80 protein-coding genes, 7 tRNA genes, 1 other RNA gene and 1 pseudogene (1 of these 89 running past the window's edge) are annotated in these 94,738 nt (G+C 41.2%); 49 read left to right on the top strand and 40 right to left on the bottom strand.

Annotated elements, in window-relative coordinates:
* Nucleotide 1: 1 nt before the first annotated feature.
* The 4 genes from HHA42_RS00710 to HHA42_RS00695 all read right to left on the bottom strand — a co-directional run bounded on the left by HHA42_RS00710 (nt 2) and on the right by HHA42_RS00695 (nt 3,224).
* Nucleotides 2-76: transfer RNA gene (locus HHA42_RS00710), tRNA-Gln, on the bottom strand.
* Nucleotides 75-905, bottom strand: a complete 831-nt coding sequence (ispE, locus tag HHA42_RS00705; protein ID WP_168525057.1) for a 4-(cytidine 5'-diphospho)-2-C-methyl-D-erythritol kinase — start codon at nt 903-905, stop codon at nt 75-77. The genes HHA42_RS00710 and ispE overlap by 2 nt, the downstream gene beginning before the upstream one ends.
* Nucleotides 906-924: 19 nt before the next feature.
* Entirely contained in the window at nt 925-1,503 is a 579-nt protein-coding gene (gene lolB, locus HHA42_RS00700) for a lipoprotein insertase outer membrane protein LolB (RefSeq protein ID WP_168418026.1), read from the bottom strand.
* Between the two features lie 8 nt (nt 1,504-1,511).
* Nucleotides 1,512-3,224 (bottom strand): tetratricopeptide repeat protein, encoded by a 1,713-nt coding sequence (locus tag HHA42_RS00695; protein WP_168525055.1) that lies wholly within the window; start codon nt 3,222-3,224, stop codon nt 1,512-1,514.
* A gap of 78 nt (nt 3,225-3,302) precedes the next feature.
* On the opposite strand from HHA42_RS00695, the gene hemA reads away from it, so the two are divergent.
* Nucleotides 3,303-4,577: a glutamyl-tRNA reductase gene (gene hemA, locus HHA42_RS00690; RefSeq protein WP_168418028.1), complete on the top strand. Its 1,275-nt coding sequence runs from the start codon at nt 3,303-3,305 to the stop codon at nt 4,575-4,577.
* Nucleotides 4,578-4,632: 55 nt separating this feature from the next.
* Here the strand turns inward: hemA and HHA42_RS00685 are convergent, their stop codons facing one another.
* Together HHA42_RS00685 and HHA42_RS00680 are read right to left on the bottom strand one after the other, a co-directional pair.
* Nucleotides 4,633-6,597, bottom strand: coding sequence for a CHC2 zinc finger domain-containing protein (locus HHA42_RS00685; RefSeq protein WP_168525053.1), 1,965 nt, complete (start codon nt 6,595-6,597; stop codon nt 4,633-4,635).
* A 198-nt stretch (nt 6,598-6,795) separates the two neighbouring features.
* Entirely contained in the window at nt 6,796-7,776 is a 981-nt protein-coding gene (locus tag HHA42_RS00680) for an outer membrane protein assembly factor BamD (RefSeq protein ID WP_168460904.1), read from the bottom strand.
* 71 nt (nt 7,777-7,847) lie between these two features.
* On the opposite strand from HHA42_RS00680, the gene rluD reads away from it, so the two are divergent.
* Genes rluD through HHA42_RS00665 form a run of 3 tightly spaced genes read left to right on the top strand, consistent with a single transcriptional unit; the run spans nt 7,848 to nt 10,312 of the window.
* Nucleotides 7,848-8,900: a 23S rRNA pseudouridine(1911/1915/1917) synthase RluD gene (rluD, locus tag HHA42_RS00675; protein WP_168418031.1), complete on the top strand. Its 1,053-nt coding sequence runs from the start codon at nt 7,848-7,850 to the stop codon at nt 8,898-8,900.
* 59 nt (nt 8,901-8,959) lie between these two features.
* Nucleotides 8,960-9,703 (top strand): peptidoglycan editing factor PgeF, encoded by a 744-nt coding sequence (gene pgeF, locus HHA42_RS00670; protein ID WP_168418032.1) that lies wholly within the window; start codon nt 8,960-8,962, stop codon nt 9,701-9,703.
* 39 nt (nt 9,704-9,742) lie between these two features.
* Complete coding sequence (locus HHA42_RS00665) at nt 9,743-10,312, top strand: flavodoxin family protein (RefSeq protein WP_168418033.1); 570 nt, start codon at nt 9,743-9,745, stop codon at nt 10,310-10,312.
* Nucleotides 10,313-10,412: 100 nt separating this feature from the next.
* Here the strand turns inward: HHA42_RS00665 and smpB are convergent, their stop codons facing one another.
* Nucleotides 10,413-10,889 (bottom strand): SsrA-binding protein SmpB, encoded by a 477-nt coding sequence (gene smpB, locus HHA42_RS00660; protein WP_168418034.1) that lies wholly within the window; start codon nt 10,887-10,889, stop codon nt 10,413-10,415.
* Nucleotides 10,890-11,067: 178 nt separating this feature from the next.
* On the opposite strand from smpB, the gene coaD reads away from it, so the two are divergent.
* From coaD to HHA42_RS00640, 4 genes are all read left to right on the top strand, one after another.
* Complete coding sequence (gene coaD, locus HHA42_RS00655; protein WP_168418035.1) at nt 11,068-11,559, top strand: pantetheine-phosphate adenylyltransferase; 492 nt, start codon at nt 11,068-11,070, stop codon at nt 11,557-11,559.
* 1 nt (nt 11,560) lies between these two features.
* On the top strand, nt 11,561-11,824 hold the full coding sequence (locus HHA42_RS00650) for a YfhL family 4Fe-4S dicluster ferredoxin (protein WP_168418036.1): 264 nt from the start codon (nt 11,561-11,563) through the stop codon (nt 11,822-11,824).
* Between the two features lie 27 nt (nt 11,825-11,851).
* An RNA gene (gene rnpB / locus HHA42_RS00645) (RNase P RNA component class A) lies at nt 11,852-12,229 on the top strand.
* Nucleotides 12,230-12,302: 73 nt separating this feature from the next.
* Nucleotides 12,303-12,379, top strand: a tRNA-Met gene (locus HHA42_RS00640).
* A 40-nt stretch (nt 12,380-12,419) separates the two neighbouring features.
* Here HHA42_RS00640 and HHA42_RS00635 read toward each other — a convergent pair.
* The gene (locus HHA42_RS00635; protein ID WP_168418037.1) at nt 12,420-12,845 is read right to left on the bottom strand and encodes a hypothetical protein; all 426 of its coding nucleotides are present in this window, start codon (nt 12,843-12,845) and stop codon (nt 12,420-12,422) included.
* A gap of 179 nt (nt 12,846-13,024) precedes the next feature.
* On the opposite strand from HHA42_RS00635, the gene HHA42_RS00630 reads away from it, so the two are divergent.
* Nucleotides 13,025-13,101: transfer RNA gene (locus tag HHA42_RS00630), tRNA-Met, on the top strand.
* Between the two features lie 145 nt (nt 13,102-13,246).
* Here the strand turns inward: HHA42_RS00630 and HHA42_RS00625 are convergent.
* The 3 genes from HHA42_RS00625 to gltA form a co-directional block, all read right to left on the bottom strand.
* Complete coding sequence (locus HHA42_RS00625) at nt 13,247-14,872, bottom strand: NAD+ synthase (RefSeq protein ID WP_168418038.1); 1,626 nt, start codon at nt 14,870-14,872, stop codon at nt 13,247-13,249.
* A gap of 354 nt (nt 14,873-15,226) precedes the next feature.
* Nucleotides 15,227-15,742 (bottom strand): hypothetical protein, encoded by a 516-nt coding sequence (locus HHA42_RS00620; protein WP_168418039.1) that lies wholly within the window; start codon nt 15,740-15,742, stop codon nt 15,227-15,229.
* Nucleotides 15,743-15,932: 190 nt separating this feature from the next.
* Nucleotides 15,933-17,207 (bottom strand): citrate synthase, encoded by a 1,275-nt coding sequence (gltA, locus tag HHA42_RS00615; protein WP_096901013.1) that lies wholly within the window; start codon nt 17,205-17,207, stop codon nt 15,933-15,935.
* A gap of 1,167 nt (nt 17,208-18,374) precedes the next feature.
* Here gltA and sdhC point away from each other — a divergent pair.
* The 9 genes from sdhC (at nt 18,375) to sucD (ending at nt 30,446) form a co-directional block, all read left to right on the top strand.
* Nucleotides 18,375-18,773: a succinate dehydrogenase, cytochrome b556 subunit gene (gene sdhC / locus HHA42_RS00610; RefSeq protein WP_143228670.1), complete on the top strand. Its 399-nt coding sequence runs from the start codon at nt 18,375-18,377 to the stop codon at nt 18,771-18,773.
* Nucleotides 18,773-19,138, top strand: coding sequence for a succinate dehydrogenase, hydrophobic membrane anchor protein (sdhD, locus tag HHA42_RS00605; RefSeq protein WP_096901012.1), 366 nt, complete (start codon nt 18,773-18,775; stop codon nt 19,136-19,138). The genes sdhC and sdhD overlap by 1 nt, the downstream gene beginning before the upstream one ends.
* 12 nt (nt 19,139-19,150) lie before the next feature.
* Complete coding sequence (gene sdhA / locus HHA42_RS00600; RefSeq protein WP_168418040.1) at nt 19,151-21,049, top strand: succinate dehydrogenase flavoprotein subunit; 1,899 nt, start codon at nt 19,151-19,153, stop codon at nt 21,047-21,049.
* A gap of 14 nt (nt 21,050-21,063) precedes the next feature.
* Nucleotides 21,064-21,774, top strand: a complete 711-nt coding sequence (locus tag HHA42_RS00595) for a succinate dehydrogenase iron-sulfur subunit (RefSeq protein WP_096901010.1) — start codon at nt 21,064-21,066, stop codon at nt 21,772-21,774.
* A gap of 880 nt (nt 21,775-22,654) precedes the next feature.
* On the top strand, nt 22,655-25,477 hold the full coding sequence (locus HHA42_RS00590) for a 2-oxoglutarate dehydrogenase E1 component (protein ID WP_216075469.1): 2,823 nt from the start codon (nt 22,655-22,657) through the stop codon (nt 25,475-25,477).
* A 16-nt stretch (nt 25,478-25,493) separates the two neighbouring features.
* The gene (odhB, locus tag HHA42_RS00585; RefSeq protein ID WP_168418042.1) at nt 25,494-26,708 is read left to right on the top strand and encodes a 2-oxoglutarate dehydrogenase complex dihydrolipoyllysine-residue succinyltransferase; all 1,215 of its coding nucleotides are present in this window, start codon (nt 25,494-25,496) and stop codon (nt 26,706-26,708) included.
* Between the two features lie 60 nt (nt 26,709-26,768).
* Nucleotides 26,769-28,202, top strand: coding sequence for a dihydrolipoyl dehydrogenase (gene lpdA / locus HHA42_RS00580; protein WP_168418043.1), 1,434 nt, complete (start codon nt 26,769-26,771; stop codon nt 28,200-28,202).
* A gap of 174 nt (nt 28,203-28,376) precedes the next feature.
* The gene (sucC, locus tag HHA42_RS00575) at nt 28,377-29,543 is read left to right on the top strand and encodes an ADP-forming succinate--CoA ligase subunit beta (protein WP_168418044.1); all 1,167 of its coding nucleotides are present in this window, start codon (nt 28,377-28,379) and stop codon (nt 29,541-29,543) included.
* Nucleotides 29,544-29,555: 12 nt separating this feature from the next.
* A complete protein-coding gene (gene sucD / locus HHA42_RS00570; protein ID WP_019836778.1) occupies nt 29,556-30,446 on the top strand; it encodes a succinate--CoA ligase subunit alpha in 891 nt (296 codons plus the stop codon).
* Between the two features lie 213 nt (nt 30,447-30,659).
* Here sucD and HHA42_RS00565 read toward each other — a convergent pair whose 3' ends face one another.
* Together HHA42_RS00565 and trpS are read right to left on the bottom strand one after the other, a co-directional pair.
* On the bottom strand, nt 30,660-31,721 hold the full coding sequence (locus HHA42_RS00565) for a poly-beta-1,6-N-acetyl-D-glucosamine N-deacetylase PgaB (protein WP_228278937.1): 1,062 nt from the start codon (nt 31,719-31,721) through the stop codon (nt 30,660-30,662).
* Between the two features lie 501 nt (nt 31,722-32,222).
* Complete coding sequence (gene trpS / locus HHA42_RS00560; protein WP_168418045.1) at nt 32,223-33,236, bottom strand: tryptophan--tRNA ligase; 1,014 nt, start codon at nt 33,234-33,236, stop codon at nt 32,223-32,225.
* A gap of 191 nt (nt 33,237-33,427) precedes the next feature.
* On the opposite strand from trpS, the gene HHA42_RS00555 reads away from it, so the two are divergent.
* From HHA42_RS00555 to HHA42_RS00545, 3 genes are all read left to right on the top strand, one after another.
* The gene (locus HHA42_RS00555) at nt 33,428-34,357 is read left to right on the top strand and encodes a DUF808 domain-containing protein (protein ID WP_168418046.1); all 930 of its coding nucleotides are present in this window, start codon (nt 33,428-33,430) and stop codon (nt 34,355-34,357) included.
* 70 nt (nt 34,358-34,427) lie between these two features.
* Nucleotides 34,428-35,333, top strand: a complete 906-nt coding sequence (locus HHA42_RS00550) for a neutral zinc metallopeptidase (protein WP_168418047.1) — start codon at nt 34,428-34,430, stop codon at nt 35,331-35,333.
* 86 nt (nt 35,334-35,419) lie between these two features.
* Complete coding sequence (locus tag HHA42_RS00545; RefSeq protein ID WP_168418854.1) at nt 35,420-35,758, top strand: MGMT family protein; 339 nt, start codon at nt 35,420-35,422, stop codon at nt 35,756-35,758.
* Nucleotides 35,759-35,940: 182 nt separating this feature from the next.
* On the opposite strand, the gene HHA42_RS00540 is transcribed toward HHA42_RS00545, so the two are convergent.
* Together HHA42_RS00540 and HHA42_RS00535 are read right to left on the bottom strand one after the other, a co-directional pair.
* Entirely contained in the window at nt 35,941-36,381 is a 441-nt protein-coding gene (locus HHA42_RS00540) for a universal stress protein (protein WP_168418853.1), read from the bottom strand.
* 189 nt (nt 36,382-36,570) lie between these two features.
* Entirely contained in the window at nt 36,571-37,209 is a 639-nt protein-coding gene (locus HHA42_RS00535) for a CatB-related O-acetyltransferase (RefSeq protein WP_168418852.1), read from the bottom strand.
* Between the two features lie 389 nt (nt 37,210-37,598).
* Here HHA42_RS00535 and HHA42_RS00530 point away from each other — a divergent pair, with 389 nt between their 5' ends.
* Nucleotides 37,599-38,339, top strand: a complete 741-nt coding sequence (locus tag HHA42_RS00530) for a hypothetical protein (RefSeq protein WP_168418851.1) — start codon at nt 37,599-37,601, stop codon at nt 38,337-38,339.
* A gap of 106 nt (nt 38,340-38,445) precedes the next feature.
* On the opposite strand, the gene HHA42_RS00525 is transcribed toward HHA42_RS00530, so the two are convergent.
* The 4 genes from HHA42_RS00525 to carA form a co-directional block, all read right to left on the bottom strand.
* Nucleotides 38,446-38,658 (bottom strand): hypothetical protein, encoded by a 213-nt coding sequence (locus HHA42_RS00525; RefSeq protein WP_168418850.1) that lies wholly within the window; start codon nt 38,656-38,658, stop codon nt 38,446-38,448.
* Nucleotides 38,659-38,768: 110 nt separating this feature from the next.
* Complete coding sequence (gene greA / locus HHA42_RS00520; RefSeq protein WP_168418849.1) at nt 38,769-39,245, bottom strand: transcription elongation factor GreA; 477 nt, start codon at nt 39,243-39,245, stop codon at nt 38,769-38,771.
* A gap of 83 nt (nt 39,246-39,328) precedes the next feature.
* Nucleotides 39,329-42,559: a carbamoyl-phosphate synthase large subunit gene (gene carB, locus HHA42_RS00515; RefSeq protein ID WP_168418848.1), complete on the bottom strand. Its 3,231-nt coding sequence runs from the start codon at nt 42,557-42,559 to the stop codon at nt 39,329-39,331.
* Between the two features lie 15 nt (nt 42,560-42,574).
* Entirely contained in the window at nt 42,575-43,714 is a 1,140-nt protein-coding gene (carA, locus tag HHA42_RS00510; protein ID WP_168418847.1) for a glutamine-hydrolyzing carbamoyl-phosphate synthase small subunit, read from the bottom strand.
* A 323-nt stretch (nt 43,715-44,037) separates the two neighbouring features.
* Between carA and HHA42_RS00505 the strand changes: the two genes are divergently transcribed.
* Nucleotides 44,038-44,517: a hypothetical protein gene (locus HHA42_RS00505; RefSeq protein ID WP_168418846.1), complete on the top strand. Its 480-nt coding sequence runs from the start codon at nt 44,038-44,040 to the stop codon at nt 44,515-44,517.
* 123 nt (nt 44,518-44,640) lie between these two features.
* Here the strand turns inward: HHA42_RS00505 and HHA42_RS00500 are convergent, their stop codons facing one another.
* Both HHA42_RS00500 and yhbY read right to left on the bottom strand, forming a co-directional pair.
* The gene (locus HHA42_RS00500) at nt 44,641-45,180 is read right to left on the bottom strand and encodes a DOMON-like domain-containing protein (protein WP_070153929.1); all 540 of its coding nucleotides are present in this window, start codon (nt 45,178-45,180) and stop codon (nt 44,641-44,643) included.
* A 9-nt stretch (nt 45,181-45,189) separates the two neighbouring features.
* Entirely contained in the window at nt 45,190-45,513 is a 324-nt protein-coding gene (gene yhbY, locus HHA42_RS00495) for a ribosome assembly RNA-binding protein YhbY (RefSeq protein WP_168418845.1), read from the bottom strand.
* Nucleotides 45,514-45,810: 297 nt separating this feature from the next.
* Between yhbY and rlmE the strand changes: the two genes are divergently transcribed.
* The 4 genes from rlmE (at nt 45,811) to HHA42_RS00475 (ending at nt 49,956) form a co-directional block, all read left to right on the top strand.
* On the top strand, nt 45,811-46,461 hold the full coding sequence (rlmE, locus tag HHA42_RS00490) for a 23S rRNA (uridine(2552)-2'-O)-methyltransferase RlmE (protein ID WP_168418844.1): 651 nt from the start codon (nt 45,811-45,813) through the stop codon (nt 46,459-46,461).
* A 136-nt stretch (nt 46,462-46,597) separates the two neighbouring features.
* Nucleotides 46,598-48,487 (top strand): ATP-dependent zinc metalloprotease FtsH, encoded by a 1,890-nt coding sequence (gene ftsH, locus HHA42_RS00485; RefSeq protein WP_168418843.1) that lies wholly within the window; start codon nt 46,598-46,600, stop codon nt 48,485-48,487.
* A 187-nt stretch (nt 48,488-48,674) separates the two neighbouring features.
* On the top strand, nt 48,675-49,526 hold the full coding sequence (gene folP, locus HHA42_RS00480) for a dihydropteroate synthase (protein WP_216076790.1): 852 nt from the start codon (nt 48,675-48,677) through the stop codon (nt 49,524-49,526).
* A 115-nt stretch (nt 49,527-49,641) separates the two neighbouring features.
* Nucleotides 49,642-49,956 (top strand): DUF5713 family protein, encoded by a 315-nt coding sequence (locus tag HHA42_RS00475; protein ID WP_168461407.1) that lies wholly within the window; start codon nt 49,642-49,644, stop codon nt 49,954-49,956.
* 40 nt (nt 49,957-49,996) lie between these two features.
* On the opposite strand, the gene HHA42_RS00470 is transcribed toward HHA42_RS00475, so the two are convergent.
* Nucleotides 49,997-50,416: a hypothetical protein gene (locus HHA42_RS00470; protein ID WP_168461408.1), complete on the bottom strand. Its 420-nt coding sequence runs from the start codon at nt 50,414-50,416 to the stop codon at nt 49,997-49,999.
* A 111-nt stretch (nt 50,417-50,527) separates the two neighbouring features.
* Nucleotides 50,528-50,613: transfer RNA gene (locus HHA42_RS00465), tRNA-Leu, on the bottom strand.
* 210 nt (nt 50,614-50,823) lie between these two features.
* Here HHA42_RS00465 and HHA42_RS00460 point away from each other — a divergent pair.
* Nucleotides 50,824-52,608: an alkaline phosphatase D family protein gene (locus HHA42_RS00460; protein WP_168525051.1), complete on the top strand. Its 1,785-nt coding sequence runs from the start codon at nt 50,824-50,826 to the stop codon at nt 52,606-52,608.
* A gap of 75 nt (nt 52,609-52,683) precedes the next feature.
* Here the strand turns inward: HHA42_RS00460 and HHA42_RS00455 are convergent, their stop codons facing one another.
* The 3 genes from HHA42_RS00455 to HHA42_RS00445 all read right to left on the bottom strand — a co-directional run bounded on the left by HHA42_RS00455 (nt 52,684) and on the right by HHA42_RS00445 (nt 53,702).
* Nucleotides 52,684-53,415, bottom strand: coding sequence for a hypothetical protein (locus tag HHA42_RS00455; protein WP_168418839.1), 732 nt, complete (start codon nt 53,413-53,415; stop codon nt 52,684-52,686).
* 112 nt (nt 53,416-53,527) lie between these two features.
* Nucleotides 53,528-53,613 (bottom strand) — tRNA-Leu (locus HHA42_RS00450).
* A gap of 15 nt (nt 53,614-53,628) precedes the next feature.
* Nucleotides 53,629-53,702, bottom strand: a tRNA-Cys gene (locus HHA42_RS00445).
* 153 nt (nt 53,703-53,855) lie between these two features.
* Between HHA42_RS00445 and folD the strand changes: the two genes are divergently transcribed.
* Entirely contained in the window at nt 53,856-54,704 is an 849-nt protein-coding gene (folD, locus tag HHA42_RS00440; RefSeq protein ID WP_104488415.1) for a bifunctional methylenetetrahydrofolate dehydrogenase/methenyltetrahydrofolate cyclohydrolase FolD, read from the top strand.
* Between the two features lie 65 nt (nt 54,705-54,769).
* Nucleotides 54,770-55,438 carry a 50S ribosomal protein L11 methyltransferase gene (locus HHA42_RS00435; RefSeq protein ID WP_168418838.1) on the top strand — a complete coding sequence of 223 codons (669 nt, stop codon included), beginning with the start codon at nt 54,770-54,772 and terminating at the stop codon, nt 55,436-55,438.
* Between the two features lie 41 nt (nt 55,439-55,479).
* Here HHA42_RS00435 and HHA42_RS00430 read toward each other — a convergent pair whose 3' ends face one another.
* Nucleotides 55,480-55,914, bottom strand: coding sequence for a hypothetical protein (locus HHA42_RS00430; RefSeq protein WP_168461429.1), 435 nt, complete (start codon nt 55,912-55,914; stop codon nt 55,480-55,482).
* A 183-nt stretch (nt 55,915-56,097) separates the two neighbouring features.
* Nucleotides 56,098-57,927 carry a phosphoenolpyruvate carboxykinase (GTP) gene (locus tag HHA42_RS00425; protein ID WP_168418836.1) on the bottom strand — a complete coding sequence of 610 codons (1,830 nt, stop codon included), beginning with the start codon at nt 57,925-57,927 and terminating at the stop codon, nt 56,098-56,100.
* A 420-nt stretch (nt 57,928-58,347) separates the two neighbouring features.
* On the opposite strand from HHA42_RS00425, the gene HHA42_RS00420 reads away from it, so the two are divergent.
* The 5 genes from HHA42_RS00420 to HHA42_RS00400 all read left to right on the top strand — a co-directional run bounded on the left by HHA42_RS00420 (nt 58,348) and on the right by HHA42_RS00400 (nt 63,619).
* Nucleotides 58,348-59,280 (top strand): diacylglycerol kinase family protein, encoded by a 933-nt coding sequence (locus HHA42_RS00420; protein WP_252726286.1) that lies wholly within the window; start codon nt 58,348-58,350, stop codon nt 59,278-59,280.
* Nucleotides 59,261-60,034: a metallophosphoesterase gene (locus tag HHA42_RS00415; RefSeq protein WP_168525047.1), complete on the top strand. Its 774-nt coding sequence runs from the start codon at nt 59,261-59,263 to the stop codon at nt 60,032-60,034. The genes HHA42_RS00420 and HHA42_RS00415 overlap by 20 nt, the downstream gene beginning before the upstream one ends.
* A gap of 185 nt (nt 60,035-60,219) precedes the next feature.
* Nucleotides 60,220-60,510, top strand: a complete 291-nt coding sequence (locus HHA42_RS00410) for a co-chaperone GroES (protein WP_004972131.1) — start codon at nt 60,220-60,222, stop codon at nt 60,508-60,510.
* Between the two features lie 60 nt (nt 60,511-60,570).
* A complete protein-coding gene (groL, locus tag HHA42_RS00405) occupies nt 60,571-62,205 on the top strand; it encodes a chaperonin GroEL (protein WP_168525030.1) in 1,635 nt (544 codons plus the stop codon).
* 262 nt (nt 62,206-62,467) lie between these two features.
* Nucleotides 62,468-63,619 carry a helix-turn-helix transcriptional regulator gene (locus tag HHA42_RS00400; protein WP_168525028.1) on the top strand — a complete coding sequence of 384 codons (1,152 nt, stop codon included), beginning with the start codon at nt 62,468-62,470 and terminating at the stop codon, nt 63,617-63,619.
* Nucleotides 63,620-63,657: 38 nt separating this feature from the next.
* Here the strand turns inward: HHA42_RS00400 and HHA42_RS00395 are convergent, their stop codons facing one another.
* Complete coding sequence (locus tag HHA42_RS00395; RefSeq protein ID WP_168525026.1) at nt 63,658-64,836, bottom strand: hypothetical protein; 1,179 nt, start codon at nt 64,834-64,836, stop codon at nt 63,658-63,660.
* A 283-nt stretch (nt 64,837-65,119) separates the two neighbouring features.
* Between HHA42_RS00395 and HHA42_RS00390 the strand changes: the two genes are divergently transcribed.
* The 3 genes from HHA42_RS00390 to HHA42_RS00380 all read left to right on the top strand — a co-directional run bounded on the left by HHA42_RS00390 (nt 65,120) and on the right by HHA42_RS00380 (nt 70,494).
* Complete coding sequence (locus HHA42_RS00390) at nt 65,120-68,218, top strand: multidrug efflux RND transporter permease subunit (protein ID WP_168525024.1); 3,099 nt, start codon at nt 65,120-65,122, stop codon at nt 68,216-68,218.
* 189 nt (nt 68,219-68,407) lie between these two features.
* Nucleotides 68,408-69,742, top strand: coding sequence for a magnesium transporter (mgtE, locus tag HHA42_RS00385; RefSeq protein ID WP_168525022.1), 1,335 nt, complete (start codon nt 68,408-68,410; stop codon nt 69,740-69,742).
* A 143-nt stretch (nt 69,743-69,885) separates the two neighbouring features.
* Nucleotides 69,886-70,494 carry a DUF4112 domain-containing protein gene (locus tag HHA42_RS00380; RefSeq protein ID WP_168525020.1) on the top strand — a complete coding sequence of 203 codons (609 nt, stop codon included), beginning with the start codon at nt 69,886-69,888 and terminating at the stop codon, nt 70,492-70,494.
* Between the two features lie 96 nt (nt 70,495-70,590).
* Here the strand turns inward: HHA42_RS00380 and htpX are convergent, their stop codons facing one another.
* Together htpX and HHA42_RS00370 are read right to left on the bottom strand one after the other, a co-directional pair.
* Nucleotides 70,591-71,496 (bottom strand): protease HtpX, encoded by a 906-nt coding sequence (gene htpX / locus HHA42_RS00375; RefSeq protein ID WP_168418829.1) that lies wholly within the window; start codon nt 71,494-71,496, stop codon nt 70,591-70,593.
* 122 nt (nt 71,497-71,618) lie between these two features.
* Nucleotides 71,619-72,443, bottom strand: a complete 825-nt coding sequence (locus HHA42_RS00370) for a lytic transglycosylase domain-containing protein (RefSeq protein WP_252726285.1) — start codon at nt 72,441-72,443, stop codon at nt 71,619-71,621.
* Nucleotides 72,444-72,997: 554 nt separating this feature from the next.
* On the opposite strand from HHA42_RS00370, the gene ttcA reads away from it, so the two are divergent.
* Together ttcA and HHA42_RS00360 are read left to right on the top strand one after the other, a co-directional pair.
* Nucleotides 72,998-73,918 (top strand): tRNA 2-thiocytidine(32) synthetase TtcA, encoded by a 921-nt coding sequence (gene ttcA, locus HHA42_RS00365; protein WP_104853169.1) that lies wholly within the window; start codon nt 72,998-73,000, stop codon nt 73,916-73,918.
* A 235-nt stretch (nt 73,919-74,153) separates the two neighbouring features.
* Nucleotides 74,154-74,537, top strand: coding sequence for an SCP2 sterol-binding domain-containing protein (locus HHA42_RS00360; RefSeq protein WP_004972111.1), 384 nt, complete (start codon nt 74,154-74,156; stop codon nt 74,535-74,537).
* Between the two features lie 134 nt (nt 74,538-74,671).
* On the opposite strand, the gene HHA42_RS00355 is transcribed toward HHA42_RS00360, so the two are convergent.
* Entirely contained in the window at nt 74,672-75,787 is a 1,116-nt protein-coding gene (locus tag HHA42_RS00355; protein ID WP_168418827.1) for a transglycosylase SLT domain-containing protein, read from the bottom strand.
* 364 nt (nt 75,788-76,151) lie between these two features.
* Between HHA42_RS00355 and greB the strand changes: the two genes are divergently transcribed.
* Both greB and HHA42_RS00345 read left to right on the top strand, forming a co-directional pair.
* On the top strand, nt 76,152-76,649 hold the full coding sequence (gene greB / locus HHA42_RS00350; RefSeq protein ID WP_168525018.1) for a transcription elongation factor GreB: 498 nt from the start codon (nt 76,152-76,154) through the stop codon (nt 76,647-76,649).
* Nucleotides 76,650-76,735: 86 nt separating this feature from the next.
* Nucleotides 76,736-76,825: transfer RNA gene (locus tag HHA42_RS00345), tRNA-Ser, on the top strand.
* Nucleotides 76,826-76,979: 154 nt separating this feature from the next.
* Here HHA42_RS00345 and HHA42_RS00340 read toward each other — a convergent pair.
* Nucleotides 76,980-77,873 (bottom strand): M15 family metallopeptidase, encoded by an 894-nt coding sequence (locus HHA42_RS00340; protein WP_168525016.1) that lies wholly within the window; start codon nt 77,871-77,873, stop codon nt 76,980-76,982.
* A gap of 391 nt (nt 77,874-78,264) precedes the next feature.
* On the opposite strand from HHA42_RS00340, the pseudogene HHA42_RS00335 reads away from it, so the two are divergent.
* Nucleotides 78,265-78,633: pseudogene (locus HHA42_RS00335) on the top strand (OmpA family protein); the annotation flags it as partial.
* A 306-nt stretch (nt 78,634-78,939) separates the two neighbouring features.
* On the opposite strand, the gene HHA42_RS00330 reads toward HHA42_RS00335, so the two are convergent.
* The 6 genes from HHA42_RS00330 to HHA42_RS00305 form a co-directional block, all read right to left on the bottom strand.
* On the bottom strand, nt 78,940-80,244 hold the full coding sequence (locus HHA42_RS00330; RefSeq protein WP_168525014.1) for an IS4 family transposase: 1,305 nt from the start codon (nt 80,242-80,244) through the stop codon (nt 78,940-78,942).
* 110 nt (nt 80,245-80,354) lie between these two features.
* Entirely contained in the window at nt 80,355-81,701 is a 1,347-nt protein-coding gene (locus tag HHA42_RS00325) for an outer membrane protein transport protein (RefSeq protein WP_168525012.1), read from the bottom strand.
* 355 nt (nt 81,702-82,056) lie between these two features.
* Entirely contained in the window at nt 82,057-83,679 is a 1,623-nt protein-coding gene (locus HHA42_RS00320; RefSeq protein ID WP_168525009.1) for an iron ABC transporter permease, read from the bottom strand.
* 88 nt (nt 83,680-83,767) lie between these two features.
* A complete protein-coding gene (locus tag HHA42_RS00315) occupies nt 83,768-84,784 on the bottom strand; it encodes an extracellular solute-binding protein (RefSeq protein ID WP_168525007.1) in 1,017 nt (338 codons plus the stop codon).
* A gap of 21 nt (nt 84,785-84,805) precedes the next feature.
* A complete protein-coding gene (locus tag HHA42_RS00310; RefSeq protein WP_168525005.1) occupies nt 84,806-85,939 on the bottom strand; it encodes an ABC transporter ATP-binding protein in 1,134 nt (377 codons plus the stop codon).
* 312 nt (nt 85,940-86,251) lie between these two features.
* A complete protein-coding gene (locus HHA42_RS00305) occupies nt 86,252-87,607 on the bottom strand; it encodes an amino acid permease (protein ID WP_171525552.1) in 1,356 nt (451 codons plus the stop codon).
* Between the two features lie 321 nt (nt 87,608-87,928).
* Here HHA42_RS00305 and prpF point away from each other — a divergent pair, with 321 nt between their 5' ends.
* On the top strand, nt 87,929-89,119 hold the full coding sequence (gene prpF / locus HHA42_RS00300) for a 2-methylaconitate cis-trans isomerase PrpF (protein WP_168525001.1): 1,191 nt from the start codon (nt 87,929-87,931) through the stop codon (nt 89,117-89,119).
* 188 nt (nt 89,120-89,307) lie between these two features.
* Nucleotides 89,308-90,219 (top strand): farnesyl diphosphate synthase, encoded by a 912-nt coding sequence (locus HHA42_RS00295; protein ID WP_168525139.1) that lies wholly within the window; start codon nt 89,308-89,310, stop codon nt 90,217-90,219.
* 174 nt (nt 90,220-90,393) lie between these two features.
* On the opposite strand, the gene HHA42_RS00290 is transcribed toward HHA42_RS00295, so the two are convergent.
* On the bottom strand, nt 90,394-90,750 hold the full coding sequence (locus tag HHA42_RS00290; protein WP_154320444.1) for a hypothetical protein: 357 nt from the start codon (nt 90,748-90,750) through the stop codon (nt 90,394-90,396).
* Nucleotides 90,751-91,190: 440 nt separating this feature from the next.
* Here HHA42_RS00290 and ndhC point away from each other — a divergent pair, with 440 nt between their 5' ends.
* From ndhC to nuoE, 4 genes are all read left to right on the top strand, one after another.
* The gene (ndhC, locus tag HHA42_RS00285; RefSeq protein ID WP_004975445.1) at nt 91,191-91,736 is read left to right on the top strand and encodes an NADH-quinone oxidoreductase subunit A; all 546 of its coding nucleotides are present in this window, start codon (nt 91,191-91,193) and stop codon (nt 91,734-91,736) included.
* A 6-nt stretch (nt 91,737-91,742) separates the two neighbouring features.
* Nucleotides 91,743-92,420 carry an NADH-quinone oxidoreductase subunit B gene (locus tag HHA42_RS00280; protein ID WP_004975447.1) on the top strand — a complete coding sequence of 226 codons (678 nt, stop codon included), beginning with the start codon at nt 91,743-91,745 and terminating at the stop codon, nt 92,418-92,420.
* 85 nt (nt 92,421-92,505) lie between these two features.
* On the top strand, nt 92,506-94,293 hold the full coding sequence (nuoC, locus tag HHA42_RS00275; protein ID WP_168524999.1) for an NADH-quinone oxidoreductase subunit C/D: 1,788 nt from the start codon (nt 92,506-92,508) through the stop codon (nt 94,291-94,293).
* 14 nt (nt 94,294-94,307) lie between these two features.
* Nucleotides 94,308-94,738, top strand: the 5' portion of a protein-coding gene (gene nuoE, locus HHA42_RS00270; protein WP_004975451.1) for an NADH-quinone oxidoreductase subunit NuoE. The gene runs 79 nt beyond the window's last position; the window shows 431 of its 510 coding nt (coding positions 1-431); it begins with the start codon at nt 94,308-94,310; the stop codon falls past the right edge of the window.

Genomic DNA, 94,738 nt, shown 5'->3' with positions numbered 1-94,738 from the left:
ATGGCAGGGGTAGCTGGATTCGAACCAACGGATGCCGATATCAAAAACCGGTGCCTTACCACTTGGCGATACCCCTATTGTACTGTGAAATGTCGTAATGGAGATTCATCTAGGCTATTCACGCAGTACGCGGTACATGGTGAGTTTGCCAAAATGTATTCAACATTCATTTCTGCAGTCACTTCAGTAAAAACACAAGCACCTGTACCTGTAAGCTTTGCTTGACCAAATTGGTCTAAATAACGCATTGCTTCATCGACTTCAGGATATAAATTTCGTGCCACAGGCTCAAAATTATTTCCAAAGTCAGATGGCTTTATCTGATAGCCGCAGAATTTAGTGGGCTTCGAGTTTCTTGTCAATGTTTTTTGTGAAAAAAGTAGTTGAGTGCTGATAAAACAGTCAGGTTTTAACACAATATATTGTTTCGGGGCTAAGTCTATGAATGTTAACCGTTCACCAATGCCTTCTGCCCATGCATTAAGCCCATGTACAAAAATGGGAACATCTGCACCTAGTTGCAAACCCAATTCCGCCAATTGGTCAATTTCTAAGCCACATTGCCACAGCTGATTGACCACAATTAGCGTGGTTGCCGCATTAGATGAGCCACCGCCAAGCCCTGCACCCATTGGGATGTGCTTTTCAATCGCAATATTTAACCCAGTCACTTGTTTGGCGTATGGCTTTAAAATTTGCGTGGCCTTATAAATCAGGTTTTGCTCTAAATCGACACTATTTAAGCCCTGAATGTGAATGTCAGTTGTGTCATTCACTTCAAATTCCAGCCAGTCATATAAATCAATCAATTGAAAAATACTTTGCAGTTCATGGTAGCCGTCTTCACGACGACCCGTAATGTGCAAAAACAGATTCAATTTAGCAGGTGAGGGAACACGAGTCATGGCGAAATTTAGCAAGTGATTAACGATTTTGGATGAGCATTGTAATACGGTTTTCCTGCCCTGACTCAAGTGCCTGTTTCAAAATCAGGCGGTTGGGTAAAGGGGCATTGTCGTTATAACTTAAATCGACTGTCCAATCATCTTCAATAAATTGCGTAGGGCGTTGTTGACTGTCTTTTTGAATTTGAGCATCTACGGTTGCAGGTCGGGCTTGTACCCAGTCGATTAAATGGGTAATAGGCGCTTGCCAGCCTGTGGCACGTTCCAATAACTCTTCAGGACTTTCTGCATAAATTAAACCCGTTTTGGCGCTGTTCAAGGTGACTTGCCCAGGTTGTCCGCTAATTTGGGTCTTACCAACACCTAAAATACCACTTAGCTCAATATCAAACTGTTGTTGCTGTTGTACCCAAGTGAAAAAGGCACTGCCAGACTGTTGCGGGGTACGCACGCCAATTTTACCTTGTAGGTTAAACTGATTTTCTGCTTCGACCTGTTGTGAAACATGGGCGGGAGATTGCACAAAAGGCTGACAACCTGTAATGAGCAGACTGCTACTGACAAACAGGGTAAGACCTAATTTTGAAAATAAACGCATAAAATCACTTAACTCTTTTTAACGGGCTGCGCTAACAATAGCGAATTTAATTGTTGCAATTGCGGATCATTCGGATGATTTTGTTGTAATTGTTGTAACACTTGGCTGAATTTTTGGATATCACCTTGCATATACAGTGATTTTGCATAGCGTGCACCAATTGCTGCGCTGTGGCTCAGTAAATAGGCTTTTTCTAAAGCCTGAGCAGACGCGGTATAGTCATTTTGCAAATAGCTGACATAACCCAAGGTATCTAAAATAGAAGCTTGCTCAGGTGCAAATTCAAGTGCTTGCTCTACATAGCGGCGCGCTTCTTCCAAACGACGGTTTTGCAGCGCAAGGGTATAGGCGTAAGCATTCAAATAGGTTGGGCTATTCGGTTCAATTTCCAATAACTTGGTGAGCAATTGATCCAGTTTGTCTTTTTCTTGATGTGCATCGAGCAGCAAGACTTCTGAATAAATCAGGTCTGGATCATCAGGCAAGTTCTTGATGGCTTCATCCAATAAACGCAGTGCTGCTTTTTTATTGTTCATGCGTTTTAAAATGTCGGCCTGTGCCTGATACAAATAACTGGCGTGTTGTGGGTAATTGACACGTTCCTGTGTTAAAAAGCGCAGGGCATCGTTTAGTTTATCTTGCTGGGCAAAAATACTGATCATGTTGCGGCGTGAAACCGTATATAGGCTGCCATCTACAAGTCGGTAATAGGCTTTTGCTGTTTCATAGTGCTGTTTACGTTCTGCATTGACCGCTAAATAATAATAAGCTTCATTTTGATATTGCGCAGAATAGCGTAGCTCGACCAAGTACTTTTCGGCCTTTTCGTATTGCTTTAAGTCAATACTGGTTAAACCTGCAAGAAACAAAGCTTCGTCTTCATCTGGCCATTTTTTTAAAATAGCTTCGAGTTTGCTTAGCGCCTGTGTCGCTTCATTCTTTTTGACTAGATATTTGGCTTCGGCCAGACGCACTTCAAAATTATTTTTGTGCTTATGACTAGACTTTGCATACCATGCGGCTGTTTCAGCTTCATTGCCTAATACGCCTAATAAATTGGCTTTCATTAAAATGTAGCCAGTCACCTTAGGACGCTTTCGTAATGCTTGATTAATGGTATTGAGTGCTGCTTGGTATTGTCCATTTTGGGCTTTTAAACCTGCAATCAACACTAAAATGGATGGGTTGTCTTTGGCTTTACTGGTGCGCAAGGCTTGAATCAGAAACTCTCGGTCTTCTGCAGATTCAGGGGCAATCCCTGCCAGAATTTGTTCTAGGTCTGCTGTGGCATCAATATTCAGAATTTTATCTAAGGTTTCTGCGGCCAAATCATATTCATGTGCTTTGAGGGCAATGTGCGCCAAATAGAACAGTGCAGGGACATCAGAAGGCTCTTGTACTACCCAATGCGTTGCAACATCGAGCGCCGCGCGTAGGTCATTTTGCTCAATTGCTATGTTTAAAGCACGCTGTTTAATTGAAGTTGAATTGTTTTTGATTGCCAGTACAGTGTAGTTGTGCAAAGCGGTGGGAATATCGCCATAGGCCAAGGCAAATTCGGCCACCATGGTTTGGTTTACAGCATTATAATTTGAATTTGCATGATAAATTTCTCCAGATGCTCTAAGATGAGCACTAGAAGCCATGCTACCGACCAGTAAGAATGTGGTAGAATATTGCTTAATTGTCGCGCCGTATGGTCGGCTATTTGTTTGACGCAATTTTTCTTGATCCAAGTAATGCTTTTTATGACACCGTTATTGCACAATAGCATAAATTTAGCGAAATGATGATCTGATATGTCTTTCTTTGCATTGGGTGTCAACCATCAAACCGCCTCTGTCGAGTTGCGCGAGCAAATTGCATTTAACCCAGAAAAGTTAAGTGCCTTGCTTGCTGAGCAAAGCCATCACCCCGAACTGAATGATTTGGTGGTCGTGTCAACTTGCAACCGTACCGAAGTCTACGCCATGTCTGAACATCCAGAGCAGGTGTTGAATTGGCTCGCCCGTGTAAATGGTATTGATGCTCAGCAATTAAGTCATCATGTTTATCGTTATGAAAATGCACAGGCTGTATCACATTTAATGCGCGTGGCCAGTGGACTAGACTCGCTCATGTTGGGTGAGCCGCAAATTATGGGTCAGGTCAAAACTGCGCTGTCTTTAGCCAAAGACTCACATACCGTTTCGCAACAACTAAACCGAATTTTTGAATATGCCTTTTACGCAGCCAAGCGGGTGCGTTCTGAAACTGCTGTAGGCAGCCATGCGGTGTCTATGGGTTATGCTGTTGCGCAACTGGCTTTGCAAGTGTTTAGCCATCCTGAAAAATTAACAGTGATGGTGGTAGCTGCAGGTGAAATGAATAGCCTTGTGGCAAAGCATTTGGCAGAAATGGGTGTCGCTAAAATTTTGATTTGTAACCGGACCCGTGCCCGTGCCGAAACATTGGCACAGGAAATTGCACATCGGGTAGAAGTTGAAATTATTGAGTTTGATCAGCTTGCCGCCAATTTACATCGTGCCGATGTGATTTCAAGTTGTACAGGCAGTTTGCATCAGGTCATTGCTTATCCTGAAGTAAAGGCGGCTTTAAAAAAACGCCGTTATCAGCAAATGTTACTGGTCGATTTAGCCGTACCACGTGATATAGATCCAAAAATTGAAAATTTGGATGGTGTGTATTTGTATGGGGTTGATGACCTGCAAACCGTGATTGATGAAAACTTGGCGCAACGTCGTCAGGCGGCGGTTGAGGCAGAAGTCATGGTCAATCAACTGGTGACAGAACTGGTGACTCAGCAAAAAGTCCAGCAAGCGGGTGCAACCATTCATGCTTATCGTGAACAAGGTGAAAGTTTGCGTGAGGAAGAGCTAAGTTTGGCAATGACACGTATTGCCAAAGGTGAAGATGCTGCACAGGTTTTGCAGGAATTTTCTTATCGTTTAACTCAAAAACTGCTGCATCCAACATCGATTTTGTTGCGCGAAGCAGCCAAAGGTGATGAGCCTGAGTGTTTTGAGTTTATGCAGGAAAACTTGGCAGAGATTGCCAAACGTCGTCGTAAATAAATACGACTTTAGGCCTAAAATTTATTTCTAACGATTAAGAACGAGCGCAGATCGCTTACTCTTCTAACAAGGTAAGCGATCTTTTTTTATCAATTTCATAAATTTGATGCTTTAAGCGTTTCATTTCTTCAATGCTGCTGAATTTCTTGGAGCGGATTTTTTGCTGTAAGCAATCGTATTGCAGTTTGGTTGAAAAATCCTGCGCCAGTTTATCGACATGTTCAGGGGAAGTGGTGTAATCGCTGACATTGGCTTGTTGTAAAATACGATGTAACTCAAAATGATAGGCTGCACATGCACCTAAAATATAATATTTAGCCTGTTCGGGATCATCTGGTAAATCATCAAAAATAATATTTAAAATATTTAAAATTTGATGCAGTAAGTGATCACTTGGAATCAAAGCACGTAAAGGCTCGAAGTGAATGTATAAATAGGGATGATTGATCAGAATCGCAATCACATATTCTTCGGCATCGACTTTGGTGCTAAAACTTAGGGATGCGTCATTATTGGTCTGTGCCTGCCATTTACGGTTAAAACCTAATTTTTCACGGAAAAACTGTTGCAGCAAATAGCGATAAGAGCCAGTTTTGGGTAATAGCTCGGTCAATTGTCGCAGTTCACCCATGACCTGACTTTTGCCTTCAGGGGTGCTGACATTATGGTTTTGGGTCAGATGTGCAAATACAAAGTCAGATAGTAAGGGAGCTTGATCGAGCAAGCGGCGGAAATTTTCAATCCCTTCGCGGCGGATGAGTGAGTCTGGGTCGTGCTCATTCGGTAAAACAAAGAATTTCAGTTCACGCCCATCATTTAACAAGGGCAGGGCAATTTCCAATGTGCGACGTGCGGCTTTTTGTCCTGCTGCATCGCCATCAAAAGCAATAGTAATGCGGTTGTTTTGACGGAATAGAATGTTTAAATGTTCAGTATTACTGGCTGTGCCCAAAGTTGCGACAGCACCATGAATACCGTATTGCTGTAAAGCAATCACATCCATATAGCCTTCAACCATTAAATAGTCTTGGGCTTTTTGCTTGCGGCCTTCATATAAACCATAGAGCAATTGGTTTTTATGAAAGACTTCCGAGTCGGGCGAGTTGATGTATTTGGGCTTGATTTCATCATTGAGTGCACGGCCACCAAAACCGACTACACGACCTTTGCTGTCACGGATTGGGAAAATCACCCGATCACGTAATAAATCGAAGTCACGTCCCTTGTCACTGGTACGAATCAAGCCTAGAAGTTTTAAGCCTGCAATGTCTTGTGGAAAGGCTTTTTCCAAATGTTGCCAGTCTTCAGGTGCATAGCCTAAACGCCAGAATTGCAGGGTTTGTGCAGTTAAACCACGTTTTTGGAAATACTGTTGTGCGGCAGGGCTATGCGGTAATTGCTGCTCGTAATATTGAGCCACGTTTTCGAGTAAGTCGTATAAGTTACCTTCCTGCGCAGGTGTTTCCTGTATGGCGTCCCATTGTTCAAAACCTGCAAAAGGGTCTGTACTGTTCTGAAATTCAGAACTTGAGTATTCAGTGCTTTGAAACTCGGCAAAAGGATCAAAGTCGATTCCCACACTCGTGTCAGCATCGTTAGCATGTTCGTTTGTTGCAGTTGGAGCCGCAGCAGTTTCCTGCTGATCTTTTACAGGCGGTTTTGGCTTTGCAATAGTTGCTGGCTTTTTGGCTTCACGTTTATAGGAGAGTTTTTTGCTGTCGTGCTGATCTTTCGGGAGTTCGATGCCTGTCTGACTGGCTAAGTCTTTCATGACATCCACAAAATTTCGGTTATCAATATCCATTAAAAAACGGATGGCGTTACCATTGGCCTGACAACCAAAGCAATGATAGTACTGCTTGTCACGGTAGACGTGAAAAGATGGTGTTTTTTCCTGATGGAATGGGCAACAGCCCGAATAGGTACGACCTGTTTTTTTTAGTTTCACGCGCTGACCAATCAGATCGACAATATCGGTGCGATCTAGAATTTGATCAATTGTGTGTTGTGGAATGGCCATACGTTTCGGTCTTTTATCTCTTAATTGGTTTGAAAGCAGTTTTTGCCGAACAGGTCGGAAACTGAAGTCAGTGTTGGCAGAATTATTCTCTTTTGTAGCTGTTTCTGCTGTTTGAAACAAGCCCTAGTAAAACAAAAGGCAAGTATCATAACTTGCCTTTGGTATTTTTCAAGATTGTCAAATCAGCTTGTGCTTATTTTATTCAGCACTGTCGTTTTGAGACTTAGGACGATCTAACAAACCAAAACTTAAACGGTTGGTTAAGCTGCGTGATGGTGCTGCTTGTGCATTGGCTTCAGATTGCTGTGCTTCGGTGCTGCTTTTCGCTTCACGTCCGAAAATACCCAAAGTGGCACGGTTAATCCAACTTGCATCGTGGCGTGCGGCACGCAAGTTCACGCTACCATCAGCTTTGACTAAGTTTGGATAGTTCAGTTTCAACACATCAATATATTGTTGTGCTGTTGCCTGATCGCCTAGTTTGCCATAACCATAAGCAACAGTTGCCAATGCTTCAGGAATTTGTGGCGTTTGTGGATAGTGTTCAATCACCCACAAAGAACGCTCAACTGCAGCGACCCATGCTTTACGTTTAATGTTGTAACGTGCCGCATTCATTTCGGCTTCCGCCAGTTCTTGACCAATAAACTGCATACGCTGTGCAGCGTCTACAGCATAAGTGCTTGAAGGATAACGACGAATAAAGTCGACAAAGTTTTGATAAGCCACTTTTAAATAGCTGACATCACGGTGCGATTGCTTGAGTGAGGTATAGCGCAACAAGCCATCATAGTTTTGTTCCATATTCGCCACGCCACGCACATAGTAGGCATAATCGGCTTTAGGATGCTGCGGGTTCATGCGGATAAAACGATCTGCAACTGCAATTGCACCTTCATAATCTTTTTGCTGGAATTTTGCATACAATAATTCAAGCTGCGCCTGTTGCGCATAATCACCTGTTGGGTAATATGTTTCTAAAGCTTCCAGATGCTTCACCGCATCGGTATATTGACCACGATCCAGTGCTTTTTCTGCTTTTTCAATATAAACCTGTTCGCTAGACTGCGGACCAGTATCGACCACTTCTTTTTTTGGATTGCTGCTACAGCCCACAATTGCAGACGCAACGCCGAGTGAAAGAGCAAGCATTGTTATTTTATAACGTGGTAGCGACATAAAAATTCCTCTGTTAATACGGGCAATGAGCTACAATTGCGCTATTAAACCACTTTTGTCTGAATGAGCAAATGAGTCAAGCACAATCTACCCATTCCAATTTACCTGAAACTGAGTTCAATTTACTTGAAGATGCTGAGGATGCAGATAACCATACTTCAGACTCAACTGCAACACGTTTATCGTTGCAATTTCAATTGGATGACAGCCATTTGGGACTACGCATCGATCAGGTTGCCGCGATCATTTGGAGTGAATTTTCACGTGAAAAGCTAAAACAGTGGCTGAAAGACGGTCATTTGTTGGTAAATGGTAACACGGTCAAACCTAAATATAAGTGCGAAGGCGATGAGCTTTTGACTTTAGAGGTGGAGCTTGAAGCGCAAACCCGTAGCCTGCCAGAAGATATTCCACTCGATATTGTTTATGAAGATGATGACATCATTGTGATCAATAAGCCTGTGGGCATGGTGGTGCATCCTGGAGCTGGTAATAGCTCAGGAACTTTGGTGAATGCCTTGCTGCATCATTATCCTAAATCTGCCGAATTGACCCGTGCAGGCTTGGTGCATCGTATTGATAAAGACACTTCAGGCTTGTTGGTCGTAGCGAAGAACTTAGAATCACAGTTTGCTTTAACCAAACAACTGGCGAAGAAATCAGTTTATCGTTTATACGACTTGGTGGTGTATGGCAACATGATTGCAGGCGGCACGGTTGATGAACCGATTAAACGCCATCCTGTAGATCGAATTAAAATGGCGGTCTTGCCGGGCGGTAAAGAGGCCGTGACGCATTACAATGTGAAAGAGCGTTTTCAGCACTTCACTCGCGTTCAGGCACGTTTGGAAACAGGGCGTACCCATCAAATTCGTGTGCATTTAAGCTATATTGGTTTTGGTTTGGTGGGCGATTCTGTCTATACCCCACGTGTGCGTGTCCCTGCGGGTGCATCGGCATTGTTGAACGATACATTGCGTAACTTTAAACGTCAGGCTTTGCATGCGGTCAAATTAGGTTTGGTTCATCCGAGAACACATGAAGAAATGATGTTTGAAGCGCCGTGGCCTGAAGATTTTAAGCAATTGGTAGATGTATTACGCAGCGAAAATGCAGCGTACTGATGCCATTCAACATCTGTCAGCTCAGATGGGGCTTTATATGCATTTAAAAGGATAGAGGCATGCAATTTGTTCAAGGACTCCCTGCAGGAGTATATGTCGGGCAAACCCGCATACAACATGTGCAGGCACTGGAAACAAGTTCTACAGAACTGTCTGGGTTTAATTTGGCACTGCATGTGCAGGATGATGCATGGCGTGTGCAGCAGCATCGTATGCGTTTGCTGGCAGAGTTTGCTAAATATGGGGTCGATAAACTGACTTGGATGACACAGACGCATAGTGTGTTGTGTCAGACCATTAATGAGCAAATCACTTTTGAAGCCTTAGAGGGCGATGGCTTGGTCACACAGCGTAAAGCACATGTTTTAATGATGATGACTGCGGACTGCTTACCTGTGGTTTTAGGCAATGCGGAAGGCACAGAAGTGGCCAACTTGCATGCAGGCTGGCGAGGTTTAGCCAACGGTATTATTGAAAACACCATTGCCGAAATGCAAAGTGCACCAACATGGGCGTGGTTAGGTGCTGCCATCAGTCAGCCATGTTTTGAGGTTGGAGCAGAAGTAAAACAGGCCTTTTGTGATAAATATTCTGAACTGGAAACGGCCTTTATAGATGGGCAACAATCTGGTAAATACTTTGCCGACTTGTATGCGATTGCACGCTATATTTTGCAGCAGCATGGTGTCATAACGGTATTGGGTGGTGATCAGTGCTCATATTCGCAGGCCGATCAGTACTATTCTTACCGCCGTCAGCCACGTACAGGCCGCATGGCAACATTCGTGTTTATGCAGGCTTAGTGTTAAACTTGACTTAATTATTTGGTTTTAAACATTCTCATGTCAGTGTCTCATTCAACATCTTCTTGCGCTGCAATTCGTGTGGCGGTGGTTTATCACAGTCCTTATGGCCATACTGCTAAGGTGGCACAGCATATTGCCCAGGGTGCTACACAAATGGGCGCACAAGTTGAGTTGATGGCGGTCACTGAAATTGAATGGGATAGCTTAGACCAAGCCGATATTATTATTATGGGCTGCCCAACGTATATGGGAAGCATCACTTCAGCCTTAAAACAGTTTATGGAAGAATCTTCCAAACGCTGGTTGGCCAGAACTTGGCAAGGCAAACTTGCCGCTGGCTTTACCAATGGCGGTGGGTTAAGTGGTGATAAACTGGCAGTCTTGCAACAAATTAATTTATTTGCAATGCAGCATGGCATGTTGTGGTCAGGTTTACCGTTTATGCCTACGGGCCGTAGCCCACATGACATTAACCGTATGTCGAGCTTTTTGGGTTTAATGACACAATCAGACAATGCCAGTGTAGAAGTTACGCCACCAGAAGGTGATTTAGAAACTGCGGTCAAATTTGGCAAGTATTTGGTGGAATTAAAACTTAAAGCCTAAGTTTGATTCGACTTTTACAAATGCCATAAAAAATGCTCGATATTTAATCGAGCATTTTTTATTGGTAATGCTAATTTTTAAATGATGGTAATTTATTAAATTACTTGTGCATCAAACGCGCTTTATCACGCTGCCAATCACGGTCTTTCTCTGAAGCACGTTTATCATGCAATTGTTTACCTTTAACCAAGGCAATTTCCAGCTTTGCCAAAGGGCCTTTCCAATAGCAAGCCAAAGGTACACAGGAATAGCCTTTTTGATTCACAGCACCCATCAACTTTTCAATTTCACGACGTGACAATAAAAGTTTACGGGTACGGGTTGCCTCAGGTACAACGTGAGTAGATGCAGACAGTAGCGGCTGAATTTGTGCACCAAATAAATAAGCTTCATTGTCACGAAATAAAATATAACTTTCGGTGATGGTCATGCGCCCAGCACGTAAAGATTTGACTTCCCAGCCTTGCAGTGAAAGTCCAGCCTCAAATTTTTCTTCAATAAAATAATCGTGGCGTGCACGTTTATTCTGTGCAATTGTGCCGCCCGTATTTTTTTTAACTACAGTTACCTTCGCCATAATCAATTACTTCCAAACTTATGACTATTGTGCCTCAAACAAGGACTAGCTGACAAATCAAAATCGTTGCAACTATAGACCATATATCTGTGAAGTTTCATAATTCGGTAGACTTTGTTCACTAAAATTTTTTGTATTTGTTAAACTAACGCCGACAAAACCAACTAGAGCTTAATGGATGTCTAAAACTCGCGTAATTTATCCGGGCACTTTTGACCCGATTACTAATGGTCATATTGACTTAGTGACACGTGCTGCAAAAATGTTTGATGAAGTCGTGGTCGCGATTGCAATTGGACATCATAAAAACCCAATTTTTACTTTGGAAGAACGTGTTGAATTGGCACAAGCCTCTTTAAAACATTTGCCAAATGTTGAGTTTGTAGGCTTTGATGGTTTGCTGGTCAATTTTTTCCGTGAGCAAAAAGCCACAGCTGTTTTACGTGGGTTACGTGCGGTTTCAGATTTTGAATATGAGTTTCAATTGGCGAATATGAACCGTCAATTAGATGGCAAGTATGAAGCAGTTTTCTTAACGCCGTCAGAGCAATACTCGTTTATCTCATCTACGTTGGTTCGTGAAATTGCACGCTTAAAGGGAGATGTGACCAAGTTTGTATCTCCAGTCGTGGTCGAAGCATTTGAGCGTAAACTGCAACAAGGTTGGTAGCGTGTCTTTATATATTACCGATGAATGTATTAACTGTGATGTCTGTGAGCCTGTATGCCCGAATGAGGCGATTTTTATGGGCGAGTTGATTTATGAAATCAACCCAGCCTTATGCACTGAATGTGTTGGGCATCATGATCAGCCACAATGTCAGTTATTTTGTCCAGTCGATTGTATTCCGCTCGATCCGCTGCATGTGGAAACACAGGAACAATTAATGGAAAAATATAAAAAACTAATTGCTCAAAAAAGCGCAAGCAATTAAGTCATAACTTTGCTAAGATGCGCCTTCGAAGTGAACCAGACGATCGCTGCTGTGGAGGTCTCCGTGACTAAAGCAGGGGAGGAAAGTCCGGGCTTCATAGGGCAGGGTGCCAGGTAACGCCTGGGCGGCGTGAGCCGACGGAAAGTGCAGCAGAGAGTAGACCGCCTTCGTATGGTTTCTTTTTCGGAAGAAATTGAAGGTAAGGGTGAAAGGGTGCGGTAAGAGCGCACCGCATGGCTGGTAACAGTTCATGGCATGGTAAACCCCACCAGAAGCAAGACCAAATAGGAATCCTGAGGTACGGCCCGTACTGGATTCGGGTAGGTCGCTTGAGCGTATGAGTGATTGTACGCCTAGAGGAATGATCGTTCTTGACAGAACCCGGCTTATCGGTTCACTTCACTAAATTTTAAGCAATAGTTGTGTGATAATGCTTGACGTCTATAGCATTACAGCAGATAATGCGCGCACAGTTTTTGGCTATGTAGCTCAGTTGGTTAGAGCACCGCACTCATAATGCGGGGGTCACAGGTTCAAGTCCCGTCATAGCCACCATTTTTCAGACCACGTTCACTAACGTGGTCTTTTTTTATCTTTAAAATTTACCTGTGCAATCTATGTTGTTGGTGTCGAGCTGAATTTGCATTTGCAGGTTTTGAATATGTTGCCAGTTGGCTTGCTGATCAGGATAGCTAAAAATTTTGGCATCTATCTGATTTAACTTTTTCAGTGAAATATGTTGTGATGCGCAATAACGTCCCACCGCACGCTCATAGGCCAATTGCTGCTGGGCTTCAGGACTGAGACGATCTGCAGTAAGAATCTTTTGCTGACCTTTGGCATAGGCCACCAATACACGTTTGTCAGCAAAGCTGTAGCTCATTTTTGAGTTGATATATTGTGCTACGTCGCGGCGTACACCGTTGTAGTCGACCAAAATAGGCCCAACGACCTGACATGCACCTAAGCTCAAAGCTAAGCCTGCAACAGCAAGCCATTTAAAACGAAGAGTACAAGACATAGTATTTTCTCTGGTCATTTGCATAAATTTTGCAGTAAATATGAATGATAATCCGTAAGAAAAAGGTAAATTGTCTAAAAACTAATAAATTGAAAAGTATTTGTTTAAACTGTGAGCGTTTGTAAATTAAAATACTTGACGATACAGGGCTAAGTTTAGATAATGCGCACACAGTTTATGGCTATGTAGCTCAGTTGGTTAGAGCACCGCACTCATAATGCGGGGGTCACAGGTTCAAGTCCCGTCATAGCCACCATTTTTATAGACCAAGCTCTCAGCTTGGTCTTTTTTTATGTCTAAATTTTATGATGCGCTTTATTGCCCCTGTTCTTAAAATACAGGCAATAAAAAACCAAGCCTTCGCTTGGTTTTTTACGCTTCTGTTTAAGCCGTAGTTTCGCTTAAATTCCAGGTTTCCAGCCATTCACCAATGGGTAACGACGTTCACGACCAAATGCACGTGAACTGATACGTGGTCCTAAGGCACCTTGGCGGCGCTTATATTCATTGCGATCGACCAATTGAATCACTTTCTCAACCATTGCGCGTTCAAAGCCTTTGCCAATAATATCTTCTTGGCTTTGGTCTTCTTCAATGTAGGCATACAAAATTGCATCCAAAATTTCGTACGGTGGTAAAGAGTCTTGGTCTTTCTGATCTGGGCGCAATTCTGCAGAAGGTGGGCGAGTAATCACACGTTCTGGAATAACAGGGGCGTCAGCAATACTGTTACGGTATTTTGCCAGTTCAAATACAATGGTTTTATACACGTCTTTGAGTACGGCATAACCACCGACCATATCGCCGTATAAGGTGCAATAGCCAACAGCCAGTTCAGATTTGTTGCCTGTAGACAGGACTAAGTTACCAAATTTGTTGGAAAGCCCCATCAAAATCGTACCGCGTGCACGGGCTTGTAAGTTTTCCTCAGTTGTGTCACTTGGGCTATTACCAAAGAACGGATACAGGGTTTGCATGAAGCTATTTACTACAGGGTGAATTTCCGCAATACCGAAGGTTACGCCTAAAGCTTTGGCTTGCTCTGCCGCATCTTCAACACTGATTTGCGCTGTATAAGTATATGGCATCATTACCGCTTGTACTTTGTCTGCGCCAATGGCATCGACTGCAATTGCAAGTGTAAGTGCTGAGTCAATACCACCCGATAAACCTAAAATAACCCCAGGGAAGCCTGAACGTTGAACATAGTCACGTGTAGCTAAAACCAAGCCTTGGTAAATTTCTGCCAATGTATCTAAAGCGGGGCTAATCTCTGCAGTTTTAAAGTGTTTCTGAGCAGCGTCATATTCAGCATAGAATACACCTTCCTGATACGTCGGTGCTTGTAGTGCAACATCGCCCGCTTGATTGATCACGAAGCTGGTACCATCGAAGATTAAATCATCTTGACCGCCCACTTGGTTCACATACACGACATTTAAATGGAGTTGCTTAGCCAACTCAGTCATGGTTTGTACACGATGTTGTGGCTTGCCCACTTCATAAGGGGATGCATTGAGCACCAATGCTGTTTCAACATTGAGTTGTGCGAGTTGCTGTACTGTTGGCAGTGCCCATAAGTCTTCGCAAATTAATACGCCAAATTTATGTCCAAGGTATTCAAATACCAGATGCTGATGACCTTCATCGAAATAACGCTTCTCATCAAATACGGCATAATTTGGTAAATTTTGTTTATTATAAATACCAAGAATATTGCCATCTTTCATGACTGCAGCAGAGTTAAAACGCTGACCATCTTCAGTTTCATTCACAAAACCAAAAACTAAAACAATATCTTTAATTTCATGTAATTGTTCAAATGCTTGTTGAGTGCGTTTGTTCAAGCTTGGGCGCAGTAATAAATCTTCTGCTGGGTAACCCAAGAGAGAAAGTTCAGGGAAAATAATCAGATCTGCGTGTTGTTTTTTCGCTTCATTTGCCTGTTCAAGCATTTTTTGCGCATTTGCTTCGAGATTGCCGATGTGTGGAGAGAACTGTGCAAGGGCAATTTTAAAAGATTTCATTTAAATTAAGTCCTATTCCTATAGGTTTAAAATACACATAAATGACTGATTATTATTGTTATAAAAATTTCAGCGCAGTGTATTGTGGATTAAACGACTGCCGAAAGGCACAAATAAAAACCATTTATTATCTAACAGATAAAGATCTTATTTTGCGGTGCAAAAATAGAGACTTTTGCTATTTTATCGTAATTTAGAATAGATGCTAGCATCGAATACACTTTATTCTTGTATGCTGCAGAATATCATTGAAATGTGACAGAATTTTTATGCTATTTATTTGAAATTAATATATTTTAAGATTAGGTTTGTCTGTAGTTTTAAGCCTGATCGCTCAAGTTAAAGAATATTCAGTTAAGTAATTGGTTTTGGTGGATTCAGAATAATATTGTCAATTTTTTTCAGGAAAATATCTTTAGCGATGTCGCCTTGTTGTTCAATGTTATAGGCAAAAAAAGGCTTGTTTGTAGTCAATTGATAGCGATATGGATTGTACTGTTTAAAGCTTAAATAATATGCCGTTTGTAAGAGTGCGCCATGTAGCAAGACATTGATTTTCTGTTGATATTGCAAGACATGCGCCATTTCGTGAATAAAAATGGCTTGATAGCCTAAATGTGCTTGAGTGTAGTCTGAACGGTAATGCAAATTACGCACATGAATATCACCACAGGGTGCCATAAATATATGTTGTGGTTGCCAAGGTAAATAGGGGTGATTCATGACTCTGACTTTGCTGTAGTCAATTAAATGACCGAACACAGACTGGCATAGCTGTATTTCTGCAGGTGTTAAGTAGCGATATTTAAACTGCGCAAGTTTTAAAAAACGCATGAGCAGACTTAAAAATAAGAAATGCAGTTGCAGCATGTAAATTGATCATGAAAGGCTGATATCAAAAATATAGCGTAAATTGGCTGATGACCCAATCTAATTATCTTGTTTAAGTCAAACTACCAAGGCTTTACATTATGGCGAGACAAATATTCAAAAATAAAAAAACCACCCGAAGGTGGTTTTTTGAGTCGTACTCGTTTTACAAGGTACAACGCAAACCGAATTAACGGTTGATGTCGCGTTGAGTGTAACCTGTGTAAAGCTGACGTGGACGACCGATTTTGTAAGGACCGCTGTGCATTTCTAACCAGTGGCTGATCCAGCCTACAGTACGTGCAAGAGCGAAAATTACAGTAAACATTTCTGTTGGGATACCAATCGCTTTAAGGATGATACCTGAGTAGAAGTCTACGTTAGGGTATAAGTTACGCTTGATGAAGTATTCATCAGATAACGCAATACGCTCAAGTTCCATTGCAAGTGCAAGTTGTGGATCGTTGATACCTAAGTCGTTAAGAACTTCGTCACAAGTTTGCTTCATTACTGTTGCACGTGGGTCGAAGTTTTTATAAACGCGGTGACCGAAGCCCATAAGCTTCACTTCTTTAGTCTTCACTTTTTCCATGAAGTCTGCAACGTTTTCTACAGAGCCGATTTCGTCAAGCATCTTAAGAACAGCTTCGTTCGCACCACCGTGAGCAGGACCCCAAAGTGCAGAAATACCTGCAGAGATACATGCGTATGGGTTAGCGCCAGTAGAACCAGCTAAACGTACAGTTGAAGTAGACGCGTTTTGTTCGTGGTCAGCGTGAAGCGTGAAAATACGATCCATAGCGCGTGCATGAACAGGGTTAACTTTGTAGTCACGGTCTGCTGGTGTAGCAAACATCATGTACAAGAAGTTTTCTGCGTAGCTTAAGTCGTTACGTGGGTAAACGAATGGTTGACCAACTGTGTACTTGTAGCTCCAAGCCGCTAAAGTAGGAATCTTCGCGATTAAACGAATCGCTGTGATTTCACGGTGGTTAACATCTTCGATGTCCAAATTGTTGTGATAGAACGCAGATAACGCACCAACAACACCAACCATGATTGCCATAGGGTGAGCATCACGACGGAAACCGTTATAGAAACGCTTAACTTGGTCGTGAACCATAGTGTGGTTGCGAACTTTTGCGTCAAAATCAGCTTTTTGTTCAGCTGTTGGAAGCTCGCCATTTAATAATAAGTAGCAAGTTTCTAAGTAGTCAGCTTTAGTTGCCAATTGGTCAATTGGGTAACCGCGGTGTAAAAGAATACCTTTGTTACCATCAATAAATGTGATTTTAGACTCGCAAGACGCTGTTGCCATAAAACCAGGATCAAAAGTAAAGTGACCTGCCGCCAACACATCCTTAACGTCAATTACATCTGGGCCTAATGTGCCGCTGTAAATTGGTAATTCAATTTCTTTTCCATCAAGCTGTAATACGGCTTTTTTGCCAGTTGCTTCAGACATTCAATAGATCTCCTGTCCTGGTGAATGTTGATCTGACTCGAAGTATCAATCTTTTAATGCGCAAGTCAGACGGATTAAAAATTTGCTCTAAGATTAGAGAGTACTGAAATTTTGTCAATTATACTTATGGATTAAGTAGACGACTGTTTGCAGAAAAAGCCGAAAAAATTCCAGTAAAAAAATCAATAAAATCACAGCACAGCCGCAGTATCATAAGTCAAAATTTGTTGGATGTGCAGAAAAAAATCATCGTTTGGGATTAATTGTAAGCAATTTTAAATAATGGTTTTGCTGTGGTGATTCTGCGGTGGGTTGCAGCCCAAAACTTAAATTTATCTAATTCTCATAACTTACACGTTTTTGCATAGGCATCAGGTAGGTTTGTCTTTTGGATACAGGCTGCAAGTCGGGTATTTAAAATAGATGTTAATTGATCAAAAAATGACTGATTAAACTCAGAAAAAATTTTAGGAATAAGCATTTTTTGGGCAAAAGAATATGGGGTTCTGCATAAGATTAAGAGTTTCTTGTTTTGTGTAATATTGGAAAATACTGGATTAAGTCATTCTTTCGCATGATGATTATGGTAAAAAAGGTAGATTGGTATTTAGAGCGGACGCTGAATATAAGTTTGAGAAATAGTCTGGGTTGTAAACCTTGTAATCGGGGAAATATAAAACAGTCTAAGTCTGTTGATTATAAATAAATAAAAGTTATCCGAGTGTGAGTAAGCCAATAATTGTTGCTTTGCAGCAACGTATCACAGCTTTAACAGTAAAAGATGCGAGTGTCCGATAAAGCTGTGTGCTCAATGTTTGTAGACACGAATAGATATGATAGAGAGTAAGGTGCAAATTTATCTTTAGTCTAAATATTCTAAATAGATATAAAGCTATATATAGAGCCTATTGCTAAATAAATTGTATAAAAACATTGTGTTATAAGTATGATTGTAATTTAGTTAAGCAGGTTGTTGCTTCTTATTGTTGTTAATGATTCTTATTTAAAGGATTTTTGGCAAAAAAGCCGAGCTGTGTTGTTTGTATTTTGACAGTTGACGTTTTATAATTCAGTGTCGTTTTAAGGTTAGGCATGAATTTGCCTGACAATGCCAGCTTTCCTTCGAATTTATTCCAACAAACTCCGGATGGAGTTTTTACTTACAGGATGCCCGCTGTGAAAAGCAACAGACCTGTCAATTTGTCCATGGGTCAAGTTTTAGAAGTAAACTTAAAATCGCCCGTGGCTATTGCATCAATTCTACACCGTCTTTCTGGTGTCATCGTATTTTTACTCGTACCGGTACTTTTATGGTTGTTAGACAAGTCATTGTCTTCACCTGAAGGTTTTGCTCAAGTTCAAGAAATTTTTAACGGTTTCTTTGTGCGCTTTATCGTATGGGTATTTGTAGCCGGCTTAATTTATCACTTCATTGCTGGTATTAAGCACTTACTTGCTGACCTTGGTTTTGCAGAAGAACTGCAAAGCGGTCGCATTGCAGCTACTATTTCATTGATCTTGTCTGCAATTGGTATCGTTGCAGCATTTGTATGGATTGTAATCTAATGAAAAGTGCTACAGGTTTAACGGGTTCAGGTTCTCGCGATTGGTATATCCAACGTGTTAGTGCTGTAGTTCTTGCTGTTTATACCGTTGTGGTATTTGGTTGGATTCTTCTTAACGGTGGATTCAACTTTGAACAGTGGTACGGCTTTATGATGACATTACCAATGAAGATTATGTCTTTATTGGCAGTCTTATCTCTTGTTGCACACGCTTGGATTGGCATGTGGCAAGTATTCACTGACTATGTGACTACTCGTCAAATGGGTCCTTCAGCTTCAGGTTTACGCCTAGTGCTGACTTCAGCAGTGATTATTGCTGTTTTTGCATACGCAATCTGGGCTATCCAGATTTTCTGGGCGAATTGATAGGAAAATATCATGGGCGCGATTAACCCTAAAGAAGATTATACAAATATTCCACACCAATTTTTTGACGCAGTCATCGTTGGTGGTGGTGGTTCAGGTATGCGTGCATCTTACCAGCTTGCTCAAGCGGGTTTGAAAGTTGCGGTACTGACCAAAGTATTCCCAACACGTTCGCACACTGTTGCGGCGCAAGGTGGTATTGGTGCATCTCTTGGTAACATGCAAGAAGATAACTGGCACTACCACTTTTATGACACAGTAAAAGGTTCTGACTGGTTAGGCGACCAAGACGCGATCGAGTTCATGACGCGTGAAGCGCCACAAGTGGTTTATGAATTAGAACACTTGGGTATGCCATTTGACCGTAACGCAGACGGTACAATTTACCAACGTCCATTCGGTGGTCACTCTGCAAACTACGGTGAAAAAGCTGTGCCGCGTGCATGTGCTGCAGCTGACCGTACTGGTCACGCACTTCTTCACACGCTTTATCAAAGCAACGTGAAAATGGGTACTCAATTTTTCGTTGAATGGATTGCTCTTGATTTAATCCGTAACGAAGCAGGCGATGTACTTGGTGTTACAGCAATTGACCAAGAAACTGGCAAAATTGCAGTATTCCAAGCGAAAGCGACATTATTTGCTACAGGTGGTGCAGGTCGTGTTTACCGTGCATCTACAAACGCATATATCAACACTGGTGACGGTCTTGGTATGGCTGCTCGTGCGGGTATTCCATTACAAGATATGGAATTCTGGCAGTTCCACCCTACGGGTGTTGCGGGCGCAGGCGTATTGTTAACGGAAGGCTGTCGTGGTGAAGGTGGTATCCTTCGTAACGATTCAGGCGAGCCGTTCATGGAGCGTTATGCACCAACTTTGAAAGACTTGGCGCCACGTGACTTCGTATCACGTTCTATGGACCAAGAAATTAAAGAAGGTCGTGGTTGTGGTCCAAACAAAGACTACATCTTGCTTGATATGACGCACTTGGGTGCAGACACCATTATGAAGCGTCTTCCATCTGTATTCGAGATTGGTAAGAAATTCGCGAACGTTGACTGTACAAAAGAGCCAATTCCAGTAGTACCGACCATCCACTATCAAATGGGTGGTATTCCAACAAACATTCATGGTCAAGTGGTTGTGCCAGAAAGCCGTGAAACTCAAGAGTTGGTTGCGAACTACAACGCAGAAACTGATACTTATACAACAAACTCGGGCGACCGTGATTTTGCTAAACCAGTAAAAGGTTTCTATGCAATTGGTGAGTGTTCATGTGTATCCGTACACGGTGCAAACCGTTTAGGTACAAACTCATTGCTTGACTTGGTTGTATTTGGTAAGGCTGCTGGTCAGCACATCATTGAGTATGTTACTAAGCAACACGATGGTGAGTATGAACCACTTCCAACAACTGTTCTTGAAAACACTGTGAACCGTATTCGTAAACTTGACGAATCAACTTCAGGTGAAAACGCTCAAGAAGTTGCAGATACGATTCGTAACATCGTTCAAGATCACGCAGGTGTATTCCGTACTTCAGCATTGCTTGAAGAAGGTGTTAAACAAATTCTTGCGCTTGAACCACGTGTTCGCAACATTCATTTGAAAGACAAATCTAAAGTATTTAACACTGCGCGTGTAGAAGCTTTAGAAGTTGAAAACTTATATGAAGTTGCTAAAGCGACATTAATCTCAGCTGCTGCACGTAAAGAATGTCGTGGTGCGCATACGGTTGTAGACTTCGAGTTACCACCAGATCACCCAACTTATTCTTATGGTCGTCGTGATGATGAGTGGATGAAGCACACCTTATGGTTCTCTACAGATAACCGTCTTGAGTACAAACCAGTACGTTACAAGCCGCTTACTGTAGCTGCTATTCCACCTAAACCACGTACATTCTAATTGGGAGAAGTAAGATGAGTAGAGGTACTCGTACATTTAATATCTACCGCTACGATCCTGATAAGGATAAAGCACCGTACATGCAAACTTTTAAGCTTGAATTGACTGATAAGCACCGTATGTTGCTTGATGCGCTTCTTGCATTGAAAGTACAAGATGAAACTTTAACGTTCCGTCGTTCATGTCGTGAAGGTATTTGTGGTTCTGATGGTGTAAACATCAACGGTAAAAATGGTTTAGCGTGTCTTTGGAACCTAAACGACTTACCAGAAGTGATTACGATTCGTCCACTTCCAGGTCTTCCAGTAATTAAAGACTTAGTTGTTGATATGAATCAGTTCTACGATCAGTACAACAAGATTCATCCATTCTTGATCAACAACCAGCCTGCGCCTCCAAAAGAGCGTTTACAGTCTCAAGAAGATCGTGAACACCTTGATGGTTTGTATGAATGTATTCTTTGTGCATGTTGTTCAACTTCATGCCCATCATTCTGGTGGAACCCAGACAAGTTCTTGGGTCCTTCAGCATTGTTGAATGCATACCGCTTCATCATTGACTCTCGTGATACTGCAACTCAAGAGCGTTTGGCTCGTCTTGACGACCCATTCTCATTGTTCCGTTGTAAAGGCATCATGAACTGTGTGTCTGTTTGTCCGAAAGGTTTGAACCCGACGAAAGCAATTGGTCACATTCGTAACATGTTATTAGACCAAGCTGGCTAAGCGAGCTAAGGTTGAAAAAAAAGCACATCTTTGGATGTGCTTTTTTTATGGCTTAATATTGCTGTAAAAGTAAAATAATAACGAGGTGTGTTTTTTAATATCGAACATATAAACGTAGTATGCAAAGAAGTGATTAAAAAATGAGTGCTTGATATTTTTTAGGTATAACTGCTGGATTAATAGACAAAAACCGATAAAAGGCGACTAAAGTTGCACACAATTGTAATCCAGTGCTGCTATTTTGTTGTAAAGCATAGGCAAATGCCAAGATTAGCTGCAATATTTGTTTTTAGATGTTATCATTTAACGTGTAATTGAGAGGGCAGATTGAGAGATGTGCTCTCTTTTCTTTTATCTAAAATAGTGGGGTTGGACTTTGGTCTAAATTGCTTCTGTTTTTTAAATAAAGCACCATATATTAGATGAAAATAGAATCACTGTATTTCGCCAATTTATAGGAGGTATGTGTCAAAAAAATCAATTGGTTTATGAGATCATGTTACGATTAATGAACCGCTATATTTAAAAAATATTGAAATTTTGTACATTTTATCAACATTTTAACGCTGTTTAGTGTGCTATTTAATCAGACTAAAAGCATAAAAGTCGGGTTAGAAAAGCGAAGTGTGTGAACTTCATTTTTCTAAAACGATTTTGCAAAAAATTGCTCGGCTTGGGTCGAGTATATAGATGAGTGATGATGCCAATGAGGGCGTTATGATTCATAAATGACATTGGGTTTTCCTAATGTAGTGATAACGCCTCATGACATTTGTCAACTGGGGACTAATGTCATGTTACCAATTTGACATTATCAATCATGGGTTTTGCTTAAAAAGCATCCTGGAAAATGTTTTTGCAATAGGAAATGGGTCCACAAATGCAAGAAGTTGCTGACGCACTGCGTCTTGACACTGAACTTTCCGCTGATAGTGCAGCGTATATTGAAGAACTTTACGAGCATTATTTGACGTCACCGGAATCAGTCGGTGCTGATTGGCGTGAATATTTCGATAAATTCCCGAAGGGTGATCAACCACACAGCAATGTACGTGAGCAATTCCTTTTATTAGGTCGTAATTCAAATCGCGTTCAAGCCATTGTTCAAGGTTCAGTGAGTTCTGAACACGAACAACGTCAAATTGGCGTGTTGCAACTGATTGCAGCTTACCGTAACCGTGGTCACCAAAAAGCAAAATTAGATCCATTAGGTTTGGCAAAACGTGAAGACGTGCCAGATTTAGATCTTGCTGCGCATGGTTTAACCAAGTCAGATTTAGACACGGTATTCCACACAGGTAACTTGGCGATTGATAAAGCTGAAGCGACCCTAGGTGAAATGGTTGAAGCTATGCAGTCAATCTACTGCGGTTCAATTGGTGCAGAATACATGCACATTGTTGATACCAAAGAGAAACGCTGGATTCAACAACGCTTAGAGAGCGCACGCGGTAAATTTACGTTCACTGCAGACCAAAAGAAACACGTACTTGAGCGCTTAACAGCAGCTGAAGGTCTAGAAAAATATCTAGGTAACAAATACGTGGGTGCAAAACGCTTTGGTGTAGAAGGCGGCGAATCATTTATCCCAATGGTCAACGAAATTATTCAACGTGCAGGTGCTGTAGGTTGTAAAGAAGTTGTGATTGGTATGCCACACCGTGGTCGTTTGAACCTGCTTGTGAATATCATGGGTAAAAACCCAGCAGACCTATTTGGTGAGTTCGAAGGTAAGAGCTTGCACAAAAAAGGTTCGGGTGACGTGAAATATCACCAAGGTTTCTCATCTAACGTGATGACACCAGGTGGTGAAGTGCACTTGGCACTTGCGTTTAACCCATCACACTTGGAAATTGTTGGTCCAGTGGTTGAAGGTTCTGTTCGTGCACGCCAAGTACGTCGTAAAGACATTGGTGGTGATGACGTATTGCCATTAATCGTACACGGTGACGCAGCATTTGCAGGTCAAGGTGTTAACCAAGAAACCTTCCAAATGTCACAAACTCGCGGTTATACCGTAGGTGGTACAGTTCACATTGTGATTAACAACCAAGTTGGTTTCACAACATCTGACCCACGTGACGCGCGTTCTACAGAATACTGTACTGACATTGCAAAAATGATTCAGGCGCCAATTTTTCACGTGAATGGCGATGACCCTGAAGCTGTTATTTTTGTATCTCAATTGGCACACGATTTCCGTCACACATTCCGTAAAGACGTTGTGATTGATTTGTTCTGCTACCGTCGTCGTGGTCACAACGAAGCTGACGAGCCAGCAGCAACTCAGCCGATGATGTACCAAGTGATTAACAAAAAGACCACAACACGTACTTTATATGCTGACCAATTGGTACAAGAAGGTGTGTTGGATCGCGCTGCGGCAGATCAAATGGTTGAAGACTACCGTTCTGATTTGGAAGCGGGTAATCACGTTGCGAATGCGTTGGTACTTGAGCCAAATACCAAAATGTTTGTAGATTGGTCTCCGTATTTAGGTCATGACTATACAGACGTTTGGGATACGACTTTCCCGGTTGAGCGTTTGAAAGAACTTGGTCAAACCATGCGTAAACTTCCAGAAGGTTTCGTGATGCAGCGCCAAGTTGCAAAAGTGATTGATGATCGCTTAAAAATGCAAACAGGTGAAATGCCACTGAACTGGGGTGCAGCTGAAACTTTAGCTTATGCAACTTTGTTGGATGAAGGCTATTTAGTTCGTTTGACTGGTGAAGACGTAGGTCGTGGTACTTTCTCACACCGTCATGCGAAATTGCACAACCAAGTTGATGGTAAAACTTATATTCCGTTATGCCATATCAAAGAGAACCAACCACGTGTTGCAATCTACGACTCATTATTGTCTGAAATGGCAGTATTGGCATTCGAATACGGTTATGCAACGACACTTCCAAAGAGCTTGATCATTTGGGAAGCACAATTTGGTGACTTCGCAAACTGTGCTCAAGTGGTGATTGACCAGTTCATCTCATCTGGCGAAACCAAGTGGGAGCGTGTGTGTGGTTTGACTATGCTACTTCCACACGGCTTTGAAGGTCAGGGTCCAGAGCACTCATCTGCACGTTTAGAGCGTTTCTTACAGCTTTGTGCGGAAGAAAACATGCAAGTGATGACACCAACAACACCTGCACAGATTTTCCACGCTTTACGTCGTCAGGCGATTCGTCCAATCCGTAAGCCAATGATCATCATGTCGCCGAAGTCTTTACTTCGTCACAAGTTAGCTGTGTCTAGCTTGGATGAGCTTGCAACTGGTACATTCCAGACTGTGATTGATGAAACTGATAACATCAACAAGTCAGACGTGACTCGTCTAGTGCTATGTGGTGGTAAGGTTTATTACGACTTGCTTGAAAAACGTCGTGAATTAGAATTGAACAACACTGCAATTGTTCGTATTGAACAGTTGTACCCATATCCAGAACAACGTATTGCTGAAGTTCTTGCTTCTTATCCAAACGTGAAAGAACTTGTTTGGGCTCAAGAAGAACCGAAGAACCAAGGTGCTTGGTTATTCATCGCGCCACGTTTATATGATGACGTAATGAAAACTGGTAAACAGATTCGTATTAGTTATGCGGGTCGTGAAGCATCTGCAGCACCAGCGTGTGGTTCACCATATTTGCATGCAAAACAACAAGCTCAGCTCATCAATGACGCGCTTGCGATCGTAGCTGAATAACAGGAGATTCGAAGTAATGGCAACCGAAATTAAAGCACCGGTATTTCCAGAGTCAGTTGCAGACGGTACGATTGCAACTTGGCACAAACAACCAGGTGAAGCAGTATCACGTGATGAAGTGATCTGTGACATTGAAACCGATAAAGTTGTTTTGGAAGTAGTCGCTCCTGCAGATGGTACGATCTCTGTCATCATTAAAAACGAAGGCGACACCGTTCTTTCTGACGAAGTAATTGCTCAATTTGAAGCTGGCGCTGTTTCTGGTGCGGCTCAAACTCAAGCAGTTCAGTCTGAAGGTCAGGTAGAGCAAGCTGCAGCACAAACTGAAGCGGGTGCTGCACCTGTTGTTGAGCGTGCACAACCTGTTGCTGACCAAGCGCCAGCAGTACGTAAAGCCTTGACTGAAACAGGTATCAATGCTGCAGACGTAGCGGGTACAGGTCGTGGTGGTCGTATCACTAAAGAAGATGTTGCAAATCATCAAACTAAACCTGCTGCTGCAGCTGCGCCATTAAGCGTTGCGGTAGGTGAGCGTATTGAGAAACGTGTTCCTATGACACGTTTACGTAAGCGTGTTGCTGAGCGTTTACTTGCAGCGACTCAAGAAACTGCAATGTTGACTACGTTTAACGAAGTGAACATGAAGCCAATTATGGAAATGCGTGCACAATATAAAGATGCGTTTGAAAAACGTCATGGTGCACGTTTAGGCTTTATGTCTTTCTTCGTGAAAGCTGCAACTGAAGCATTGAAACGTTACCCAGCAGTAAACGCTTCTATTGATGGTGAAGATATCGTATATCACGGTTACTACGACATCGGTGTAGCGGTTTCTTCTGACCGTGGTCTAGTGGTTCCTGTATTACGTGATACAGACCGTATGAACTACGCTGAAGTTGAAAACGGTATTCGTGACTATGCTTACAAAGCACGTGACGGTAAGTTGGGTATTGAAGACATGACTGGCGGTACATTCACCATTACTAACGGTGGTACTTTCGGTTCATTGTTATCTACTCCAATTCTAAATACGCCACAAACTGCAATTTTGGGTATGCACAAAATCCAAGAGCGTCCTATGGCGGTTAATGGCCAAGTAGAAATCTTGCCAATGATGTATTTAGCGCTTTCTTATGACCACCGTTTAATTGATGGTAAAGAAGCTGTAGGTTTCCTTGTAACAATCAAAGAATTGTTAGAAGAACCAGCTAAACTCATCCTTGACCTTTAATTCTAAAGAATAAATCAGTGGGCTTGGAGCGATCCTCTAAGCCCATTTTTGGAGATAAAAATGTCTCAACAATTTGATCTTGTTGTTATTGGCGGTGGCCCAGGTGGTTATGAAGCGGCAATTCGTGCTGCACAACTTGGTTTTAAAGTTGCGTGTATCGAAAAACGTATTCATAAAGGCAAACCATCTTTAGGTGGTACATGCTTAAACGTGGGTTGTATCCCATCTAAAGCATTACTTGATTCTTCACATCGTTATGAAGATACAGTGCATCACTTGGCTGATCACGGTATCACCACAGGCGAAGTACAGTTTGACCTTGCAAAACTTTTAGCACGTAAAGACAAAATCGTTGACCAATTGACTGGCGGTATTGATCAGTTATTAAAAGGTAACGGTATTGAGTGGTTAAAAGGTACAGGTAAATTACTTGCTGGCAAGAAAGTTGAGTTTGTTTCTCACGAAGGTGAAACTCAGGTTCTAGAGCCTAAATATGTCATTCTTGCGACAGGTTCTGTACCAGTTAACATTCCTGTAGCGCCAGTAGATCAAGACCTGATTGTTGATTCAACAGGTGCACTTGAGTTCCCTGAAGTACCTAAGCGTTTAGGTGTGATTGGTGCAGGTGTCATTGGTCTTGAGCTTGGTTCAGTATGGCGTCGTTTGGGTGCAGAAGTTGTAGTATTTGAAGCAATGGATGCATTCTTACCAATGGCTGACAAAGCATTGGCTAAAGACTACCAAAAACTGTTGACTAAGCAAGGTATGGACATCCGTATCGGTGCAAAAGTTGCAGGTACTGAAATTAACGGTCGTGAAGTTACAGTTAAATATACCCAAGGCGGCGAAGACAAAGAACAAACTTTTGACAAGTTAATCGTTTGTGTAGGTCGTCGTGCTTATGCAGAAGGCTTATTGGCTGATGACTGTGGTATTAAACTGACTGAACGTGGTTTAGTTGAAGTGAACGATTGGTGTGCAACTTCTGTTGAAGGTGTATATGCAATTGGTGACTTGGTGCGTGGTCCAATGCTTGCACATAAAGCAATGGAAGAAGGCGTGATGGCTGTTGAGCGTATTCATGGCCATGCTGCACAAGTGAACTACGATACCATCATTTCAGTGATTTACACACACCCTGAAGCGGCGTGGGTAGGTTTAACTGAAGAGCAAGCCAAAGAAAAAGGTCATGAAGTGAAAACTGGTCAATTCGGTTTCGCTGTAAATGGTCGTGCTTTAGCTGCTGGTGAAGGTGCAGGCTTTGTGAAGTTTGTAGCAGATGCAAAAACAGATCGTCTATTGGGCATGCATGTAATTGGCCCTGCAGCGTCTGACATTGTTCACCAAGGTATGATTGCCCTTGAATTTGTATCTTCAGTTGAAGATTTACAATTAATGACATTTGGTCATCCAACTTTCTCTGAAGTAGTGCATGAAGCTGCTTTAGCGGTGGATGGGCGTGCGATTCACGCGATTCAGCGTAAACGCAAATAACACTAAAAAGAGCGGCTTAGGCCGCTCTTTTTACATTTGATGGTTGTGTTTGTGGGAATAATCATCTAAAAATAAAGAGCATAGAAAATAGCACCACCATGGAAGACCAAGATCAAACCCAGATTTGATGCGGGTGGTGAGAACTGAATAAAAGAAGTAGTAAAAGGTTAGTCAATGAATTTACATGAGTATCAAGCGAAAGCGCTATTAAAAAAATATGGCATGCCTGTTCAGGAAGGAATCTTGGCCACGACAGCAGTAGAAGCTGTGCAAGCTTTTGAGCAACTGGGCGGAAAATTTGCCGTAATGAAGGCGCAAGTACATGCGGGTGGCCGTGGTAAAGCGGGTGGTGTAAAAGTGGTGAAATCTGCACAGGAAGCTGCAGACTATGCCAATGAAATTATTGGTACACGCTTGGTCACTTATCAAACTGATGCTTATGGTCAGCCGGTAAACAGTATTTTGGTTGCAGAAGATGTCTATCCTGTAGAGCGCGAATTGTACTTAGGTGCTGTGGTAGATCGTTCAAGCCGTCGTGTCACCTTTATGGCATCTACCGAAGGTGGGGTTGAAATTGAAAAAGTCGCAGAAGAAACCCCTGAAAAAATTATTAAAGTAGAAGTCGATCCATTGGTGGGGTTATTGCCATTTCAGGCGCGAGAAGTTGCTTTCGCCTTAAAACTAAAAGATAGCCAAATCACTCAGTTTGTAAAAATTATGACTGCGGCTTATCAGGCATTTATTGATAATGATTTTGCATTGTTTGAAATTAATCCACTTTCAGTGCGCGAAAATGGTGAGATTTTATGTGTCGATGCTAAAGTCGGAATTGACTCTAATGCGTTGTACCGTTTACCTGAGGTATTGGCGCTGCGAGATAAGTCACAAGAAAATGAGCGTGAATTGCGTGCTTCAGAATTTGACCTGAACTATGTAGCTTTGGAAGGCAACATTGGCTGTATGGTCAATGGTGCGGGCTTGGCAATGGCAACGATGGATATTATTAAGTTGTATGGTGGCCAGCCTGCGAACTTCTTAGATGTAGGTGGTGGTGCAACCAAAGAGCGTGTGATTGAAGCCTTTAAAATTATTTTGGCAGATCACTCAGTCAAAGGCGTGTTAATCAATATTTTTGGTGGAATTGTACGTTGTGACATGATTGCAGAAGCAATTATTGCAGCGGTTCAAGAGGTAAATGTTACTGTGCCTGTGGTGGTTCGTTTAGAAGGAAACAACTCAGAGCTAGGTGCTAAATTACTAGATGAATCAGGATTAAAACTTATTTCTGCAAATGGCTTGTCCGATGCTGCAGAAAAAATTGTTGCTGCAGTGAAAGCTTAAGGAGAATCAGGCATGAGCGTATTAATTGATAAAAACACCAAAGTATTGGTTCAGGGTTTTACGGGTAAGAACGGGACTTTTCACTCAGCACAAGCACTCGACTATGGCACGAAAGTGGTGGGTGGGGTCACGCCAGGTAAAGGTGGTCAAACACATTTAGAATTACCCGTGTTTAACACTATGAAAGAAGCGGTACGTGAAACAGCTGCAGATGCATCCGTGATTTATGTACCAGCACCATTTGTTCTAGATTCGATTGTGGAAGCTGTAGATTCAGGCGTAGGTTTAATTGTCGTGATTACAGAAGGCGTGCCAACCATCGACATGCTCAAGGCTAAGCGCTATTTGGAAACCAATAGCAATGGAACACGTTTAGTTGGGCCGAATTGTCCAGGCGTGATTACACCAGGCGAATGTAAAATTGGCATTATGCCAGGACATATTCATCAACCAGGCCGTATTGGAATTATTTCACGTTCAGGTACGCTGACGTATGAAGCGGTAGCTCAAACTACAAAACTTGGACTTGGACAATCGACTTGTATTGGTATTGGAGGGGATCCAATTCCAGGAATGAATCAGATTGATGCTTTAAAATTATTCCAAGATGACCCAGATACTGATGCCATTATTATGATTGGTGAGATTGGCGGAACGGCAGAAGAAGAGGCTGCTGAATATATTCAGTCCAATGTCAGCAAACCTGTAGTGGGTTATATTGCAGGTGTGACTGCACCAAAAGGCAAGCGTATGGGGCATGCGGGTGCAATTATTTCAGGCGGTAAAGGCACAGCAGAAGAAAAGTTTGCTGCCTTTGAGCGAGCGGGAATGGCATATACACGTAGTCCTGCAGAATTAGGTTCTACCATGCTGCAAGTACTTAAGGAAAAAGGTTTGGCTTAAGCTAAATTTCGGCAATCTAATTAACAGATCATTCAATCATTAGATTGCCTATTAAGCAGAACATAATGATCGATTTAATCCCCGTAAAAGGGGATTTTTTATGTGTGAAAGCGTGCAATAATTGAAATATAAAGTTTTTTTAATCAATTAATTAAGTAAAAATTATGTAATAAGTAATATTTTATAAGGCTCTAGACTAACATATCTATTCTGCTAGTCTAGAGCCTCAAAAATAGTACGATCCAAATTTGGGTCGTATTTTTTTGCATGTCGAATTAAATCTAAATAGAATTTTTTGTGATCTTTAGCTTGTTCCATATAGGGCATGGCCATAATTGCGTTGTAATCATAATAACGGTAGGTACTTGGCATGGATTGTGAAAACCACTGTTCGCTTTGTGGTTGAAGCACCACAGGTGCATACATGTTCCGAGCAACCAATAAATTCGGTTGGTATTGCTTTAAAACTTGGGTGATGCCCGCAGCCAATTGATCCAAGTACGCAGTTTTGTGTTTGGCTAAACGTCCCTGCAAAGGGTGTCGAATATTGTTGAAAATTCGTTTTGAAAAGCCCCATTCTTGATAGTACTTACGTGCCGAAGCCGAAGAGTCTTCATAATCTGACAAGGTAATATCATCATGGTACAGCACACCATCTACAGGGTTGTGCTGAATAAAATCACGGAAAATATCGACAATAATTGCCAAGTTTTTCTCTTCAAAAGGAGAAAGGCGAATATAGCCTTTTTGACCGCCTTGACGATGTTCTACATAGTTTAAATCTTGAGCTTTGGGTAATTCCCAAGCCAGCATTGGTAGCCAAGCATAGACTTGTTGAACCTGAGTTTTATCACGAATGAGTTGATGCACCTGTTGAAACAAATTGTCCCGTACTGGCACATGGCGGTTCTCAAAATAAACCTGATCGGCTGAACCATTGGCATCTGGGTCGGCAAAAGCCTGCAAAAAAATGGTATTGGGTTGAATAGCATTAATGCGCTGAATTAAGGCTTGTATATTTCGCTTTTGTTGGGCTTTGTCGCTGTCAAACACATAATCTAAATCAATGTGCATGATGCGCATTTTTGCAATGTGATGCTTGTGCAGATTAGGTTTATGTGAATTTGTGTTAGGCAGTTTTAGCGGCTCATGCAAAACATACTGAATAGGGTGGTCTGGTATCACCACCAAGGCGTGTACTTGTGCGTAAGTGGAAATCGTCATCAAGAGTCCAATTTGACTGATACGCTGAATAGTTCGGATGAGTCCAGACATAAATAAGGGCATCACATTTAAAGCTGTACAACAGAATAGAGTTACTTTAATTGGAATACCGTTGGCTTCAAGTAGAATTTTGCAATGATGCTGTTGAGTCCTGTATTACCTCTAATAAAGAGTCAGTTGTGATGTATACAATTTGCTAAAAGTTTAGGTATATGCAGGTATCAAGGCGATAATTCAGACAAAAAAATACGCAATGATTGGGGTGATCATTGCGTAGGAACTACGAATCTGCATACACAGTTTCGGTAAAGGAGAAATGTTATGAAATTAGGATTGCTCCTAAAGCATGTGATTATCATAAGCAAAACCTGAATACTTTTCCTCAGTATTCGAGTTACGTGATGTTAAGTAACGTAACTAATAAGTGTTTTGTGTGAGTAAAATAACGAGATTTTGAAGGTTTTGCAGAAATAAAAAAGCCTCTAATTTTAGTAAATTAGAGGCTTTGTGTTTAAATAATACGTGATAAAACAGGTGTTTAGGGGAGTTGATTTAGAAGCGGAAAACGCCTAATCCAGCTTTCACTTCGTCTAAAGTTTGCTGAGTAATATCACGGCATTTGTCTGTACCCGATTTCAAAATGTCCATAATGTAATCTGGGTCTTTTGCCAACTCGATACGACGTTCACGGATAGGGCCAATCAATTCTTTTAAAATACCTTCTAAACGCTTTTTCACGGTACCATCGCCCAAACCACCACGACGATAATGCGCTTTCAGTTCTTCAAGCTCTTCTTTATTGGTGTCAAACGCATCTAAATAGGTAAATACCACGTTGCCTTCAACCTGACCTGGGTCTTCAATACGCAGGTGATTCGGGTCGGTGTACATGGCATTCACCGCTTTTTTAATGTCTTTGTCGGTGGCGTCTAACACAATGGTATTGCCCAAAGATTTAGACATTTTAGCTTTGCCATCAAAACCTGGTAAGCGACCCACATTAGACAATAAAGCCTGACATTCAGGTAACAGGTCTTGTCCAATCTGACGATTCACACGACGTACAATTTCATTGGTCTGTTCAATCATTGGAATCTGATCTTCGCCGACTGGCACTACAGTCGCTTTAAATGCAGTAATATCGGCTGCCTGTGCCACAGGGTAGCAGAGGAAACCTGCAGGAATATCACGCTCAAAACCACGCATCTGAATTTCAGATTTAATGGTTGGGTTGCGCTCTAAACGTGCCACAGTCACGAAGTTTAAATACAACATGGTGAGTTCGTTTAGCGCAGGCAAACAAGATTGCACGCAAATGGTGGTCTTGGTTGGGTCAATGCCTACAGCTAAATAATCGGTAGCAACTTCAATAATATTACGACGTACTTTTTCAAAGTTATCGGCGTTATCGGTCAGGGCTTGAGCATCGGCAAGTAACAGATGTTGATGATGCGAGTCTTGTAAACCTACACGTGAACGTAAAGAACCCACAAAGTGACCTAAATGTAGCTGTCCAGTCGGACGATCGCCCGTCAAAATCACAGGACGATTATCTTGATTACTCATTTTTTATTCCAAGTCGTATCTACGACATCTATGTACCGATGAATTGCTACATTGTAAGGCATAACATTTTTCAATGTCACTTCCTTAAACAGATTGAATTGAATTCGTTTAAAAAATTAATGAAGTAAATACAGAGTTTATTTGCGTACAGTTTTAAAATAGATAGAAAATCGCATAAGGATAACAAAGCAATGGCGAGCAGCTTATTACTTTTATTAGATGACATTGCAACCGTTTTAGATGATGTAGCCGTCATGAGTAAAATGGCTGCTAAAAAAACAGCAGGGGTATTGGGTGATGATCTGGCATTGAATGCGCAGCAGGTCAGTGGTGTGCGTGCAGATCGTGAGTTACCTGTAGTGTGGCGGGTAGCTAAGGGCTCTTTTGTTAATAAATTGATTTTAGTACCGTTGGCACTGCTCATTAGCGTGGTTGCCGCATGGTTGATTAATCCATTATTGGTCATTGGTGGGTTGTTCTTAAGCTATGAGGGTGTTGAAAAGATCATGCACACCCTACAGCACAAAAAAGCAAAAACTGCCGCAGAAGCGCAATTAGAATTGATTCAGACTGAGCAAGACCTTGCTCGTTTTGAAAATGAAAAAATTAAAGGTGCAGTGCGTACTGACTTTATTCTATCGGCTGAAATTGTGGTGATTTCATTAGGTACAGTCGCAGCCGCCAGTTTCTTAACCAAAGTGACCGTATTAAGCGTAATTGCCATTGCCATGACCGTTGGGGTCTATGGCTTAGTTGCATTTATTGTCAAAATTGATGACATTGGTTTACATCTGACTGAACAACCATCTAATTTTAAACAACGTATTGGTCGTGGCTTATTGGCATTCGCCCCGATATTAATGAAAACTTTGTCGGTTGTTGGGACTGCTGCCATGTTTTTAGTGGGTGGTGGTATTATCAATCATGCTATTCCATTTGTGCACCATTTCACAGAAGATACAGTAGAGTATGTTCAAGACATCCCAACTATGGGCAGCATTGTAGGGGCTGTAACGCCAACCTTAATGAATTTTGCGGTGGGTATTTTAGCGGGTGTATTGGTTGTGATTGTGGTTACACTGATTCAAAAAGTATGGCCAAAGTCTAAACAGAGTCAATAAGCCCTGCTTCAAGACTTAGACTATATTTAGAATGAACTATCATTCAAAAAATTGAGAAAGGATAAGAATAATGCGTTGGAAAGGTCGTCGAGTTAGTACGAATGTAGAAGACCGCCGTGGTGGCGGTGGAGCAAAAGCGGGCGGTATCAGTATCTTGGGCTTGGTGGTGGCCTTTGTTGCATGGAAGTTCTTTGGGGTCGACCCTCAATCTGCTTATCAGGCAACTAAGCAAGTCACCTCACATGCACAAAGTGCTGAAACCAAAGGTTTAGATAACCCAAGCCCTGAGCAGCAAGAAGCCATTGAGTTTGTAGGTACTGTTTTGGCAGATACTGAAGACACCTGGTCACAAGTGTTTCAGCAGCAGTTAAATAGCCAATATATTCCACCTAAACTGGTACTGTTTACGGGCGTGGTGAATTCGGGTTGTGGTACTGCACAATCTGCCATGGGGCCATTTTATTGCCCTGCCGATCAAAAAGTATATATTGATACTTCATTCTTCCAAGCCATGCGTCAGCAAATGGGGATTGGTGGAGAGCAAAATCAGACTGAACTTAGCCGAAACGATCAGGCTGGTGATTTTGCACAAGCTTACGTGGTGGCACATGAAGTTGGACATCATATTCAAACTATTTTAGGCATTTCTGAACAAGTGCATAAAGCACGTCAGCAAGTCAGTGACGTGCAGGGCAACCAGCTTTCAGTTCGTCAAGAATTACAGGCAGACTGTTTATCGGGTGTGTGGGCGCATCACAACCATCAACGTACTCAATTCTTAGAACAGGGCGATATTGAAGAAGCGATGGACGCTGCACATAAAATTGGGGATGATTACTTGCAAAAACGTGCACGTGGACAAGTCGTACCTGATAGCTTCACGCATGGTACTAGTGCGCAGCGTGTGCAATGGTTCCAAACAGGCTTAAAGTCAGGCTTGATTAACGATTGTGACACCTTCAATGCCGCAATATAAGTGACTTAAACTTGTATGATTATGATAAAAGGAGTGATTGATTCACTCCTTTTTCTTTTTAACAATTGCAGGAAATCAGGCTGTTTATGAAGCCAAATATTTCTACTACAAAATCCAGTGATGAATTAGCACAGCAGATTTTAGCCGTGGTGTGTCTAATTCCTAAAGGGCGTGTAGCAACTTATGGACAAGTGGCGGCATTGGCAGGTTTACCCAAACATGCGCGATTAGTGGGTTATGTCTTAAAGCATTTGTCAGCAGATCATCAAGTACCGTGGCATAGGGTGATTAATGCACAAGGCAAAATTAGCCTAAGTAAGTTGAATGCTCAGGGTGAAAATGTGCAGGCATTAAAGCTAATGGCTGAAGATATAGTTGTGCTGGAAGGTAGGGTAAATTTAAAACAATACCAATGGCGACCTTGAGTCGTTGAAGAAACAAGAGGGAAGAAAGTAAAGGTTAAGCAGATGAATTATTATGCAGTCAGGAAAGCGATTTAAGGAAATTGTTGAAATGAAAAACAGTATAGTTTTGAGTGCATGAAGATGTGAAAAAGAAAGAAAAAGCGAAAAGTTCCCCATTTCCGTAGAAATGAGGAACAAGAAACTTATTGGCGTACCACAAGTACAGGTGTTGTGCCTTCGCTTAAAATGCTTTGAGCAACACTACCTAAGAATAATTTTTTCAAGCCAGTACGACCATGAGAACCGATCACGATTAGGTCAGCATTTAACTCTTTAGCAGCATTGCTAATTTCACGTGCAATGACTTGACCTTCAAGTAATTTAGTTTCAGCTTCAACACCTTGCTCAGTGAATTTTTGTTTCGCCTCTTCTAGCGTTTTTACGATAGAAGCACGCGCACGTTCAATTAAGTCATTGGTTTGGTTTGCTGTGATGTATTCTGCAGCAATGTATGGGTCAAGAGTAAGTACTTGAACCACAGTAATTTTACTACCAAATGCTTTTGCAAGTTCAGCAGCTTTTGCAACAGCAGCAAAAGAAGTTTCAGAACCGTCCACTGGTACGAGGATGTTTTGGTAAGCCATGAGTGTTTCTCCTTATTGTAATTTCAATACTTTAATAAAATATTCGCTCTGAGTCCTGTCTTATCTTACGCTGAATTCATAGAGAATAAAACCCAGTAATTTCATAAAGATAATTGAGTGCTGTAAGTCCTTATTTCACCTTAATTTAGCATGAAATTATGACGCTGTGCTTGAAATTCAACTAAAGTTTTAGTCCTTATTGTTGTGCTGATTTTTAAAAAATTCCACCAGTTTTTTAACATCATCTGTCTGCAATTGTTCTCGTATTTGTAGCAGATATTTTTCATCTAAATCATACAGTTTTAGTGCCAGAATGTCGGAAATTTCAGCTGCATTAAAACGGTATTTAATCACTTTAGCAGGTACGCCTGCCACAATGGCATAAGGTGGTACATCTTGCGTAACCACTGCACCTGTAGCCACAATTGCACCTTCACTCAGTTCAACCCCTTGCATAATCATGGCACGACTGCCAATCCAGCAACCATCACCAATTTTAGTATCACCTGCGGCAACAAAGCTGCGAGTATCAAACGGAAAAGCCGCAATCCAGTCACTGCGATGCAATTGATTGCCGCCCATCATAATCACACATTCCGCACCAAAGCAGACAAAATTACCAATATAGAGCTGATCAATTGGTTTTTCTGCTGTGGCGGGTTTGTCGTGCAAATAACGCACTACACAACGCTCAAAGCCTTGATCCCAATAAGCTGAATAATACGAGTAATTGCCTTTAATATGGATATTCGGATTTTTTACAGTTTTGGAGATAAACTCAAATTCGCACCAGTGTTTAACAGGGGAATTAATCAGCGTTTCAGACATGGTGTATGTGTAAAAAATTAATGAAATAGAATTATATATGAGTTACTTTTGATTTCTTATAATATTCATCCTGACAGAAGCTTGGTGGGCAGAGAAGTTAATGTTTGTCTAAAATGAGTTTGAGGAAAAAATAGCAGATGAAATAAAAAGAATCATTCATACCTTTACTTTGGTAATCCCCCCTAAAAAAATAATAGGATTTAAAAGTAGAATTTTCCCTTAAGATACAAGCTAGAGATTCTGCATGAAAACACCTGTATTTAGGGGTTACATCGATCAAATTTCAGGTGTAGTGAATTATGTGAATCAGACTTTTAGTTTGTTTAATGAAGTTGAGAAAGTGCGACCAAAAAAATTGCTCAAATAAATTTTAAGGATAATCGTAATTTATGAGTACTTTTAACATGAACCGTTACACACTAGCGCTTACGGCTATTATTTTTTACGCCTGTGGGATGCTGTACTGGGTTTTTGCCGATGCCAATTTTGATGGCATGAAATGGTTAACCATTTGGTTCTTTAGCAGTACTTTATTTTTTGGTTTTTGGTCTGGACATGTGCTTAGTACGACACCGATAGAAGAGCTTAAGGCTGAAAAGAAGGGCTATCTTTGGGGACATATCCAATTAGGTGTCATATTGGTTATGGTCATTGCCATGTCAACAGGTTTAAATAAAAAGGTCGCTATTCTTTTTTTGGATATAGAGGGTTATGTCAGTGAACTCAAACAAGCAAAAGTGATTATGAAGGGGGGATCGAAACTAAGTGCAGGAGGACCTAGAAGAGCAGCCTCAACGTGGCCTGTAATGGATGTTATTGAAGGCGATAATGGATGGATACCTTTATGTCATTTGATATTAATAGATCAATGTGAATATGGCTATATGATGGATCAAAGTTTTGATATCCAATATGTTAAAGGGTTTGGTTATCCTATAAAATATATGACTTTAATCTATGAAATCAAATCACCCGACTTTTATAGAGGAATTGATTATCACGTTGCATTATATAAAACCAATCAACGCTATGTGTGGTATCTGATCTTTTTTACCATTATACCTGCATTAATCTTTGTATTTTTAATTCCATATCTTCTGTTTTTAAATCAACACCGTAAAATCAATTGACTAACGTTTAGTTAGTCTAGATAGTTCAACCACCAAAAGGCAACTTTAATTGATAAATAATAATTCTTCAAAAGAGGTTGCTTTAGTGATTTAAAGCTTAAAGTATTTATCTTAAAAAATTCCACAAAAACATAAAAATATTTTTGACACTATGGGGAAAGATGAAACCCCAAATGCCAAAAAAGAGTGATGCTGCCAATATGATGTTGATGGGATTGCTCTGTGTATTGATATAGAGTCCCCAAACTGGAATCAAAATAAGTCCTAAAACAGCCCCTGAAAGTGCATAAACAAATGCATGAATGAAGCGATTTTCCATCTTATTTTCCTAAATTTTTTTCGCAGTATAATCTATGCATCATTCATTGTGACTTTTAGACAATAAAAAACCCCTCAAAGAGGGGCATCGTGTGCAGTTATCTTTAATACTTAAAGATATTCTACATTCACAATTTCGTATTCTACTTCGCCTTGCGGGGTCACAATTTTGGCTTCATCGCCTTCATTTTTACCCAATAAGCCACGTGCGATTGGCGAGTTCACTGAAATTTTGTTGATTTTAAAGTCAGCTTCGTCATCACCTACAATTTTGTAAGTTTTTTGCTCTTCGGTGTCTAGGTTTTCAATGGTCACGGTTACACCAAAAACCACACGTCCGTTTTGTTCAAGCTCTTTCACATCAATCACTTGGCAAGCGCCCAGTTTACCTTCGATGTCTTGGATACGGCCTTCACAGAAACCTTGCTGTTCACGCGCAGCATGATATTCGGCATTTTCTTTTAAATCGCCATGTTCACGTGCTTCTGCAATCGCAGCAGTAATACGTGGACGTTCAACCGACTTAAGCTGTTGTAATTCTTGCTCTAAAGCGTATTTGCCTTCAGGCGTCATAGGATAACGTTGCATGTTGTCCCTCTTTAAAAATATTGAAGTCTATAAATGAAAAAAAGCCCGCCACCCGAAAGGTGACGGGACTTTTCATAAATGTATTAACCTACAGTAAGGTCTTGCAGGCGATATACATCCATTGGTAATTTGATTGCTAAAGCTTGGCAAACGGCATCTGCACCATTCAAAGTTGTGGTGTAATACACTTTACCTTGTAATGCAGAACGACGGATTGAGAACGAATCCTGCTGTGCTTGCTTGCCTTCAGATGTATTGATGATGAGGTGAATCTCACCATTTTTCAAGCGGTCTACAATGTGTGGGCGACCTTCAGTCACTTTGTTCACACGTTCACACTCAATACCTGCATCAGTGATTACTTTGTGTGTACCACCTGTTGCAACAAGTTTGAAGCCAAAATCAGCCAGTTGTTTTGCAATACGTGCCACATGCGGTTTATCTGACTCACGTACAGACAAGAATGCATGTTTTACTTCGCCTTCAGTTGGGATACCTGGTAAGCGATCATTCGAGCCTAACACAGCTTTATAGAATGCTTCACCAAAAGTTTTACCCACACCCATCACTTCACCTGTAGATTTCATCTCAGGCCCAAGCACTGGGTCTACACCAGGGAACTTGTTGAATGGGAACACGGCTTCTTTTACAGAGAAGTGTTGCGGAATGATTTCTTTAGTAAAGCCTTGCGCTTCTAAAGACTGACCCGCCATACAACGTGCTGCAACTTTAGCCAATGATTCGCCAATACACTTAGAAACGAATGGCACAGTACGTGATGCACGTGGGTTCACTTCTAAGATATAAACGTCATTGCCTTTAACGGCAAACTGTACGTTCATCAAGCCAATAACGCCCAATTCTTTTGCCATTGCAACAGTTTGACGACGCATTTCGTCCTGTACTTCATCTGACAATGAATAAGGTGGAATTGAACATGCAGAGTCACCAGAGTGAATACCTGCTTGTTCGATGTGCTGCATAATACCGCCAATCACCACATCTTTACCGTCAGATACGCAGTCTACGTCAACTTCAATCGCATCATCCAAGAAGCGGTCTAACAATACAGGCGCATCGTTAGAGGCTTGAACTGCATCACGCAAGTAGCGTTTAAGTTCTTCTTCGTTATACACGATTTCCATTGCACGGCCACCCAATACATAAGATGGACGAACAACTAACGGATAACCTACTTTAGCTGCTTCTGCGATACCTTCTTCAGCAGATTTTACAATGCTGTTATTCGGCTGACGCAATTGCAGACGTTGAATCATTTGTTGGAAACGTTCACGGTCTTCTGCACGGTCAATTGCATCTGGTGATGTACCAATAATTGGTGCACCTGCTTCTTCTAAAGCGCGCGCCAATTTCAGTGGAGTTTGACCACCGTACTGCACAATAATGCCTTTTGGCTTTTCTGTACGTACGATTTCAAGTACATCTTCCAAAGTAATTGGTTCAAAGTACAAACGGTCTGAAGTGTCGTAATCGGTAGATACGGTTTCAGGGTTACAGTTCACCATAATGGTTTCGTAACCATCTTCACGCATAGCAAGGGCTGCGTGTACACAGCAGTAATCGAATTCGATACCTTGACCAATACGGTTTGGACCGCCACCAATGACCATGATTTTGTCTTTGGTAGATGGATTTGATTCACACTCTTCATCGTAAGTTGAATACATGTAAGCAGTGTCAGATTCAAACTCTGCAGCACAGGTATCTACACGTTTGTAAACTGGATATACACCCATGTTCCAACGTTGTTTACGGAATTGCTTTTGTGAAATGCCCATCAAGTTGGCAATACGTAAGTCAGATAAACCTTTGCGTTTAAATGAACGTACATTTTCAGCAGTTAAGTCACCAAAACCTAAAGATTTGATTTGTTCTTCAGTTTTAACAATGTCTTCAATCTGAACGAGGAACCATTTGTCAATTTTGGTCGCTTGGAATACGTCTTCTACAGAGAAGCCATGACGGAAAGCGTCTGCCACGTACCAAATACGCTCTGGGCCAGGAACTTTGAGTTCAACCAAAATTTTGTCACGTGCGCCTTCAGCACCCACTTCAATTTGTTCGTCAAAACCGCAAGAACCAGTTTCCAAACCACGAAGCGCTTTGTTGATCGACTCTTGGAAGTTACGGCCAATTGCCATCACTTCACCTACAGATTTCATCTGTGTGGTTAAAGTCGCATCTGCTTGTGGGAATTTTTCAAAGTTGAAACGTGGAACTTTAGTTACAACGTAGTCAATTGATGGTTCAAATGACGCAGGGGTTGTACCGCCTGTGATGTCGTTTTTAAGTTCATCTAGGGTATAACCAATAGCAAGTTTCGCAGCAACTTTTGCAATTGGGAAACCTGTTGCTTTAGATGCAAGCGCAGATGAACGTGATACACGTGGGTTCATCTCAATTACAACCATACGGCCAGTATTTGGACAAATACCGAACTGTACGTTAGAACCACCTGTTTCTACACCAATTTCACGAAGTACCGCTAAAGATGCATTACGCATCAATTGGTATTCTTTGTCGGTCAATGTCTGTGCAGGTGCAACGGTAATTGAGTCACCTGTGTGTACGCCCATTGGGTCAAAGTTTTCAATTGAACATACGATAATACAGTTGTCGTTTTTGTCACGAACAACTTCCATTTCGTATTCTTTCCAGCCAATCAATGATTCATCAATCAATAATTGTTTGGTTGGGGAAAGATCGAAACCTCGTTCACAGATTTCTAGGAATTCTTCTTTGTTGTATGCAATACCGCCACCAGAACCACCCATGGTGAATGATGGACGAATAATTACAGGGAAGCCGAAGCGAGATTGAATTTCAAGCGCTTCTTCCATAGATTCAGCAATTGCCGCTTTGGGACATTCAAGACCAATTTTGCGCATGGCTTGGTCAAATAATTTGCGGTCTTCAGCTTTTTCAATAGCGTCTTTGGTCGCACCAATCAATTCAACATTGTATTTTTCTAAAATACCGTTGGCATCTAGTGCAAGCGCACAGTTCAGTGCAGTTTGACCACCCATGGTCGGTAGTACTGCATCTGGACGTTCTTTTTCAATGATTGCTGCAACAGTTTGCCAAGTGATTGGTTCGATGTAAGTTGCATCTGCCATTGCAGGGTCAGTCATGATGGTCGCTGGGTTAGAGTTGACCAAAATAACACGGTAACCTTCTTCACGAAGTGCCTTACATGCTTGAGCACCAGAATAGTCAAACTCACAAGCCTGACCAATAACAATAGGACCAGCACCAATAATTAAGATGCTTTTAATATCCGTACGTTTAGGCATTATTTCGCTCCTTAATTACTTCTTAGCGGCTTCAATAAGTTCGATGAAATGATCGAACAAGAGTGCGCAGTCATGTGGACCTGAACTTGCTTCTGGGTGACCTTGGAAGCTAAATGCAGGCTTGTCTGTACGATGAATACCTTGGTTTGTGCCATCGAACAATGAACGGTGCGTTGCACGTACATTGCTAGGTAAGGTACTTTCATCTACCGCGAAGCCGTGGTTCTGAGAAGTAATCATCACTGTACCTGTTTCTAAGTTTTGTACAGGATGGTTTGCACCATGGTGACCATGCGGCATTTTCATCGTTTTTGCACCCGATGCAAGCGCAAGGATTTGGTGACCTAAACAGATACCAAATACAGGAGTATTTGTGGTTTCTACAATTGTTTTTACAGCTTCAATTGCGTAGTCACATGCAGCTGGGTCGCCAGGGCCATTTGATAAGAAAATGCCATCTGGGTTTAATGCAAGGACTTTTTCAGCAGGGGTTTGTGCAGGAACAACGGTCAGTTTACAACCGCGGTCTGCCAGCATACGCAGGATGTTGGTTTTGACACCGTAATCGTATGCAACCACATGATATTTAAGTTCAGGTTGAGTAAAGCCTTTGCCAAGTTCCCATGAACCTTCAGTCCATTCAAAACCTTCAGGATCACAACATACTTTTGCAAGATCTAAGCCGTTTAAGCCGCCAAATGCACGTGCTTTAGCAATTGCTTCTTCTTCAGTGATATTTTCACCAGCAAGAATACAGCCGTTTTGCGCACCTTTGGCACGTAAAATACGGGTCAATTTACGGGTATCAATATCTGCAATCGCAACCACGTTGTGTGCTTGCAAATATTCCGCTAAAGATTGATTAGAACGGAAGTTACTGTGTAGTAAAGGCAAATCACGGATAATTAAACCGTTTGCCCATACTTTATGAATACGACCAGACTCGACATCTTCATCATTACAACCTGTGTTCCCAATGTGCGGGTAAGTTAAAGTCACAAGTTGCTGTGCATAACTCGGGTCGGTCAAAATTTCTTGATAGCCAGTCATGGCAGTGTTAAAAACGACTTCACCAGTCGTACTTCCCGTTGCACCGATAGACGTACCTTTAAAGATTGTACCGTCGGCAAGGGCTAAAATGGCGGGGGTGCTCAAACCAAAGCTCCTGAACTAAAACCACAAAAATAGGGCTGTAAAAAAGCGAGTAGACGAAAAAAAAGGAAGGTCAATGTTTAAACCTACCCTCCTATGTCTGCTCGCTTGAACTTAACATTGCATTATACGCATGAGCTCGCCAAAAGTCCATTCAGTTTCTGATGAATATGTAAGATAAAGGGCTTGCTTTCTTTAGCCGATTTATGTTTTAGCAATGTAGTAAAATGTAAGTAATCTACGATTGTCTAACAATACAAAACCCATATTCGAGCAAATTCACTTATGCTGAAAATATAAACAACAACGACCTTGGGTGAAGCAAAATGACTGAACAAGAAAAATCAGTAGCTGACAATAAAGCAATCAAAGATGCGGTGCATGAGGGTGCTGAAAAGCTTGAAAAAGTCACTCATGATGCCAAAGAACAGGTGCTAGAAGTTGTCGCTGAAACGCAGGAAAAACTGCAAAACGAAGCGAAGCAATTAAATGCTAGTGTGCAAGAGCAATTGGGTCAATTAAAGCAAGATGTATTGCAAAAAATTGAAGCATTGAAAGCACAGTTTGGTGGTTCACCTAAAGACTTAGGTGAGTTAAAAGAGTTTGTGAAAACTGAATTTAGCGCAATTATTGATGATCTTTCTAAACTGGGTAAAGAGTTGAAAGAAGATGTCAGCAGCATTTCAGTGAAACATAAAGACCAATTGGTTGAAACGTTTCAGCGTTCTAAAGAACACACTTTGGAAGCGTGGAAAAAAGTTAATCCACAAAAAACAGAAACGAATGACGAGACTGATCAAGCTTAAACAAGTAAGACTTATAGCCTAATCAGCCATAAAAAAAGTGAGGTTCGGCCTCACTTTTTTTATTCAAATTTCTGCTCAAGTACAAAATGAAAATCTGATTACGCATTTTGAAACTAGACAAGATTAGAACTGATGTAACCAATCTCGTTTATTATGAAAATCGGCTGCAGGACTGCTGTGTTGCATGGCATAAAACTGTTCGCCCTGACTGGTTTTTAGCACTGCCGTCAGACCTATAAACAAATCCGTCCATTTTAGTTTATGTTTCAGCATAAATTCGGTTAAATCCAGACTCACATTCAAACCATAATGTGTGCGTTTCAGCTGATTCAGTTCAATATCGTAAGCAGCCACGGGCGGCATTTGCTCAGGATAACGATACTCTTCAAAGGCGTAGGCTTGCCAAGCTTGAGAAGGGGATAAATTGATTTCACGATAAAAATCTTCGCCCTGAACCCCAATGAAAATTTCAAAGCAGGTGTGTTCCCACAAAAAATCCTGACGTGGATGTGACGCTACCAAAGCAGGCCATTCGACCCACTGATTTGGATCGCGCAGCCAAAAGCCTACATTTAACGTAAATGGGCTTTGTTGTTCAATTGCACCGACCAAAGAAATGGCCTGAAATTGACGATTAAAAGCACTGAGTTCGTAACTTGCCATTGAGGGAGATTAGTTAGACAAGTGAGCGTGGCGAACTAAATTAGATAATTTAGCATTTTGTTTGGCTGCTTTTTTGTAGAGTAAGACAATTTTACCAATGCTTTGTACCACTTCAGAACCTGTTGCTGCTGCAATTTCAGTAATCACAGCTGCACGTACCTCACGGTCTTCACCGCCAATTTTGACTTTAATCAATTCGTGATCGTTTAAAGCACGGTTGGTTTCTTCAATCACATTTTCAGTCAAACCTTGCCCGCCAATCATCACTACAGGGTTGAGTGCATGACCAATTTGACGTAAACGCTTGCGTTCCTGAATAGATAGAGCCGCCATAAAGATAACCTAATTTTAAAAACGGCTTAGTATAACAAAAGCCAGTTTGAAACGCTGTAAATTCTATGCAAATAATCTGTGATCTTACTGCCATGTAGAAATATTGAAACTGAATACTTGGTGATATTTCTCTGTAACAGTCAAAGTGACTTTTTTAAGCCTCAGTACAGAAATAAGCGATGGATTTAATAGAAAAAATAGGTCAGTTCTTGGTATTTAGATACAGATGTCTACTGCAAGCGGGTGAATTTTCACGTACAATCGCAATTTAGATGTCTATTCATTATTAAGAGAGTTATGGCAACACGCATTACCAACCAAAAGTTATCCAAAAGTAGTCGTGCGTGGATGAGAGAGCACTTAGATGATCCCTTTGTGAAACGAGCACAAAAAGAAGGGTATCGTGCACGTGCTGCATACAAACTACTTGAGATTCAAGAAAAATATAAACTGATCAAACCCGGTATGACTGTGGTGGACTTAGGTGCTGCTCCAGGCAGTTGGTCACAAATTGCAGGGCAACTTGTGGGCGACAAAGGCTTGGTGATTGCTTCCGATATTTTGGAAATGGACGCACTACCAGATGTGACCTTTTTACAAGGTGACTTCCGTGAAGAGGAAGTGTTCGAAAAATTGTTAAATATTTTAAACGGACGCACGGTAGACGTTGTAATTTCTGATATGGCCCCCAATACATCAGGTAATAAAGCTGTAGATCAACCGCGTCAAATTTACTTATGCGAGTTGGCGCTCGATTTTGCCAACCGTGTATTGGGACCCAATGGCCAGTTTGTGGTCAAAGTGTTCCAAGGTTCGGGGTTTGACGAATTTCGTAAACAGGTCGTGGACAGTTTTGATGTTCTAAAGACAGCAAAACCCGCTGCTTCACGGGCGCGTTCCAAAGAAGTATTCCTTATTGGACAAGGACGTAAAAAGGCGTCTAAATAAAGTTTACTTGCCAAGCCGTTAAAAATTGTGCATTTTGTACGTTTTTAACGAATTGTCTAGCTGATCTTCAGCTTTTTGAATGAAAGGTCACCCAGTAACGGGCATGATCAAATTAGATTGATATGGGAATAAAGCTTTGAGCGATCTCTTCAAGAATGCCGTATTGTGGCTGATTATACTTGGTGTGCTGATTCTAATTTTCAGCAACATCAATAACAGTGAAAAGCCAACTGCAATGAACTACTCAGAGTTTGTTACAGCGGTGAATGCTGGTCAAATTAAGCAAGTCACAATTGATGGCGAAAGAATTAGTGGCGAAAAAGTCAACGGCTCGTCCTTTGAAAGCATTCGTCCAGCAGTTCAAGACCCTGAACTGATGCCGAATCTGATTAAAAACAACGTTGTTGTTGAAGGTACTGCACCTCAACGTCAAGGTTTGTTAATGCAACTATTGATCGCAAGTTTCCCTGTACTTTTAATCATTTTGTTATTCATGTTCTTTATGCGCAACATGGGTGGCGGTGCAGGTGGTAAAAACGGCCCGATGAGCTTTGGTAAATCTAAAGCTAAAATGTTGTCTGAAGACCAAATTAAAGTCACATTTGCAGATGTTGCGGGTTGTGATGAAGCAAAACAAGAAGTAGTTGAAATTGTAGATTTCTTAAAAGACCCTGCAAAATTCAAGCGTCTAGGTGCAACAATTCCTAAAGGCGTGTTGATGGTTGGCCCACCAGGTACAGGTAAAACCTTACTTGCTAAAGCCATTGCAGGCGAAGCGAAAGTTCCGTTCTTTAGTATTTCAGGTTCTGACTTTGTTGAAATGTTTGTAGGTGTGGGTGCGTCTCGTGTTCGTGATATGTTCGAGCAAGCCAAACGCCATGCGCCATGTATTATCTTTATTGATGAGATTGATGCAGTTGGTCGTCATCGTGGTTCAGGTACAGGTGGTGGTCACGATGAGCGTGAGCAAACATTGAACCAGATGCTGGTAGAAATGGACGGTTTTGAAGGCAATGAAGGTATTATTGTCATCGCTGCGACGAACCGTGCCGATGTACTGGATAAAGCCTTGTTACGTCCTGGCCGTTTTGACCGTCAAGTGATGGTTGGCTTGCCTGACATTAAAGGTCGTGAGCAAATTCTGAATGTACACTTGAAAAAGTTACCTTCAGTTACGGGTGTAGATGTCAAAGTATTGGCACGTGGTACACCAGGCTTCTCAGGTGCACAATTGGCAAACCTTGTGAATGAAGCTGCATTGTTTGCTGCACGCCGTAATAAAAATACGGTAGATATGCACGACTTTGAAGACGCCAAAGACAAGTTGTATATGGGTCCTGAACGTAAGTCGATGGTACTGCGTGAAGAAGAGCGCCGTGCGACCGCTTACCACGAAGCAGGCCATGCGATTGTCGCTGAAATGCTACCAGGTACAGACCCTGTGCATAAAGTTACGATTATGCCGCGTGGTTGGGCATTGGGTGTGACTTGGCAGTTGCCTGAGCATGACCAAACTAGCCATTACAAAGACAAAATGCTGAATGATCTGTCAATTTTGTTTGGTGGTCGTATTGCTGAAGAAGTCTTTATTAATCAAATGTCGACAGGTGCATCTAACGACTTTGAGCGTGCAACTAAACTTGCCCGTGCAATGGTGACGAAATACGGTATGTCAGACAAACTGGGCGTCATGGTGTATGAAGATGATACACAACAGTCGTTCATGGGCAGTCTAGGCAGTCGTACAATTTCTGAAGCGACTCAGCAGCAAGTAGATGCTGAAGTGCGCCGTATCATTGATGAGCAATACAGAGTTGCGCGTGATATTTTGGAAAATAACCAAGACATCGCACATGCAATGGTGAAAGCATTGTTGGAATGGGAAACGATTGATCGTGACCAAATCCGTGACATTATGGAAGGTCGTGAGCCACAGCCACCGAAGGTTTATATTGCAGATAATCCTGTAATTGATGTAACCCCAAACGATGGCCCAAGCACACCGCCACCATTGCCAGCAAGCTAATACCAACACGCTAAGCAATGCTGTGAATTTAAAAAAGAGCCTTTAAATAAGGCTCTTTTTTTATCGCTATAGCATGTGCGCAATCTTGTACTTATAGGCTATAAAATGGTTTGAGGGTGAAAAGAATTCAACATCTTAAAAACTAGCCTTGTTAAAATACGACTTTCAAATGAACAGGAAGATCAGCATGCAGCTCATGCCATTGCCTAAACGTGTATTGCAATGCGGACGTTTGAGTTTGGATTTATCTCAACCGCATGTCATGGGAATTTTGAACGTGACACCAGACTCGTTTAGTGATGGTGGTCGTCATAATGAAAAAGAGGATGCTGTAGCACGTGCTTTGGAAATGATGGCCGAAGGAGCGACCGTGATTGATATTGGGGGAGAGTCAACTCGCCCAGGTGCGAGCCCTGTAAGTGTTGAAGAAGAAATTAGTCGTGTCGTACCTGTGGTTGAGGCCTTATCACAACATAATGTGGTGCTATCCATTGATACCTCACAGCCTGAGGTAATTCGTGCTGCAGTAAACGCTGGTGCGCATATTTGGAATGATGTGCGTGCCTTGACGCGTCCTTATGCACTGCAAACGGCTGCTGAATTAAATATCCCTGTGATCATTATGCACATGCGTGGCGAACCGACCACCATGAATAATTTAGATCAATATGATGATGTGACGGAAGACGTGATTGCTGAGTTGCAGCAACGGGTTCAAGATGCGCTGGCTGCAGGTGTAAAGCCTGAAAATATTATGATTGATCCAGGTTTTGGTTTTGCAAAAAATGCACAGCAAAACCTGAAATTGCTTAATGAGCTGTATCAACTCAATCGCATGGGTTATCCAATCTTATCTGCATTGTCGCGTAAGCGTTTTATTGGTGAAGCTACGGGTGCGGTAGAAGCTACAGAGCGTGCCGTGGGGTCAGTGGCTGCGCATTTACTTAGTATTCAGCAAGGTGCATGTATGGTACGTGCGCATGATGTAAAAGCCACCTCAGATGCCATTAAAATATGGCAAGCCATGCAAAGTGCTTAAATAAACGTACTTGAATAAATCATTCAGGCCTGTGAAATTTTGCCTAAGCTAGTATAAAGGCTAGGCTTATGGTATATAGGCACGCTTAAATCTCTGTATTTTTTTGAGTGCCTGTATGTTTGCAGATTTACTTCTCCCGATGTTTGATGACGAATACTACCCAGATATTTTGGTTGCTGAACTTAAGCAACTCATTTTGCGCTTTGCAAAACAGGTATCGCAAGCGGGTGTTTCGGAAACTGATATTTACTACTTTGCAGATCAGACAGTGCAGGCGATTAACCAAATGAAGCCACAATTTCAAGACTTAGATTCAGATTTAGATGATGCTGCAACTGACTATATTGCAGAAGCGATGATGATGGTACTGCAAGATCAGGGTCATTTTGACATTGAAATGGAAGCTTTGGTCGCTAATCGGGCCTGGTAAATATTTTTACATTTTTTAAATATCTTGTGGTTTTAGTTAATTATTCGCTGAATAGCTCATCTAAAACCTCATTTAAATGACAGCTTTCTTGTTCATGTAGTTCTGCAATTTCCCGAACATGGAGTGAGTATTGCCCATCTTGCTCACTCACTTGTGCAACCACATTTACCCAAAACTTTGTGTTCTGTTGTAGCAGGTTGCGTAGCTGTTTTTCATCTTCAGGGTTTTGAAAGTTTAGGTTGTAAATATCACTTCCTAAGCTACAACGGCGCAAATGCAATTTTTGTTGTTGATTGTGCACAGTCCCTGCAAATAAATCATAAAATGCTGATTCAGTTTGAATCGGGCCTTCCGCTTGGGTTGCTGTTTGAGTGGTAGGGGATTGAGCATAGCTTATAAAACTCAGCATGCCGCATAAACAGGTAAGACTTAAATAATGAACACAACGTTGTAGATGCATTTTTGACGATCACTATAAATTATTATTTTAAGATTGTATTTTCATGAGACATAAAAAAAACCAGCTTTCGCTGGGTTCTTTATTTGCACCATCGATTTTATAGCAAAAAGATGGTGCCCGAGGCCAGACTCGAACTGGCACGCTTTGTGGGCGGGGGATTTTAAATCCCCTGTGTCTACCGATTTCACCACTCGGGCATGTGCGCAATAATAGAGGACGAAATAAATCTTGGCAAGTAAATTTATTTACAATTGCTTTCTTTTCAATCAATTCAACCGATTAGTGCGCTGAAATGGCACTAAAACATTGGTTTTTTAAGGCCCGTCATAAATATTTCATAAATTTGAGATCAAAGCGAAATCATTAATTTCTATGGTGAGCGCTCTAGAAAAATAAAAGGCAAATTTATGAAAATTAAACTTACACGCCGTGAACTGCTACAAAAAAGTTTGGCGAGTTTAGGGGCATTGTCGTTGCCTGTGGCACTCACCGCATGTGGAGATGACAATGAAAATAATATTGAAAATGGCAAGGAAAACTCACTCAAAGTAGAGTTTTTACATGGTGTTGCTAGTGGTGATCCATTACATGACCGTGTCATTTTGTGGACACGAGTAACACCAAATGACACTACAGCACACCTTGAAATTGTATGGGAAATTTCAGCAGATCAAGAATTTAAACAACTTATTGGTACTGGAAAAGTTCAGACCACTGCAGCGCAAGATTTTACCGTAAAGGTTGATGCAGACCGTTTGCAGGCTGGGGCAAATTATTATTACCGTTTCCGTTTTGGCAAGACAATTTCACCTGTGGGGCAAACCAAAACATTGGCTTTACGCAGCGATCAGGTGAAATTTGCGATTTGTTCATGCTCGAATTACCCTGCAGGCTATTTTCATGTTTACAAAGAAATGGCACAGGAAAATAATCTGGATGCGATTATTCACTTGGGGGATTATATCTATGAATATGGGGAAGGTGAGTATGCAACTGAAGATGCTGAAGCGTTAGGTCGCGGTTTTGCTGCTGACAATAATAAAGAAATCATTCAACTAGATGACTATCGTAAGCGCTATGCCTTGTATCGCACTGATTTAGATTTACAGGCTGCACATCAACGCCATCCGTTTATTGTGATTTGGGATGACCATGAGCTTAGTAATGATGCATGGCAAGAAGGTGCGGCAAACCATCAAGAGAGTGAAGGGAGCTTCATAGCGCGCCAGATTGCAGCCTTGAAAGCCTATTTTGAATGGATGCCGATTCGTCCAGTTGCAGAAAATGATCACTTAAATATTTATCGTCAATTTGATTTTGGTGGTTTGGTCAATTTGATGATGCTGGATACCCGTATTTTGGCACGCCATAAGCAATTAGATTATGCAGATTATATGACGGCAACAGGTATGGATGCTGCCCGATTTATGGCTGATTTAAGCAGCAATAGCCGTAGTTTATTGGGCGTAAAACAACTGCAATGGTTACAAGCACAATTGATGCAGTCCACTGCCAAATGGAATGTGTTGGGCCAACAAGTATTGATGTCTAAGATGTTTATTCCACAAGAGCTGTTATTGCTTTTAGAACAAGTGACCAGTGGCAATGCTACTGTAGAAACGCTTGCACAGATTAAACAAAAAATTGCTGATTTACTCACACTGAAAATGCGTTTAAAAGCTGGTGATCCTACGCTATCAGCAATGGATAAAGCACGTTTGAGTACAGTTGCACCCTATAACTTAGATGCCTGGGATGGTTATGCCTACGAGCGCGAAGTTGTGTATGGTACCTTGCAACAGTTAGGCAAAAAAGCGGTAGTGTTGGCGGGTGATACGCATAATGCTTGGGCATCCAGTTTACATCCACAAAATAGCAATCATGTGGTTGGGGTAGAGCTTGCGACCAGTTCCGTATCATCGCCAGGAATTGAGTATTACTTAAATGTGACTGCAGCAGAAATGGCAGAGTTGGAATATGCATTTAAAGAACTGATTGATGAGCTGAATTATTGCAATTTAAATCAGCGTGGTTATTTAACTGTGGCTTTTGATCATACTCAGGTGGTGGCTGACTGGAAGTTTGTGAATACCGTGAAAGCAAGCGAATATAAACTTGATGAAATACGTGCTCATCAAATGACTTATGATGTTCAATTGAATCCAATCATCGATGTTGCAAAATCGGCCTAAATTTATATGTTCTAAAAAAACCGAGCGCAAGTTGCTCGGTTTTTTTATAGATAAGTTGGATGAAAGAGATGATTTTTAATCCAGTTTATCTTGAATATAACTGTCTAAATCAATGTATTTAATACTTTTACATAAGGCTTGCTCGGCCTGCATAATCTGTTGATGTAACTCAAGTGCTTGCTGATATTGCTGAGTGAGTTGTGTAAAGCGGGGGCTATTTTTATTGGTGAAATATAAACGGAATTGAATTTTAGCAGCCTGACGATACGACCAGTAAGCAGCACGACGAATCTGAGTTAAACAATATTTTTGTTCCAGACTGGCGTGGTCACGAAACATATTTTCTTTATACAAGCGCACAAAGCCAAAACTGATGCAAAAAAAGAAAAGAACTCCTTGCAGAATTGTACTTTGAAAATAGGCAAAATTTAGCGCTTGTAAAATAATCAAGACTGCAATTTTGAGTGGGGCGTGTTGCTGAAACTGATACCACGATGCAGAGCTATGTTTGATCTGATACAACACATAAGGCAATAGCAGCATAAAGCCGAGCATAATAGCTAAAATAGACAAGGCTTTGGCTTGAAAAGCATCATACTGTGCTGTGGTGTTTTGAATCCCCAAAGCTAAACTGATCGAAATAGGAATAAAAATCATACAGGCCAAGAGCCATGGAATAAACTCTTTCCATTCATCCAGCATGCCTTTGCTTTGTATAAAACCGTAAAACAAAATATTTTGTTTAAAGGCAGCAGGGTATTGTTGCTGTAATTGCTGCACATAAAGCAGTGCTTGTTGGGGCTTCATAGGCAGGTCATACAGAGAAATGAATATGGATAGGAGAGGGCTAAATCGCAGGCATAAAAAAACCAGCTAAATGCTGGGTTCTTTACTTGCACCATTTTAATGTGTTTTAAAATGGTGCCCGAGGCCAGACTCGAACTGGCACGCTTTGTGGGCGGGGGATTTTAAATCCCCTGTGTCTACCGATTTCACCACTCGGGCATAGTTTTACAAGATTGGAGGCGGAGGTCGGAATCGAACCGGCGTCCACGGAGTTGCAGTCCGCTGCATGACCACTCTGCCACCCCGCCACGTCTTGTTGATGCGTATATTAGCAAGCTCTGAAAAAAAAACAATACTATTAAATGAGCAGATGCACATTAATTCGGCATATAGAATAAAATAGTCTAAATAATCATGTATTATTTGCAAAATTGATTCATATCAACATTTGGAGATGTGCCGTGGCATTAATTTTAGACGGTCGTGCATTGGCAAAACAAATTGAAGCTGATCTGTTAACACGTGTAGAAGCGTTAAAAGCAAAATCAGGTCGTACCCCAATTCTAGCGACTATTTTGGTCGGTGATGACGGTGCATCTGCAACTTATGTGCGCATGAAAGGCAATGCTTGCCGCCGTGTGGGCATGGATTCTTTAAAGGTGGAATTGCCTACAGAAACCACCACAGAACAACTTTTGGCAGAAATTGAAAAATTGAATGCGAATCCGGATGTGCACGGTATTTTGTTGCAACATCCAGTTCCTGCGCAAATTGATGAGCGTGCTTGCTTTGATGCAATTTCGCTTGAAAAAGATGTAGATGGTGTAACTTGCCTTGGTTATGGACGTATGGCGATGGGCGAAGCTGCTTATGGTTCTGCAACACCAGCAGGCATTATGACCATCTTAAAAGAAAACAACATTGAAATTGCAGGCAAACATGCTGTTGTTGTTGGTCGTTCAGCAATTTTAGGTAAACCAATGGCTGCGATGCTGCTTGAAGCCAATGCAACGGTAACAACTTGCCATTCACGTACACAAAACTTGGCAGACTTTGTAAAACAGGCCGACATTATTGTGGGTGCTGTTGGTAAAGCAGAATTGATTCAAAAAGACTGGATTAAGCCGGGTGCGGTAGTGGTTGATGCCGGTTTCCATCCACGTGATGGTGGCGGTGTGGGTGATATTCAACTACAAGGGATTGAAGAAATCGCTTCTGCATATACGCCTGTACCGGGTGGTGTTGGCCCAATGACAATTACGACATTAATTCGTCAAACGGTTGAAGCTGCTGAGAAAGCTTTAGGTTAAGTCTATTCTCCCTCTCCTTTAAGAAGGAGAGGGGACTTTTTTTAAATTAAAACGAATAAAAACCAATGAGCTGTACCTTTCAATTTCTTCAAGCGCCTGAGCATCTTATACACGCTTTGCATGATGTGATACCAAATTGTGAATTGCAGGCTCAGCAGTTGCCAGAAACCGCTATTTCACTGTGGCTTATTCCGCCTGTATTTCCTACCGATAAGCTTGATGATGAAGTGATTCGTCGTATTTGGAATGATACGCCGTACTGGATTTTCTGTTGGGCTTCTGGACTCGCTATGGCGCAATGGTTGCTGGCAGAGCCGCAGCATGTCAAAGATAAGGTGGTTTTGGACTTTGGCTCAGGTTCTGGTGTGGTGGCTATTGCGGCTAAAATGGCAGGTGCAAAACGAGTGATTTGCTGTGATATTGACCCAGTGAGTCTGGCGGCTTGTCGTGCCAACGCAGAATTAAATGATGTCGCGCTTGAGTATTTAGATGACCTGTATCAAGCCGAGCAAGTGGATGTATTGTTGGCAGCAGATGTGTTGTATGACCAATGCAATCGTTTTTTTTTAGATGAATTTTTAAAGTTTGCACCCGAAGTGTGGGTGGCAGACAGTCGTGTGAAAAATTTTAGCCATCCACAATATATAAAAATAGATGAACGCAGTGCGACCACCTGGCCAGATTTAGATGAGGCCAAAGAGTTTCGTAATGTGAGTTTTTATAAGACGCGATAAATCATCACGTCTTATATTTTAGATATTGTCGTTATATAAAATTAAGAACAGCTATAACGCACAATACGCAATGTGCTCGGGCGTGCATCTAGGGCTTGACGGGTGGCATAGTTTTCGCTGCTGTGTAATTCAGGTGTGTTCGACAAGCCAATAGAGGTGCGGCTTTGACCAAGTTGACGGCCATACGGGTCTTGTTGATGCGCAGCAGGATTGGCAATTTCATTAATACTTAATACACGCAATTGATAGGTTTTATGTGCACCTAGCTCTTTCTGGCAAGCACGTTGTAATTTGTTTTCATCACGTTGTTGATTCTGACGGCCTGCAAGGGTGTAAGCTAAAATAGCAGTATTTGCTGTTTTACTTTCAACTTTATATCCAACAAAGCTATTTTCACTTTGTTCAGGCAGGCTTTGACAAGCAGATAAACCTAAGCCAAATACCGTCATACCCAAAATAATCATTGTTGTGTTCATGGCTTTATTCATGATCATGTCCCATGTTTTGATTGTCATTTCATTCTTGTTTTAAGTATGCCATAGCTACCACCACAAAGCATGCTAAAGACTGTTTTTAAGATTTCTGCGAGTTAGGTTTTTAAATTTATGCGCAATAAAAAAGGTCACCGAAGTGACCTTTTTTTAGCAGTTAGCGTTGAATTACGCAGATTTAACTGCTTCAAGTAACGCTTCTTGACGTGCTTTCAATGCAGCAGGTAAACGCTCACCAAGTTTGTTGAATAACTCAGTGTGGCTTTCCAACTCTTTGATCCACTGTTCTTTGTCTTGCGCTGTAACAGTTTCAAATTGTTCTTTAGTGAAATCTAAACCAGTCCAGTTCAATTGTTCATAAGTCGGAACGCGGCCAATTGGTGTTTCAACTGCATCTGCACGACCTTCGCAACGATCAATGATCCACTCAAGAACACGCATGTTTTGACCAAAACCAGGCCATACGAAGTTGCCTTCTGCGTCACGGCGGAACCAGTTTACGTTGTAGATGCCTGGTAATTTGTTGCCAGCAGCTTTTGCTTTCTCGCCAACTTTCTCACCCATTTCTAACCAGTGAGAGAAGTAGTCTGCCATGTTGTAACCAGCAAACGGAAGCATAGCAAATGGGTCACGGCGTACAATACCTTGTTGACCAACTGCAGCAGCAGTCGTTTCAGAGCCCATTGTTGCTGCTTTATAAACGCCATCTACCCAGTCAAATGCTTCTGAAATTAGAGGCACTGTGTCTGCACGACGACCACCGAAGATGAATGCAGAAATTGGAACACCTGCTGGATTTTCCCAGTCAGCATCAATAGAAGGGCATTGACCAGCTGCAACCGTGAAGCGCGCATTAGGATGAGCTGCTTTTTCTTCACCAGTGTGTGGTTGGTTTTTCCAGTTTGTTAAGTTTGCAGGAACTTCTTTGGTTAGACCTTCCCACCATACTTCACCGTTATCAGTTACAGCAACGTTGGTATAAATTACGTCTTTGTGTAAGGTTGCCATACAGTTCGGGTTAGTCTTGGTATTTGTACCAGGTGCAACACCGAAGAAACCAGCTTCTGGGTTAATTGCATATAAGCGACCATCTTCACCTGGTTTGATCCAAGCAATATCGTCACCTACAGTTTCAATTTTCCAGCCTTCGTAACCTGCTGGTGGAATCAACATAGCGAAGTTGGTTTTACCACATGCAGAAGGGAATGCTGCTGCGATATAGTGTTTTTCACCTTTAGGGTTTGTCACGCCTAAAATCAGCATGTGCTCTGCTAACCAGCCTTGTTCACGGCCCATTGCAGATGCAATACGAAGCGCTAAGCATTTTTTACCCAATAATGCATTACCGCCGTAACCAGAACCATACGACCAGATTTCACGAGTTTCTGGATAATGTACGATGTATTTTTCTTTGTTACATGGCCAAGCAACGTCTTTTTCGCCTTCAGCCAATGGAGCAGCAACAGTGTGTACGCAAGGTACAAATTCACCGTCTGTGCCAAGTACGTCATAAACAGCTTTACCCATACGAGCCATTTTAGACATGCTGACAGCAACATAAGGAGAGTCAGTTAATTCAATACCGATGTGCGCAATGTGGCTACCTAATGGGCCCATAGAGAATGGAACCACATACATGGTACGACCAGCCATTGAGCCGTCGAATAAACCGTTTAATTTAGCGCGCATTTCAGCTGGCGCTTCCCAGTTGTTGGTCGCACCAGCATCTTCTTTGTTTTCAGAGCAGATGAAAGTACGGTCTTCAACACGAGCAACGTCAGAAGGATCAGAGTTTGCAAGGTACGAACCAGGGTGTTTTTCTTGGTTTAATGCTTGCATGGTGCCGTTAGCGATCATCAAGTCAATAAGACGTTGATATTCTTCAGCGCTACCGTCACACCATTCAATTTTTGCTGGTTTCGTTAACTTTGCAATTTCTTCAACCCATGCAATAAGCTTAGGGTGACGAACGAATTCTGGTGCGTTCACTTGGGTCATGGTGAGGCCTATCTTAAATGTGTACAAATGATGTACAAAGTACAATCTGAACAACGGGATACATCGTTCAGATGAAATATGAAAAAAAGTGGCTGTATTAAAGCACAAAATCATAAAAAAAATAAGACTTAGGCATGATTTGGCTTTCTGATTAAAATGTTTGGATAAATTAATAATACTGTATATGAAACATATACTTACATGTTTTTGTTGCTATATTTTTCACTATTTAAATATTTGATGGGCATTATTTATTTAAATTATTTTTATATAATTCAATATGTTGAGTCTGTATTTTTTGATCGGTTTGTCATTGATTTAATGAATGGTCATCATTTGAATTTTACATAAAGCTGCTTTTCATTCCGCATCAATTGACTGAAATTAGAACAAAAGCTTTAAAAAATGGCACAGAGGTTTATGCAGCTACAGCCCTTATCAATTGTTTATAATCAAAAATCTGGATTTCATGCCAATCATAAAGACGATATTTATGAAGAGTTGTTGCACGTTTTATCGCAGCATGGCTTTGAAATTCAATCTTTTGACATTGGGGCGAGTACGGGCTTTGATGCGTTAATGCAACAGGTGTTGGCACGTCATCAACATCCTGATTTAGTGGGTGTGGTGGTGGCAGCGGGTGGAGATGGTACTTTAAATGCGGTTGCTGCAAAGTTAAAAGGGACATCTATCCCCATGGGGATTTTGCCTTTGGGCACGTTTAATTATGTGGCACGCTTACTGAATATTCCGTTAGATTTAATTGAAGCAGCACATGTGATCGCAACTGGCAGTACGCGTGCTGTGCATGTGGCACAAATCAATCAACACATCTATTTAAATAATGCCAGTTTGGGTTTATACCCTTTATTTATTCAAAAACGTGAGCGTTATAACCGTTATTTAGGACGCTTTCCTTTACATGCCTACACCTCGGCTTTAGATGTACTGCTGCGTGACCGTAAAGAATTAAAATTAGAAATAGAGGTCGATACAAAGCGCTATCCGCTGAAAACGCCGCTCATTTTCTTTGGGAATAATCAATTGCAACTGTCTGAAATGAATTTACGTATTGCCAAAGCTGCAGCAGCAGGCAAAGTCGCAGGTGTTGCCGTGGCAAAGTCTGATAAATTAACTTTATTTAAAATTCTGTGGCAATTAATTCAGGGGAAAGCTGAGCAAGCCAATGATATGTACAGTTTTGCAGCAGAGCAGGTGGTCATTCATAGTAAACGCCCTCAACTAACCGTGGCGCTTGATGGAGAAATTGTCAAAATGCGTCCGCCGCTGCGTATTTCAGTATTGAAAAATGCATTAAAGATTAAGGTGCCACATGCTGCTGCATCTGTCTGATTTGCACTTTGGCACTGAAAATGTGGCTTGTATGCAGGCAGTACAACAACTGTGTGCAAGTATGCGACCAGAAGCGGTCGTGGTCAGTGGTGATTTAACCCAACGTGCACGCTACGCACAGTTTTATGCCTGTAAGCATTTTTTAGACAGTTTGAATTTACCGTATTTGGTTGTGCCAGGTAATCACGATATTCCGCTATATCACCTTTGGAATCGTTTTTTTAGTCCGTTTGCACGGTATCAGTTGTTTTTTGGCCGTATGGAAACAATTTTGGAAACTGCCCATTTTTATGTGATAGGGGTGAACAGTATTCGGCGACGTTTTCATACCCGTGGGCATATTTCTTTGCATCAAATTCAGGAGATCGACGCCTTATTGCAAGCTGCGCCCAGCAATAAGTTAAAAATTTTGGTGGCACATCAGCCATTTTATACACCGCCCGATAATGTGCACGGTATTAAAGATTGTCCTGTGTTGGGACGTATTGCGTTGGAACAATGGAGCAAAAAAGGCTTGCATGCCTTGCTGCATGGCCATTTACACCAGCCTGCTGTATATGACCTCAATCAAATCTATGCACTTGGTGCAGCACATCCTGTGCTCGATATTCATGCAGGAACTGCAATTTCACAGCGTTTGCACCAAGGTATGCCGAATAGCTTAAATATAGTCTGCAATAATGGTGATGTGCAGCATTACATCTTTGATGTAGAACAAAAACAATTCGTGTTGTGGCCGCAAAACACAGAATAAAAGGTTGATCCACTCAACTTGTCTAAAAAAACAACAAAAACTGAAATATTTTTAGCGTTTCCCCTTGAAGCGAATTTTTCCATCCCCACAACTGTGTCATCTAAAATTTATTTTGATGATGACACATGGAATAAATAAGTCGTCATCAGGAATCTATACATAGACTTAGTCTGATGGAGTTATTTATGAGCAACATTCGTCCATTACATGACCGCGTAGTTATTCGTCGTGTTGAAGAAGAAACAAAAACAGCTGGCGGTATTTTGCTTCCAGGTTCTGCTGCAGAAAAACCAGCTCAAGGTGAAGTGATTGCAGTAGGTAATGGTCAAATCACAGACAATGGCGTGCGCGCTTTAGACGTTAAAGTGGGCGACAAAGTCTTGTTTGGTACGTATGCAGGCACCACAGTTAAAGTAGACGGTGAAGAACTTCTTATTATGAAAGAGTCTGACATTTTAGCGGTACTTGAAGGCTAATTTCAGCACTCGTTATTCAAAGTCAATTTGAACATTATTTAAAGATATTTGGAGTCAAACATGTCAGCTAAAGACGTAAAATTTGGTGATTCAGCCCGCACAAAAATGATTGCAGGCGTAAACATCCTTGCAGATGCAGTAAAAGTAACTTTAGGCCCTAAAGGTCGTAACGTAGTGATCGACCGTTCTTTTGGCGCACCGCACATCACTAAAGATGGTGTATCTGTTGCTAAAGAAATCACCCTAAAAGATAAATTTGAAAACATGGGTGCACAGTTGGTTCGTGAAGTGTCAAGTAAAACCAACGACATCGCAGGTGACGGTACAACAACTGCAACTGTACTTGCACAAGCCATTTTAAATGAAGGCATCAAATCTGTAACTGCGGGCATGAACCCAATGGATTTGAAACGTGGTATCGACATTGCTGTAAAAGCAGTGGTTGAAAACATTAAAGCGACGGCTAAACCTGCATCAGATACTAAAGCGATTGAACAAGTTGGTTCGATTTCTGCTAACTCTGATACGACTGTAGGTAAGTTAATTGCAGAAGCAATGGAGCGTGTGGGCAAAGAAGGCGTGATTACCGTTGAAGAAGGTTCAGGCTTTGAAGACTCACTAGACGTTGTAGAAGGTATGCAGTTTGATCGTGGTTATATCTCACCATACTTTGCAAACAAACAAGATACTTTAACTGCTGAACTTGAAAACCCATTCATTTTGTTGGTAGACAAAAAAGTGGGCAACATTCGTGAATTAATCACAGTTTTAGAAGCAGTTGCGAAAACAGGTAAGCCATTATTGATTATCGCTGAAGATGTAGAAGGCGAAGCGTTAGCAACACTTGTTGTAAACAACATGCGCGGCATTATTAAAGTATGTGCGGTGAAAGCACCTGGTTTTGGTGACCGTCGTAAAGCAATGCTTCAAGATATCGCAATCTTGACAGGTGCAACTGTGATTTCTGAAGAAATTGGTATGTCTTTGGAGCAAACTTCACTTGAGCACTTAGGTACTGCACACAAAGTAACAGTATCTAAAGAAAACACTGTGATTGTGGATGGTGCAGGCAATGCAGGTCAAATTGCTGAGCGTGTACAACAAATCCGTGCGCAAATTGAAGAATCAACTTCAGAATACGACAAAGAAAAACTTCAGGAACGTGTTGCTAAATTAGCGGGCGGTGTTGCAGTGATCAAGATTGGTGCGGCAACTGAAGTTGAAATGAAAGAGAAAAAAGACCGTGTCGATGACGCACTTCACGCAACTCGTGCTGCGGTTGAAGAAGGTGTTGTTGCAGGTGGTGGTGTTGCGTTAGTACGTGCAGCGAAAGCACTTGACGGTGTAACTGGTGCAAATGACGATCAAAATGTCGGAATTAACATTTTACGCCGTGCTATTGAAGCGCCACTTCGTCAAATTGTTGCAAACGCAGGCGATGAGCCATCTGTAGTGATCAATGCGGTGAAGAGCGGTGAAGGTAACTACGGTTATAACGCTGCAACTTCTGAATATGGCGATATGCTTGAAATGGGTATTCTTGACCCTGCAAAAGTAACACGTTCTGCGCTTGAGCATGCTGCATCTGTTGCGGGCTTAATGCTAACCACTGAATGTATGATTACTGAAATTCCAGAAGACAAGCCAGCAATGCCAGATATGGGTGGCATGGGTGGTATGGGCGGTATGATGTAATCCATCATCTTCCATAAAGTTAAAAAAAACCTCGTATTTTTAATACGGGGTTTTTTTATGGTGCAGGTTTTTGTTAGTTTGAAATTATGCACATGAAAAAGCAAAATTGCCCAACTAATTTCTATTTACACATTAAATGTGTGATATGTATCTAAACTACTTTTTTTTGTGAATAAAACTCATTATTCTATTTAGAACAATAAGAAAAACAAATGATTAAATAAATGCAATGCAGGCTGGAGTAGGCATTAAGGGGATAAAAATGGATAACCAAGAACACGAAATTATAGGCAGTATTTATGATGCCGCTGTAGATGTGAGTTTATGGCCGCAAGTAATTGAAAATATTGTTCAATATACAGATAGTAAAACCGCTATTTTTACTGCCTTAGATCAATTTAGCCCAAGTTACGATTTTTTATTTAGTCACAATATTCCAGATGAAGCTTTGCATGCCTATCGTGATGAGCGGATTCGCGTGATTGACATGCAGTTACACCGAGTATTGTGGGAAAATTTAGGTGTGGGGCAAGTAGCGAGCTCGGATTTATCGCATTATGGGGAAAACCCTGAAAGTGATGAATATATCTTTTATGAACGGTGTTTGAATCCGACGGGAATTAGTTATATCTCGGCTGTTTTGCTCGATCAGGGTTCACATCGTTGGGCAGTTTTAGGGTTACATCGTGCGCCAGATGTAGCGCCGTATCAACAAAAAGAGTTGGATTTTTTAAAGCATTTGGGTGTGCATTTGCGCCGTGCCTTACAAATCCATCGTCAATTTAGTTTGGTTAAACAAGAAAATTTAAGTTTGTATAGTGTGCTCGATCATTTAAAAACAGGTGTAATTTTGCTTGATCATCAGCTGAGTTTGATTTATTCAAACCCTTTAGCTCAAAGCATGATTGAACACGATTCATGTTTAGATTTGGATTTGTATAATCGCTTAAAAACCCATGCTTATGATCAAAGTCGTTTAGATCAATTATTAAATTCAGCCTTATTAGGACAGTCTGCATTGAATGCAGATGTAGGCGGTGTATTGGCTTTGTCAGATGCGAAAGGACAACAATTAATGCTGACTATCGTGCCTTTTTCTAAATTAAAAAATATGCAGCATCAAGATGCAGGACAACATCAAATTGCGGTATTTCTGACCGATAAGCATCAGCACTATGCTTTGTCAAAAGCCTATTTGCAGCAAGCTTATCAATTGTCTAAACGTGAGTTTGAGCTGTGTGAGTTGTTGTTGAATGGTTGTAAGTTAGAAGAAATTGCAGAACATTGTGGAATTACCCTCAGCTCGGTGCGTACCTATTTTAAGAATATTTATGAAAAAACCGGGTGTACATCGCAGATTGAATTGATGCATTTATTAATGGGCTGTACCATTCATTTTGAGCATATTGGTTAAAGCTGCCTAAGTCTAGCTTAGACAGCTTCTAAGAGTTTTTAGTTACTACGTTGTAGTGTAACAGGGTCTTCGCCTTGCGGATGCAAGGTCAGGCTTGTTCCTGAGATGCTATAAGTTGCATTAACTTTACTGCCATCCCAAGAGTCTTGTAATCCACTACATTCATTGGTGTCATATAAGACTTCTGTTGGTGTAAGCGTATTTGCTGTAATGGATAACTTACCATATTCAATTCCAGCCCAACCGCAATCGTCACCACCTTCTCCATCTAGGAAGAAGTAGTAATTATTGTCAAAGAAGGCAAAGAGTTGAGTTTCTGAGAACTTCCAAGTGCCGACTAGACTTGATGATTGTTTTACACGTGTCAGTTTATATGTACTATTTGCACCAGGTTCATGCAGAATTAAATAAGTGCCATCCGAGCTTAGAGTGTAGGGTTTACCATCACTAGCATGAGACAGACCTGCTGTACCATTTGTATCGTGAGTAATAGTTGGCTCAAAGCTGTTGTTTAAAGGGTTCCATAGAAGCGAGCCTAATTCAATCCCTGCTTGACTTTCAGCATCTTTTGGAGAAGCTTGTCCGAGTATATAATTACCATTCGTTAATATGTGTATCACTGCTACACTATTATTTTCATGCAATTGCCATGTGCCTGCGATATCTTTATAAAAAACTTGTTGTTGTTTAATAACGATTTCATCAGGGCTTACTAAGACTTGATCATTTAAGAGGTTAGTTTCTGAAATTTGAGTAGAGAAATTCTCAAAGGGTTGATCGAAAGTAATGCTAGGAATGTTTTTTAACTTCTCAAGTATTTCATCACTAATTTGCACTCCATCAGTATCAGGGTCTGAATCTAAAGCATCAATAAAGCTGAGTAGATTCTTTTGGGCAGTTTCATCTGTGAATAAATCTGCAGGAGAAATATTATCCTGAGCTGTAACTAGTCCACCAATTTGTACACCACTAATACTGAATTGAACTTTATCTCCAGATTGGTATTTAAAAGTTTTATTCTCTTCTGTAAGTGTGCCACTTATACCAGAACTGGTTTCATAGCTTACATTATCGACAGAACTATTTAAAAAAGTACCGTAATTCTCAGTGGTTTGATTTGATGGTGGTGGATTCTGATTGCTACCAGAATCATTGTCTGAACCGCCACATGCACTGAGTAAGCCTGCTAAAGTTAAGCATAATAAAGTTTTTTTCATCACGAATTCCTTGTTATTCAAATTGTCATGTCTGCAGTATAGAAATTAGATGAGTTTAGGTGCTATCCCAAAATTGGGAGGGTATAAGCCAAATATGTGAGGAATGATGGAGAAACAAGCATATTTTTGTGACAAAACTGCATTTTTTGATAGGTCGTCATAGAAGATCTATTTAGCTGTGGTAATTTGAGAAACCCTTTTAAGCTTTCTGATTTTGCTGATAAATTTGATGCTCTAGCAAGACTTAAATAACAACGCTGCCACCGAAAAGTGATCCTGTTTTATGCTGTCAAAATTTTTTATTGAACGTCCTATTTTTGCTGGAGTCCTGGCCATTATTGTCATGGCGTTTGGTATTTTTTCCATTTTAGGTTTGCCGGTCGAGCGTTATCCAGATATTGCACCACCCCGCATTACCGTGAGTGCCACTTATACTGGAGCTTCGGCAGAAACAGTGGAGGAGAGCGTGACCCAAGTGCTGGAGCAGCAGATTCGAGGGCTGGATCATCTGCTGTATTTTAGCTCGAGCAGTGATTCTTCGGGGCGCAGCCGTATCAGTATCAGTTTTGAAAATGGCACAGACCCAGATACCGCACAGGTACAAGTGCAAAATGCCATTAATGGTGCAATCAACCGTTTACCTGAAGATGTACAACGTCAGGGTGTAAATGTATTCAAATCACTAGGTGATATGCACATGGTGATTGGCTTGTACGATGCTACAGGCAAAAGCAGTAATATTGCCTTATCAGATTATATGATGAGCCATTTGGAACAAGACCTTGCCCGTATTGAGGGTGTAGGAGAGGTCGATGTTTTTGGTTCGCAATATGCCATGAGAGTTTGGCTAAACCCTTTAAAGCTTAAACAATATGCCTTAATGCCCAGCGATATTCGGGCAGCAGTACAAGCACAAAATACACAGGTTGCCGCAGGGGCAATTGGAGAATTACCGACTGCTCAGGATCAATACCTCAATGCCAAAGTTACCTCAGGTTCACGCTTAAAAACTGTAGAAGAATTTGAAAATATTATTTTAAAGGCCAATCAAACAGGTGGCTTTGTTTATTTAAAAGATGTTGCTCGTATTGAATTGGGAGCAGAAAATTATCAAAGTTTTAATACCATTAATGGTTTTCCATCGGCAGGCATGGGGATTTCCTTATCTTCAGGGGCGAATGCGCTGCAAACCTCGGCTTTAATTCAAAAAGAAATACAGCATTTAAAACAGCAGTTACCTGACGGCTATCAAATCGTATTTCCAAGAGACAACACGCCATTTGTACAGGAATCGATTAAAGAAGTGGTGAAAACTTTAATTGAAGCAGTCATTTTGGTGGTGATAGTCATGTTCCTATTTTTACAGAATTGGCGCGCCACACTTATTCCCACCGTGACTGTGCCTGTGGTGATTTTAGGGACGATGGCCATTCTGCAAGTATTTGGCATGAGCATCAATACCCTGACTTTATTTGCGTTGGTCTTGGCGATTGGTTTATTGGTGGATGATGCGATTGTGGTGGTGGAGAACGTAGAGCGCTTAATGCATGAACAGCAGCTTAACGCTAAACAGGCCGCCATTGTATCCATGCAGGAAATTAGTGGTGCTTTGGTGGGTATTACCTTAGTACTGACAGCAGTATTTATTCCTATGGCATTTTTTGGTGGGTCAACAGGCGTGATCTATCGTCAGTTTTCCATTACGTTAGTTACTGCAATGGCTTTATCCTTACTGGTTGCGCTCATTTTAACGCCTGCATTATGTGCTTTGATTTTAAAGCCGAATCCACAGCCTGCAAAATGGGCGTTGTGGTTTAATCAAAAACTGGAACAATTCAAACAACGCTATCTCCAGCTTTCTGCATGGACCATGCAACATAAGAGCATCTGTCTGGTTGTTTTTGCTAGTTTACTCACGGTCTTTGCCTTATTTTACCGTGCATTGCCAACCAGTTTTATTCCCAATGAAGATCAAGGCATGTTATCTGTTCAGATTAAATTACAAGAAGGTGCACCATTATCGAAAAGCCGAGAAGTGGGAGAAAGTGTCCGTGCATATTTCATGCAGCAAGAGGCAGACAATGTTGACTTGGTGATGCTGCGTTATGGACGAAATTTTTCGGGAACGGGACAGAATTTAGGCCAAGGCTTTATAGCACTTAAACATTGGGATGAACGAATGGGTAAAGCGAATACCGCAGAAGCCATTCGTGAACGGGCGATGCAACATTTTCGTCAGCATCCTGATGCCCAGATTATGATTGGATTGCCTGCTTCAGTACGTGGCTTGGGGCAAACCGACAGTCTAGAGTTTTGGATTCGGGATGTGAATGGTGCAGGGCGGGACTTTTTAACGCAACAGTTTGAGAACTTAGCGAAGCAAGCGAGCCAATACTCAAGTTTTGAAAATTTGGATCAGCGTGCTAACCCAGAAAAAGCTGAATTAAATGTCACGATGGATCAGAAACAAGCCATGGCAGCGGGTCTAACCCAAACTGCAATCAACAGCACTTTGTCGGCTGCATGGGGTGGCAATTATATTAATGATTTTATTGATCGCGGCCGAATTAAACGTGTGATTATGCAAGGCGATGCAGAGTTTCGTGCTCAACCTGAAGATTTATATCAGTGGTCGGTACGTAATCAACAAAACCAGATGGTGCCATTTAGCCAGTTTGCCCAGCTAAGCTGGGGTGGTGGGCCTGAAGTGGTCAATCGTTTCATGGGATATAGCGCCTTGCAAATGGAAGCCGATACGACAGAAGGCAAAAGTTCTGGTCAGGCTATGCGTGATTTGGAACAATTAGTTGCACAGCAACAAGGAATAGATTTGGCATGGAGTGGATTGTCTTATGAAGAAAATCAGTCCAGCGCTCAAGCCTTAATTTTATATTTGGTTTCAATTGGTTTTATTTTTCTGTGTTTGGCTGCCTTGTATGAAAGCTGGAGCATTCCAACCGCAGTAATGACTGCAATTCCATTGGGTATAGGTGGCAATATTCTATTTAGTTATTTTGCCGGCTTTCCTAACGACATTTATTTTCAAATTGCCTTACTGACCACCATTGGTTTGTCTTGTAAAAATGCAATATTAATTGTGGAATTTGCCTCTGTGGCGCAGCAGCAGGGAAAACAAGTGGTGCAAGCTGCTTTAGAAGGTGCGAGTTTACGGCTTAGACCAATTTTAATGACTTCATTGGCATTTGGCGCAGGTATATTACCATTGGTCTTCGCTTTTGGTGCAGGCGCAGCAAGCCGTCAGGAAATTGGCGTAAGTGTGTTGGGTGGGGTAGTGTTTGGCACAATTTTAGTCTTAATTTTTATTCCGTTTATGTATGTGTTGATTCGTTCGGTGTTTAAACCTAAAGTACAAAAAATCTAAGCTTGTTATCGCTTAAAAAATGATTTTAATGAAATGCTTAGCTGAGTTTTAGGCTATGATGTTGCTCCAAGCTCAAGCCTGTAAAATTAGCAAGCTTAATCTTAAATTTACTAAATACTGTGAAAATCTTTAGCTCATATTTCATTCGTATTTGGCTACGCCCGTGGGCTGATGGTATTGGTGTTTGGCATGAAACTTTTACACACTGAACAGTTAGAACATGCACTGCAATCACATCAATACAGTGCCGTGCAGGAGATAATTCAAAATATTAACCCTGCCGATTTAGCCGATTTAATACAGTATTTAAGTCTGCAAGCTCAGGTCAGTTTAATTGAACAATTAGACAGTGCTGCCTTGGTGATGGAGTTTTTGCCCTTACATTCACAGCTAAAAATTGCTGAAACCATTGCTCCTCTGAAATTAGTTGCTTTGATTTCAGAGATGCATTCAGATGATCGCACTGACTTATATAAATTACTGTCACCCAATTTACAACGCTATATCAGCTTAAATATTGCAGAAGAAAAGCGCGCTCAAATTCAGTCCTTGGCGCATTATCCCGAAGAGTCGGCTGGCGCCATTATGAGCTCCGACTTTGTGGTGCTTTCGCCTGAATTAAATATGCAGCAAGCCATAGATGAACTGCGCACAATGACAGCAGATCGGGAAACTTTATACCTGATTTATATTGTAGATGAGGCTATGAAACTGCTTGGCGTCATTTCTTTAAGGGAGATTATCCAAAATCCGCCTGAGCAAAAAATTAAACAGGTGATGTGTACCGACTTGGTGACTGGTTTGGTCACAGAAGATCAGGAAAGTATTGCCCTAAAACTCAGTCATTATGATTTCCTAGCCTTGCCGATAGTGGATGATGAACAGCATTTGTTGGGGATTGTCACTTATGACGATGCAATGGATGTGGTGCAGGCTGAAACTACGGAGGACTTTTTAAAGTCGAGTGCCGTTGGTTCGTCGCCTGGACTGAGTATGAAAACTGCACCTATTTTATTTTTATACCGTAAACGTGTGTTTTGGCTGGTGATTCTAGTCTTTGGCAGTTTGTTGTCTGGTATGGGAATCGCACACTATGAAGAAATTATTGCTGCACATATTGTATTGGTGTTCTTTTTACCGTTGTTGGTGGGCAGTGGTGGAAATGCAGGTTCTCAGTCTGCAACACTGATGGTGCGAGCACTGGCCACTGGCGATGTGCAGTTTAAAGATTGGTTGTATCTGCTTGGGCGTGAAAGTTTAGTCGCGCTATGTTTAGGTGGCACTATGGCGTTTGCAGTCTCTATTTTAGGGTATTACCGTGGCGATCTTATGGTTTCACTGGTGCTGGCTTTGAGTATGATGGGCATTGTCCTGATGGGCTGTTTAATTGGAATGAGCCTGCCTTTTATCCTGAATCGTTTGAAGCTAGACCCTGCGAGTGCATCTGCACCGTTGGTGACTTCCATTTGTGATGCAACAGGCGTGGTGGTGTATTTATTTATTGCTTCACAGCTTTTACTTTAAATATCGGGCTTCTGTTGCCTTAAATAAATCCTTTAAGCACTTTAAATTCATTTTAGATTAGCATTTATAAAAACATAACAGACCTGAGTAAAAATCTGCTTTATTCTCAAATAGATTGCTTTAAAAAAGACATAAATATTGCTATGCCTCAATCTCCACTTTCAAATGCCAATCCTCGTGCTAAAAAACTCAGTCAAGATGAGGTGATTCGTTTAGAGCGAGATTTAGCCAAATTTGCCAATATGATGGATTCAGTGGTACGTATTCCATTTACCAAGCAGGGTGTCGGGGCAGATGCTGCTCTGGGGACACTTCCCGTGGCAGGAGATGTCGCTGGTTTTGCCTTGACCTGCTATGCCATTTATAAAGCCAAACAAATTGGTGTGCCGCAAAGTAAACTTACGCCAGTCATTAAACTGGCTGTGGTAGATGCAGTGGTCGGTTTTGTGCCAATTGTCGGAACAGTCTTTGATGTATTTATTCGTCCGAGTCGTAAAGCTTTAGATGTGGTGCATAGCCATATACGTGAAGAATATCAAATTCAGAGTGAACACCATGTCACGCATCCTTTTTTACATGAGCAATTAGAACGTAAACAGCAACAGTCGGCATTTTGGCGTAATCCTGTTGTGGCATGGCTTTGGATTCATTTACCCGATTTATTGGGAGTACTGTTTTTAATCTTGCTCGTTTGGGCTATGTGGTTGGGCGCAAACTGGTTGTGGCAGTGGTCACAAACTTTTGCAGTATAAAATAAGTAAAGTTTGGCTTTTGGCTTGTATGCAGTTATAAAAAAAGCTTCCCGAAGGAAGCTTTTTTGTTGTGAAAGCACAATGTGTTGAACAGTCTTAAGGCAAGTTTAATTGTTGTAATGCCGCAACACGTTGTTCAATGCTCGGGTGAGTTTGGAACAATGCAGCCAAACTAAACCCTTGTTCTTTACCTGCAGAAATTGCAAAAGCTTTCATTTCTTTTGGCATAGCATCTGGCATTTCAGACTCTGCTTGTAAACGTAATAACGCAGAAATCATAGCTTGTTTACCTGCCAAACGTGCACCTGCTTCATCTGCACGGTACTCACGTTGACGCGAGAACCACATCACAATTGAAGACGCCAAAATACCAAAGACAATATCTAATACAATGGTAATTGCAAAGTAAGCCAAGCCTGGGGCTTCGCCATCTTCACGACCAAAGACATTACGGTCAATAAAGTCACCTGCAACACGAGCAAAGAACATAACAAATGCGTTCACAACACCTTGAATCAGTGCCAGTGTAACCATGTCACCATTGGCAACGTGGCCAATTTCGTGTGCCAGTACCGCGCGTAATTCATCTTTATTCATGCGCTCAAGCAAGCCAGTAGATACAGCCACTAAAGCATCATTTTTGTTCCAACCCGTTGCAAAAGCATTAGATTGATAAGAAGGGAAAATACCCACTTCTGGCATTTTAATACCAGCACGTTGCGACAATTGTGCAACTTCATTTAATAACCACGCTTCAGCTTGGTTACGAGGGGCATTCGGGTCAATTAATTCAGTCCCAGTTGTTTTTTTCGCCATCCATTTAGACATGAATAGAGAAATTAAAGAGCCAACCATACCAAAGACAAAACAGATGACCAACAGGTTGCCTAGGTTTAAGCCACCCGCGCCATGGTAACTACCGACACCGAAGAGTGACAAAATTATGCCAGCTACAACCAGTACCGCGAGGTTGGTTAGCAAGAACAAACCAATCCGCATCATTGAGTAAATCCTCTTATATTGAAAATGTAATCTGATTTGTTAATAAATCATGTCGTTAAATATGCGGTGTATGTCTTAAAAATTCAAGAAAAAATAATAAAACTGTACCAAAAATATCGACTTTATTCTGAAATGAAAATACGTGCTGAAGCGGTGGCATTGCCCGTGGCATAAGAGCCCGTTGGTGCATCGGTAAAGCTACCATCTGCAGCCATAATAATTTGTCGTTGTGGGCGTTTGTTCACGCTGACTTGATGGTTGCTAGCGCTATAATTATCTGACTGCGCAATAATTTGTGCATTTTGGGCAGTACTGCTGCTTGAAGCATTATTATTTTGAGGGCTACCAGCGCTCACCCCATTGGCATATAGGTTGCTATAGCGGCTGGTAACACGACGGACGTAGTCCTGTGTTTCACGAAAAGGTGGTACACCGCCGTATTTTGCGACGTTGCCTTCACCTGCGTTATAACCTGCCAAGGCCAAGGTGGTATTGCCATTAAAGCGTTTTAATAACCATGCTAAATATTTTGCACCCGCCATAATGTTTTGATGCGGATCATAAGCATTGCTGACATTAAAACGACGTGCTGTCGCAGGCATAAGCTGCATTAAACCTTGCGCACCAACAGGGGAACGTGCGTTTACATTAAAGCCCGATTCGGTATGCATGACCGCTTTAATTAAACCTTCAGAGATGCCATGTTGTTGTGCGGCTTGCTGAATAATATGGTCAAAGGCATTTTTATTGCGGCTATAACTTGGCAATACTGAAGCTTCAGATGAACCCCAGTTGCGATAGCTGTGAATATTGCTGTCTGCGTAATAGGTGACTTTAACTTTTTTTAGGGAACGGTCGTTACTTTTACGATTGGTCAGTAGGGTGCTGCCATTATTGTCTTTATACATATAAATCTGACCTGCATGTGCAGCCGTAAGCAATGGCATGCTACTAACAGATCCAAAAAAACACAGTAAAAAAACCTTCATTTTATTTTTCATGGTGTGATTACACTAAAAGCTGTCCCCAAACAGTTGTTACGAGTTTAACAAAAATCTCACAGATGAAAAGACTTTGTACAAATTCATTTACAGGAGTAGCGAAAAAAATCAAGCGAAATTGCTGACAGAGTAATCAAAAAAAATATTTATTTTTTTTTAATTGGCTTAGCTTGACACACTTAAATCATTGATTTTTATTTAAAATAAAAATGATCACAAAATGATCAATTTAAAGAGAAGCCTTAGAATATCGGCAAGAGGCCTTGTCAAGTTGTTTTAAATCCACAAAGTTATCCACAGGATTTGTGGAAAACTGTGGAAAAGTCCAAAAGATAAGCATCTTGCCGAAAAACTGAACGCGAGGGTTCAAAATAACATGCGGTTCAATACAGCCCGATGACAAAAATTTTGATTCCGATGAATTTGCATTCTTTTGATGCGATGTTGGTCTGAATCGGCTAAAATTGCGCGGTAATTTTTTTCATGGGTTAATCTCGTCTATGTTCTCACCCGTTGAGTCCGATCAAGGATTTAATTTCAAGCCAGAACTCCCAACCAGCTCTGCGTATTATCGTTTGTTGAAAAAGCTGCGTCGCCAAGTCGGGCATGCGATTCGTGACTTCAATATGATTGAAGATGGCGATAAAGTCATGGTGTGTATTTCTGGCGGGAAAGACAGTTATACCTTGCTGGACATTATGTTGCAGTTTAAACGTATTGCGCCAATCAATTTTGATGTGGTGGCAGTCAACCTAGACCAAAAGCAACCTGGTTTCCCTGAAGATGTATTACCGCGTTATTTAGAAGAAAATAACATTCCGTATTATATTTTGGAAAAAGACACCTATAGCATCACCAAGCGTTTAACCCCTGAAGGAAAAACCTATTGTGCGGTATGTTCACGTTTGCGCCGTGGTTCGCTCTATGGCTTTGCACAGGAAATTGGTGCAACCAAAGTGGCGCTTGGACATCACCGTGATGATATTTTGGCGACTTTTTTCTTGAACTTGTTCCATGGGGGCAGTTTAAAGGCGATGCCGCCGAAGCTACTTTCTTCAGACAAGAAAAATATGTTGATTCGTCCACTGGCTTATGTGGAAGAAAAAGACATCATCAAATATGCAGAAATGCGCAAATTCCCAATTATTCCGTGTAACTTGTGTGGTTCACAGGAAAACTTACAGCGTGCGATTATTAACGACATGCTGCGTGAGTGGGATAAAGCCCATCCTAAGCGTTTACACAGTATTTTTGGTGCTTTGCAGAATGTATCGCCATCACAATTGGCAGACCGAGAATTATTTGACTTTGAAGCTTTAGATAGCCAGCGTGTATTTGATTTTGCAGATCAGGCTGAACAAAATGCTGCTGAGCAGAACAAGCGCATCAATATGGTCAATTTAGGCTACGCTGCAGACTAAGTTTAAATAGTGCGTCAATCCTAGATTCAACATGAACCCCAAGCTTCGGCTTGGTGTTTTTTATGCTATTGATTTATTTGATAAAGTATTAAATATACAAAAACTGAACGTCCCGTACAAAATTTCTTAGCCTTTATTCAGGTTATCATGCTATAACAATCAGCAAGCAAAATAGCTTAATAATGATGGTGTCTGGATAGACAACACACATGCACAAATATATTGAGGAAGAATCATGCCTGCTTTTTTAACTGATGATTGGTTTGCGACTGTAGAAAACTTAACGGCTCAAGCTGGTGATTTAAATTTACCTCCTGCATTGGCAAATCTAGCAATTAACTTAGTGGTGACTGATGCTGCAGGCAACACCGAGTTGTCTTTAGATGGCGGTAAAATCCAAAAAGGTTTGGCGGACAACGCGAAAACAACATTAAATATGGATGCGGAAACCTTACGCAAAGTCTTCTTAGAATTTGATATGGCTGCTGCAATGCAGGCTTTCATGACAGGTAAAATCAAAGTACAGGGTGATATGTCACAATTAATGGCATTGCAAACTGCAAAACCAAGCCAAGAACAAAAAGATTTGTTTAAGAAGATTCTTGAGCAATCTGCTTAATTAAAGTCATTTCTGCTGTAGTGGGTATTTATTGCCGCTACAGCATTAAAAAAGCCTAGCTGACGTATCAACTAGGCTTTTTTATTTGGGCTATAAATAAGAAGCTACAAAATCAAATTTGCGATTTAAGTGACTTAGATGTTAACCAATTGTGGTGTGGTCTTAATATGCTCTAAATAAGCACGAATACGGGTCACGTATTGCACCGCTTGACGATAACGACCATTGCTGGCTTTGTTACGGTCTAAATAAGCATATAAGTTCACCCAGTTATTTGGGTTTTTACCTTGCGCACGAATTCGCTTCTGAATCTGACTGACTGCGCCTGGGCCCATGTTATAAGCCACCAGTGCGTACCAGTTACGATCAGGGAACGGAATATGATCATAGCGGTTCAGCATTTGGTCATAATACTTGGCACCACCCTGAATACTTTGAGCAGGATCGGTACGGTTACTGACACCCATTGCTTTGGCTGTATTGTTGGTCAGCATCATAATGCCACGCACACCTGTTGGCGACACAGAATTAGGTTTTAGGTAAGATTCCTGATAGCCAATGGCTGCCAAAAGATGCCAGTCCAAATCATACTGAGTTGCTGTCTTTTTAAAGTTTGCCTTATATAAAGGTAGACGATTACGCAAATCACGTTGGATCAGATCCCACGATTCTTGCTTAACAACATTACGGTTATAAAATGAAGCCAATTGGCTAATAGAACCGTTTTGTTTGCCACGGCAAACAAAGTTACTTGCAGTTTGGCTCAGTGGATCATCTGCATGTTTAAACACCCAGTTCAGCTCGCTATTCAAGCCATTACGCTTTAGGGTATTTAAATCGCCACAACTGGCAGAAAATGCAGTGAGTTGCTGATTTTCGATACTTTGGATACTCGATGTGGTCATCGCAAAGTTGGCTTTACCAGAAGAAACCCATTTTAAAGCTGTGGCATTGTCGCTCACAGTTTTAAATTCGAGTTTCACATTCATGCTTTCGGCATAGTTACGCACTAGGTCATAACCAAAGCCATGTAAATGCTGTCCATCTTTAAAGACAGTCGTTGAATTGGCTACTGAAACGACGGTCAATTTATTTTGATTGACGACGTTGTCAAACTGATGGGCCGTTTTGCCTGCGTTAATACTGTGAAATGGGAGAAATGCAGTACTTAAAGCAAGGACTTTTAAAGGAAGACGATTAAAAAATGAGTGAAGGCTAAGCCTAGACCCAGACGTTGAACTACTGTGCATGTTGGCTCCGCTACAAGTAATTTATGCCCTAAAAAGCAAAGGCAACATGCCTTGAACTTTTTCAAGTTTGATAAATTCAATAAGGGTTGGGCAGTCATGACGTCATTCAAAATGACTTGGGATTAAAGGGAAACATGTGTAGAATTTCTACACGGGTTAAAAATTGAACAATATAAAAAGATGTGCGAATAATAAAGACGAAATTTTTGGATGTCAAATTTTGTACACCAATTTTTTGAAAAATGTAACATAAGATATTAATTTTATTAAGGAATAAAATTTATAAACTTTAGTTGTGTAGAAAAATGCAATAAAATAGACAATTGATGTTAACCAAATGTAAAAAAATGGCGGCAAAAACACCGTGAAATCTAACTTAATTACACGTTCTGGACACGATAAACTGGTCGCTGAACTACAACATTTATGGCATGAAGAACGACCTGAAATCACGAAAAAAGTGAACTGGGCAGCAAGCCTTGGCGATCGGTCGGAAAATGCGGATTACCACTATAATAAGAAAAGGTTGCGTGAAATAGACCGTCGGGTGCGGTACTTAGGTAAGCGTTTAGAAGAGTTACGTATAGTCGATTTTTCTCCTGAACAAGAGGGGAAAGTGTATTTTGGTGCGTGGGTCGAAATTGAAAATGAACAAGGCGAGCAAAAGACGCTAAGAATTGTGGGAGTAGATGAAATTTATGATCATCACCCGCAGCATATTTCAATTGAATCTCCTATGGCGCGGGCTTTGCTGTCTAAACAGATAGATGATGAAGTAGACGTACACACACCTTTAGGTAAAAAGAGCTGGTTTATTAATTCGATACGTTATGAAAAGCCTGAAATCACACAAGAAGGCTGATTTTTGATTTTATTTTGTACATTTGGAGCATAATTTTTAGAAAATATTTGCCAAGCTGAATTTTTCTTTATATGATAGCCGCCATTGGAAGCGTGGCAGAGCGGTTTAATGCACCGGTCTTGAAAACCGACGAGGGTGTGAGTCCTCCGTGAGTTCGAATCTCACCGCTTCCGCCAAATTTTATCTTTTGATTGATAAAATCAGAAGTTATAAATATGAAGAATGAGATACAAGCTATCACTTCTAAGTCATATTTAAAAAAGCAGTAAGATCATTTCTTACTGCTTTTTTTTATGGTGGATATGTTGAGTCCAATAAGCTGCTGAGTATTCAATGTAAATGAGCCTCAGCAATCAATTGTTCTGCCATTTGTTTAGTCTTTTTTAAACCAGGCATACGGTATTCTGTATGACCATAATCCTTAATTGATTTCCAACGACCACCCCAAGTCAAACCTACAGACTCAGCAACTTCACCATAAAGCTCATAGCCACGCATTGCCCACGGATCCCGTTCTGAAATGACCACTTTACCGTTGCGTTTGAAAGCAACATCGGCGGCTAAAGCAAATTGATGATAACTTTGATAACCTTGAGCGCGCGTTGTATTACGATTGCCTGCCAACATATTTTGGCGACTTGGGCTACGATAGCCTTCGAGTAACACCAATTCATAGCCATGTTTTTCTTTCATAATTTTGAATACCATAAGTAAACGTTGCTTATAGCGTGGATTGATTTTATCCCATTTACGATTCACCAAAGACGTATCTAAACTCGCATGAGAATGCGGCAGTGCATCCTCAATTCGTGTTGTATAAATACTTGTATCGCTTGAATGTTGCGTTAAATAAGCTTGTTCAAGTCGAGTCGCTTTTACAATTGCATCTTGAATCAGGTGCACATCTATATCTGGCGGTGGACTGAGTATTTCACCATTCAATAAAGCATAAACCTGTGGGTCAGTTTCTTTTAAATATTTGGCTTCAATACGTGTAGAGTTGATGGGGCGTGTAAATGCAAACACAAGAATACTGGCAAATAAAAAGAAACCTGCAATTAAAATCCACCATTGTTGTAAGTGCCAATGCGTTTGCAATTTTTCAGGTGAGGCAGCCTGATGCATATTCTCTGCAAATCGCATGGCATGGACAATTCTCTTTTTTCCGCTTGGGAGCAAGGATTGCAACAGTTGTTGGCACTGATCACGTATCTCATAAGACATGAGTAGCGTTAATCCAAACGCTACTGACACAAAGCAGAAAAAATCAGAAAGACCATGGCTTATTGAGCTTCATTTGCAGCGATAGGTTTTTGCGTTACTGTGATTTTTAAGCTTGCGGCAGGTGTTTCAGGGTCAGATTCTGTTATGTTTTCAGGCATAGTTTTAGGCGTGACAATTTTTTCAAGTGCATCTACTGCTTTGGGTACTGTTTTATTATGACGTTTTGATAAATTTTCAGGTGCTGCGGTAGATACAGACTTGGCTTTTGGTTCATTTGCAAATGGTGAACTCTGCTGCCCAGTTGGAGATGGCGCTGCTACAGGAGCATGTTGGAAAAATTTATTTAAATCATGGCTTGCTGGCTGTATAAAATTATTATCTTCCTCGGACTCTATCGCTTCAGGCTGAACAAAAAATTATTGATGATGCACTCAAAAATAGAATTGTTGAATTTGAATCAGGTAGTTCAATTTTGACAGAGGCAGGTAAAAAAATTCTGGATGAAATGGCCGTGGCTTTAAACTCGGTAGGTGCCAAGAAAGTCAAAATTATTGGACATACAGATAGTTCAGGGGATGCTCAAAAAAATACGGTATTAAGCCAAGCGCGTGCAGTTGCTGTGCAAGACTACTTGGTGGCTAAAAACATCGCAGCGGATCGTTTAAGTACGGAAGGCAAGGGTTCAAGTCAGCCAGTTGCAGACAATGCAACAGCAGAAGGTCGTAAGAAAAACCGCCGTATTGAATTTGAAGTACTTTAAAAGTTTAGATATTAAAATGTAGGTGATGTAATGATGGCAAGTCCCTATATGGTTGTGGCTTGCCCAAGCTGAGGGTATAAGATTAGCGTCGCATGTTGCTTGCTAAAATTTATGACCTCACCAATGTGCTGTAGTTGGAGGCTTAGGTCATTGATGGTTTGACTTCTTATTCTATGTGAGCATGAGAAAAGTATTTATTTTTTGTATTCGACTATTTAAAAGCTAATCTAAGAAGTAAAAAACTTAATTCGTGATGGGATAAATTCTAAAACAAAAAAACCATCCCGAAGGATTAATGCCAGTCAGTTAAGAAATTGACTGGCATTTTCTTGGATATTTTTGTGCTTTAATTTTCACTACTCGCGGACATTGCCTTTGCCTTTTTTCAGGTAATACAAATATTTTAGATTGTTCAAATAATTGTGCTAAATGTTTGGGTAGATTTCCTGCTGATTCTAAAGGTGTGTGCCTTAAGATATTGATAATACTCATAGATGCAATATGGAAACTGATCCTTAAAGGACTCACCTTTGCATGTTCAGCGATAAACCTCATCTGTCTTCTTAAGATATTATAAGCAATAAATACCCCCCACAATTCTTGATAGACCAAATCAGGTTGTTTGCTTCTTAAAATTCTTGCATCCTGTAAATCACTTTTAATTTCCCGATAACACATTTCTATTTCCCAACGCTGGATATAAAGCATTGCAAGGTCTTTGAATGGATAAACTTTAGAATCTGTTAATGATGTAATGTAACGTCTTATTTTTCCTGCATATTCAACTTCAATTAAACGTGCTTCCCAATAGTCACCCAATGACGGATTTATCTTTTTTGCTCTTGCTGAAACAGGCATTTTGATCTGAAAGTCATGGGCCGCATTATGATGAATCACTTCATAACGCAGGTTGTCCTTTGCTCGCATCAACCAATGACTCTCTTCTGCCTGAGATTGCCAACTCACTAAAAAATCAGCAGAGAAGTAAGCACGATCAAATAGGGTAATACTGCGAACTGGTGCTTTTAATTGACTGGCTAAGGTTAATTCACCTTGATCCATACTGCCAATTTGGGCATCAATCATTTCATGTGTATTGGTATTCACCAGGCAAGTCGCTCTGACTTGTGGGTAAGGGGCAGCTGCTGTTTTGCCTTTGGATGAACCAAAGTGCTTAAAGTTTTCTTCTGTATGAGGCATAGACCAAACCACACCATCTACAGCACAAACGCATAGACCGTGAAAGTTGCTATATTGTTGTTGTGAGTCTTTAAACCATGCCTGACTTAATGTCGAAAATAAAGCACTCATGGGCTCTAAGCCTAAGCGCTGTCTTGCTTGTACGGATGCACTCGGTACACAGTATTCTGCCGTACCGAAAACAAGTTGCAATTGTTGAACCACATACCAAATCGGTTGATTTCGAAATAGAGCAAGTCCGATTACCAGCCAAACAACATGTTCAGCAGGCAGTTTTCTTTTTCGAATTGATGCTTTACCTGTTTGGTTTAAGCAATCTTCAATCCAGTTTAAATCAATCAATTCACTGAATTGTGAAAGTGAAGGTAGGGTTTGTTTTAATGTTAAATCTAAATTCTGAGATAAATTCATAAAAAAAGAGCGTATTTACATACGCTCTTTTTACAGTATTTTAACTTTTTTTGCTTAACTGACTGGCATTATCCCGAAGGATGGGTTTTTTTAGATTTGGAAATAATTAATTAGAAGCGGTAACCAATTTTTAAGCCGTATGCCCATGCATCGTTGTCTTCAAACTCTGCAACATAATCAGAACCGCCTGCTTGAGCACCTGTTTGGGCTTTAGCATCACCCAACATGAAGTATTTTACACCACCTGCAATAAAGTAGTTTGGTGCAGGTGAGTATTGAACCCCTAGACCCACGTTCCAATAACCTTCAGTAGGACCAAGAGTTGAGACAGGGTTACCTGCACCAGAGTCCCAACCTACAGAAACGTTACCAGCCCATTGATCATTTAATTTACGACCTACACCTACGTTTGCAGACCATTGGTCATCTGAATATTCTACAAGAGAAAAACCATTTGGACGCTTAACTAAAGGACCAACAGCTTCTGCAGCTTTACCAAACTTATACGGTGTGATCGAGAAATCTTTCCAGTTCACCCAGCGTACATTTGCAAATGCTACAGTATTCGCCATGATGCCTGTTTGGAAGTCTAAGTTCACCGATTGTGGTGTTGTAATTTTAGTTGTACCTTTAGCTTCGTTAGCTGCTGAAAAATTTGTTACTGCTTGGCTAATTCCTGCAATTTGTTGTGGTGGTAAACCTAAACTTGGTAGTTGATTAGCAAGACCTGGTAATGCAGTTGCTAAAGGAGTGGCTAGACTTAATTTTTCATTGGCAACGAATTCATGATCAATTTCAGAGCGGTAAGTGACTGAAGCTTTTAATGCAATTTCAGGAATTTGAAATGCTGCACCAGCTAACCAACCTGCAGCAGAGTCTTCTTTAATGTTTGCATCGTATCCATTAAAAACGCTGTAAGCTGAGCCGCGTAGTTTTACATTACCTTTAATGGTTTGATATACACCACCACCATAAATATTAAAATTCTCAGTTGGTTGGAAGCCAAAAATCATAGAAATGTTTTGTGTATCGACTTCAACTGAAGTACTGCCTGTAGTAGCACCGCCAATAGCTGTTGTTGTAATTGGTAGTGTACTTAGTACTCGATCTGTTGGTGCAGCAACAAAAACACTATTAGCTGAATATTCGGCATCAGCACCAAAGGGTTGGTCGTAAAGCAGACCAAAAGAGAAGTTATCAGTAAGTTGGAATTTTAATGCGGCACTTGGGAAATAGTAATCGCCCGCCATATCACCAATTTGACGATTTGTTGTGCTTGTGCCAGCTTCCTGTCCAGATACATCTGGGTCTAATACAGAAATACCTGCTTCAAAGTAGTTACCCGGTTGTAAGAACGCAGCAATAGATTGACCAGAACGATCTAGAGCTGCAGCAAAAGCACCTGTCATTGGTACAGTTGCTAAAATCATTGCTGTGCTTAGTGCTTTTAATTTCATTATACATTTCCCTTGGGCTATAAAGTCTTTTATGACAGTTTTTGTTGATGCTTTAAGCTTTCATCTAGGATGATTTCGGCTTGTACTCACCGAGACCATTTATTACTCCATGTGACAAAAATATCACAATTAAAATAAGAGTAAATGCTCTAGAAAAAACTATTCAGTTTAAAAATTAAACCAAATAGAGTATTTGTTCTAATAAAGAGGTGTTTTTATTCTATTAGTACTTGATAAATAAGAAATAAAATTAATAAATTTGCATTTGGTAGGGTGTTTTTGATTGATTAAAAAAAATACTATTTTTGTAGTAAAACCCATTGTCGCTTGGTGTATTTCGCAACAATGGGACTTATTAACGTGTGGTTTTTCCAAGCTTTGCCAATAAAATAACAGGAATAAGACCGACCAATACAATCAACAAGGCAGCCACAGCACCATCTTCATAGGTTCCTCTAGAAGCTTCTGCATACAATTGGGTAGCGAGTGTTTCCATATTTAGTGGACGGAGCAATAAAGTTGCTGGCAGCTCTTTCATGCAGTCTACAAAAATTAATAAAGCTGCAGAAATAATGGCAGGACGCAATAATGGCAAGTGCACACGCCATAAAATCGCAAAGCTGTTTTGTCCTAAATTACGTGCAGCATCATCAAAAACACCATGAATACGGTTATAGCCTGACTCAATGCCACCTACTGAAATAGCTAAAAAACGCACAGCATAAGCATAAATAAGGGTAAAACTGGTGCCGAGGAATAATAAACCTGTGTGTATCCCTAATTTAAATTCTAAAAAGTCGGCAATGGTATGATCAATTTTACCCAAAGCCAGCATGAGACCAATCGCTAAAACGGTTCCTGGAATGGCATAACCTAAGCTAGAAATGCGGCTAAACCAGTTGTGTTTGCTAAAACGTGCAGCACTAACAATAAAGAAGCCAATCAAAATGGTGACGATGGTGGCAATACTGGCAAGCGTCAGTGTGTTGATGGATGCTTGGATCAGATAATCTGAGAACCCTGCATATTGAATACGTTTATAGGATTCGACCAATAAATGACTGGTTGGAATTAAAAAGCCAATACAGACAGGAATTAAACCTAAACCCAATAATACAAGTGCTTTAGTACCTTTGACCGATTGTGCAGGCATTAAACGGCTGCGTTGTGCAGAGTTCATATAGCGCTGTTTACGTCGACCTAAACGTTCCACCAAAACCAATAAGGTAATGATCATCAACATGAAAATGGCAATTTGCGCTGCGCCAGCCAAGTCAGATTGATTGGTCCAGGTTGAATAAATCGACAAAGTTAAGGTTTTAATGCCTAAAAATTCTGTTGCACCAATATCATTAATGGTTTCCATTAAAACTAGACTAGTACCCACAGCAATCGCAGGACGTGCTAATGGAATCGCAACACGTAAAAACACTTGATCAGGTTTTAATCCTAATGTACGTGAGACCTCAATTAGACTGGCCGATTGCATCAGAAACATTGCACGGGTGCTTAAATACACATACGGATACAGCACAAAGCTAAGTAAGAAGATGCCGCCCCAAACGCTACGAATATTGGGAAACCAAAACTGTTGTAATTCTAAATTAAACCAATCACGCAGAATGCTTTGCATAGGACCAATAGGATGCAAAATGTCGATATAACTATACGCAATAATATAAGTTGGTACAGCTAAAGGCAGCAGTAAGGCCCAATCTAAAAATGCACGACCTCGGAATTGATATGCTGTTACAATCCATGCGCTGCCTGTACCAATCAGGATGGTGAGAATTCCCACACCCAACAATAAAATCCCAGTTTCTGCCAACGTGTGTGGAATTACATAACGCAGCAGATGCCCCCAAATTTCACTATCACCTTGTAATGCTGTCCAAATTAAAGCGACCACAGGTAAACAGGCGAGTAGTGTCAATAACCCACTGAGCGAAAATAAAAAATTAAATTTATTTTTAAGCATTGCAATAGAGGCACTAAATAAGGGGGGAGGGAACAGTTGCGCATCTTACAATGCAAATCGCTGCACTGTAAGATAAAAGCAGAAAATTTTAGCGGTTAAACTGGACTTTATCGACCAATAAGTTGGCGGCTTTACGGTGACGTGCAATATCGCTTAAACGAATTGAATCAATATTGAGTTTGCCAAAACTAGCGATAATTGGGTCAATTTTTACACCAGGTTTAACAGGGTATTCAAAGCCGTTTTGTGCGTAAATGGCTTGCGCATGATCTGAAGCTAAAAATTCAAGCAGTTGTACAGCTTCTTTACGGTTTGGCGCATGTTTAGAGACCACTGCACCCGATACGTTTACATGTGTTCCACCATTTTTAAAACGCGGTAACACGACATTAATCGCATTGCCCCAACGTTGTTGTTCGGCATCACCTGTACGCATTGTGCCTACATAATAAGTGTTGGCAACGCCAATATCACAAATTTTGCCTAAAATATCACGTGCCACATCACGGTCACCACCACTGGCTGGGCGAGCTAAATTAGCTTTTACACCACGCAACCAAGTTTCAGCTTGTTTTTCACCATGATGAGCGATATAAGCCGCAATCAAAGCAGTGTTATATGGATGGCTGCCTGAGCGAATACAGATTTTATTTTTCCATTTGGGATTAGCTAAATCTTCATACGTAATCGCATTTAATGGTGTACGGTCTTTAGAGGCATAGACTGCACGTGCACGCATCGATAGTGCATACCAGTGTCCATTGGCTGCACGTAAGTTAGCAGGAATTGCACTATTTAATGTTTTAGAGCTAACGCGCTGGGTTAAGCCACCTTCTACCAAGTCCACTAAATTACCAAAGTCTACGGTCAGCATGACATCGGCAGGTGAACGACGACCTTCTGCTTTTACACGTTCCAATAAACCATCTTTAATAAAAACAGTATTTACTTTCACACTTGTTTTTTGCGTGAATTCAGTTAATAACGTTTGAATCAAAACAGGTTCACGTGTGGTGTATAAGTTTACTTCTGCTGCTTGCGCCACACTTGCACCAAACGCAAGTAGACCTGTAACAACCAGCGATAATTTAGACATTGGTTTCATATGGTATTCCTAATCGAAAATTTAAATGTGAATAGCCGCTAAAGCAGAATGTGGTGTGGTTGATGATTGCTCATCAGATGCCAAGAAAAAACAGCTGTTTAAATCTACAGAAACATAGACTTGTTCAGCATGTTGGAAATCTTGAAGATGATTAACTTGTGCCAAAAGTGTGAGCGCATGATCTTGTAGTTTTAGACGTAGTTGCTGCGCGTGTCCCATAAAGCTTGAAGACAGCACGCTTGCTGGTAATGCACCTTCACTAGGGGTTTTGCTGACACGAACTTGATGAGGGCGGAAGCAGCATTGCACTTGTTTTTGCGTAGATAAGTCTTGTGCTAAATCCTGCTGACCACGATCAACTTGACCAAAAATGGTGGAGATTGTTTGATTATTGACTTGTGCAGGAATTTCATTCAACGCAGAAAAATAGCGCGCTGCAAATAACGTTTTAGGTTGTAGGTAGAGTTGCTTAGGCGAGCCAATTTGAATGATTTGCCCTTGATGCATTAAGATAATTTGATCAGCAATTTGCAGCGCTTCTTCAGGGTCATGCGTGACAATGACCGTAGTGGTTGCCGTTTGTTTTAAAATTTGAATGGTACTTTGACGGATTTGATCACGCAGGCGATGATCCAAATTGGAAAAAGGTTCATCCATAAGTAAAACTGGCGGTTTAGGGGCTAATGCACGTGCCAAAGCTACTCGTTGTTGTTCACCGCCTGAAAGCGTGTAGGGATAGCTGTCTTGATGATGCAGCATCGACACGTGTTCTAAGGCTTGTTTGGCAATATCAGCACGTTGCGATTTAGGGAATTTCTTTAAGCCAAACATGACGTTTTCTAGCACGCTTAAATGTGGAAAAAGGGCGTAATCCTGAAAGACTAAACCAATGTTGCGGGATTCTGCAGGTATTTGTTGTTGTGCATCCCATAAAATATGCTGTTCGAGTTGAATAGAACCACTGCTTGGATTTTCCAAACCTGCAATTAAGCGCAGCATGGTGGTTTTGCCGCATCCTGAGTGTCCCAGCAAACAGACAATCTGCCCACTCATGGCAGACCATGTTGCATTTTGCACGGCAAAACGTGAACCAAACTTTTTACTCAGCTGTTGGATGGTCAATACATTGGCAGGTTGTGCAGCAAACGCATTCATGGATATTTCACACGACAAATTTTGTGCTCAAATAATAACTAAGAATTCTTCTCAAGTAGAGTCTTTTTATCATTTAGAATGTAAATGACCTTGGGGAGAGTATAAATTGGTTGAAATATCAAGAAAAACAGCAGTGTTTCATTGGTTTATATTCTGAACGAGAATCCTACAGCAGGATTAAAAATTTGAAGGTTTTATAACTACACTTTACTGAGAGTTGAACTTACATGCGGAAAGACAAAACCGAGCTATAAAAAAAGTTACTGCCGAAGCAGTAACTTTTTAAATGGGGCGATATAAATGCAATCCAAATTAAGGTTTTTTGGAATTAAGCACCTTAAACAGAATGAACATTAAAACAATCCAGACTGGAATCATAATGACTGATTCTTTGAAGCCCTGTGTCCACATAATGTAAAGCACCACAGCAATGAAGGCCAACACCAGATAGTTACTAAATGGCGACCAAAGAGCAGGGAACTTGGTTGGAATAGCTAATTTTTTCAAAGTACTGCTGAATTTTAAGTGGGTTAAACTGATCATTGCCCAGTTTAGAACCAAAGCACCAACCACAATGTACATGAGGTGACTTAAGGCTTCTTCTGGTACAAAGTAGTTCAATAATACACAGCCAAAAATCAATACCGCAGAGAATAGAACAGCTGGAATTGGCACACCTTGTTTATTCACTTTTAGGAAAATTTTTGGTGCGTTACCTTGTTTGGCTAAACCGAACAACATACGGCTGTTGGCATACATCCCACTGTTATACACAGAAAGTGCAGCAGTCAGAATCACGAAATTCAGTAAGTGTGCAGCCCATTCAATCCCCATCTGACTAAAAATCATCACGAATGGACTTTTATCTAAACCACCTAAATCGAGCTGATTCCAAGGCACTAAAGACAACAGAATAGTGAGCGAACCGACATAGAAAATCAGGATACGGAACACCACTTGGTTAATGGCTTTAGGAATTGTTTTTTCTGGGTCTTGTGCTTCGGCTGCTGCCATACCAATCAATTCAATGCCGCCAAAGGCAAACATCAGGAAAGCCAACATAAAGAATAACCCTTCAAAGCCATGCGGGAAGAAGCCGCCATGTGCCCAAAGGTTGCTGAAAGAAGCAGTGGAGGTCGCATCTGCAGAAAGTAATAGGTATAAACCAAATACAATCATCGAGACTACAGCCGCGACTTTAATAATCGCCAACCAGAATTCTGACTCACCGTAGAACTTCACATTGCCCAAGTTAATAATGGTAATCACAATGAAAAAGAACAGTGTTGATGTCCATGCAGGAATATGCGGCCACCAGTAGTTAATATATTTCGCGACTGCGGTGAGTTCTGCCATGGCCACCAAAATATACAGAATCCAGTAATTCCAGCCAGCTAAAAAGCCAGGGAACTTACCTGCATATTTATAGGCAAAGTGACTGAATGATCCTGCAACGGGCTCATGAACAATCATTTCCCCCAATTGGCGCATAATTAAAAATGCAATAAGACCACCAATGGCATAACCCAAAATAATAGATGGGCCAGCAGATTGGATGACCTGCGCGGAACCTAAGAATAAACCAGTACCAATTGCGCCACCCATGGCAATCAATTGAATATGGCGGTTCTTTAAGCCACGCTGAAGTTGTGAAGACTCGTTGTTCAAAGTATTCAGCCAGACAATGAAAAAGTGACAAGATTGTAATAGATCAAATTTCATTAGCCTAGTAGCTATACATTTATGAATTAAATTTATGCAAATTATAAAAATAAGTTTAGCTGGCTTTTATTTTAAAAATTAGCGTAATCAATATATTAATTTTATTTTTGTCTTATAAATCAAGATGACTGGCTAGGGTAAATTTTACCAAATGTTGTTTTTTTATACTTAAGTCAAGACCACGATACCTTTTGAATAAAAACCGTTATCATGCAAAAGGGTCTTTTTATATTGACCATAACAATCAAAAACAAGGGAATAAAATTCATGCGTTTTGCACCACAAGTTAAAATTCCAGCGACTTATATGCGCGGCGGTACCAGTAAAGGCGTATTTTTTAAACTTGATGATTTACCTGTAGCAGCACAGCAGCCAGGCAAAATTAGAGATCAAATTTTATTGCGCGTCATTGGCAGTCCAGACCCTTATGCCAAGCAAATTGATGGAATGGGCGGTGCAACTTCAAGCACTAGCAAAACGGTAATTCTGGCGAAAAGTACGCAGCCCGATCATGATGTCGATTATCTGTTTGGACAGGTTTCAATTGATCAGCCTTTTGTAGATTGGAGTGGTAACTGTGGCAACCTCACGGCTGCGGTAGGTGCATTTGCCATTAGTAATGGTTTGGTCGATGCCAGTAAAATTCCTGAAAATGGTGTGTGCACAGTACGCATTTGGCAAAAAAATATTGAAAAAACCATTATTGCACATGTACCGATGACCAACGGTCAGGTGCAGGAAACAGGTGATTTTGAGCTGGATGGCGTGACATTCCCAGCAGCAGAAGTGCAAATTGAATTTTTAGACCCTGCCGACGATGGTGACGAGGGTGGGGCAATGTTCCCGACAGGCAATGTCGTGGATACTTTAGATGTGCCAAATATTGGAACATTTCAGGCTACATTTATCAATGCGGGTATTCCAACAATTTTTCTGAATGCAGAAGATATTGGTTATACCGGCACAGAGCTGCAAGATGCGATCAATGGTGATACAGAGGCATTGGCACGTTTTGAAACCATTCGTGCTTATGGCGCTAAACAAATGGGACTAATTCAGGAAATTGCCGAAGCTGAAAAGCGTCAGCATACCCCCAAAATTGCTTTTGTTTCTGCGCCAAAAAGTTATGTCTCTTCAAGTGGAAAGCAAATTCAGGTAGAAGATACCGATTTATTGGTACGTGCATTATCGATGGGTAAATTACACCATGCCATGATGGGCACAGCAGCTGTTGCAATTGGTACTGCTGCAGCTATTCCAGGAACTTTGGTGAACTTAGCTGCAGGTGGTGGTGAGCGTGAAGCGGTACGTTTTGGACATCCATCGGGTACGCTTCGCGTTGGTGCGCAAGCCGTGCAGGAAAATGGACAGTGGCAAGTAAAAAAAGCGGTAATGAGCCGTAGTGCACGTGTCTTGATGGAAGGCTGGGTGCGTGTGCCTGCTGAAACGCTTGAATAAATTGGTCACGAACCTGACATTTTAAATTTAAACAAAATTCAGCCTCTATTTCGATAGGGACTTTTTTGTAGCTGAAATACTATATCGGTGCAGTTAAGGCTTAAAAAAAATTGAATTATGGGTACAATGCTGCAACAGACAAAGCAGCTTACTGCTTATCAGACATGAACCAACAATTCGAGGCGAATGTGTCATCACTTCACGATTTACAGGCGCATGCATTAACCGCAGCCCAACAACGTATTCAGCAAGACTTGCTTACCGCTTTAGAGGCCTTTGCATTGCCAGAACCGTTAAAGTCCGCTGTGCATCATGCCGTCATGTTGGGTGGTAAGCGTGTGCGTCCTGCTTTGTGTTATGCCACAGCTGCGTTAAGACCTAATCAGAATTATGCAGCAGTACGCCGTGCTGCAGTTGCAATTGAGCTGATTCATTGTTATTCACTGGCGCATGACGATTTGCCGTGTATGGATAATGACTTGTTGCGTCGTGGGCAGCCAACCTGTCATGCAGCTTATGGTGAAGATACAGCGTTGTTGGCAGGTGATATTTTACAATCGATGGCATTTGAAATTTTAGGCAGTCGTTTGTTTGATCAGTCTGCTGCGGTAGATCAAGGGATTGTACTCAAGCAGATGCAAATTTTAGCTACAGCATCATCAAAAATGGTGTGTGGTCAGGTTATGGATTTACAATCTGAAGGTAAACAAGTCGATCAGGCGACTTTGGAAAGTATCCATCGTAATAAAACAGGTGCCTTGATTTCTGCTGCAGTGATGATGGCTGCTGTGACCGTGTTTGATGGACGAGATAAAGCCATTCCACAACTGCGTGAATATGCACAAGCGATTGGTCTAGCCTTTCAGGTACAAGATGATATTTTGGATATTATTTCAGAGACTGAAGTGCTCGGTAAAACCGCAGGCAAAGATGAGCAGGTGGAAAAATCCACTTATCCTGCATTGATGGGGCTAGAGCAGGCACAAACTTACGCTCAACAGTTACATGATCAGGCTTTTGCTGCGTTGGCTTTTTTTGATACTGCTGCAGCAACAGAGCTACAGAAAATTTCAGAATTTTTACTGTCACGTAAAAGCTAATTGATGCTTTAGGTTTACTGATACCTTTAAATATAGTGATTTTTAATTGAAGTAAATTGGCGGTGTGCCAAAAAAATAAAAGCGAGCATTTGCTCGCTTTTTTATGTTGTTGCTTTGGAGTAAGTCTATTTTAAAATATTTACCGGTTTAAAATTTCACTCCTTTTTTTGCTTTTTATTCCTGAAGTGTTGCATCCGGAGCAAGAATTGTTTTGCCTTGCTTTAAGCTATCTAAAGCCTCTCGGTTAAAATCGACCAAAAGAGAGTTGTTTTGTGGATCAATCGCATAGCGACTAATCAATTTTTGATCACCCTGTAAAGTTTCTATTCGGTATTCATCTGCAATATTCATAATGCCGTCTAAATTAATGGTGGCAGAAGCCTTGTCTTGACGAAATAACTCATAAACATCGCGTAGGTCAAAAATTGCATTTTGTGCATCGGGATGCTTTTCAAAATAATTTTGTAAATGACGAATAAATAATTGCGCAAACATAAAGTAATTCGGTTTGTGGGTATAGTCTAAGCTCATGTGTTTACTCCTTATTATTCAAATTTTTAATGCTTTATAGGAATAACACACTCTAGGCTAAAAATTAAAGAAACTCTGGGCTGAAGTTGCAAAAACTACACAAAGAATTTGATGCTGTGCACTAAGCTGAAACCTAAATTTGCCATGATCTGTTTAGAAATTAAAAAACTTTGTAACGAACAGCGCAGTTGGTGTTTTGGAAAAAATAATCATAAATGGTTTATCTATTCATTAAAGCGATTAATAGCCCTACAGAGTAGTGGAATTCTAAAATATCAAGTATTTGAATAAAAAATCATCCGAAAGACTAAGACTTATGAACTAGCAAGTGAAATCATAAATCAGGTACAATTGGCGTGATTAATTTTGTGTTTGGTGTATTTGAAGGCCAATACATACATTCTTTGTTAATAAATAGGCCTGCCAGGAGTTATCCCCGCATGAGTGCCATTACTCCATACGAATGGGCAATTATTGCCTTCGTGATCGGCGTTACATTTTTATGCGTCTTTATGCTAACCGTTCCTTTACTCCTTGGGGGTAAATCATGGGGACGTGCGAAGCAAGAGCAGTTTGAGTCGGGTGTTGTTGGTGCTGGTGGAGCACGTATCCGCTTATCTGCCAAGTTCTATTTGGTTGCAATTTTCTTCGTTGTTTTCGACTTAGAAGCACTTTATCTATATGCATGGGCAGCATCTGTTCGTGAAGTAGGTTGGGTGGGCTTTGCAACTGCTGCTGTATTTATTTTAGTTTTACTCGTTGGCTTAATTTATGAATTATCAACCGGCGCACTGAACTGGGCACCATCTGATAAGCGTAAAGCAGCAGGGATTAAACCTAAAATTGGTTCGCCAAATATGGATCTTGCAGAAATCACACGCTTTAACTCAATTGAAGAATTGGTAACGGACCCTACCGGTCAAATTCCAGCTCAATCCTCTGGTCGTGTAAAAAAATCTGCGACTACCTCATCTGACAAGGAGTAACTCGGGATGAAATATACCTTAACCCGTGCGAATCCCGATGCTGATCAATATCCACTTCAAGAGCGCCAAATCGTAACTGATCCGCTTGAAGAAGAAGTGAATAAAAATGTGTTTATGACTCGTTTAGAGGACTTGGCACATACAGCAGTAAACTGGGGACGTAAGAACTCAGTTTGGCCGTTCAACTTTGGTACATCGTGCTGCTACGTAGAGTATGCAACGACCTTAACAGGCGTGCATGACTTGTCACGTTTTGGTGCTGAGGTTATTCGTGCTTCACCGCGTCAGGCAGACTTGATGATTGTTGCAGGTACGTGTTTCGTAAAAATGGCACCTGTAATTCAGCGTTTGTATGAGCAAATGCTTGAGCCTAAATGGGTTATCTCAATGGGCGCATGCGCAAACTCAGGTGGTATGTACGACATTTATTCAGTTGTACAAGGTGTGGATAAAATCATTCCTGTGGATGTGTACATTCCAGGTTGCCCACCACGTCCTGAAGCATTAATTCAAGCATTAATGTTATTACAAGACCAAATTCAATTAGAGCGTCGTCCGTTGTCTGCGGTAATTGGTGATGATCTTAAGCCAGTGTATAAGCCAAAGATGATGCCAGAACGTGACCGTAAGAATGCACAGCGTATTGCGGTGAAAAACTTACGCTCTATGGATGAAATTAAATAATTTAAACGTACAAATATTGATGCACCCGAAGGGTGTAGTTGTCGTTTAGGTTGACTGAATTTGTATTAAATAGGAAGCCAAGCCAATGGCTGAAACTGACATTGCTATGCCAGAATCAACAGCAGTTGATTCACGCCCAGCATTTGCAATTGTAGAAGAACTCAAAACCAAATTTGGTGAGAACTTCTACGTGCAAACGACTTTTGAAGATTTTCCAACAGTCTGGGTTGAGCGCGCACGTGTACAAGAAGTTTTAATGTTCTTGCGTACAGTGTCACGTCCATACGTGATGTTGTTCGACTTGTCTGCGGTAGATGAGCGTTTACGTACTTACCGCGACGGTCTACCTGCGTCTGACTTTACAGTGTTCTATCACTTGTTATCGCTTGAGCGTAACACGGACATTCGTATTAAAGTTGCCTTGAATGAGAGTGATCTCAACATTCCTACAGCAACTAACATTTGGCCAAATGCCAACTGGTACGAACGTGAAGCTTACGATATGTTTGGTATCAACTTCGAAGGGCATCCAATGCTCCGTCGTATTTTGTTGCCAACATACTGGGAAGGTCACCCGTTACGTAAAGAGTATTCTGCACGTGCTACGGAATATACGCCGTACATGCAGAACCAAGCCAAACAAGACTTCGAGCAGGAACACCTACGCTTTGTGCCTGAAGATTGGGGCTTAAAGCGCGGTAATAAAGACGAAGACTTCATGTTCTTGAACTTGGGTCCTAACCACCCATCTGCACACGGTGCGTTCCGTGTAATTTTGCAGTTGGATGGTGAAGAAGTGAAAGACTGTGTGCCAGATATCGGCTATCACCACCGCGGTGTGGAAAAGATGGCTGAACGTCAAACTTGGCATTCATTCATTCCTTATACCGACCGTGTGGACTACTTAGGTGGTTGTGCCCAAAACATGCCGTATGTGATGGGTGTGGAACAACTGGCAGGTATTACTGTACCAGACCGCGCACAATGTATTCGTGTAATGATGTCGGAATTATTCCGTATCAATAACCACTTATTGTTCATTGGTACTGCAATTCAGGATGCGGGCGGTATGACCCCTGTATTCTATATGTTCGCAGACCGTCAAAAAATCTACGATGCGATTGAAGCCATTACTGGTTACCGTATGCACCCAGCATGGTTCCGTATTGGTGGTACCGCACACGACCTACCAAACAACTGGCAGCACCTGATTCGTGAAATCTTGGAGTGGATGCCAAAACGTATGAATGAATACTACACTGCGGCATTACGCAACTCAGTATTCATGGGTCGTACGCAAGGCGTTGCACAGTATGATGCGAAATCTGCTTTGGCGTGGGGTGTAACAGGTACTGGTCTACGTGCAACAGGTATTGACTTTGATGTGCGTAAATACCGTCCATACAGTGGTTATGAAAACTATGACTTTGAAGTGCCGGTAGAGTACGAAGGCGATGCTTACGCACGTGTATTGGTACACTTCCGTGAAATCGAAGAGTCATTGAAAATCATCAAACAATGTCTAGATAACATGCCTTCTGGTCCATATAAAGCGGATCATCCATTGGCTGTTCCACCACCAAAAGACAAGACATTACAAGATATTGAAACCTTGATTACACACTTCTTAAGCGTGTCTTGGGGTCCTGTAATGCCTGCTGGTGAAGCATCTGTAATGGCAGAAGTGGTGAAAGGTGCATCTAACTATTACTTGACTTCAGATAAGTCGACGATGAGTTACCGTACCCGTATTCGTACACCAACTTTCACGCATTTACAGCAAATGCCTTCTGTGATTAACGGCAGTCTGGTATCTGACTTAATCATTTATTTAGCGACCATTGACGTCGTAATGGCAGACGTGGATCGCTAAGGGGTAAACGCATTATGATGATTTTGACTGATAAAAAGCCACGTGTGAATGTTGAAGGGATTTTAACTGCAGAAGAAATCCATGAAATTGAACATCACATTGGCCATTATCCGTACCCACGTGCAGCATCTTTGGATGCCTTGAAGTGTGTACAGCGCCGTAATGGCTGGGTAGATGACGCGCAGTTAAATGCAATTGCACAGCTTCTCACCATCAGCGTTGCTGATTTAGAAGGTGTTGCAACTTTCTATAACCGTATTTATCGCCAGCCTGTAGGTCGCCACGTGATTTTATTGTGTGACTCGATTGCATGCTTCTTGATGGGTGCAGAAACACTGGCAGAAGCATTCCAGCGTGAATTAGGCATTCAGTTTGGTCAAACGACTGCAGATGGTCGTTTCACGTTATTGCCAATTTGCTGTTTAGGAAATTGCGACAAGGGACC

The organism is Acinetobacter sp. A3 (assembly GCF_012371415.1).
GTDB lineage: Bacteria > Pseudomonadota > Gammaproteobacteria > Pseudomonadales > Moraxellaceae > Acinetobacter.
The sequence above is the reverse complement of the archived record's forward strand: the minus strand, read 5'-3'. Positions and strand labels throughout refer to the sequence as shown.

Excerpts from the sequence above, each read along its gene's own strand:
- HHA42_RS00685 (WP_168525053.1), bottom strand. The coding sequence starts at position 6,597 with ATGGCCATTCCACAACACACAATTGATCAAATTCTAGATCGCACCGAT.
- HHA42_RS00355 (WP_168418827.1), bottom strand. The coding sequence starts at position 75,787 with ATGCACAGTAGTTCAACGTCTGGGTCTAGGCTTAGCCTTCACTCATTT.
- HHA42_RS00310 (WP_168525005.1), bottom strand. The coding sequence starts at position 85,939 with ATGAATGCGTTTGCTGCACAACCTGCCAATGTATTGACCATCCAACAG.
- coaD (WP_168418035.1), top strand. The coding sequence starts at position 11,068 with ATGTCTAAAACTCGCGTAATTTATCCGGGCACTTTTGACCCGATTACT.
- lolB (WP_168418026.1), bottom strand. The coding sequence starts at position 1,503 with ATGCGTTTATTTTCAAAATTAGGTCTTACCCTGTTTGTCAGTAGCAGT.
- HHA42_RS00475 (WP_168461407.1), top strand. The coding sequence starts at position 49,642 with ATGTTTGCAGATTTACTTCTCCCGATGTTTGATGACGAATACTACCCA.
- ispE (WP_168525057.1), bottom strand. The coding sequence starts at position 905 with ATGACTCGTGTTCCCTCACCTGCTAAATTGAATCTGTTTTTGCACATT.
- HHA42_RS00330 (WP_168525014.1), bottom strand. The coding sequence starts at position 80,244 with ATGAATTTATCTCAGAATTTAGATTTAACATTAAAACAAACCCTACCT.
- odhB (WP_168418042.1), top strand. The coding sequence starts at position 25,494 with ATGGCAACCGAAATTAAAGCACCGGTATTTCCAGAGTCAGTTGCAGAC.
- HHA42_RS00500 (WP_070153929.1), bottom strand. The coding sequence starts at position 45,180 with ATGGCAAGTTACGAACTCAGTGCTTTTAATCGTCAATTTCAGGCCATT.
- smpB (WP_168418034.1), bottom strand. The coding sequence starts at position 10,889 with ATGGCGAAGGTAACTGTAGTTAAAAAAAATACGGGCGGCACAATTGCA.
- rluD (WP_168418031.1), top strand. The coding sequence starts at position 7,848 with ATGAGTCAAGCACAATCTACCCATTCCAATTTACCTGAAACTGAGTTC.
- HHA42_RS00370 (WP_252726285.1), bottom strand. The coding sequence starts at position 72,443 with ATGCCATTGCTTACGGCTGCACATGCAGGTCAGATTTATATGTATAAA.
- sucC (WP_168418044.1), top strand. The coding sequence starts at position 28,377 with ATGAATTTACATGAGTATCAAGCGAAAGCGCTATTAAAAAAATATGGC.
- folP (WP_216076790.1), top strand. The coding sequence starts at position 48,675 with ATGCAGCTCATGCCATTGCCTAAACGTGTATTGCAATGCGGACGTTTG.
- sdhD (WP_096901012.1), top strand. The coding sequence starts at position 18,773 with ATGAAAAGTGCTACAGGTTTAACGGGTTCAGGTTCTCGCGATTGGTAT.
- HHA42_RS00380 (WP_168525020.1), top strand. The coding sequence starts at position 69,886 with ATGCCTCAATCTCCACTTTCAAATGCCAATCCTCGTGCTAAAAAACTC.
- HHA42_RS00470 (WP_168461408.1), bottom strand. The coding sequence starts at position 50,416 with ATGCATCTACAACGTTGTGTTCATTATTTAAGTCTTACCTGTTTATGC.
- rlmE (WP_168418844.1), top strand. The coding sequence starts at position 45,811 with ATGGCAACACGCATTACCAACCAAAAGTTATCCAAAAGTAGTCGTGCG.
- HHA42_RS00535 (WP_168418852.1), bottom strand. The coding sequence starts at position 37,209 with ATGTCTGAAACGCTGATTAATTCCCCTGTTAAACACTGGTGCGAATTT.
- HHA42_RS00555 (WP_168418046.1), top strand. The coding sequence starts at position 33,428 with ATGGCGAGCAGCTTATTACTTTTATTAGATGACATTGCAACCGTTTTA.
- mgtE (WP_168525022.1), top strand. The coding sequence starts at position 68,408 with ATGAAACTTTTACACACTGAACAGTTAGAACATGCACTGCAATCACAT.
- HHA42_RS00280 (WP_004975447.1), top strand. The coding sequence starts at position 91,743 with ATGAAATATACCTTAACCCGTGCGAATCCCGATGCTGATCAATATCCA.
- HHA42_RS00400 (WP_168525028.1), top strand. The coding sequence starts at position 62,468 with ATGGATAACCAAGAACACGAAATTATAGGCAGTATTTATGATGCCGCT.
- yhbY (WP_168418845.1), bottom strand. The coding sequence starts at position 45,513 with ATGGCGGCTCTATCTATTCAGGAACGCAAGCGTTTACGTCAAATTGGT.
- HHA42_RS00435 (WP_168418838.1), top strand. The coding sequence starts at position 54,770 with ATGAGCTGTACCTTTCAATTTCTTCAAGCGCCTGAGCATCTTATACAC.
- lpdA (WP_168418043.1), top strand. The coding sequence starts at position 26,769 with ATGTCTCAACAATTTGATCTTGTTGTTATTGGCGGTGGCCCAGGTGGT.
- ndhC (WP_004975445.1), top strand. The coding sequence starts at position 91,191 with ATGAGTGCCATTACTCCATACGAATGGGCAATTATTGCCTTCGTGATC.
- HHA42_RS00415 (WP_168525047.1), top strand. The coding sequence starts at position 59,261 with ATGCTGCTGCATCTGTCTGATTTGCACTTTGGCACTGAAAATGTGGCT.
- HHA42_RS00425 (WP_168418836.1), bottom strand. The coding sequence starts at position 57,927 with ATGACCCAAGTGAACGCACCAGAATTCGTTCGTCACCCTAAGCTTATT.
- HHA42_RS00540 (WP_168418853.1), bottom strand. The coding sequence starts at position 36,381 with ATGGCTTACCAAAACATCCTCGTACCAGTGGACGGTTCTGAAACTTCT.
- HHA42_RS00680 (WP_168460904.1), bottom strand. The coding sequence starts at position 7,776 with ATGTCGCTACCACGTTATAAAATAACAATGCTTGCTCTTTCACTCGGC.
- HHA42_RS00545 (WP_168418854.1), top strand. The coding sequence starts at position 35,420 with ATGAAGCCAAATATTTCTACTACAAAATCCAGTGATGAATTAGCACAG.
- HHA42_RS00360 (WP_004972111.1), top strand. The coding sequence starts at position 74,154 with ATGCCTGCTTTTTTAACTGATGATTGGTTTGCGACTGTAGAAAACTTA.
- HHA42_RS00340 (WP_168525016.1), bottom strand. The coding sequence starts at position 77,873 with ATGTCTTATGAGATACGTGATCAGTGCCAACAACTGTTGCAATCCTTG.
- HHA42_RS00635 (WP_168418037.1), bottom strand. The coding sequence starts at position 12,845 with ATGTCTTGTACTCTTCGTTTTAAATGGCTTGCTGTTGCAGGCTTAGCT.
- HHA42_RS00595 (WP_096901010.1), top strand. The coding sequence starts at position 21,064 with ATGAGTAGAGGTACTCGTACATTTAATATCTACCGCTACGATCCTGAT.
- gltA (WP_096901013.1), bottom strand. The coding sequence starts at position 17,207 with ATGTCTGAAGCAACTGGCAAAAAAGCCGTATTACAGCTTGATGGAAAA.
- sucD (WP_019836778.1), top strand. The coding sequence starts at position 29,556 with ATGAGCGTATTAATTGATAAAAACACCAAAGTATTGGTTCAGGGTTTT.
- HHA42_RS00455 (WP_168418839.1), bottom strand. The coding sequence starts at position 53,415 with ATGAAGCCCCAACAAGCACTGCTTTATGTGCAGCAATTACAGCAACAA.
- HHA42_RS00430 (WP_168461429.1), bottom strand. The coding sequence starts at position 55,914 with ATGAACACAACAATGATTATTTTGGGTATGACGGTATTTGGCTTAGGT.
- HHA42_RS00395 (WP_168525026.1), bottom strand. The coding sequence starts at position 64,836 with ATGAAAAAAACTTTATTATGCTTAACTTTAGCAGGCTTACTCAGTGCA.
- HHA42_RS00625 (WP_168418038.1), bottom strand. The coding sequence starts at position 14,872 with ATGAAATCTTTTAAAATTGCCCTTGCACAGTTCTCTCCACACATCGGC.
- prpF (WP_168525001.1), top strand. The coding sequence starts at position 87,929 with ATGCGTTTTGCACCACAAGTTAAAATTCCAGCGACTTATATGCGCGGC.
- groL (WP_168525030.1), top strand. The coding sequence starts at position 60,571 with ATGTCAGCTAAAGACGTAAAATTTGGTGATTCAGCCCGCACAAAAATG.
- HHA42_RS00565 (WP_228278937.1), bottom strand. The coding sequence starts at position 31,721 with ATGTCTGGACTCATCCGAACTATTCAGCGTATCAGTCAAATTGGACTC.
- HHA42_RS00665 (WP_168418033.1), top strand. The coding sequence starts at position 9,743 with ATGTCAGTGTCTCATTCAACATCTTCTTGCGCTGCAATTCGTGTGGCG.
- greA (WP_168418849.1), bottom strand. The coding sequence starts at position 39,245 with ATGCAACGTTATCCTATGACGCCTGAAGGCAAATACGCTTTAGAGCAA.
- pgeF (WP_168418032.1), top strand. The coding sequence starts at position 8,960 with ATGCAATTTGTTCAAGGACTCCCTGCAGGAGTATATGTCGGGCAAACC.
- HHA42_RS00420 (WP_252726286.1), top strand. The coding sequence starts at position 58,348 with ATGCAGCTACAGCCCTTATCAATTGTTTATAATCAAAAATCTGGATTT.
- sdhA (WP_168418040.1), top strand. The coding sequence starts at position 19,151 with ATGGGCGCGATTAACCCTAAAGAAGATTATACAAATATTCCACACCAA.
- HHA42_RS00525 (WP_168418850.1), bottom strand. The coding sequence starts at position 38,658 with ATGGAAAATCGCTTCATTCATGCATTTGTTTATGCACTTTCAGGGGCT.
- htpX (WP_168418829.1), bottom strand. The coding sequence starts at position 71,496 with ATGATGCGGATTGGTTTGTTCTTGCTAACCAACCTCGCGGTACTGGTT.
- HHA42_RS00505 (WP_168418846.1), top strand. The coding sequence starts at position 44,038 with ATGACTGAACAAGAAAAATCAGTAGCTGACAATAAAGCAATCAAAGAT.
- HHA42_RS00530 (WP_168418851.1), top strand. The coding sequence starts at position 37,599 with ATGAGTACTTTTAACATGAACCGTTACACACTAGCGCTTACGGCTATT.
- carB (WP_168418848.1), bottom strand. The coding sequence starts at position 42,559 with ATGCCTAAACGTACGGATATTAAAAGCATCTTAATTATTGGTGCTGGT.
- HHA42_RS00550 (WP_168418047.1), top strand. The coding sequence starts at position 34,428 with ATGCGTTGGAAAGGTCGTCGAGTTAGTACGAATGTAGAAGACCGCCGT.
- HHA42_RS00315 (WP_168525007.1), bottom strand. The coding sequence starts at position 84,784 with ATGAAACCAATGTCTAAATTATCGCTGGTTGTTACAGGTCTACTTGCG.
- HHA42_RS00590 (WP_216075469.1), top strand. The coding sequence starts at position 22,655 with ATGCAAGAAGTTGCTGACGCACTGCGTCTTGACACTGAACTTTCCGCT.
- HHA42_RS00410 (WP_004972131.1), top strand. The coding sequence starts at position 60,220 with ATGAGCAACATTCGTCCATTACATGACCGCGTAGTTATTCGTCGTGTT.
- HHA42_RS00390 (WP_168525024.1), top strand. The coding sequence starts at position 65,120 with ATGCTGTCAAAATTTTTTATTGAACGTCCTATTTTTGCTGGAGTCCTG.
- HHA42_RS00325 (WP_168525012.1), bottom strand. The coding sequence starts at position 81,701 with ATGAAATTAAAAGCACTAAGCACAGCAATGATTTTAGCAACTGTACCA.
- ttcA (WP_104853169.1), top strand. The coding sequence starts at position 72,998 with ATGTTCTCACCCGTTGAGTCCGATCAAGGATTTAATTTCAAGCCAGAA.
- trpS (WP_168418045.1), bottom strand. The coding sequence starts at position 33,236 with ATGAGTAATCAAGATAATCGTCCTGTGATTTTGACGGGCGATCGTCCG.
- sdhC (WP_143228670.1), top strand. The coding sequence starts at position 18,375 with ATGCCCGCTGTGAAAAGCAACAGACCTGTCAATTTGTCCATGGGTCAA.
- HHA42_RS00460 (WP_168525051.1), top strand. The coding sequence starts at position 50,824 with ATGAAAATTAAACTTACACGCCGTGAACTGCTACAAAAAAGTTTGGCG.
- hemA (WP_168418028.1), top strand. The coding sequence starts at position 3,303 with ATGTCTTTCTTTGCATTGGGTGTCAACCATCAAACCGCCTCTGTCGAG.
- nuoC (WP_168524999.1), top strand. The coding sequence starts at position 92,506 with ATGGCTGAAACTGACATTGCTATGCCAGAATCAACAGCAGTTGATTCA.
- HHA42_RS00620 (WP_168418039.1), bottom strand. The coding sequence starts at position 15,742 with ATGCTGCAACTGCATTTCTTATTTTTAAGTCTGCTCATGCGTTTTTTA.
- HHA42_RS00290 (WP_154320444.1), bottom strand. The coding sequence starts at position 90,750 with ATGAGCTTAGACTATACCCACAAACCGAATTACTTTATGTTTGCGCAA.
- HHA42_RS00320 (WP_168525009.1), bottom strand. The coding sequence starts at position 83,679 with ATGCTTAAAAATAAATTTAATTTTTTATTTTCGCTCAGTGGGTTATTG.